This is a genomic window from Xanthomonas hydrangeae (genome assembly GCF_032697525.1).
Taxonomy (GTDB): domain Bacteria; phylum Pseudomonadota; class Gammaproteobacteria; order Xanthomonadales; family Xanthomonadaceae; genus Xanthomonas; species Xanthomonas hydrangeae.
Genome location: NZ_CP103836.1, coordinates 576,715 through 692,057 on the forward strand (window position 1 = coordinate 576,715; position 115,343 = coordinate 692,057).

Genomic DNA, 115,343 nt, shown 5'->3' on the forward strand with positions numbered 1-115,343 from the left:
GCCGACATGGGAGCCAGGAAGCGTGGGGATCGGCCGATGGTAGCCGCTGCCCCGCATGCGCGACAGCGGCGCGATGGATCAGAGCGTGTCGTTGCGCTGGTCGATGCAAGAGCGCGCCCGTGCGGCGTTTGCCGGCACGCTGACGCCCGCAGTCGCTACTGCGTCCGCTCCTGCATCGCCGCAGCGACCTCGATCCAGCCGACGCTGTCGCTGCGGCCGGCACTGCGATAGCGCACCTGCACGCGCGTGGCATCGGCGCTGACATCCAGCGCGTCGGCCCGATCGCCCTGCACCAGATAGCGCTTGGTGCTGGTCGCAGTCGGCGTGGCGTACAGCGGCAGGCGCGCCACCTGCACACGCAGCTGCACCGGCATGGGTGCCTCCAGCGTGGTGCCGATCTCGCTTGAAACCTTCGCCCCGCGCGCGTCGTAACGCGGCCACACCGAGAGCGGCATGCCATCGTCGGTGCCTGGATCCAGCAAGGTCTGGATATCCGGCGACGCGATCGGCTGCTGCGTCGTAGCCACATACAGGCGCCCATCGGCGGCGTAGCGATAGACGTCGGCGTACCACATCGGCCCACTGCGGCAGGAGCTGGTCAAGCTGCGCTGCTGCTTGTCGGGCGTCAGATTGAAGAAGCCTTCGCATTGCACCGCCGGGCGCGTGGGCGCGGTCAGCGCACGAAAGCGGCGTTGCGCCGGATCGAACACGAACACCAGCACAGCCTCGTTGACCTGGCCGAGCATCGCCGACACTGCCAGGTCCGGATACCCGTCGAAGTTGTAGTCGTCGCTGTCCACGCCGGTGCCGCCTTCGCCGTCGTCCACGTTCGCGTCGAACCATTGCTCCTTGCCGCCTTGGCTAAACACCACCTGCAGGCGTGGGCCGACCAGTGTGGCGGTCGCACGCGTGTGCGCGTCTATCTGCAGCTGCACGCTGGTGTCGCGTGCCAAGGACGCGAACGACACCCCGCCAAGCGCGGCGAACAACAGCGCGCGCGCAGCCCTCACACGCATTCGGCGCAGATATTCAAGGCGCGTGTTCAGCAGACTCAGAACGACACCTCAACCGCCTGCCGCGACCACAGCACCGACTGGTGCCCGGTGGCCTGCTTCCAGGCCAGGCGGATCGCCTCGATGTCGTTGCGCCGCTGCGGGGTGTCCTCGTGCAGGATCACCAGCACCTTGGTGCCCAGCCGGTTCGGCTCCTTGGCGCCGCGGAACAGCCACTGCCCGTAGGCATCGAACACGGTCAGCCCGTCCGGGAAGCGCGGGGTCACTTCCTTGTCCAGGAACGCGCGCCATTGGGTGTCGTCGATGGTGCGGGTCTGCGGGCGATCGGCCGGGCCGGTCTCCTCGCCCACGCCGAAGTACAGCTCGCTGCGCACCCAGCCGCGCGCCGTCGCCGGCCGCGCCGCATCGCCTTGCAGGCTGGCAGTGGCCGAGCCCGGCGCGCCGCCGGGAGTGGTGGCGCAGGCGGACAACGCCAGCATGGTGGCAAGCAGGCAGGACGGCAGCAACTTCATCGACTTCTCCACAACGGATATTTTTACAACGCGTATTAGGCAGGCTCATGCAGGCCGGGCATCAGCTGATGCCGGCGTGCGCGCACTGTGCCATCTCGCACGCGTCTGAACAACGCGATAATATCTCTCTATCCGGATGAATGTGGACGATCCGAACCCCTTTGCGCCCCTGCCCGGCCGGATGCCGACCGCGCGGCGCGTTCGCAGTTGCTGTCGCAGGAGAGAGAAATGACCCGCCCCACCCTTTCGGCCATCGGCCTGGCCGTCGCCGCCGTGTTGAGCGCCAATGCACAGGCCCAGCAGGCCGACTCCGGCGCCCCAACGCTGGACACGGTGATCGTCACCGGCACCCGTGCCAGCGACCGCACCGTGCTGGAATCGACCGTGCCAGTGGACGTGCTCACCGCCGAAGACATCCGCAAGGCCGGCGTGGTCAACGGCGAGCTGGGCAGCGCGCTGCAGGCGCTGCTGCCCTCGTTCAACTTCCCGCGCCAGTCCAACTCCGGCGGCGCCGACCATATCCGCGCCGCGCAACTGCGTGGGCTCTCGCCCGACCAGGTGCTGGTGCTGGTCAACGGCAAGCGCCGCCACACCTCGGCGCTGGTCAATACCGACAGCAAGATCGGCAAGGGCACCACGCCGGTCGATTTCAATTCCATCCCGATCAATGCGATCAAGCGCATCGAAGTGCTGCGCGACGGTGCCGGCGCGCAATACGGCTCGGACGCGATCGCCGGCGTCATCAACGTGATCCTGGACGACAACCCCGAGCGCGGCGAGCTGGAAGCCAGCTTCGGCGCCTACAACACCGATGTGGAGCCGATCAATCGGCGCGTCACCGACGGCCAGACCAGCTATGCCAGCGCCAAGGTCGGCAGCCTGCTCGGCGATGACGGCGGCTTCTTCAAGGTCGGCCTGGAGCTGAAGAATCGCGAGGCGACCAACCGTGCCGGCTTCGACCAGATCCCGCCGTTCGAAGAACAGACCCCGGCCAATCTGGCCCTGGCCGGCCAGCGCAATTACGTGCTCGGCGACGGCGCCACCAAGGGCCTGAACGCCTGGCTCAACACCAAGATTCCCTTCAGCGCCAACGGCGAGTTCTACGCCTTCGGCACCTACAACCAGCGCGACACCGAAGGCGCCAATTACTTCCGTTACCCGGATGGCAGCGCCAACTGGCGTGAGATCTATCCCAACGGCTACCGCCCGATTTCCGAAGGCGAGAATCGCGATCTGCAGATCGTCGCCGGTGCCCGTGGGCAGCTCGGCAACTGGGACTACGACGCCAGCGTCAACTACGGCCGCAACGACTTCACCTACCGGCTGCGCAATTCGCTCAACGCCTCGCTCGGCCCGGGCAGCACCACGCGCTTCAAGACCGGCGATTTCGCCTTCGCGCAAACCGTGGGCAATCTGGATCTGACCCGCGTGTTTGATGCCGCCGGCGCCACCCACACCTTCGGCACCGGTGCCGAATTCCGCCGCGAGCAGTACCGCACCCACGCCGGCGATCCGGCCAGCTATGCGGCCGGCCCGTTCACCGATCGTCCCACCGGCTCGCAAGCCGGCGGCGGCCTCACACCGCAGGACGAGGCCGATCTGTCGCGCAATGTGGCCAGCGCCTACGCCAACGTCTCAAGCCAGTTCGGCGACAAGTTCTCCACCGACCTGGCCGGCCGCTACGAGCATTACCAGGATTTCGGCAGCCAATGGACCGGCAAGCTGGCGGCGCGTTATGCGTTCGCACCGGCGTTCGCGCTGCGCGGGGCGGTCTCCAATAACGTACGCGCGCCCTCGCTCAGCCAGATCGGCTACGAAGCCACCTCCACCGGCTACGACGCCGCCGGCCGCCTGACCCAGGGCCGCCTGCTGTCGGTCAACAACCCGATCGCACGCGCGCTCGGTGCCACCGACCTGAAGCCGGAAAAGTCGCTCAATTACAGCCTGGGTTTCACCAGCAAGCTGGGCGATCACTTCGACCTGTCGCTGGACTTCTTCCAGATCGACATCGACGACCGCATCGCGCTGTCCGAAGACATCACCGGCGATACGCTGACCGATTTCGTGCAGCAGAACTTCGGCGTCACCGGCGTGCAGAGCGCCAGCTACTTCCTCAACGCCGCCGACACCCGCACCCGCGGCGCCGAGCTGGTCGGCAATTGGCGCCAATATGCTTTCGGCGGCGACCTGCTGCTGACCGGCACCTACAGCTATGCCAAGACCGAGTTGAAAAACGTCATCGGCACCCCGGCGCAGCTGCTGGCACTGAACCCGGACTACGTGCTGTTCGGCGTGGAAGAGAGCAATACGCTCACCGATGCCGCGCCACGCACACGCGCCGCACTGGCGGCCAACTGGAACAACGAGCACTGGAACCTGCAGACCCGCGTCAATCGCTACGGCAGCGCGACCCGCGTGTTCGACTTCGGCGGCGGCTTCGTGCCACGCCAGACCTACGGCGCGGAATGGCAGCTGGATCTGGAGGCCGAGTACCACCTGGGCACCCAGTGGACCTTGGCGATCGGCGGCCAGAACATTTTGGACAACTACTCGGACCGCTCCATCGACGACATCGCCTACTTCGGCAACCTGCCCTACGACGTACTCTCGCCGATCGGCAGCAATGGCGCATATTGGTATGGGCGGGTGCGGTATAGCTTCTGAGTGCAAGTGAAAAGCTTAAAAACCTCTCTTCCTCAGAGAGTGCTTTAGCCCCTCTCCTACGGGAGAGGGGTTGGGGTGAGGGTACGGAGCGAAGCCCTTGTGGCGTCCAACTGCACGTGGCTTCGCTCGTACCCTCATCCGCCCCTGCGGGGCACCTTCTCCCGACGGGAGAAGGACAGGCAGTCCTACGTGCCTGACCAGCACTCCCCCGCTACTGCATAACCTGAATATCACACCGCTTTGCGCACACTAGCGCGATGGCAGACGTGCATTCCCCCCTTCCGTCGCCGCCATTGCTGGACGATGCCTGCGCATTGTTTCTGGACGTGGACGGTACCCTCATCGACTTTGCCGACAGCCCCGAGGCTGTGCGGCTCTTGCCCGAGGTCCGCGAGGCCATCGGCCGCCTAAGCGACCGCCTGCATGGCGCAGTCGCACTGGTCAGCGGGCGACCGCTATCGCAACTGGATGCCTTGTTCGCACCGCTGCTGCTCCCGGCCGCCGGCCTGCACGGACACGAACTCCGCAGCGACATCGCCGCACGCGCGGCGATGCCGCAAGACACCTCCGAGTGGCTGCATGGCCTGCACAAACGCGCCGCCGCACTCACGCATCGACACCCCGGCGTGCTGGTCGAAGACAAGGGCGTCAGCGTCGCATTGCATTGGCGCGCGCAACCGCTCGCCGGCCCGGATGTTCTGGCCTTCGCGCAACAGGAAATCGCACAACTTTCCGGCTATCGCCTGCAACCTGGCGACCACGTGGTGGAATTCGTTCCCGAAGGCAGCAACAAGGGCCTGGCGGTCGAACACCTGATGCAGCACGGCGCATTCGCCGGCCGCACACCGGTGTTCGTCGGCGACGACCTCACCGATGAATTCGGTTTCGAAGCGGCCAATCGCCTCGGCGGCTGGAGCGTGCTGGTCGGCGATCGCGCGCAGACCAGCGCGCGCTTCCGTGTCGATGGCACTGCCGATGTGCATGCGTGGTTGCAACGCAACGCGCGCCCAGCCTGAGAGCCGCGCGCCTTCCCCTCTTCTCTTCAAAAGGATCGTTCGCACTCCATGACCGAGCCAAACCTGGATCTGGGCGTCATCGGCAACTGCAGTTTCGGTGCATTGGTCGATCGGCAGGCACGTGTGGTGTGGAGTTGCCTGCCGGCTTTCGATGGCGACCCTGCATTCTGCTCGCTGCTCTCGCCCAAGGGCGACGGCGGCGACTTCGCCGTCGAGCTGGAGGACTTCGAAAGCAGCGAGCAGCATTACCTGCCCAACACCGCCGTGCTGCGCACCGTGTTGCGCGACAGCCACGGTGGCGAAGTGGAAGTGATCGACTTCGCACCGCGCTGGCGCAATAACGGGCGTTTTTATCGGCCGGTGAGCATCATCCGGCAGATTCGCCCCCTGGCCGGTAACCCGCGCATCATCGTGCGCGCACGCCCGTTGGCCGACTGGGGCGGCCGCACGCCGGAAACCACCTGGGGCAGCAATCATATCCGTTGGGTACTGCCCGAATTCACCCTGCGCCTGACCACCGATGTGCCGGTGCGCTTCGTCCGCGATGGCTTGCCGTTCGTGCTCAGCCACCCGGTCAATCTGGTGTTGGGCGTGGACGAATCGCTGACCCGCTCGCTCACCGGTTACGTGCAGGAAGCGCAGGAACGCACCGAAGAATATTGGCGCGAATGGGGTGCGCTACCTGTCGATTCCGCTCGACTGGCAGGAAGCGGTGATCCGCAGCGCGATCACACTCAAGTTGTGCCAGTACGAAGACAGCGGCGCCATCATCGCGGCGATGACCACCTCGATTCCGGAAGCGCCCAATACCCCGCGCAACTGGGACTACCGCTATTGCTGGCTGCGCGATGCCGCGTTCGTGGTGCGCGCGCTCAATCGCCTGGGCGCCACGCGCACGATGGAGCAATTCATCGGCTATATCTTCAATATCGCCACCAGCGACGGCACCTTGCAGCCGCTGTACGGCATCGGTTTCGAATCGCAGCTGGAAGAGCACGAAGTCGACACCATGGACGGCTACCGCGGCATGGGCCCGGTGCGACGCGGCAACCTGGCCTGGATTCAAAAGCAGCACGATGTGTATGGCAGCGTGGTGCTGGCTTCGACGCAGCTGTTCTTCGATCTGCGTCTGAAGGATCAGGGCGATGCGGACACTTTCCGTCGCCTGGAGCCGCTGGGCGAGCGCGCGTTCGCGCTGCACAACGTCCCCGATGCCGGCCTGTGGGAATTCCGCGGCCGCGCCGAAGTGCATACGTATACGGCCGCGATGTGCTGGGCCGCCTGCGATCGCCTGTCCAAGATCGCCGACCGCCTGGTGCTGCCCGAGCGCAGCGTGTATTGGAGCGAACGTGCCGACAGCATTCGCGAGCGCGTGCTGACGGAAGCCTGGAGCGACGAACACGGCCACTTCACCGACACGCTCGGTGGCCACCGCCTGGATGCCTCGCTGTTGTTGCTGGCCGATATCGGCATCGTGGGCAACGACGACAGCCGCTTCGTGCGCACCGTGGAAGCCGTCGGCCGCGTGCTCAAGCATGGCGATGCACTGTATCGCTACATCGCACCGGATGACTTCGGTGCGCCGGAAACCAGCTTCACCATCTGCACGTTCTGGTACATCGACGCGCTGGCCGCGATCGGTCGCAAGGACGAAGCACGTGAACTGTTCGAGCGCATTCTCTCGCGCCGCAATCACCTCGGCTTGCTGTCCGAGGATCTATCGTTTGAAGACGGCGAAGCCTGGGGGAATTTCCCCCAGACCTATTCGCATGTGGGTTTGATCATTGCAGCGATGCGCTTGTCGCGGAGCTGGCAGGAGGCGTCATGAGTCGTTTGGTGGTGGTATCCAACCGCGTTGCAGTGCCCGGCGAAAACCGTGCGGGCGGCCTGGCGGTTGGCTTGTTGGCCGCGCTCAAGGAGCGCGGTGGGGTGTGGTTCGGCTGGAGCGGCAAGACCGTGCGCGGCGATAGCGGCGGCATGCATGAGCAGACCGATGGCGACATCAAGTTCGTCACCATGGACCTCAACAAACGCGACATCGATTCGTACTACAACGGCTTCGCCAATCGTACCCTGTGGCCGCTGCTGCACTTTCGTCTGGACCTGGTCGATTACGACCGCGCCACGCGCGAAGGCTATATGCGCGTCAATCGGCTGTTCGCCGAAAAACTGGCGCCGTTGCTGAAAGACAGCGACACGCTGTGGATCCACGACTACCACATGATTCCGCTGGGCGCGATGCTGCGCGAGCTGGGTGTGGGCTGCAAGATGGGCTTCTTCCTGCACGTGCCGATGCCCTCGGCCGACCTGATGCAGGCCATGCCCGATCATGCGCGTTTGTTCAGCACCTTCTATGCGTACGATCTGGTGGGCTTTCAGACCCAGCGCGATGCGGAGCGCTTCAAGGCCTACGTGCGTCTGTTCGGCGGTGGGCGCATTCTCGAAGGCGACATTGTCGAAGGTCCGGGCGGGCGTCGTTTCAGCGCAGCCTCCTTTCCCATCGGCATCGATACCGAGTTGATCGCCAACCAGGCGAAGGCCTCGGTCGGCAAGCAGGCGGTACGCGATCTGCGCGAAAGCCTGCGCGGCCGTCAGCTGGCGATCGGTGTCGATCGTCTGGATTATTCCAAAGGCCTGCCGGAACGCTTCCAGGGATTCGAGCGCTATCTGGAACGCTATCCGGAGCAATCCGGCAGCCTGACCTATCTGCAGATCGCGCCGGTCTCGCGCGGCGACGTCAACGAGTATCGCCAGCTGCGCGGGCAGTTGGAGCAGATCGCCGGCCACATCAACGGTGGACATGCAGAGCCGGATTGGACGCCGCTGCGCTACGTCAATCAGAACTTCAGCCATGCCACGTTGACCGGTTTCTATCGCGCCGCCTCGGTCGGGTTGGTCACGCCGCTGCGCGATGGCATGAATCTGGTCGCCAAGGAATTTGTGGCCGCGCAGGATCCGCAAAATCCAGGCGTGCTGGTGCTGTCGTTATTGGCCGGTGCGGCCGACGAAATGAAAGAGGCGCTGCTGGTCAATCCGCACGATCTGGATGGCGTAGCCGATGCGATTGCGACTGCCGCCAGCATGCCGTTGGCCACGCGCATCGAGCGCTGGCGGGCGATGATGGATCACCTGCGCAAGAACAACATCAACCACTGGCGCCAGCGCTACCTGCAGGCACTTGCAGATATCTGACTCCGGTTTCCGCAAGCTGTCAGCACCATGCTGTTGGCAAACAGAAGCGCTGCGCACCGGCAGCGCCCCCCTTCTCCCCTCGGGAGAAGGTGCCCGAAGGGCGGATGAGGGTACGCGTGCACGTACAAGTCAAAATTTCCGAAGCGCAAACCCCAGCTTCCAGAAATCTCCCCTCCCGAATGCCAAATCCCCGCCTCGCCGCCTGAGTCAATAACTCAATAGAACTACTGCAGGATCCTGCATTTGCCACCACACGCGAATGCACCCGACACCGCCTGCCACCCAAAGCAATCTCCAGCCGCATCGGATTTGAGCAATTCCAACGTTCCAGATGTACAGCCTGGAACGTTGGTTCTCATTCCGTCACGGACACGAGCGTGGTTGCGGTCTAAAATATTCACATGAGTAGCGCTGAGGACCCTGGGAGGGGCTGCGCGTTCATATCCGGACGTTCGATTTAGGACGTTTTTGTTAGATCGGGGCCGCCCTTTGCCAGCCTGTGATCTTTCTCCCTCCACGACTCGCCACCGTCTGCCGGTGCCTGGGTCCTTCCTGACATCTCAAAATGACTGATCAATCCTCAAAACGTGGGCTAGGCACTTGGTTGCTGGTGGCCTATGCGGTGGTGATCGCCGTGCTCGGTGCGGTGCTCGCCTACGAAGGCGGCCGCCTGGTTGCCGTTGGCGGTTCCTGGTACTACCTGTTGGCAGGCATCGGCCTGTTCCTGGCTGGCGTCTTGCTGGCGCTGGGCAAGCGTGCCGGCCTGTGGCTGTTCGGCGCCACGCTGGCGGCCACCATCGCCTGGGCGCTGTGGGAAGTGGGCCTGGATGGCTGGGGCCTGGTCCCACGTCTGGCCATGATCTCGGTGCTGGGCCTGGTGCTGCTGCCGTTCTGGGGCGTGGCGCGCAGGCGCATGCAGCCGTTGTCGGGTCTGGGCTATGTACTGGTGACCGGCGTGCTGCCGATCCTGGGCGCAGCGCTGATCCTGTGGCCGTTGCTGCTGCCGCGCAATGTCGAACTGGCCGATGCCTCCAAGCTGCCGGCCGAGAACGCAACGCCGTTCAGCCGCGCCAACGTGCCTAGCCCGGACGGCAACGTCGCGGCCAACCACGATGCCAGCAACTGGACGTCGTACGCCGGCTCCAACCTGTCCAACCACTACACTCCGGGCGCGCAGATCACCCCGGAAAACGCCAAGCAGCTCAAGGTGGCCTGGGAATTCCATACCGGCGATCTGAAGCCGGCCGGCTCCAAGCTGGGCTACGCCTTCCAGAACACCCCGCTCAAGGTCGGCGAGCTGCTCTACATCTGCACCCCGACCCAGAAGGTGATCGCGGTGGAAGCGGCCAACGGCAAGGAGCGCTGGCGCTTCGACCCGCAGACCAACCCGAAGGCGATGGCCGGCGTTGCCGCCACCACCTGCCGGGGCGTGTCGTACTACCAGGCGCCGGAAGGCACCGCCGAGTGCCCGACCCGGATCTTCTGGCCGATGGTCGATGGCCGCCTCGGCGCGCTGGACGCGCAGACCGGCAAGCTGTGCGCCAGCTTCGGCAATAACGGCTATGTGGACCTCAATGCCGGCACCGGCAACACCAAGCCGGGCTTCGTCGGCCCGACCTCGCCGCCGGTGGTGATGCGCGGCGTGGTGATCCAGCCCACCGGCCAGGTGCGCGACGGCCAGGAAGGCGATGCGCCCTCGGGCGTGGTGCGTGGCTTCGATGCGCTCACCGGCCAGCTGCGCTGGGCCTGGGACCTGGGCAATCCGGAGATCACCGCCGAGCCGCCGGCCGGCCAGACCTACACCCGTTCGACCCCGAACGTGTGGTCGCTGATGTCCGCCGACGACGAGCTGGGCTTGGTCTATCTGCCCACCGGCAACGCCTCGGGCGATTTCTTCGGCAAGGGCCGCACGCCGCAGGATGAGGAATACACCGCCTCCCTGGTCGCCGTGGACGCGGCCACCGGCAAGGAGCGTTGGCACTTCCGCACCGTCAACCACGACCTGTGGGATTACGACATCGGCCCGCAGCCGAACCTGGTCGATTGGCCGGTCGCTGGCGGCGGTACCCGTCCTGCGGTGATCCAGGCCACCAAGTCCGGCCAGGTGTTCGTGCTGGACCGCGCCACCGGCGAGCCGATCATGCCGGTCAAGCAGATCGCCGTGCCGCAAGGGACCGATCACGGCGACTTTACCGCTGCCACGCAGCCGATCTCGCCGGGCATGCCCAATACCGTGGGCGCGCCGAGCCGCGAGTACGAAACCATCGTCGAATCCGATGCCTGGGGCATGACCCCGTTCGACCAGCTGGCCTGCCGCATCCAGTTCAAGCAGCTGCGCTACGAAGGCATGTTCACCCCGCCGACCCTGCAGGGCTCGCTGGCCTTCACCGGCAACCACGGCGGCATCAACTGGGGCGGCGTCTCGGTCGATCTGCAGCGCGGCATCATGGTGATGAACAGCAATCGCCTGCCGTACACCTTGCAGGTCTATACCCGCGAGAAGATGGACGAGCTGGGCGTGGTGTCGGTGTTCGACGGCAAGAGCAAGACCCCCGGCTACATGGCGCAGAAGGGCCTGGCCTACGGCGCGCGCAAGGAGCCGTGGATGTCGCCGCTCAACACGCCGTGCGTGGCACCGCCGTGGGGCTACATCTCCGGTGTGGACCTGCGCACCCAGCAGGTGATCTGGCGGCGTCCGCTGGGCACCGGTTACGACCAGGGCCCGATGGGCATCCCGTCCAAGACTAAGTTCGAGATCGGCACGCCCAACAACAGCGGCTCGCTGGCCACCGCCGGCGGCGTGACCTTCATCGGCGCGACCCTGGACGACTTCATGCGCGGCTTCGACACCCGCACCGGCAAGCAGGTCTGGGAGACCCGCGTGCCGGCCGGCCCGCAGGCCGCCCCGCTGAGCTACACCATCGACGGCAAGCAGTACATCGTGGCCGCCGTGGGCGGACACGACCGCATGGAAACCAAGTCCGGCGACAGCGTCATCGCCTGGGCATTGCCGGACGATGCGCAGGCCACGCCGGCCAAGTAATCGGCCGACACTGCGTTAGTGAATGCAACAGATTGAACCGACCGTCGCGAGACGGTCGGTTTTTTTATGGGGAATTGGGAATCGGGAATCGGGAATCGGGAATCGCAATAGCGTGTGTGAGCGTCGCGGCTGATGGGGCGTGCGTCTCGCAAACCCGCGCCGCGCATTGCCCGTCTCCCAGGAAATTTGGCGAGATTTCAGGTGATTAGATTTCACACGGAATTTACATTTCAGAAGGCGAGCGGCAGACCTGATCCGCAGTCCGTTGTGTACCGAGCCGCACTGAAACCGCTTCCAAATCAATCACATCGGTCTTTTTAGCCATATAGGTCGCACGTTCCGACGAACGGCAATTTCACGCCGTCATGATTCGGGCTCAGCCGCCGATACCCCATTGCAGCGTATTTCCTGCCGGACGCGTCCCCATCCCAGATCACCTAGTCGGACCCAGCCTATGTTGCCTTCACACGATGCCACCGCTGTCCCCCGCCCATCTGCCGGCAGGAGCCTTGCGCGTGCCACCGGAACGGCCTGGGTGCCCGCCGCCGCGCAGATCGGCTTGCTGTGCGTGCTGATGCTCTACGCTGCCACGCTGGTTCCCGGCGGCTTCTGGGCAGGGCTTGGGAAGATGGTACCGGCGCTGCTGGTGCTGAGTGCAGGCAGCGCCGGTCTGTACTGGTGGTCGCGTCGCCGCAGCAGCGCGCAGTTGGAACAGGCGATCGGTGCAGTCACCGCGATCGGCAATGAGCGCTTCCAGCGCCTGGATCTGCGCAACGCCTCGGGCGAACTCGCCCCGCTGCTGCATGCGCTGCAGGCGACCCAGGACAAGCTGGCGATCCGCATCGACGTGATGGAACAAGGCCTGCGTCATGGGCAATTCGTGATCAAGGCACTCGACGATCTGGACACCATGATCCGCATCGCCGACGACGACGGCCAGGTGCTGTTCGCCAACCGCAAGCTGCTCGCGATGCTCAAGCTGATCGAGCCGGATGTGCAGAGCTTCCGCCCCAGCTTCCATGCCGAAGGCTTCGTCGGCGGCAGCATCGGCGACATCTATCCGGACAGCCAGGCCGCCATCGACCGCATGCGCGCATTGAATGCCTCCAAGGCCGTGCGCGCGCCGTTCTTCGGCCGCCAGATCGACTTCGTCTACAGCCCGATCATCGCCGCCGACGGCACCAAGCTGGGCACCATCGCGCAGTGGGTGGACGTCACCGCGCAGGTCAACGCCGAGCAGGCACTGATCCAGGTCATCGATGCCGCCGCGGTCGGCGATTTCAGTCGGCGCATGCAGATGGACGGCATGGACGGTGTCCTGCTGTCGCTGGCCCAGGGCATCAACCGCATCTACGACTCGGTGGAAACCCACCTGGCCGCGTTGGCACGCGTGATCGGCGCCATGGCCGAAGGCGACCTCACCCAGCGTGTGGAGGGCGATGCGCACGGCATCTTTGCGCGCCTGCGCGACGACACCAACCAGACCGTGACCCGGCTGACCGAGATCATCGGCGGCATCCAGGTTGCCTCCGACACCATTCGCCAGGCGGCGGTGGAAATCGCCGCCGGCAACACCGACCTGTCCGAACGCACTGAGCAGCAGGCGGCCAATCTGGAAGAAACCGCCAGCTCCATGGAAGAACTCACCTCCACCGTGAAGCAGAATGCGGAAAGCGCGCTGCAGGCCAATCGTCTGGTGGTGCGCACCGGCGAAGTGGCGCAGAGTGGCGGCAAGGTGATGGACGATGTGGTGTCCACCATGAGCCAGATCAGCACCGCCTCGCGCAAGATCGGCGAGATCATCGGCGTCATCGACGGCATCGCCTTCCAGACCAATATCCTGGCGCTCAACGCTGCAGTGGAAGCCGCACGCGCGGGCGAACAAGGCCGTGGTTTCGCCGTGGTCGCCTCGGAAGTGCGCGCATTGGCGGGGCGCTCGGCCGATGCGGCCAAGGAGATCAAGACGCTGATCGCCGACTCCACCGACAAGGTGGAACTGGGCTCGGGCCTGGTGCACCGCGCCGGCGCGACCATGCGCGAGATCGTCGGCTCGGTGAAACACGTCACCGACATCATGAGCGAGATCACCGCCGCCAGCGCCGAGCAATCCAGCGGCATCGAACAGGTCAACCGCACCGTCGCGCAACTGGACGAAGTCACCCAACGCAACGCCGCGCTGGTGGAAGAAGCCACCGCCGCTGCACGCAGCCTGGAAGAACAGGCAGTGGAGCTGGCCGATGCGGTGTCGATCTTCCGCCTGCAGCCTGCCCATAGCGGCAACGCAAACGTAGTGCGTGCAAGTTTTGGAAACGCGGCGGCGTAAGTCGTCGACGCACCGAATCGCGGAATCAGCGTTGGCGACAAGCAAATGTGCCGGTCCGCAGTTCCAGATCCAACACATGCGACCGAATAACCAGCCATCGTGAAAATCGGGGCGCTATCGTAGGAGCGTGCTTGCGCGCGATGAAGCCTTATCGGTAACGCCCATCGCGCACAAGTGCGCTCCTACGCGGAGCTCGCTCGCTGGGATAAGCGCTAATCCAGAAACCGCGCACGCTGCTCGGGGCTTGGCAGCATGCAATGCTCGGTGCGACCGAACCAGCGATAGCGATTGCGCGCGATCAGGCGATAGCCGGTGTCGCGCACGCCGCTGGGCACCACACGCAACACAGTGGCCAGCCGCCAGATGCCGCCTAAGCCAGCCAGGACACGCACGATTGCATCGCTATCGGTCCAGGCGCCGCTGGCATCCACCAGCAGGAACGACAGCGGGTCGTCCGGATCCAGACCGTGCTGCAACAACAGCGCGCGTCCGGCCTGGCCCTGCATTGCGGCAAAGCGATAATGCCCACGCCGATCGTGACGCAGCAGAAATTTGACCCAGCCATTGCACAGCAGACACACGCCATCGAACACGATGATTGCAGGCGCCGCGTGCGGCTTATCGCCAGGCGGCTTCACGCGACACGGCTCTGAATGAGACAGCGCCGAGTGAGACGGCTCTGAGTGAGACGACTCAACGAGCGGTGGATCAACGCGGTTCAAGCCAACCCTCATAGCGAATGAACGGGCCGACCAGCGGCAGGTGCACGTCGACCAGAAATCCATAGCGCCCAGCGTCGGCATGCTCGCGGCACCGCACCTGATCGAACCAGCGCGCCGGCAAGGGAATCCAGCCGAATGCCCACACCCGGGTGGCCTGCCAGTACAGCGACTGCGTATCGGCGTGCAGCGCGAATTCGAAGCGCACCGCGCCCAGGTGTTCGCGCAAGCCGTTGCCGTGCCGCCACAAGCGCGAGTGCATCGGCAGGCCGTCAAAACAGCGATGCCAGCGCTCGCCATTCGCGTCGGCAAGAAACTCCACTTCGACCTCCACTTCGCCGCTGCGCGGCAACCGGCTCAGCAACGCCAGCACCGGCACCAACAGATGGCGACCGCGCTGGATCTGCGCCCGACCGGCAAAGGTCTGCCGCTGCTGCACCGAATGCAACGCACGCACCGGCGCAGGCAGCTGCGCGAACGCGCCCTTCCCCAGCACCTGCGCGAACAACGGCATGCTCAGGGCGCGATCCAGGCCAGTGTCGCCATGCGCCCGCTGCGGCGATCGCGACGATGCGAGAAGAAGCGTTGCGGGTCGGAAATGGTGCACAACCCGCCACCATGGATGGCGCCAGCCGGCACACCGGCCCGCTGCAGGCGCTGACGCGCCAAGACATACAGATCCACCAGCCAGTGCCCCGGACGCGTGGCGACAAATGCGCTCTGCGCCTGCGCATCGTGCGCATCGTGCGCGACGAAGGCGTCGAACACGTCCTGCCCGATTTCGTACACCTGCGGTCCCGCTGCCGGCCCCAACCACGCCACCACGTGCTGCGGCGGCGTGCGCATGGCCGCCACGCTGCGCTCCAGCATGCCGTCGGCCAACCCGCGCCAACCCGCATGTGCGGCGGCGACTTCGCTGCCATCGTCAGCGGCGAGCACGACCGGCAAACAATCGGCGGTGAGGATCGCCAGCACCACACCTGGCACGTCGGTCACCGAAGCATCGGCAACCGCTTCCTGCGCACCCGGCGCGACATCGTCCGCGGCACTGATCGGCTCGCCGGTCGCAACCGGCGGCGCAGCGAAGCGCACCACCTCCACCCCATGCACCTGGCGCAACCAGTGCGGCGTGCCGGGCAGTGCCAGCGCCTCGACCAGCAGCGCCCGGTTGCGCTCCACACGTTCCGGCACGTCGCCGTCGGCAGCGTTGCGATTGCCCAGATTGAGCGTGTCGAACGGCGCCTGCGATTCGCCCAGGCCGTAACGCAGCGTGGTCAGTGCGTGGATGCGCGGCGGTGCCGGCCAATTGGCCTGCAACACGAACGGCGCGACGGCTGCCACCTTAGCGGCGTGCCTGCTCGGCGGCGCGCGCGCTGTCTTCGCGCAGCGCGGCCATCAGCCGCTGCAGGTCGGCCGGCACCGGCGCGCTGGCGCGCACCGGCTCGCCGCTGACCGGATGCAGGAACTCCAGGGTTTCGGCATGCAACGCCTGGCGCTTGAAGGTGCGCAATTCATGCACCAATTCGTCGCTGGCGCCCTTGGGCAACTTGAGCGCGCCGCCGTACAGTGGGTCGCCGACGATCGGCGATTTCAGATGTGACATATGCACGCGGATCTGATGGGTGCGCCCGGTTTCCAGCCGGCATTCCAGCGCGGTATGCGCGCGGAAACGCTCGCGCAGGCGGTAGTGGGTGACTGCATCACGGCCGTCGTCGCGCACCGCCATCTTCAGGCGATCGCGCGGATGGCGGTCGATCGGCGCATTGGCGGTGCCACCGGAGACCAGCGCACCCACCACCACCGCCAGATACTGGCGATGCACATCGCGCGCGGACAGCTGCTCCACCAGCGCGGTCTGCGCCTGCACGGTGCGCGCCACCACCATCACGCCGCTGGTGTCCTTGTCCAGACGATGCACCACGCCGGCGCGCGGCACCGCCGCCAGCGCCGGGTCGCGGAACAGCAGCGCATTGACCAGGGTGCCGTCCGGGTTGCCGGCGCCCGGGTGGACCACCAGCCCGGCCGGCTTGTCGATCACCAGCACCTGGTCGTCTTCGTACAACACGCTCAGCGGGATGTCCTGCGGCTCGGAATGGGTCTGGATTTCCAGCACCACCTGCACCTGCACGCTCTCGCCGCCGCGCAAGGTGTCGCGCGGGCGCGCCATTTCGCCGTTCAGCAGCGCATCGCCGGATTTGATCCACTCCGACAGCCGCGAGCGCGAGAATTCGGGGAACAGCTCGGCCAGCACCGCGTCGAAACGGCGCCCTGCGGCGTTGTCGGGCACGATGGCCTGGCGGATGGACGGGTCGAGGGGGTCGGCAGAGGGGTCGGACATGGACACAGGCACTCAGGCAAAAGCGGGAATTTGGGGTCCGGGCGGCGGGAGTCAGTCGCCGGACAGGCCACTAGGCTATCATCGCGCTCTCGTTTTCCTGATGCGTCCTGCCCAGACCCATGATCCGACGGTCCACGTTTTCCGCGCCTGCGCGCCTGATTGCCCTCATGCTGGTGATGGCGTTCGTCGTCACCGGTTGCCACCGCGGCGCCAAGAACAAGAATCCCGACGAAGGCATGCCGGTCGAGCAGCTGTACGGCAAGAGCCACGGTCTGATGGAGAAAGGCAACTGGGCCGGCGCCGAAGCCAGCTACAAGCGCCTGATCGCCCAGTACCCGTACGGCCCGTATACCGAACAGGCGATGATCGAGACTGCGTATGCGCAGTACAAGGCCGGCAAGCACGACGACACCGTCTCCAGCGTCGACCGCTTCATCCGCACCTACCCGACCCATCGCAACATCTCGTATCTGTACTACCTGCGCGGGCTGGCCAACAGCAACCGCGACACGGTGTTCCTGCGCCGCGTGTGGTCGCTGGACCCGAGCCGTCGCGATCTGTCCTCGCCGCAGCAGGCCTACAACGACTTCAACACCGTGACCGACCGCTATCCGAACAGCCGTTACGCGCCGGATGCGCGCAAGCGCATGATCGAACTGCGCGACGTGTTCGCCCAGCATGAGCTGGACAACGCGCTGTACTACCTGCGCCGCAATGCCTGGGTCTCGGCGGCCGGTCGTGCCAATTACCTGCTGGAAACCTATCCGCAGAGCGCCTACCAGTACGACGCGGTCGCGGTGCTGGCCGAGGCCTATACGCATCTGGGCAACAAGACCCTGGCCGCCGACGCGCGCCGCGTGCTGGAACTCAACAGCCCGCAGCATCCGTGGCTGACCGGCAACTGGCCCAAGTACCCGTGGGCCATCCGCAAGCTCAACCCGTTCGCTGGCGAGAAATCCGCCGCCAGCGGCGAGCGCAACTCGCAGATGAGTCGCGACTGAGACAGCGGACGCAGCTGAAGACACAAAGGGGCCGCAAGGCCCCTTTTTCATTACGGCAATGCGGATGCAGCAACACGCCTGCGGTGGCGGCGTGCCGATTGCCGCAGGCCATTGCGGTGCCAGACGACGGTCACGTCTGATCCACCGGGCGACCGACCGTCCAGCATGACGTATTCGCTCGCCGGCACCCCACGCGTTCTCGCAGCCCTGAGCGCTCCGGCCTGCAGCGCTTGCGAGCACGTCGCCAGACCTGGCACCAGGTCACCGAACCGCCCGCACGCGCTGCCTATACTCGGCCTCGAAGAAGATCCGACTCCCCACCGGCGCCAGCCAAGGAGGCCGCATGTCTCGCTCCATCGTGTTGTCGATGCTCGCGCTGTTGCTGGCGACACTGACCGCGACCGCTACTGCGGCGCCCATCGTCTACGGCGTCAACGCCCACGACAATCGCCCCGGCTACCCCATGGCCCAGGCCGAGGCACGCTTCAAACTGCTGGCCGCGCGCAACCTGCGCAGCTACCGGTTCGATGTGGACCCGCGCGATTACGCGACGCTGGATGCCCTGGTCCCGCTGGCGCGTCAGTACGGCATCACGTTGCGCCCGATGGTCTACCCGATGTCGCGCGAGATCGGCTATCAACTGGCGCGTCGCTATGCGGCCGACATCAAGGTCTGGGAGATCGGCAACGAACAGGATCTGGTGCGCGCCGAGGCCGATGCCCGCATCGCGGCGATGACCACGATGTATCTGGGCATGCGCCAGGCTTCCAACGAACTGGGCGCCGGCCTGCGCTTCACCATCAACATCACCGCCTGCAACAGCGACGACCGCAGCGCCAACGCGCGCTGCCCGGGCGATCGCAATGGCTCGTTGTGGTTTCTGGCCAAGGCCAAGGCGGCCGGTTTCGACTTCGACCACATCAGCTTCCACTACTACGCCTTCCACCACGATGCCGGCTACTGGACCGAGTTGTACCTGGGCCAGCTGCGCACCGCCGCGCAGACCTACAACACGCCGATATTCTTCAACGAGCTGAACTGTGCAGAGATCTATACCGGCAATACCACCGGCGGTGCGGCAGGCGATCGCGGCTGCTACGACAGCCTGGCGCAGTTGCTAAGCAACGTGCGCGCCAACTATGCCGATGTGGTGTCCGAAGTGAACGTGTACGAATTGCTGGACCAGACCACGATCCAGGGCGCCGAAGGCCACTTCGGCCTGATGTACGACCTGGCGCGGCCCAAGCCCACCCTGGACCTGCTCACCCGCTTCGCCCAACCGCCGGCCACCGCAGCGGCAGCCGGCGCGCCCGGCTACTGACCGGAGTAGCCATTGGTGATCGGGTAACGCCGCTCGCGACCGAAGGCGCGCCGCGACACCTTCGGGCCGGGCGCGGACTGATGGCGCTTCCACTCGTTGAGCCGCACCAGCCGCAACACATGTTCGACCGTATCGGCGGCGTAGCCGGCGGCGACGATGTCGTCGCGCGACTGCTCCTGATCGACGTAGCGATACAAAATGCCGTCGAGCACGTCGTACGGCGGCAGCGAATCCTGGTCGGTCTGGTTGTCGCGCAACTCGGCAGAAGGCGGGCGCGAAATCACTGCCGGCGGAATCACCGGCGCGCCGCCCACGGTATTGCGCCATTTGGCCAGGCCGAATACTTCGGTCTTGTACAGGTCCTTGAGCGGGGCGTAGCCGCCGCACATGTCGCCGTAGATGGTGGCGTAACCCACCGCGTATTCGCTCTTGTTGCCGGTGGTCAACAGCAGCCCGCCGAACTTGTTGGACAGCGCCATCAGGATCACCCCGCGGCTGCGCGACTGCAGGTTTTCTTCGGTGATATCCGGCTGGGTGCCTTCGAACAGTGGGCCGAGTGCGGCGAGCAGGCCTTCGAACGCCGGCTCGATCGCAATGGTTTCCAGCTTGACGCCCAGCGCGCGGCATTGCTCCTCGGCCAGATCGTTGGAAAGATTGGCGGTGTAGCGCGACGGCAGCCGCACCGCGGTCACGTTGTCGCCCCCCAGCGCATCGACTGCCATCGCCAGCACCAGCGCCGAATCGATGCCGCCGGACAGGCCCAGCCACACCTTGGTAAAGCCATTCTTGCGGCAATAGTCCTGCAACCCGCGCACCACCGCGCGCCAGGCCAGCGCGTCCATGCTCTCGTCGCCATCGTCCACCCACACCACCGGGGTGAAGCTGCGCTCGCCGGCGGCGTAGTCCACCACCAGCCACTGATCGACGAACGCGGCAGCGGCCGGATGCACGGTGCCGTCGGCATCGGCCACCACCGATGCGCCGTCGAACACCAGCGCGTCCTGGCCGCCGACCACGTTGAGATAGGCAATCGCCGCCCCGCTCTCGCGGGTGCGCTCGGCCAGCAAGGCATCGCGCTGCGCGTGCTTGCCGCGCTCGTACGGCGAGGCATTGGGCACCAGCACCAGCTCGGCGCCGGCCTGCACGGTCCTGGCCAAGGGCTCGGCGAACCACAGGTCCTCGCAGATCACCACGCCCACCTGCACGCCCTTGACCGTGACCACGCAGTTGTCGCCATCCGGATCCACGTCGAAATAGCGGCGCTCGTCGAACACCGCATAGTTGGGCAACTCGCGTTTGCGATAGGTCGCTGCGATGCGCCCGTCGCGCAACACGCTGGCCGCGTTGTAGACCACGCTGCCGGCACTCTGCGGCCAGCCGACCACTGCCACGATCCCGCGCGTGCTGGCGGCGATGCGTGCCAGCGCTTCTTCGCAATGCGCCAGAAAACCGGGCCGCAGCAGCAGATCTTCCGGTGGGTAGCCGCTGATCGCCAGCTCGGGAAACAACACGATGTCTGCCCCGAACTCGTCGCGCGCTGCCACGATGAACTCGATGATGCGATCGGTATTGCGCGCCACGGCGCCGACCGGGAAGTCGAACTGCGCCATGGCGATGCGAAGGGTCTGGGACATGGGAAGGCCTATGCGAATGCGGCTGGAGAGGCGTGGCTGCTCCGCACCCCGCAACAGACCGGGATGCAGACCGGCGTCGCCGCCAAGCCTGCATTATTCCAGAAGCGCGCGAACCTGCCGCAGTCCGCCGCTGCGCCAGTGCGTTTCGGCAAGCCCAACCCAAATAGTGACGCGCTTCGACGACCAGAACGACCCGGCGACCGGCGAGCCGGTGATGACCTCGGCCGCATTCCATGCGTGTGCGCGTAGCACGCCGCATAGCGCGACCTGCGTTGCATCCAGCAGCAATCAATCAGACGGTGCGCACTGTCGGGTGGATGTGGGGCCGCGTTACGGAATGCGCAGCGCGACGCAGGCATGACGGATGCCGCACGCCGCGCGCACCGAACCGATAACGGCTCGCCACGGTGTGCGGATCCTGCAATGGCTACGCCCAAAAGCCGAACGCGCACCGATGCTGCGCGTTCGACACACAGCGGCAACGGCCTCAGTCCGCCGCCAGTGCCCGTACCACCATCGCGCTATCCACCACCTGCTCCATCCGCACGATCTTGCCGTCCTGGAAGTGGTAAAGATGCGCAAACGAAGCCTGCATGGTCTTGCCGGTCTTGCGATAACGCCCGGAATACACGCCAAATGCAGCCACGCGCTCGCCGTCGGCCAGATAGGCATGCACCTTGGCCTGATAGCCTTCCCACTCGGTGGCCAGACGCTGAAACACATTGGCGAAGATGGCATCCGCGCCGACGTAGGTGCCCGCATACGGGAACCCGGCCGCTTCGGTCCAGTGCGCATCGGCGGCCAACGCGGCGCGTAGGTGCCTGGCGTTTTCTTGCGGCGCGTTTTCGTAGGTGTTGCGGATGATCTCCAGCGGCGTCGTCATTGCATCAGCCCCACTGCATCTCGCCGGTGGCGACCTTGGCGCCGATCTGCAATGCCACCGCCATACCGGCATCGGGATAGCGCGCGGTCATGGCCTTGATCAGGTCGGCACTGTTGCTGTGCCTGGCCAGCTCTTCTTCGAACGCCAGCAGATAATCGTGCGTATAGGTGATGGCCGATGCATCGGTCGGCGCCCCCGGCACCATGTGCCCGGGCACGACCACCGAGGGCGACCGCGCCGCCATGCTCTGCAGCGTCTTGCGCCAGGCGGCACGCCCTTCGGCACCGCGCGTGTCGGCTGTCCACACATGCGTGCCGGAAAACACCAGCACGCCACCGACGATCGCCTTGAGCGCCGGCACCCACACGTAGCGTCGATTGGTCAGACCGTCGGCATCGACGATCTCCAGTGCGTGGTCTTCCAGGGTGAGCGTATGGCCGTCGAACGCCTCCGGCATCACGATGTCGGCCAGGGTCTGCGGGCCGTTTTCCTTCAGCTGCGGGCCCCAGGTGGCCAGCTTCTTTTCGATATTGCCCTTGATCGCCGCGATGGTGGCCGAGGCGGCGATGACGCGCGCCTTGGGAAACGCGGCCTTGATCGGCGCCAGGCTGAAGTAATAGTCCGGGTCGCTCTGGCTGATGTAGATGCTGGTCAGCGTCTTGCCGCTGGCACGGATGGCCTCGGCCAGCGCCTTGCCGTCGGGCAGCGTAAAGCCGCCATCGATCAGCACCGCATCGCGTGCGCCGGAAATCAGGACTGGCGCGCGGAAGAACCCATGTTCGCCGGCGGGGAAATGGTGATAGGTCAGTGTGGTCTGTGCAGCCATGGCGGTATTCGCTCCAAAGAAGGCCGTCGCGACACTCGCAACAGCCAGGGTTTTGATGACGTCTCGTCGGGTTGGCATTGGTTTTGGCCTTTTGGGATGGCGATGGTTTGAGGTGGAGTGGAGCTAGGGCTGGAGTTGGGTTGAAACGCTTTGATCAGCGCGCGTGCAAAGCGAAGCCTGGGCCGGGGCAGCACGTGCGCCCTTCCCCTCATCCGGCGCTACGCGCCACCTTCTCCCGATGGGAGAAGGGAGCGAGAGCCCCTCTCCCGCCGGGGCACCAGGGCACGGCTTACGCGCCACTGGCGCGTGTGCCTTGGTGCGCCCGCACCACTGGCGCGGGCCGGGGCGCGGAGCGGGGGTTGGGGTGAGGGTGCGGCGGGAGACAGCCCCTTCACTGGAGACGTGTGTGGGTGAAGGTCCGCTGCGAGACAGTCAACCCCACAACGAGAAACCAGTCACCCGGCCGCCTAAAAATGCCCAGCATCCAACTGCCGCAGGACTAGATCGGGGTTCCCATAACCCGCCCCGACATCCAGCAACCACCGCTTGCCAGACGACTGTGCAACCAACGTCGGCACGCCGCGCACATCGAATTCCTGCAACAACGCCAGCGCCTGGTCGATACGTGCCTGCGTCAGCGCAAGCAGCTGCGCATCCGGCGCGGCGATCTGCTTCGCGGCCTGCTCCAGACCCAGCGATTGCAGCAGGCCAGCCAGCGTGCCCAATGCAGTCACATCATCGCCCTCCACATAACGCGCCTGCTGGATGGCACCGAGCAAATGCACTTCGCGCGAGGGATCGATGTGTGCCACCGCCGTCAGCGCCAGCGTCGCCAGGCCGCTGTCGAAGCGCTGCTGGCGATCGCCAAGCACGCGCTGACGATACTGCTCGCTGAAAACCTGGCCGGTCAGCTGCGCAATGCGCTGATCGTTGGACCAGGCGTAGCCGGCGAAGGTGTCGTCCATTGCCCTGGCGCCAGCGCCCAGAAACAGGCCGGCGGGCAGCAATTCCAGGGTGACATCGGCCCGCGCCTGCAACGCCGAGACCACCGCCGTTGCGCCGTAGCACCAGCCGCACAGCGGGTCATAGAGGTAGTGAACAGTGGTGGACATGGCGGCGGCATCCAGTGGCGATGGATGCATCCTAGGCCGCCTCCGTTGACTCTTAAATCCATCCGCAATAAACATACCGTATGCCAACAACACACAATCGAACCGAGTCCGGCCCCGGTGGCCTGGGTAATCTGCGCCGCCTGGCGTATTTCGTGGCGGTGGTAGACACCGGCTCGTTCACGGCAGCCGCCGAGCGCCTGGGCATTACCAAAGCCGTGGTCAGCCAGCAGGTGGCCCGCCTGGAACGCGAATGCCGCACTTCGCTGCTGGTGCGCACGACCCGCAAGGTGCGCACCACCGAACTCGGCCAGGCGTTCTATCAGCGCTGCGCGGCGATCCTGCGCGATACCGACGATGCCTTCGATACGCTGACCGACACCGCCGCCGAACCGTCCGGCCTGCTCAGGCTCACCGCCCCGCTGGACTACGGCGTACACGTGGTGGTGCCGGCCATCGCGGCCTTCACCCGGCGCTATCCGGCCTGCAAGGTCGACGCGATCCTCAGCGACCAGACCCTGGACCTGATGACGGCCAACATCGAGCTTGCGATCCGCGTGGGCTGGCTGGCCGAAAGCAGCCTGCAGGCACGCAAGATCGGTGCGTTCCGGCAGTTGCTGGTCGCGCCTTCCACGATGACCGCACAGCTGGCCGGGCTCACCGCGCCACAGGACATCGCCACACTGCCGTTCATCGCCAACACTGCATTGCGCGATCATCAGCGCTGGCACTTCGCCCATGCCACGCATGCGCCGCAGAGTGTGGACGTGCAGCCCGGCATCTTTCTCGACGCCACCCTCGCCGTGCGCGAAGCGGTCTGCCAGGGCGCGGGAATCTCGGTACTGCCGGATTATGTGGTCGCCGACGATCTGGCCGCAGGTCGTTTACTGCATGTGCTGCCGCAGTGGCAGTTGCCGTCCGGTGGTATCCATGCGGTATTCCCGGCAACGCGCTTTCGACCGGCAAAAGTGCGTGCGTTCGTGGATGTGTTGCTTGAGCAGACGGCGCAGCAGCACGCCCTCTAAATCGAACGCTGCGAGCCGATCGAATTAGCCGATAAGCCACAACAGGCGACGGCGGCCACGAAGACGCTGACACAACGCGGCAATGAGCCATCGGATTTTGCAATCCAATATCGCCACCATAAAAAAGGCCACCCGAAGGTGGCCTCTCTCACACTCACACGCTTGCGCGCGATGCGTGTTTCTTACTTCACCAGCGCAGCAATCGCCGCACCCAGATCGCCCGGCGAACGGACGGTCTTGACGCCAGCAGCTTCCATCGCCGCGAACTTGCCTTCGGCCGTACCCTTGCCGCCCGATGCGATCGCACCGGCGTGGCCCATGCGCTTGCCGGCCGGAGCCGAGGCACCGGCGATGAAACCGACGACCGGCTTCTTCACGAACTGCTTGATGTACTCGGCACCGGCTTCCTCGGCGTCGCCACCGATCTCGCCGACCATGATGATGCCTTCGGTCTGCGGGTCTTCGTTGAACAGCTTGAGGCAGTCGACGAAGTTCAGGCCGTTGATCGGGTCGCCGCCGATCCCGATGCAGGTGCTCTGGCCCAGGCCCACTTCGGTGGTCTGCTTGACCGCTTCATAGGTCAGGGTGCCCGAACGCGACACGATGCCGATCTTGCCCGGCTTGTGGATGTGGCCCGGCATGATGCCGATCTTGCACTCGCCCGGGGTGATCACGCCGGGGCAGTTCGGCCCGATCAGCACGGTGTCCGGATGGGCACGGGTCAGCACGTTCTTGACGCGCAGCATGTCCAGCACCGGGATGCCCTCGGTGATGCAGACGATGACCTTGATGCCGGCCGCAGCCGCTTCCAGGATCGCATCGGCCGCGTACGGCGGCGGCACGTAGATCACCGAAGCGTCAGCGCCGGTGGCAGACACAGCGTCGGCCACGGTGTTGAACACCGGCAGGTCGATATGCGTGGTGCCGCCCTTGCCCGGCGTCACGCCGCCGACGACCTGGGTGCCGTACTCGATCATCTGAGTGGCGTGGAAGGTGCCCTGCTGGCCGGTGAAGCCCTGCACGATCACCTTGGTGTTCTTGTTAATCAAAACGGACATGGATAGTTCCTTCGGTGTCGTGAATCAGGCGGCGTTCTTGACAGCTTCAACGACTTTCTTGGCACCGTCGTTGATGTTGTCGGCCGGGATGATGGCCATGCCGCTGTCGCGCAGCAGCTGCTTGCCTTCTTCCACGTTGGTGCCTTCCAGGCGCACCACGACCGGAACCTTGACGCCCACTTCCTTGACCGCGGCGATGATGCCCTCGGCAATCATGTCGCAGCGGACGATGCCGCCGAAGATGTTGACGAAAATGCCCTCGACCTTGTCCGAAGACAGGATCAGCTTGAACGCTTCGATGACGCGCTGCTTGTTGGCACCGCCGCCCACGTCCAGGAAGTTCGCCGGCTCGCCGCCGTTGAGCTTGATCACGTCCATAGTGGCCATGGCCAGGCCTGCGCCGTTGACCATGCAACCGATGTTGCCGTCCATGGTGACGTAGTTGATGTCCAGCTCGGACGCGGTCACTTCGGTCTCGTCTTCCTGCGTCTTGTCGCGCATGGCGACCAGCTGCTTCTGACGGAACGCGGCGTTGTCGTCGCTGTCGAACTTGCCGTCCAGCGCGTACAGGTTGCCGTCGTCCAGGATCGCCAGCGGGTTGATTTCAACCAGCGCCAGATCCTTTTCGTTGAACAGCTTGTACAGGTTCACCATGATGCTGGCGAACTGGCCGGCCTGCTTGGCGGTCAGGCCGAGCTTGAAGCCGAAATCGCGGCCGTGGTAGCCCTGCACGCCTTCGACGAAGTCGACGTTGAGCGCGTGGATCAGTTCCGGGGTTTCGGCAGCGACCTGCTCGATTTCCACGCCGCCTTCCGAAGAAGCGATGTAGGTGATGGTCTTGGTGCCACGGTCGACCAGCACCGACAGGTACAGCTCCTTGACGATCTCACCGGCGGTGGTCACCAGCACCAGGTTGATCGGCAGCTCGACGCCGGCGGTCTGATAGGTGGACATCTTGGTGCCGAGCATCTTGGCTGCTGCGGCCTTCACGTCGTCGGTGGTCTTGCAGAACTTGACGCCGCCAGCCTTGCCGCGGCCGCCCGCGTGGATCTGCGCTTTCACCATCCAGGGGCCCTTGCCCAGGGAATTGGCGGCTTCGACCGCTTCGTCCGGAGTAGCCGCGACCTTACCGGCCGGGACGGGAATGCCGTACTCGGCAAGCAGCTGTTTTGACTGGTATTCGTGGAAATTCATGCGTCACCGTGGGAAAAGGAAACGACCGCTGCGTGCAACGCAGACCGCCAGGGCGGCACGTCAAGAGACGCGAACGGGCCGCCTATTGTGGCTGACCGCGCCGTGCGGCGCAAAATTCGACGATCGTGCCGGCCCGATTGCAGCGCTTGCACGCCGCGCCGCAGTGTGCACACGTGCTGCGCACACCGCGCACCTGCCTATACTCGCGGCTCGTTCCAGCGGGGGAATCGGTTTGCCATCCAGCGCATCGCTTATCGACCGGTTCCAGTCAGCGCCGCAGCGCGAGCTGTACTTTTTTTCGCTGTACCGGGTGCTAGTGGCGGGCCTGATCGCCGCACTGGTGTTCAGCCCCTTGTCCGATGCCATCCCCGAGCCGCGCTACCCGCGTCTGGCCGCCGGTGTGGCGATCGGGTACCTCTGCATCGCCGTGCCGCTGCTGTTCGGGGGCCGCAGCGAGCGCAGGCTGACCACCACCGTGTTCTGTTCGGTGCTGGCCGACATCCTTGCCGCCACCCTGGCCACGCACGCCCTGCCCGGCGCCAGCGCCGGCATCGCGATGATGTTGCTGTTCAATGTCGCCGCCGCCTCGCTGCTGCTGCGCCTGCGCTACGGCATGAGCATCGCGGTGCTCGCCAGCGGCGCCATCGTGCTGGAATACCTGTGGACCCTGCTCGAAGGCGGCGGCGCCGCCCGCCCGGTGGCCGAACTGGCCATGTTCGCCACCAGCTACGTCGCGGTGGCCTTCATCTGCGAACAGATCGGCTCGCGCGCGCGCCGCAACCAGGTGCTGGCGGAAGAACGCGGCGCGCAGGTGGCCAATCTCTACGAAATCAACGAACTGATCATCCGCCGCATGCGCACCGGCGTGCTGGTGGTCGATACGCACAACCACATCACCCTGGCCAACGAAGCGGCACTGGCGTTGTTGGGCGATGGCGACCAGCGCAACGCCCCGGCCGACCTGTCGCTGGCCGCACTCACCCCGGAACTGGCGCGCCGCCTGCAACGCTGGCGCAGCGGCTGGCGCCAGGAAGAGGCCCCCCTGCAGCTGGGCGCCGACCGCCCGGAAGTGCAGCCGCGCTTCGTGCGCCTGCTCGCCGACAGCGACCTGGTACTGATCTTTCTGGACGACGCCACGGTGGTCTCGCGCCGCGCCGAATCGCTCACCCTGTCGGCAATGGGGCGCTTTTCTGCCAGTCTGGCGCACGAAATCCGCAACCCGCTCGCCGCAATCAGCTACGCCTCACAGTTGCTGGAAGAATCCCCGGACATCGGCGATGCCGACCGCCGCCTGCTGCAGATCATCCACCAGCAATGCCAACGCACCAACGGCATCGTCGAAAGCGTGCTCGCACTGGCCCGGCGCGAGCGCGCCAACCCGGACAACCCGGACAACCTGGATCTGGCCGCATTCGTGCGCCGCTTCGTGGTCGAGTACCGGCAGACCCTGTCGATGGAAACCGACATTCTGGAAGCCAGCATCCAGGGCGCCTCGGTGCATGCGCTGGTCGACCCAAAGCACCTGCACCAGATCCTGACCGCACTGGTCCACAACGCACTCAAGTACGGCCGGGTCATGGACGAACCGGCGCGGGTCAAGCTGCGCGTGGAGCGCCTGGAGCGCATGGCGGTGATCGATGTCATCGACCGCGGGCCCGGCATTCCGGAGACGGTGGCCGCACAACTGTTCCGCCCGTTCTACACCACCTCCGAGCACGGCACCGGGCTCGGCCTGTACATCGCCCAGGAACTGTGCCGCGCCAATCAGGCGCAACTGGATTACGTCTCGGTGCCGGGCGGCGGCGCGTGTTTCCGGATCCTGTTGCAAGGGCCCAATGGCCTGCTTGGGAAGTGAGCGATTACTGCGCCGCATTGTCTGCAACGCGGACCCAAGGTGATAGCGCGACCCATTGATGAACGGACGTGTGTAGTCGCTCTGCGTGGGCGCAAACCCCGACGACAATTGTCGTCCGTCATCGCGCTGGGCTATCGTGCGCACCATGAGCGAACCCAAAAGTGCCTTGGTTGTCGATGACGAGCGTGATATCCGCGAGTTGCTTGTTCTCACCCTGGGCCGGATGGGCCTGCGCATCAGCACCGCGGCCAACCTGGCCGAAGCGCGCGAGCTGCTGGCCAACAACCCCTACGACCTCTGCCTGACCGACATGCGCCTGCCAGACGGCAACGGCATCGAACTGGTCACCGAAATCTCAAAACAGTATCCGCAGACCCCGGTGGCGATGATCACCGCGTTCGGCAGCATGGACCTGGCGGTGGAAGCGCTGAAGGCTGGCGCGTTCGACTTCGTCAGCAAGCAGGTGGACATCGGCGTGCTGCGCGGCCTGGTCAAGCACGCGCTGGAATTGAACAACCGCGACCGCCCCGCCCCACCGGCGCCGCCGCCGGAACAGGCCAGCCGCCTGCTCGGCGACTCCGGTGCGATGGAAGGCCTGCGCGCCACCATCGGCAAGGTCGCGCGCAGCCAGGCGCCGGTCTATATCGTCGGCGAATCGGGCGTGGGCAAGGAACTGGTCGCACGCACCATCCATGAGCAGGGCGCACGCACCATCCATGAGCAGGGCGCACGCGCGGCCGGCCCGTTCGTGCCGGTCAACTGCGGCGCCATTCCCGCCGAACTGATGGAAAGCGAGTTCTTCGGCCACAAGAAGGGCAGCTTCACCGGCGCGCATGCCGACAAGCCCGGCCTGTTCCAGGCCGCGCATGGCGGCACGCTGTTCCTGGACGAAGTGGCCGAATTGCCGCTGCAGATGCAGGTCAAGCTGCTGCGCGCGATCCAGGAAAAATCGGTGCGCCCGGTCGGCGCCTCCAGCGAGTCGCTGGTGGACGTGCGCATCCTCTCGGCCACCCACAAGAACCTCGGCGACCTGGTCTCCGACGGTCGTTTTCGTCACGACCTGTACTACCGCATCAACGTGATCGAACTGCGCGTCCCGCCACTGCGCGAACGCAGCGGCGACCTGCCGCAACTGGCCGCCGCCATCATCGCGCGCCTGGCGCACAGCCACGCCCGCCCGATTCCGCTGTTGACCCAATCCGCGCTCGACGCGCTGGACACATACGGTTTCCCCGGCAATGTCCGCGAGCTGGAAAACATACTCGAACGCGCCCTGGCCCTGGCCGAAGACGACCAGATCAGCGCCAGCGACTTGCGCCTGCCCGCCCACGGCGGCCACCGCCTCGCCGCCAGCCCCGGCAGCGCCGCCATCGAACCGCGCGAAGCCGTCGTCGACATCGACCCCGCCTCGGCCGCGCTGCCCTCCTACATCGAGCAACTCGAGCGCGCCGCGATCCAGAAAGCGCTGGAAGAAAACCGCTGGAACAAGACCAGAACCGCCGCGCAGCTGGGCATCACGTTTCGGGCGTTGCGTTACAAGTTGAAGAAGTTGGGGATGGAGTGAGGGGGGTACACCAAATCTCACCCTCGCCCATACGGGTATAATTGCGATAGCCACGTGTCCGAGAAGTCGTCATGAAAAAGCCCAGGCTTGAGACCGTTGTCGAGCATTATCGCGCCACCCGCAGAGACAACTTTGCCGCCAGCCAACGTCTGGAAGGCATAAAAACCCCTGACACGGCCGCAAACAATCAGAACCCCTTACCCAGCAAAGATGCATTGCGCAAGAAGTACTTGGCCCTTTCCCGCCCAGTATGAAAGGCAAATATGCGGTCGTTGCTGACCCTGCCTGCTATGCCGGCACAAGTGTTCTCCGGAACAAACTGAACATCGTCGACCCGGATATGTTGGAGGCGGCCGAAGCCGCCTTCGCAGCAACCGCAGTGCAATCCATCGAAATAGGCGCGCCGCCATTCGATCTTGCTTATCTTTGCAGCTTGCATCGGCAGCTGTTCGATGAAGTCTACGATTGGGCAGGCATGCTCAGAACCGTGGATATCTCCAAGGGCGCCACGCGATTTTGCATCAGCAGTCGCATAGAAGCCGAAGCAAATCGCGTTCTGAGCCAGCTGGACGCTACCGATCCGACCACCCTGCCTCGCTCCGCGCAGATACAGTTAGTCGCGGAGCTCTATGGCGAACTGAATATGATTCACCCCTTCCGTGAGGGCAACGGTCGGACGCAGCGCCTATTCTTTGAGCATTGGTTGCTGCTCAATGGACTGGCGGTCTCGTGGAAGCATGTGAGCGCAGGCACCTGGCTTGCAGCCTGCATCGCTGCAGTGTCATGCGATTACGCACCGCTGGAAAAAGTGTTCGATAGTTGCATCACGCAGATCGAAGAACCGTCAGTCGATCAGGATTACGACTGACGCTCCACTCAGTCCTTGGTCACCCGATTGATCTCCGCCAGGCTCGTCACCCCATGCGCCGCCTTCACCAGCGCCGACTGCCGCAAATCGCGGATGCCGATCCTCTGCGCCGCCTCGGCGATCTGCATCGCGTTGCCGCCTTCCAGCACGATCGCGCCGATCTCTTCGGTCATCGGCATCACCTGATAGATACCGGTACGGCCCTTGTAGCCTTCGGTGCACTCGTCGCAGCCGACCGCTTCATATAGCTCAATACCTGCAGCGATCTGCTGTTGCGTGAATCCTTCGGCCAACAACGCATGCTCGGGCAAGCTCGCCTTGCGCTTACAGTTATTGCACAGCCGACGCGCCAGACGCTGCGCGATCACCAGGGTCACCGACGAGGTGATGTTGTACGGCGCGATGCCCATGTTCATCAAACGCGCGATGGTCTGCGGCGCATCGTTGGTGTGCAGCGTAGACAACACCATATGACCGGTCTGCGCCGCCTTGATCGCAATCTCGGCCGTCTCCAGGTCGCGGATTTCGCCGACCATGATGATGTCCGGGTCCTGGCGCAGGAACGAGCGCAGCGCCGCGGCGAAGGTCATGCCGCGCTTGTTGTTCTGCTGCACCTGGTTGACCCCGGGCAGGCGGATTTCCACCGGGTCCTCGGCCGTGGAGATGTTGCGCGTCTCGTCGTTGAGGATGCCCAGCGCCGTATACAGCGACACCGTCTTACCCGAACCGGTCGGCCCGGTCACAAGCACCATCCCGTAGGGCTTGTGGATCGCGTCCAGGAACAACTTTTGCTGATCCGCCTCGTAACCCAGCTTCTCGATCCCCAGCTTGGCTGCGCTACCGTCCAGAATACGCAGCACCACCTTCTCGCCGAACAGGGTCGGCAAGGTGCTCACACGGAAGTCGATCTGCTTGGTCTTGGACAGGTTGAGCTTGATGCGCCCGTCCTGCGGCACCCGCTTCTCGGCGATGTCCAGCTGCGACATCACCTTCAGGCGCGCCGCGATGCGCTGGCTCAGCTTCACCGGCGCCTTGGCTACGTTCTTCAGCAAGCCGTCGATCCGCAACCGCACCCGGTAGTCGTCTTCGTAGGGCTCGAAATGGATGTCGGAGGCTCCCCGCCGGATCGCATCCACCAGCACCTTGTTGACGAACTTCACCACCGGCGTGTCGTCGCCCTTGGCATCGACCCCGGAATCCCCGCCGGCGCCCATGTCCTCGTCTCCGGTGGAGACGTCTAGATCCCCCATCTCATCGTCATCGTCACCCATTGACGAGCCAAGCGCCGCATTGCTGGCTTGCCACTGCTCCAAGGTGCGACGGATCTGATCCTCATCAACCAGGATTGGCTCGACCACCAAATTGGTGTGGAATTTGATGTCATCCAGTGCCCGAGTCTGGGTCGGGTTGCTCACCCCCACGAACAACCTGTTGCCGCGCTTGAACAGAGGCAGCACCTGGTACTTCTGGAGCAACTCTTCACTGACTAGCTTGACCGCGTTCTGGCTGGCATCAAAGACAGAAACATCCATCAAGGGCATGCCGAACTCAACCGCATTAGCGGCGGCAAGTTGGGAAGCTGTGACCAACTTTTTCTCGGCGAACCACTGCGGTAACGGGACCTTGGCCGATGCGGCCTGATCCATCGCTGCTCGTGCGATAGCTTCGTCCAGTACACCGTCCTGAACCAGACGACGAGCAATTCCGGTGATCCCGACTAGATTGACAGTGGCAGCTACGTTCATGAAAAAGGTTCCTGGGAACAGCAGACTAAAAGTACTCCATTGTCACTGAGTGCAATGGAATCAGCGCAGTGGATTGCAGTAATCAGTAGGCTTAACTACTACGCCAGATGTCCAACTACCATTTCAGCAAGGTAACAATCCTGTCGCATTAAAAACAAACGGGCCCGCAAAATTTGCGGGCCCGTCACAAAGAGCAGCGAAAAAAAACATCAGATCGATTCAGTCAATTTCTCTCTGCCTTGTTCAAGGCTGAGTATTAGGTTCCACCGCAGGTCTTGGGCTTCAGCTTCTGAGCAACGTTTGTGGCGCAAGTCCAAGCGCCTACAACACCAGCGGTGGTATCAGCTGCGCGGCTCCAAGTAATGGTTTGCCCTGCAACTTGAGCATTGCCCTTCAGGGTGCAAGTCACGGTGGAAAGACCCGTCGTTGCTACGTTTACAGTGTAAGCGCAGCGGTCAGAGCTGGGTTGCAAACCTACGTCCCCCGGAGCGCTGTAGGCGGTAGTGATGCCGTCTGCAACCTTAGTTTCAATATTGACCTTGGCAGGCGTGATCTCTGCCAAACCTGCAGCGACCTGCGACTTCGCGGTGTAATCCTGGTAGGCCGGCAGTGCAATGGCAGCCAGAATGGCGATGATCGCAATCACGATCATCAGTTCGATCAGCGTAAAACCTTGTTGCTTCTTCATAGATGTCCCCTAGAGTTGTTGAGTGTTCGCCCACGGGCCACTCCCTTTGGGCGCCGCGTAGCGGAAGCCACGTGCAGGGTTGTGCAAGCAGGATGCATGCCAAGTATTCGGCAACCACCCCAGTTCCCCCTACGGCAAATGATGACGCATGTTGCACGCGCCTTGGGAGCCACGATGCGGAACTGGGACACGCTCCTCGACCAGCCCCCAGCGGTCACTAGGTGACGTGAAACGTCAGGCCCTAACGCTATCTGAGATGGCATCGGGGGGGCAGGAAGCAGATGCCATGCATCCCGGAACGGGTTACCATCTAAAGGGTGTTCACCTGGGGATGGTGAATGGGGGTCTCACATGTCAGCAGTACGTAGTGCCATCAAAAACAAACCGACCGCACAGGTAGATCAGATGAGTCCGTTTGTCTGGGAGGGAACAGACAAGCGCGGCGTCAAGATGAAAGGCGAGCAAACGGCCAAGAATGCAAATTTGCTACGCGCAGAATTGCGACGCCAGGGCATTACGCCGACCGTTGTCAAGGTGAAGCCCAAGCCGCTGTTCGGCTCTGCTGGTCAGAAGGTGACTTCAAAGGACATTTCGTTCTTCAGCCGGCAAATGGCAACAATGATGAAGTCCGGTGTACCGATCGTCGGTGCGCTGGAGATCATTGGCAGCGGCCACAAAAACCCGCGCATGCGTAGCATGGTTGGACAGATTCGTAGCGATATCGAAGGTGGCTCATCGCTGCACGAGGCAATCAGCAGGCACCCGGTGCAGTTCGACGAACTGTATCGAAACCTGGTCAAGGCTGGCGAAGGCGCCGGCGTCCTTGAGACGGTGCTGGACACCGTGGCTACCTATAAAGAGAACCTGGAAGCATTAAAGGGAAAGATCAAGAAGGCCCTGTTCTATCCCGCAACGGTGGTCGCGGTAGCGCTTTTGGTCAGCTCAATTCTGCTGATCTTTGTCGTGCCGCAATTTGAAGACGTTTTCAAAGGCTTCGGTGCGGAACTTCCTGCGTTCACCCAGATGATCGTCAATGCATCAAGGTTCATGGTGTCTTGGTGGTGGTTGATCTTGTTTATCGTAGTCGGCGCGGTGGTTGGCTTCATTTATGCGTACAAGCGCTCCCCATCAATGCAACACGGCATGGACCGTCTAGTGCTCAAGGTGCCGATTATTGGCAAGATAATGCACAACAGCTCGATCGCCCGCTTTTCCCGCACCACAGCCGTGACATTCAAGGCTGGCGTGCCGCTGGTCGAGGCACTGAGCATTGTTGCTGGCGCCACGGGTAACTCAGTCTACGAGAAAGCTGTGCTGCGCATGCGAGACGATGTATCGGTAGGCTACCCAGTCAACGTCGCGATGAAGCAGGTCAACCTGTTCCCGCACATGGTGGTGCAGATGACTGCCATCGGCGAAGAGGCAGGTGCACTTGACGCCATGTTGTTTAAGGTCGCCGAGTACTTCGAGCAGGAGGTCAATAACGCGGTCGACGCCCTCAGTAGCTTGATCGAACCACTCATCATGATATTCATTGGTACCGTTGTCGGCGGCATGGTCATCGGCATGTACCTGCCTATTTTCAAGCTAGCCACTGTAGTTGGATAAAACGTAATGGCATTTCTCGACCAGCATCCCGGTCTCGGCTTTCCCGCCGCGGCCGGACTGGGACTGCTGATCGGCAGCTTCCTGAACGTGGTAATCCTGCGCTTGCCCAAGCGCATGGAGTGGCAGTGGCGGCGCGATGCGCGCGAGATCCTGGAGCTACCAGACATCTACGAGCCGCCGCCGCCGGGGATCGTGGTGGAGCCCTCGCACGACCCGGTCACCGGCGACAAGCTCAAGTGGTGGGAGAACATCCCGCTCTTCAGCTGGCTGATGCTGCGCGGCAAGTCGCGCTACAGCGGCAAGCCGATCTCGCTTCAATACCCGCTGGTGGAGTTGCTGACCTCGATCCTGTGCGTGGCTAGCGTCTGGCGCTTCGGCTTCGGCTGGCAGGGCTTTGGCGCGATCGTGCTGAGCTGTTTCCTGGTGGCGATGTCGGGCATCGACCTACGCCACAAGCTGTTGCCGGACCAGCTGACCCTGCCATTGATGTGGCTAGGCCTGGTCGGCTCGATGGACAACCTCTACATGCCCGCCAAGCCCGCCCTGCTGGGCGCGGCGGTGGGCTATGTCTCGCTGTGGACGGTGTGGTGGCTGTTCAAGCAGCTCACCGGTAAGGAAGGCATGGGCCACGGCGACTTCAAGTTGCTGGCTGCGCTCGGCGCCTGGTGCGGGTTGAAAGGCATCCTGCCGATCATCCTGATCTCCTCGCTGGTCGGCGCCATCCTGGGCTCGATCTGGCTGGTGGCCAAGGGCCGCGACCGCGCCACCCCGATCCCGTTCGGCCCCTACCTGGCCATCGCCGGCTGGGTGGTGTTCTTCTGGGGCAACGACCTGGTGGACGGCTACTTGCACCTCGCAGGCCTGCGTTGACCGGGGTATGACGATGAGCGACTTCATCGTCGGCCTCACGGGTGGCATCGCTTCCGGCAAGAGCGCCCTGGCCGCCGAGTTCGAGAAGCTGGGCGTACCCGTGATCGATGCCGATATCGTTGCGCGGCAGGTCGTGACGCCCGGTCCCATTCTCGATGCCATCACCGAGCAATTTGGCCACGGGATCCTGTTACCGGATGGGACACTGGACCGCCAAGCGCTGCGCCAGATCGTCTTCGGCGATCCCACGCAACGGCGGGCGCTCGAAGCGATCACCCATCCTGCAATTCGGGCCGAGCTGCAACGTGCGGCACTGGCCGCCGATAGCCTCTACGCCATCGTCGCGATCCCATTGCTCACCGAAGCCGGCGGGCGGGCGACGTATCCCTGGCTAGACCGCATCTTGGTTGTGGATGTATCGGTTGCGACGCAACATGACCGCTTGATGCAACGTGACAGCATCAAGACAGCCCTAGCCCATCAGATGATCACCGCACAGGCATCCCGCGAGCAGCGATTGGCCATTGCGGATGATGTCGTCAGAAATGACCGCAATCCGGAACGACTAAGAGAGGAGGCGCTCAAACTGCACATAGACTATCAGGAGCATGCACAAGCAAAGCGGCATACGGCAAAAGCCTCCTAGCTGTCATTCTGATGTTACTTAGTTGAAAGTTGAATTTTTCAGGAGTTTTTTGACCTCATTACAATAGCAGGCGTCTCCACATGCACATAGATGCAGCAGCGCCTACCATCTAGGAAAAAGAGATTGATTCCAACGTAAAAATGTCGGCAACTCGAGCAAAGGGTGCATCAGCGCAGTTGACGCAACCCAAATTTCGGAAGAATATCAAAGGATCTGGCACCAAGCCCCGCATAGCCAAAGCAACAATTAAAAGGATTTAAAGTGAAAATCGAATCACGTGGATATTCAGGGAAGAAGTCGCTTGCATGGGCGTTATTGCTATTCATCACATCACTTGTTACTACCAATAGTTCAGCGTATGCGGCGAATACTCGCTTTTGTTACGAAAGTGCATGTTTTCAAACACTCGGCGAAGCCGAATCAGAGATGCGAAGCCACTTTGCATATGGAAAATTCCTAGAGAGAAGTGGGACTGAAGTTGCGTCCCCTCCGCCAAACTCCTCGATTCACCTTCTATACCTTGCGCCGGATCAGCCACCGGAAAAATTCAATCCACCAAACTACTCAATTGGAGGATGGGACAACGAAGCTTCCGCAGGCTTTTGCCAGCCGGCGGGTGATCCGAACTACCCTAATCGCTGCGCCAAGGAAGAAGAAGCGATCGAGAGTATGAAAGCGCGTTGGCAGAGCACATATCCAAACTGCTCTTTTACCAATTATCGAATTGAGGGAATTTATGGAGAGCCATTCGTTTCCTCGAAACAACAAGGTCCTGTTGGCTTACTACAATTCGCCACACCACAAGACCGATATTTGAAATACGACACGCATTGCCCAGGCTGGGGGAAATCAGAACCTGGCGAATTCTGGCTATTAAAGTTGCAAACCTTTGTTTGTCCGGGGGGATACTGGGCAATCTCAGGATTCAATCCCGCCTTTAATACATCAGGAAACCCAGACGCCGTCGCTGAGTGGCCCTATCTTTGCACTGCGGGAAAGCCAGTACATCAAATTGCAAAAATTGATCCTATTGGCCCTAAGCAAACCAGCTCTTGCCCGGCCAATGAAAACCCTTGCTTCCCTGCCACCGGGGACAAGATGCTCACTGAGCCGGACCTCAGCTTTGCAGGCCGTGAATTTAGCCGATTTTATCATTCCCTTCAAGAAATTCAAATTTCAAGCTCCATCGGGCTTGGCTGGGGTCACACATTTCTAGAAAAACTAAACTACAACGGAAACACCAACCGACCCCAATTATTCAACGAAAAAGGGTATTTGCAAACATTTACCTCAGCGGGCAGCCGCATTTACCGAGGGGATCAAGATGCAACCGATCAGCTGCGCTGGCTGGATGACGGCTCATGGATTTTAACCAAGGGAAGTGGCGAACGGCGCACATATTCTTCAATCGGCGACCTGCAGGAAATATTTTCACCATCAGGTCCAATCTACAACGTAGCCCTATCGTATAGCCGTGGCCGTCTGGCAGTGGCTCTAGACGGGGCTGGGAGAGCGTTACGCTTTTCCTATAATGGACAAGGGCTGCTCCAGCGCGTGGCTCTGGATGACGGCACAAGCGTATCGTACGAGTACGATCAGAGTAAGAATCTGGCCAAAGTGATCTATCAGGATGGATCGTCTAGATCCTATCGATACGACGAGCCCGACCTTGCACCAAGTGGTATTGGCCATCTTCTCACCGGCATTTTTGATAACGATATTCGCTATGCGACGTTCCGCTACGACCCCCAAGGAAACGTGAGCAGCAGCATGCTGCATGCTGGCTCGAACTTGGTGGCCAAGACAGTCATCGCGTACGCCGCTGCAGGGCCAGCAACCGTGACAGGCCCTCTTGGCGAGGTGTCGACCTACACCCTATCTCCTGGACCCTTCCCGCAAGTGACAGGGATTACCAACTCTCGCGGCTCGCTTAGTTCCATCTTCGATGAACGAGGAAGGCCTAGAGGAGGTACGGATCGTAACGGCGTTTCAACGTACCGGGACTTCATAGACACCACAGATTCCGGGTTATTGGTCCGTGAGACCTTGTCTTCGCAGGCCGGACAACTGAGAACAACTGAGGTGACGCGTAATACTAGTAACCGTATTGTCAGTCGCAACATTATTTCATCGTCTAGCACAGTCAGCGCCGAAACATCGACATACAACGCGCTAGGGTTGATCCTGTCATCGTGCCGCTACGATCCTGCGATTGCGCAACCATCGGTATATGAATGCGGCAGTCAATCGTCGGCGCCTCCGGGCGTGAGGCAAACAACCTATCAGTACTGCGATGCATCCGGGCAAACGGGATGTCCGCAGGAGGGATTATTGCGTCAGACCATCGCGCGCGGACCTGCCGTTCGGTACACCTACTTCGATACTGATGATGTCGGTTGCGGTTCGCTTGGTGGCACATGCCTTCACCGCAAAGGTGACCTATGGAAAATCACCAACACCCTCGGCCAGACAACCGAATACCTCGCCTACGACGGCGCAGGCCGCCCGCTATCCATCAGGGACACCAACAGCATCGTCACCGACTACACCTATCACCCACGCGGTTGGCTGACTGCCACCAAGGTGCGTGGAAGCGATGCGTCCAGCGAGGCCGATGACCGCATCACTCGCATCGACTACTGGCCCACCGGCCTGGTCAAGCAGGTCACCCAGCCCGATGGCGCATTCACAGCCTTTACTTATGATGCGGCGCATCGGCTGACTGATATCGCCGATAACGCGGGCAACACCGTCCACTACACGCTGGACAATGCCGGCAACCGCATCAAGGAAGACACCAAGGACGCGGCCGGTACGTTGAAGCGCACGCTCTCGCGTGTCTACAACCAGCTCGGCCAGCTCAAGACCCAGGCCACCGCCGTGGGCGACCCCACCGACTTCGGCTACGACGCCAATGGCAACACCACCGCCGTGACCGATGCGTTGGGCACCGCCACCCAGAGCGAGTACGACCCGCTCAACCGCCTGTCGCGCACGCTGCAGGATGTCGCCGGCATCAAGGCGGGCACCACCTTCGACTACGACGCGCTGGACAACCTCACCAAGGTCACCGACCCCAAGGGCCTGGACACCAGGTACGAGTACAACGGCTTCGGCGATCTGGTGAAGCTCACCAGCCCGGATACCGGCGTCACCAGCTACACCTACGACAGCGCCGGCAACCGCGCCACCCAGACCGACGCGCGCGGCAATACCACCGCTTACGGCTACGACGCGCTCAATCGCCTGATCAAGGTCACCTACCCCACCACCAGCCTCAACGTCAGCTATACCTACGACGTGACGCAGACGGCCTGCGCGAGCGGGGAGACCTTCTCCATCGGTCGCCTGACCAAGATGCAGGACGGCGGCGCCATCACCCAGTACTGCTACAACCGCTTCGGCGATCTGGTGCGCAAGGTGCAAACCAGCAACGGCAAGGCTCTGGTGCTGCGCTACGACTACACCGTCGGCGGGCAGTTGCGGCGCATGACCTATCCCGATGGGGCGGTGGTCGATTACGTGCGCAACGCGCAGGGCCAGACCACTGAGGTCGGCGTGACCCCGGCCGGCGGCAGCCGGCAGGTGTTGCTGGGCAACGCCAGCTACTACCCGTTCGGCCCGGCCGCCGGTTGGACCTACGGCAATGGCCGCACCCTCGCCCGCCGCTACGATCTGGACTACCGCCCGCAGGCAATCCAGGACACCCGCCCGGGCGGGCTGGAAGTCGGCTTCGGCTTCGACCCGGCCGGCAATCTCACCGCACTGACCCCCGCCGGCAATCCCGCGCCGGAGATCGGCCTGGGCTACGACACCCTGGGCCGCCTCACCGGCCTCAAGGACGGCCGCACCGGCACGCTGATCGACGGCTACAGCTACGACGCCACCGGCAACCGCCTCAGCGCCAAGGTCGGCGCCACCACGCAGATCTATACGTATCCAACCGATAGCCATCGCCTCAGCGCAGTGGCCGGCGTCGCCCGCACCTACGACACCACCGGCAACACCACCGCCATCGGCGGCACCGCGCGCCAGTACACCTACGACACCACCGGCCGCATGACCCAGGCCCGCCGCGCCGGCGCGGTGACCATGAACTACCGCTACAACGGCCGTGGCGAACAGGTGCGCCGCTTCCTCGGCACCACCAACACCTACACGCTCTATGACGAAGCCGGCCACTGGCTGGGCGATTACGACACCAATGGCGTACCCAAGCAGCAGGCAATCTGGCTGGACGATCTACCGGTCGGCCTGCTGGCCAATACAAACACGCTGCACTACATCGAACCCGATCACCTGGGCAGCCCACGCGTGGTGATCGATCCAACCCGCGATATGGCGGTGTGGACGTGGAGCTTGAAGGGCGAAGCCTTCGGCAACACCGCGCCGAATCAGGATCCTGATGGCGATGGTGCGGCGTTGGTGTTGGATCTGCGCTTCCCGGGGCAGCGGTTTGATGCGGCGAGCGGATTGAATCAGAACTACTTCCGGGATTATGAGGCGGCGACTGGGCGATATGGACAGAGTGATCCGATTGGACATGAGGCCGGACCTTCCACATATTCATACGTCGGCTCATCCCCTCACGTTAATGTCGACCCTACGGGTCTAGCGCACCTTGTTGGCTTCAGCGTTCCACGACAGACTCAAGTTTTGCTAGCCCTAGCTGATGCCCGTGAAAAAATACGCAGGTGCGATATGGGCCAGTGCTATGAGGGATTGGAAGATTACTTCATGAACAGCTCGGACCGTGAGCACATACTTGAAAAACTAAATACTATGACTGTAGTTTATAATCCAGGCCTCATGGCAGGCCTAGGCTATGCACCGCAATTCCAAGACAGCACAATCCAAATCGGCCCACTCGCCTTTAATAGCACCTGTGAACTTGCAGCCACGCTCGCCCACGAGGCAAATCATCTGGGGCGAAACTGGGCCGGAGGACGTGGCGCAAATGAAACGCGCTCAGAATATATAGAACAAAAGTGCTTTGGCTGCGGCGGAAACTTTGCAAAGTACAAAAAATAAATAAATGAAAACCACACAGCAAAAGCCAGCAGAAATTTTATTTATCATTAGAATAGCTGCATGTATTTTAATGGCGCTTTTTGCAACCCCCGGATTAGCAAAATGCCTTGATAAATACTATACTATTGCGGGATCAATCATTAATGAGGATGGAAGCATAGCTGCCGATGCTTTAGTCGGCGTTGCGTGGACTGAAAACGGCGAAGCTGCAGGCCCTGCAATTTCCAAAACGAATTCCAAAGGAGAATTTTTAATTAACTTCAGATTTCGCACATTTAGTGGAATTAACTCGCAGGGAGACGAGTGCAAGGGCAAACTCAGAAATGTCAGCCTTTCAGCTAGAAAAAGCAAAATAAAATCAATTCATCTCAAAGTCCCAGTAGAAAGCACTACAACAAATAATATAAATCCAATTAAAGTTCCGCCCCTGCCATTAACATTGCCCGATGAGAAGTGACTACTTGTTCCGCGCGCCAGATATCCCGAGCGATAAAATTCTCCGAGAGATGGCACAAGCCTGTGAAGCTACTGATAGAGTGGAACACCTCGTATAAAGACAGTTGACTTTCCAATCAACCAGTAGCACCCTTCACCTCAAGGAGCGTAGAAACTCCTCTCATAGCGGTACCCACCTCCGTCAAACTGGTGGGTTTTTTGTGCCTGTTCGCAGGTGCAAACCGACGCGATGCCTGCGTCGGGAGGGCGGCTAATACAACACTCCTTCGGGAGGAATACGCCCGCCGGCTATGAGCGGTTTCTAACCTCCCGACATCCCGTCGCCGGCCGGCGACGGTGCCTGTTCTTCGAAGGAGGCGTTGTCATGGCAAATGTATCGATCTTGCAGGTGAGTGAGCATCGTCGCTCCATGGTGCTGGCGGAGGTGAGGCGATGAGCCGGGCGCGGTCTCCAACCTCAAAGCGGTCCAAGCCGGATGCCAAACGCACCGCTATCGCCAAGCAGACTGAGCGCGCGATCGATGCACAGCCCGTGCGGCTGGTTCCATCGCCCACGTTCGATGTGGACAACCTCGACTTCGACCATCGCCCCAGGCGCCGCGTGGACGATCTGCCGCCGCGCCCACCCCGCAAGGCGCGCACGCCCACGCGCTGCACGGTGGGTTATGCGTTCTACGAGGCGGAGCCGGGCCGGCCGCACAGCCAGCGGATTCCCAGCGTGCGCTTGCGCGGGCTGTGGCTGGAGCAGTTGGGGTTTGCGGTTGGCTGCAAGCTGCAGATCACCGCGCGTGAGGGCGAGTTGGTGGTGACGGTGGAGCGCGCACCCTCGCAATGAACGAGTGACACATCACCGTAATGACATCGACATTACGGAGGCGCTACACTGCGCCGACTAGCAGGAGCCAACGCATGTCCACACCCAACACTACGCCCGGCAAGCGCGAAACCTTGAATCTCCGCATCAAGCCCGAGGAACGCAACCTGATCGACCGGGCCGCCAAGGCGCGCGGGAAGAACCGCACCGATTTCGTGCTGGACGCGGCGCGCTCGGCTGCCGAGGAAGCCTTGCTGGACCAGACCCTTATCGCGGCCAGCCCGGACGCCTACGCCGCCTTTCTGGTACGGCTGGACATGCCGCCGCAGCCGAACGCGCGCCTGCGCAAGACGATGCAGACGCCCGCTCCTTGGGAGAAGGCATGACGGTATCGGCGCCGGAACCGCTGACAGCGCATCACCGGGTCGAACCGTTCGCATCGGGCGTGGAGAGCCTGGACCACTGGCTCAAGCGCCGCGCCCTGAAAAATCAGGCGACCGGTGCGTCACGGACCTTCGTTGCCTGCGCGGATGAACGCGTGGTGGCCTATTACGCCTTGGCCTCGAGTGCGGTCGCCGTGGACGCGACGCCCGGCCGCTTCCGTCGCAACATGCCGGACCCGATCCCCGTGGTGGTGCTTGGCAGGCTAGCTGTCGACCAATCCCTGCACGGCAGAGGGTTTGGCCGCGCCCTTGTGCAGGATGCTGGCAAGCGCATCCTGCATGCGGCCGACATCATCGGCATTCGCGGGCTGCTCGTGCATGCACTCTCGGCGGACGCCAAGGCGTTTTACGAGCGCATCGGCTTCGAACCTTCCCCGCTGGATCCCATGCTGCTGGTCGTCACGCTGGAAGACCTGAAAGCCAGTCTGTGATCTGGTCGAGGGACGCGGTAGAAGGTGGGAGACCGTCGCGGACGGTGGTGCGCTTCATGATTCCAGAACTGCCACCAATCGCCGGGTGAAGCTTTGCCGGTAAAGCCCTCGCGCACGAGTGCGCTCCTACAAAAGCGCGCGTGGTTGGTTAGCGATGGAATGCCAGTGTTGCGATGACGCCGCGCTCCTGGCCTGGGCGCACGCTGACGCGCCAGCCGTACAAGTCGCATAGCCGGCTGACGATCGATAGGCCGATGCCGCCGCCTTGCGAGTGGCCGGCGTGGGTGCCGCGGTAGCCGCGCTGGAACAGTTTGGCGGCGTCCTCTTCGCTCAGGCCGGGGCCGGAGTCGATCACTTCCACACAGTCGCCGCGCACGCGCACGCGTACCTGGCCGTCCTGGGTGTACTTGACTGCGTTGCCGATCAGGTTGCCCAGCGCCACCGACAAGGCGGATTCGGGCGCGTCGATGACCAGATCGCGCTCGCCTTCCAGCAGCAGTTCCAGCGGTTTGCCGCCGAGTTGGGCGCGGTGCGCATCGATCAGTTGTTCGGCCACCTTGGCGACATTGCTGCTGCCCTGCCCGCGCTCGTTGCGCGAGAGCAGCAGCAACGAGCCGATCAGGTCGCTGCATTGCAGTTCGGCGCGCTGGATGCGTTGCAGGCGTTGCAGCATCTTTTCGTCGAGATTGGGCTTGCTGAGCAGCAGTTCGGTGGCGCCGCGGATCACCGCCAGCGGGGTGCGCAGTTCGTGGCTGACGTCGGCGTTGAATTCGCGGTCGCGCTGCACCACTTCTGTTAGGCGGGCAGAGTAATCGTCCAGGGCTTCTGCGAGCTGGCCCACTTCGTCATCGGGGAAGTGCGCGGCCAACGGCTTGGGCTCGCTGGTGCCGCCACGGTAGGCACGCAGGCGCGCGGCCAGATCGGACACCGGGCGCATCACCTTGGACGCAGACCACCAGCCGATCACCAACGAAAACCCGCTGAAAACAAGCACCGAGAGCATCAGGGTGCGCTTGAGCTGGATCTCGCCCTTGAGGGTCTGGGTCATGTCGTAGGCGAGGAAAAACCACTCGCTCGGCGTCTTGCGCACCGCCAGTTTGTACGAATACGCGTTGCCGCCCTCGTCCACACCGGAGATGGTGTGGATGCCGTCGGGCAGCTGGTACCACTCGGGCTGCTCCAGGCGCAGCGCTTCGAATTTGTCGCTTTTGACCACCCGCCCACGCATCTGCTGCACCGGCAGATCGGGGTTACGCAACGGGTCGGAATAGAAACGCTGCGCGAAGGCGTCGATATTGCGGTTCATCACATCTTCGACCAACTGGTTTTCCACGCGCGAGCGCGCCCAGTTGGTGGCGAAGGCGAACAGTGTGGTCAGGCAGAAGCCCAACAGCACGAACGACAGAATGATGCGGCTGCGCAGGCGCCGCCGGTAGCGGCCACGCCTGCGGGCGGGCCGCGCGCCGTTATTGCTTTCAGGCATCGGGCGAGGCGATGCGATAACCGATGCCGTGACGGGTCTGGATCATCGGCACGTCGAACGGCTTGTCGACCACCGCGCGCAAGCCGTGGATATGCACGCGCAGCGAGTCCGAATCGGGCAGTTCTTCGCCCCAGACGCGGGTCTCCAGCTCCTGGCGGGTGACCACGGCCGGCGAAGCTTCCATCAGCGATTGCAGGATCTTCAACGCGGTGGGGTTGAGCTGCAACAGCTTGCCGCGGCGGCGCACTTCCAGCGTGTCCAGGTTGTATTCCAGGTCGCCGGTTTCCAGCACGCGGGTGTGCACGCCCTTGCCGCGACGCGACAACGCGTTGAGCCGCACTTCCACTTCCTGCAGCGCGAACGGCTTGATCAAATAGTCGTCGGCGCCGGAGTCGAAGCCGGCCAACTTGTTGTCCAGCGAATCGCGCGCGGTGAGCATCAGCACCGGCGTCTGCTTGCGCGCTTCGTTGCGCAGCTTGCGACACACTTCGATGCCGTCCATGCCGGGCAGGTTGAGGTCGAGCACGATGGCGTCGAACTCATGCACCACGGCCAGATGCAGGCCGGTGACGCCGTCGGCGGCGAAATCCACCGTGTGGCCACGGTCTTCCAGATAGTCGCCCAGGTTGGCGGCGATATCGCTGTTGTCTTCAATTACTAGAATGCGCACTTAAGCCTCAATGCTCGAAAGTCGGGAGAACTAGCGGTTTGGATCGATAATCTTTGGCACACGCTGAGCCGTAGTCAAATCGCGCTCACCTTGGTCTCGGGAGCGACGACGCTCAGCGACGGTTTGGCAGACCGTGCTGCTGCGATGAGAGCCTGTCGCCTTTTCGCGCAGGCAAATTAAACGACTCTCCTCACCCGCTTTGGTCAGAATTGTGTTGACTAACTCCTGCTCGTTGTAAATCGCCACCTTTCGGTCCAGCGGCAGCTTCTCTACATCGCTGTGCTCGGCGACTGCAATTTCGATGCGAGTAAGGGCACTTAGCACTTTAGCGCGATCTTCCTGACTGATCTCGGAGTACTTCGCACCACTGCTTAATTCCGTGCGCACCTGCGCCGCTTGCTCGGCGAAGGGTTTTCTAACATCTAAGCTTGCAGACGTCGCTGCTTGTGCGGTGAAGACTAAAGACATCAGTGCTGCAGAATTCAGAAGGTTGCGCATGGACATGTCGATTCCTTGTCGTTTTGACTTTTAACATTTCCGGACTGTGACGCGAATCCACGAGCGGGGCAAGCAAGCCATTACAAAAAGGCCCAGGTGCCGCTAGGCACCCGGGCCAAAAATGCATCCCGATCACCGTCACTGCCGAGAGCGGAGCTACGGTCGGGAGAGGCTAGCGGGGCAAGGATTACGGTTTCGTTATTTTTTCGATAAAAATGTTAAATCCCCCATCAACGGGCCGTCTGCTCCAGGTACTCAATGATCGCGGCGGCCACATCCACGCCACAGACGCCTTCCACGCCTTCCAGGCCGGGGGTGGAATTGACCTCCAGCACCAGCGGGCCGCGATTGGCGCGGATCAGGTCTACGCCGGCCACCGCCAGGCCCAGGGCGCGCGCAGAGCGCACCGCGACCTCCTGCTCCTGCGGCGTGGCTTCGGCCACGGCGGCAGTGCCGCCCAGGTGCAGGTTGGAGCGGAAGTCGCCCTCGGCAGCCTGGCGGCGCATGGAGGCGACCACCCGGTCGCCGACCACGAAGCAACGCAGGTCGGCGCCCTCGGCCTCGCCGATGAATTCCTGCACGATGAAGTTGGCGTACAGCCCGCGCAAGGCCTCGACCACGCCGCGCGAGGCGCTGGCCTTCTCGGTGAGGATCACCCCGGCGCCCTGGGTGCCTTCGTTCAATTTCACCACGTGCGGCGGCGGGCCGAGCATGGACAGCAGGTCCTGGGTGTCGTCCGGGTTGTCGCCGAACACGGTCACCGGCATGTCGATGCCCTGGGCGGCCAGCAGTTGATGCGCGCGCAGCTTGTCGCGCGAGCGCAGGATGGCGTCCGAAGGATTGGGCGTGTAGCTGCCCATGAATTCGAGCTGGCGCAGCACTGCGGTGGCATAGCGCGTGACCGAGGCGCCGATGCGCGGGATAACCGCGTCGAAGCCGGTGATCGGCTTGCCCTTGTAGTGCAGGCTGAAGCCATCGGCGGCAATGCGCATGTAACAGCGCAGCGGGTCGAGGATGCGCACGGTGTGCCCACGCTTGCGCCCGGCCTCGATGAGCCGGCGGGTCGAATACAGCTTGCTGTTGCGGGAAAGGATGGCGATTTTCATCGCGGAGGGTGCGCGGCGCGGCCTGGACATGGTCGGAGTCTAGTGACGAAGTGACCCAAGTCCGTACGTCTGCCGGTCGATCGCGCGTGCGGGCTGCAACCCTGCCCTGCACGCTTCGATCCAACTGGTGTGCGACGGCCCCGAGGAGGGAAAGGCGAAAGCTGCCAGGCAACGCGATTGAAGCGGCGCGGGTGTTGCGCAACCTCAATGGCCTGGATGCTAGCAGGGCGGCCGCGCGACGCTCAAGCAATGCGCACATGCGTTGCGCTAGATGCTGCGCGCATGCGCCTTATCTGTGCCTATGTCTGTGCCGAATGCGCCAACCAGCACCGACGCCAGTGCTGCTCGACCCAGTCGGCACAGCGTTGCGTGGGCACGCCCAGGTATAGCCGCGCTGCGCAGTGATCAGGCGAGCGCAGCGACTGCCGCATGCCGCCCTCACGCCGTCCCCCTGCGGCCGTGACGCGTTTTGCACAGGCAAAACCGCAATGCTTGAGTCCCCTAATGCCGGCATGCCGGCGCACCCGAGACTCTCAATGCGACGTCCAGCAAGCGCGGCCTATGCCAACCCCTCCCGCATCCGCGAGGGGCGCCCGTTCCCGCGTGGCACGCTCTTCGATGGAACAGGCACCAATTTCGCGCTGTTTTCCGCGCATGCCACGCGCGTGGAGCTGTGCCTGTTCGACGAACAAGGCACCGAGACGCGGGTCGATCTGCCCGAATACACCAACGAGATCTGGCACGGCTATCTGCCCGACGTCAAACCGGGCCAGCGCTACGGCTACCGCGTGCATGGCCCGTACGAGCCGACCGAGGGGCATCGCTTCAACCACAACAAGTTGCTGATGGATCCCTATGCGCGCGAGCTGGACGGCGATCTGGTCTGGGCGGACGAACTCTACGGCTACACCGTGGGTCACCCGGATGGCGACCTGAGCTTCGACGAGCGCGACAGTGCGCCCTTCATGCCCAAGTGCGTGGTGGTCGAAGACACCTACGACTGGGAAGACGACGCGCGTTTGCTCAAGCCGTGGAACGAGACGGTGATCTACGAGACCCACGTGCGCGGCTACACCATGCGCAATCCGCAGGTGCCGGAAGCGGTGCGCGGCACGTTTGCCGGCCTGGCGCAGCCGCAGGTGCTGCAGTACATCAAGGAGCTGGGCGTCACCGCCGTCGAGCTGTTGCCGGTGCATGCGTATCTGGACGACCAGCATCTGCTGGACAAGGACCTGCGCAACTACTGGGGCTACAACACCATCGGCTTTTTTGCGCTGAAGTCGCGTTATCTCTCCAGCGGCCACCGCGACGAATTCCGCGACATGGTCAAGGCCATGCACAAGCAGGGCCTGGAAGTGATTCTGGACGTGGTCTACAACCACACCGCCGAAGGCAGCGAGCTGGGCCCGACGCTGTCGTTCAAGGGCATCGACAATGCCAGTTATTACCGGCTTGCCGAAGACAAGCGCTACTACATCAACGATACCGGCACCGGCAACACGCTGAATCTGAGCAATTCGCGGGTAATCCAGATGGTCAACGACTCGCTGCGCTACTGGGCCGGCGAGATGCATGTGGATGGATTCCGCTTCGACCTGGCCACCATCCTGGGGCGCGAGCCGAGCGGTTTCGATCAGCGTGGCGGCTTCCTGGATGCCTGCAACCAGGATCCGCTGCTGACGGAAGTGAAGTTGATTGCCGAGCCGTGGGATTGCGGCCCCGGTGGCTATCAGGTGGGTCATTTCCCACCGGGTTGGTCGGAGTGGAACGACAAGTTCCGCGACAATGCGCGCGAGTTCTGGAAGGGCGAAGAAGGCACGCTCGCCGAGTTTGCCACCCGCTTTACCGGCTCGGCCGATCTGTTCGATCGGCGCGGTCGCCGCCCATGGGCGGCGGTCAACTTCATCACCGCGCATGACGGTTTCACCCTGCGCGATCTGGTGAGCTACAACGAGAAGCACAACATCGCCAACGGCGAGGACAATCGGGACGGTTCGTCCAACGATGGCTCATGCAACTACGGCGAAGAAGGCGATACCGACAACGCCGAGATACTGCAGATTCGCGAGCGGCAGATGAAAAACCTACTCGCCACCTTGCTGCTTTCGCAAGGCACGCCGATGCTGCTGAGCGGCGACGAGCGCGCACAGTCGCAAGGCGGCAACAACAACACCTATTGCCAGGACAACGAGATCACCTGGCTGGATTGGGAAAACGACCCGACCGATGGCCGTTTGACAGAATTCGTCAAGGCGCTCACCGGCTTGCGCAAGCGCTACCCGATCCTGTCGCGCGGTCGCTTTCTCAACGGCCAGTACAACGAAGAGGCCGGCCTGCGCGATCTGACCTGGCTCAATCCCGGCGGCACCGAGATGGACGACGCGCATTGGACCGATGCCGGTGCGCGCTCGGTGGGCCTGCTGCTGGAAGGCAAGGCGCAGACCTCGGGCGTCAAGGAACTGGCCAACGACGACACCTTGCTGATCGTCATCAATGCTTACCACGAAGGGGTGACCTTCACCCTGCCCTCGTCCGATGAACCCGTGCACTGGAAGCTGGTGCTCTCCACCGACGAAGCGTTGGAAGTGGACATGATGCCGGCCGGCGCGAGCGAGTTCCTGGCTCCGCCACGCAGCGTGTCGGTATTCGAGTGCAAGAGCGACCAGTAACGTTGTTCAAGCGGTGTCACACGCTCGCTGTCTGCTGATATCTGGCAGACAGCGAGCTTTTTTGTGCGCTTCAAAAACCCACTATATCAAAGATGCCTGGATCAAAATGGCGGACGTTCAGAGCGGCCAACAAACCTGCTGCTACGTTTTGTTAGCCATTCTCAGCCCCGCTGATACGGTGACGGAAAGCTGATCAAGGCATGCGAGAATATCGGCGATCCGCTCTCTTTGGACACTTTTAAACAAAGCAGCTAAAGATTGGCGCAGCAAACTTTAACCAATCATCGCAATGGCTAACAAAAGCTTTTATCGAATAAACAGACAAACCAAGCAGCGCTCAAACTGGAACAGAGCTTCAACCTGGATAGAGCGGAAACCGCTTGTCCGGATGATTGGCTTTCCATTCCTTGTACGAACTGGTGCCTTCCCAGGCCTTGAAGGCGCGCGGGGTACGGCCACGTCCGGACCAGGTCTCGCCGGAATGCGGAATCCAGTACTTGGCCACGACTTCGCCGGTGGACGATAGCGGGCCTTTGGACTTGCCGGTCATTGCGAGGGACGCGATCTGGCTTTTCTGTTTTGCGTTGAAGCGGCCACCAAACCGGGTCAGCACTTCGACGACCTGGTCGAAGGCTTCCAGCGTCTGGGCATATTTCAGCTGGGCTTCTTCCTGTTCGAGCTTACGCAGCTCTTCCAGCAATTGGGCTTTGGCGGCGGCGGAGGGTGAAGCAGGCGGAACCTGGCGCATTGGCAAAACTGAGGTTGGGCGGATCAACGAGTATTGCCGTTGCGCCGGCTAGCGTAAAGCGCTGTGGCCTACGCGAGTCTGGAAGCGGTCAGCGAGGGCGCAGCAGGGCATGCTCCCGGGCCATGCTCAGCACCGGCCCGATCCGCCCGGCGCGGATCAACTCGCTGCAGTGCTTGCCCACGAACTCGACCCTGGGCGCGGAAAACCACTGCATCACCCGCTCCGGCTCCCCGGCATTGATCGACCACGCGTGGCGCACCGTCTCGCCCAGCTCCTCCACCCCCACCAGGCCCAGCTCTCGAATCTGTTCCGGGTCGAGTGCAAACATCTCCAGCACCCTGCCCGCATCGGCCGGCGTGCCGTAGCCGCTATTCATCTGCCTGGCGGTCCCTGCGCTGTAAGCAACCGATGCGGCGTGTGCGGACTCGGCGCGGCGCATGCCCTTGAGAAGTGCGCCGATGAGTTGAGGATGTGTCGTGGTCATGGTGCTCGCTCGATCATGGCCACAACTATGACCACCATCGGCGATGCGCTCAATCAGGAGGTTCCTGACCATGCGCAAGGAAATCACGAAGCGTGCCATCGGGGTTTTTCAGGCAATCACTTTCTGCAATCGATGTCATTTCGATGTCTGCCTAAACAGGCGTCTTCTAGCGAGCGATACCAAAAGCCAGTACCCGACATCGGGGCCGATTCATGCGTAGAGTCGACCGTCCCAGCGTCACGGTGGAGATTCCCATGTCCAGCCCGGCCACGGTCACAATCGACAACCGCTCCAGCTACACGATCGTGACCCACGTCACCCGGAATTACTGGGTGGAAGGCGACGGCGACTCCATCGATGGCAAAACCATCGAAGCAGACTCGAAACAGACCTATACCGTGAAGGCCAAGACCGCCCACCATGGCGAGTTGGACATCGACCTCATCGATAGCGCGACCTCCACTGTCATCGCGACGCTCAACATCAACAGCATCAAGGACCCGCAGGACGGCAGCGGCCTGGCCGGCACATCGAAAACGGCCACTCTGCAGATAGCGGCAGTTGGCCATCGCAGCTCGCCCGGCGACGAGGATCTGAGACGGATCGACGTCACCCTGGTGGATGTGAGCACCGGCCGGTTGCGTTACAACGACGTCTCCATGAAGGCCTCGCACAACAGTTATCAGCGCGACGAAACCTTGCGCGAGCAGATCACCTGGAACCCGAAAAATCACTACGACTGCGGGTGTGGCGGGTTGGAACTGGATATCGCCCAATCCGACGATGGCCTGGATTGGTCGGTTGGCCACAAGGGTTCCTACGATAAGCACTACCGTCAGCTCTCCGGCTTTTTGAGCGACCTGGCGGTGTGGTCGAAAGAGAATGACGGCCACGACGTGATCACCTTGCACCTGGACCTCAAACACACTGCGACCAAAGACTTCCCTGATCGACTGGATGCGTATCTCAAGGACAGGCTGCCGCGCATCTATACACCTGGCGAACTGATGGGGTCACAAGAGACGCTGGCACTTGGCGCCGAAAGCAATGGCTGGCCCTTCATTGAAGACTTGAAGAACACGTTTCTTGTCTGCGTGACCGGCAACAAGCAGGACAAGCAGACCTATGCGGAGACCGCGCCGAAATCGCGGCTGTGCTTCGCCGACAAAGACACCGATGCCGACGAGAATCCCTCGGATCCTCACCGGGTCTTTTTCAACTTCCACATCTTCCATTCTGATCGCGATCAATGGATGAAGACATTCAAGGCCTGCGTCGGCAGACGCGAGGTCATCATCCGTGCGTATCTAGCCAATAGCGAAGACAACTGGAACGACTGTCTCGACAGCGGTTGTTGCGTGATCGCGACCGACAAGATCAGCGACCACGCCTGGGCATTGGTCGGCGCGCAGCGCTTCGCCAAGCGGGTGCCGTTGTTGTAAGTGAAGGAATTCCCTTACGGCCCCGCTCGTGGTTCCTGACAGCGATGCGCGTGGTTTTCTGGCAGAATCGGCGGCCTGCGGGCTGATGGACCATCGGCGTCGGCCCGCAGGCATGGACGCCAAAAGCGCCAATCAACCAAGGTCAAGGAGGATCACGATTGGGAATGTCATCGATTCGGCACGTGGGCGACTATCAGCTCACCGCGCATGTCACGCCCGGCCAGGGGCAGTTTTCGGCTGAACTGCTGCTCAGCAAATCCGGCGGCATCACCTTGCAGCGATACCGTGTGCCGGGCGATGCGTTCGCCGACCGCATCGCCGCGCATGATCACGCCAGGCAGTGGATGGCGATATGCGAGGTCTCCAGCGATGGGCACGTGCGCTTCGATGCGCATGCCTCGATCAGGGCCGACTTGCAGTAGCCGCCGCCTAAGCAGGCGGGAAGCATCGGGTGAGCCGCTCGTTCCAGAAGGCGAGTTGCTCCAACGTGTGCGACTCGATGGGTTTTTCCACTGTCGACGACGCTTTGCGTTGCGCCACTGTGGCAATCAGCGATGCCGCCAGGCGATCCCAGCACAGTCTGAGCAAGGCCGGTTCGGGATGCGAAGCAAGCATGGCTTCCAGCATCGCCCCTTGCGCGACTCTTGATGCCTGCAATTCGCTCAGCGCATCGGTCACTGCCGTCATCCATTGCTCGGTCAACTGCTCCGTCATTTCCGCACGCGATCCTTTTCAAGATGCACAGGCTATCCGCAATGCACGGGTTTGTACCGGCTGCGCGCAAGATTCGCCAAGACATTACTGAACCGTATGGCGGAGGTTTTGAGCGAACCTCTCAAGCGACTCCTTTTTCATCACCGAGCGCTGCCGACAGTGCGTTGGCAAGATCGGCTTTCACTTGAAGTCGAGACGGCTTTCGACTCGATGAAAGATCTCAGCTGCGAACTTGCCGCCACTAAAACCGATGCCCGGCCTGACGGAGCGAATGACTGAGCTTGTCATCGAGTCAAGATTTCGTGAAATCTGCCGATAACGGATTGAGACACCCCGGCAAGCGCTAGCGAACCAGGCAAGCCGGTCGACGTTGGCAACAACGCCTCAGGTTGCTCGGGCAGGCCAGTCACTCGCCGGCTCCTCCCACTCCTCCGCTTCTTCCCCAGGTCACAGCATGCTACCCACGATCAAGAGCAAATTTATATTGGCATTGTTGGGAACGCTGATTCCGAGCATCCTGCTGTGTCTGTTCCTGCTGAACAGCCTGCACACCTCCAAGAACAATGTCGGCACGCTCTACAATCGCGACTTCACCGGCTCTGCGCTTGCCAGCAGCATCGACGGTCAGCTGACCCGGGTGGATATCAACATCCTGCGCATGATCGCCATCGGCACGCCCGAGCTGATCACGCAATGGAAGCAGGAAAACCAAACGCGCTTCACGCAAGTCGCGGCCAGCATCGTGGAACTCAAGCAGTTGCTGAGCCAGGAAGCCGAGCACACCGCCCAGCTGCAAAAGATCACGGCAAGCTATGCGCTGATGCAAGCGGGGATGCAGCGCCAGATCGAGTTGATCGAAGCAGGCGATATCGCAGGTGGCGCCGAAGTCAATCGGACCCAGGTCAAGGACAACGCCAACGCCACCTTTGCCGGGCTTGCCACCTTGCGTGACGAACTGGCCGCCTCTGCCAAGCTGCGCTATCAGCAGCAACAGGCCACCAACACGCGCGCCATTACCTTGTCGGCGATCGCGTTGGGGTTGATCGCGCTGGCCGGCGTGAGCATCGCGATGCTACTGGGGAACGCGATTTCACGCTCGATCCAGCGGGCAGTTGCCGCCGTCGAGCAGTTGTCGCGCGGCGTGCTCGATGTCGATATCAAGGTCACCGGCAAGGACGAAACCGTGCAGTTGGCCAGTGCGGTCTATCGCATCCGCGATCGCCTGCAAGGCGTCATCGCCGCCCAGCTGGAAATGGCACGCCGGCACGATGCCGGCGAGATCAGCTACCGCATGGACGAAAATGCATTTCCTGGCGAGTTCGGTCACATGGTGCGCGATGCCAACGCCCTGGCCAGTTCGCATATCGCCATGACGATGCGCCTGACACAGATCATCGGACGCTACGCCATCGGCGACCTGTCCGATGAGATGGATCGGCTACCGGGCGAGAAGGCGGTTGTCACCGAGACGATGAATCAGGTCAAACAGAATCTGCAGGCGATCAATCAGGAAATCAGCCGCCTGGCTTCGGCAGCGGCAGCCGGGGACTTCAGCGTGCGTGGCGACACCGAGCGCTTCCAGCATGATTTCCGCGCCATGGTCACCAGCCTCAATGACTTGATGTCCACCGCAGACGGCAACCTGCAATCGCTGTCTGCACTGCTGCAGTCCATCGCCGCAGGCGACCTCACGGCGCGCATGAGCGGCGAGTTCAAGGGCGTGTTCGCGCAGATGCGTGACGACGCCAATACCACCGCCACGCAGCTGGCGGAAATCGTCGGACGCATCCAGCACTCGGCAATCTCCATCAATTCGGCTGCCAGCGAAATCGCCGCCGGCAATCAGGACCTGTCGCACCGTACCGAGCAGCAGGCGGCCAACCTGGAAGAAACCGCCGCCTCGATGGAAGAGCTCACCTCCACCGTTCGCCAGAACGCCGAGCATGCACGCCAGGCCAATCAGCTGGCGATCGGTGCGGCAAGCGTGGCCTCGCAAGGCGGCGAGATCGTGAGCAAGGTCGTGGGCACCATGGCCGGCATCGAAGCTTCGTCCAAGAAGATCGCCGACATCATCAGCGTCATCGACGGCATTTCGTTCCAGACCAATATCCTGGCGCTGAACGCGGCGGTGGAAGCCGCACGCGCCGGCGAACAGGGCCGTGGCTTTGCCGTGGTCGCCTCGGAAGTGCGCACGCTCGCTCAGCGCTCAACCGCAGCTGCGAAGGAGATCAAGGGCTTGATCGACGACTCGGTACAGCGCGTTACCGAAGGCTCCACGCTGGTGCACACCGCCGGCAACACCATGGCCGAGCTTGTGGCCAGCGTGCAGCGCGTAACCGACATCATGGGTGAGATCTCTGCAGCCTCGCAGGAACAGTCGGTCGGCATCGAGCAGGTCAACATCACGGTCACGCAAATGGATGAGACCACCCAACAAAATGCGGCACTGGTGGAAGAAGCCACCGCAGCCGCCCGCTCGATGGAAGAACAGGCCGGTCAGCTCACCGAAGCGGTTGCGGTGTTCAAGATTGCGCAGACGAGCACGCACAGCGCGCGTTCGGCACCAACCGCATCATCAAAGCCCAGCCTGGTCAGCGGCCGAACAGTAGCACCGGTCAAAGCCGCTACCCGCCAAGCGTCTGCACCGAAGAAACTGGCTGCCACTGCCTCCGGTGACGGGAGTAACTGGCAGGAATTCTAAGCCTCGATCGCATTCAAAGACCCGGCAATGCCGGGTTTTTTTTGCCTCATCAAGGCACGTCCAGACATGTACGTGCAGGTTGTCCATGCGCCTGATCGTCTTCATTGGACGCGCTCCCAACTGGTAGGCGACCGAGCGTCTACGTAATCGCCCCACGCTTAAATTCATAACGCGCTGGCGAGCCGCTCGATGCCCGAATGTTGCGCTGTCTACGCAATACTCAGCGTCGCCCATGCGAGCAAGGCGTACCGGGTGGTCTTGGCGATCGCAACCAGCGGCAGGAACACGCGCAGCGGCTCGCGCATGACGCCCGCCGCAAGTGTCAACGGGTCGCCGATGATCGGCATCCAGCTCAGCAGCAGCGACCATTTGCCGTATTTTCCATACCACGCCTGGGCGCGCAGCAATGCAGCCGCTTTGATCGGAAACCAGCGCTTTGCCTGAAAGCGCAACACCTCGCGCCCAAGCCACCAGTTGATCAGCGAGCCGAGCACGTTGCCGATGCTCGCAGCAGCCACGAGCCCCAACGCAGAATCGCCGCGCAACAGCAGCGCCACCAATGCCGTCTCCGACTGCGCAGGGAGCAAGGTGGCTGCGATAAGCGCAAGCGCGAGAAGCGAGAGATACGTCATTGGCTACGTTGCGCGTGTTGTGATGGTGCAGAAAGTCGGGCGATGCATCCGGCGCAACATCTGCGCGACGATAAACGCCAATGCGACATGGCGCGGCGTTATCACTTGACCGGCTTTCGCCGCTTGCTCTGGTCGTCAGGAAACACTCTGGCGCACAGAAAGTCGACAAACGCCCGCACCTTCGGCGAAGAATGCTTGCTTGCCGGCCAAAGCACGTGGAACGCGCCGCTGCGCCGCACGTGCTCGGCCAACACGGGAAGCAGGCGCCCGTCTGCCAGCAGGTCGCGGATAGCGAAATCCGGCAGGCAGGCTATTCCCAGTCCTTGCACTGCGAAGCACACCCGCGTTTCGATGTTGTTGCAGATCATCGAGGTGGGAAGTACCAGTTCGCCGCTGTTGCGCCGCGTATGCAGTGGCCAGGCTTCCAGTTTTCCCGAGTTGGGATAACGGTAATGCAGGCAGGCATGCTGCAGCAGATCGACCGGCACACGCGGAGTGCCGCGCTGCGCGAGATACTCGGGCGCCGCCACCAGCATCATCTGGAAGCCACCGAGACGCCTGGCCGAAAGGCGCGAATCGCTCGGCTCGCCGGTTCTCACCACCGCATCGAACCCTTCCTCGATCACGTCGACCATCCGGTCGCTGAAATCCAGATCCAGTTCGATCTCGGGATAGTGGCGCATGAAGTCACCCAGCACCGGCAATACCAACGCACTGACCAGCGGCAGGCTCACCCGCAAGCGCCCGCGCGGCGCGGCGGTGGCTTGCGAAAGCTCCAGTTGCGCTGCTTCGATCTCGGCGAGGATGCGGCGGCTACGCTCCAGGAACAACGTGCCTTCGGCTGTCAGCGTGACGCTGCGCGTGCTGCGATGAAACAGCCGCACGCCGAGTTTTTCCTCCAACCGCACCACGCGCTTGCCGACCGCAGACGCCGACACGCCCAACAAGCGGCCAGCCGCGACGAAGCTGCGCGTTTCGGCAACCTGCACGAACACCACGAACCCGCTCAGGCTCTCCACCACGCTCCTCCATTGCGGATGCTTGGTTCCGCACAACGCGGAACTCTACCCCAGTTTTTCTTTAATCGAAGGCTGTCTACGCTGCCTGCACTGTCTCTCGACCGACCACGCTCATGACAACACTGCTCTCTACGCCGCGCATCGCCAGGCCGCCCGCACTGCTGGCCAGCAACATCCAGACGGTCGTTCAGCACGCCCTGGACGATCGACGGCTGGTGGGAGCGGTCGTCCTGGTCGCCCGCAATGGGGAGCTGATCCACCGACAGGCCGCTGGCTGGGCAGACCGGGAAAGCCGTCGCGCAATGCGTGTGGATGCGCTCTTTCGGTTGTCATCGGTCAGCAAACCCATCATTTCAACCGCCGCGCTGGTGCTGGTCGCGCAAGGGCGCCTGGATCTGGATGCAGGCGTCGATCGCTGGCTGCCCGAGTTCCAGCCACGGCTGGCCGATGGCCTTCCCGCATGCATCACGGCGCGTCAACTGCTCAGCCATACCGCCGGCCTTGGCTATCGCTTTCTTGAAGCAGACGCCAATGGTCCTTATGCAGTCGCAGGCGTCTCCGACGGCATGGATGCCGCTGACATCACCCTGGAAGAAAACCTGCGCCGCATTGCCAGCGTGCCGCTGCTTTATGCGCCGGGCACGGCCTGGGGCTACTCGCTGGCAACCGACGTGCTGGGTACGTTGATTGCGCGTGTGTACGGCGCCCCGTTGAACGAGGCGGTGCGCGCGTTGGTGACCGGACCGCTGGGCATGGCGGACACCGATTTCGTCACCTCCGAAACGCAGCGTGTGGCGACCGCCTATGTCAATGCAGCGCCACAGCCGCATCGCCTGGCAGAAGCAGAAACCGTCTCGGCCTTCGAAGGTGCGATCGGCATCCGTTACAGCCCCGCCCGCATCTTCGATCCGCAGGCATTTGCCTCTGGCGGCGCCGGCATGGTGGGCACCGCCGAGGATTTTCTGGGTCTGCTCGAAACATTGCGCGATGGCAATGGCGAGCTGCTGCCTAGCCCGTTGATCGAGGAGATGGCGAGCGATCAGACCGGAGGCGCTGCGCTGCAGGATCTGCCAGGGCTTGGCTTCGGGCTGGGGTTCTCGGTCTTGCGCGACCCCGCGCTCGCCGCATCGCCGGAATCGGTGGGCACCTGGCGCTGGGGTGGCGCATATGGCCACTCGTGGTTCGTTGACAGGGCGCTAGGCCTGAGCGTGGTCGCCTTCACCAACACCTTATACGAAGGCATGTCGGGCAGCTTCGTCACCGATCTGCGCGATGCGGTGTATGCCTGCCTGGAAGCAAGGCAATGAGCTCGACTGCGAAAGGCCGCCTGCCACTGGCACCCTTGCTCGCGCTTGCCATGGCCGCCTTTGTCACCATCCTCACCGAGGCCCTGCCGGCGGGTCTGCTGCCGCAGATGGCAGATGGCTTAGCGGTCTCCGAAGCCTGGGTCGGTCAGACCGTCACCCTCTATGCCCTCGGTTCCTTGTTGGCAGCGATACTATTGACGATCGCCACCCAGGGCATTGCCCGTCGCCCGCTGCTGCTGGCGGCCATCGCCGGCTTCGCCATCGCCAACACGATCACCACGCTGTCCAGCAGCTATGCGCTGACGATGGTGGTGCGCTTTCTGGCAGGCGTCTCGGCCGGATTGTTGTGGGCGTTGCTGGCCGGCTATGCCGCGCGCATGGTGCCCGAACATCAGAAAGGCAGCGCCATCGCGATCGCCATGGTTGGCACACCGCTGGCGTTGTCGCTGGGCGTGCCGGCCGGCGCGTTCCTTGGCAGCCTGGTGAGCTGGCGTGTGTGCTTCGGCATCATGAGCGTCTTGGCTGTGATCCTGATGCTGTGGGTGCGCCTGCAGGTGCCGGATTTCGCAGGGCAGGCGCAAGGCAAGCAGCAACGTCTGGCGCACGTGTTGAGGTTGCCCGGCATTCGGCCGGTGCTGTTGGTGGTGCTGGCTTTCGTGTTGGCTCACAACATTCTCTACACCTACATCGCCTCGTTCCTGGCGGAGGCCGGCATGGCGCAACGCACCGATCTGGTGTTGCTGGTCTTCGGTGGCGCCTCGCTGATCGGCATCTGGATCGTGGGCGTACTGATCGACCGCCATCTACGCGCTCTGACGCTGACCAGCACGCTGCTGTTCTGTGCGGCGGCATTGGCACTGGGCCTGGCCGGCACGTCTCCCACGATCGTCTACATCGCGGTCGGCGTCTGGGGGCTTGCCTTCGGCGGCAGCGCGACGTTGTTTCAGACAGCGCTCGCCAAATCGGCGGGAGACGAGGCCGATGTGGCTCAATCCATGTTGGTGACCGCATGGAATACCGCCATCGCCAGCGGCGGCCTTCTCGGAGGCGTGCTGCTCGACCAGCTCGGCGTTGGAGCGTTCCCGCCTGCGTTGCTGGTGCTGCTTGCCGCAACGCTGATGGTGACGTGGATGGCCAAGCGGCATGGCTTTGCGGCATCAAACGATGAAAGCGACGTGTCGCGGCCGGCTACCGTCGGAAGACAGGCATAAACGCTGGAAGTAGGGAGCCAATGCCACTGCGCAGCACTGCTTGCGCAGTAAAGACGCATCGAATTGCGGCGCGCACTGAGGATTGCGGAGCGGGCAGATGTGCCGAAGCGCTTGGCTCGACAGCAAGCCTCTGCTGGGGCATGGTCCATCCGACCTTGCATCGCCAAGGCCTGGGAACGGATTTGCTCTTGGCTCGGCTCGAAGCCTTGCGCTTAACGCCGAACATCCAGCGAGTCGTGTTGGACACCAGCCAACACACTCAAGCGTTTTATGCCCGCTTCGGGTTTGTCGCACAGCACGTTGTGCGAGATGGCTATGGTGCAGGCTTGGACCGGTGGGACATGGCCCTGGAGTGCTGAGCACTCAACGCAGCATCAAATAGATGTTCGTGAGCAGTGACTACGGGCAAGCTGATTTTCAGCAAAACTTCGTTCCATCGTGGACGGCCTGGCGAAGCTTGCGTTGCATGGTGCGTTTGAATGAAGCACAGGACTCTTTGTCAATCGCGTTGATCAAAAGTCGAGCGCGCGAGTTCAACCGCACTACGATTTTTCTGCACCCATTTTGCCAGCACCTCCAAGGGTGCTTTGAGCGAAAGACCGAGGGGTGTCAATTCGTATTCGACTTTCGGCGAAACCGTCGCGAATGCGGTTCGCTTTACCAGACCGTCCCGTTCGAGTCCGCGTAGCGTCAACGTCAGCATGCGATGAGAAACGCCGGGGACGGCTCGCTGAAGTGCGTTAAACCGCATCGCACCACCCGAAAGCATGCCAACGACCATCACCGTCCACTTGTCGCCCACGCGATCCAGGATGTTGCCTAACGCTTTGCAAGTGTCAGCATCGGGGCCGTGAATCAAAGGATTTTCCGTGTTCATGAGGGAGCTTCTCCTGTCTTCGTAACGCACATGGCTGTGCCTACGAACAGCCATGTGCGTTCTTGCAATCTACCGAAGCCCGGACCACATTGCACGAACATTTTGTTCGTAGGAAGTTGGTCATGAAGATCGGTGTCAGCGGAGCAGGCGGGCAGCTTGGGCGAGCAGTTCTGCAAGAAATTACCGCGCGTCATCCGGAGGTAGATCTGGTCGGCATTTCCCGCTCTCCAGACGCGCTACCGGCAGAAGTTGAAGCACGGCAAGGCGATTACGATCGCCCCGAGACCCTACCCCGTGGCTACGCAGGCCTGGATCAGCTGTTACTCATTCCTAGCTCCGATCTGCGTCGGGGTGTCCGTGCAGCCCAGAACATCGCAGCGATTGATGCGGCCATTGCCGCAGGCGTCAAGCACATTGTGCTGCTGTCTGCGCTCGGCACCCGGCAGCAGGAAGAGCCTGCCGTCGGTGCGTCCTACTGGGTCGGCGAGCAGCACCTCATCAAGAACGCGCCGTCCTGGACCATTTTGCGCTTGAGCTACTACGCCGAGGCATTCGCCCAAGAGGCACAGGCATCGGCGGCGTCGGGGGCTCTTGTGGGGCTTGGTGAGAGCCGGGTTTCCTACGTTTCAAGAGGCGACATCGCTGCTGCAGCCGCTGGTGTCCTGACCAGCGAGGGACACACAGGGGCCATTTATGCGATGACAGGGCCTGAGCGACTGACCAGTGCACAGAGGTCTGCCGCTGCGACGTCCTTCGCCGGTAAGCATGTAGGTTTTGCCGTAGTAACCGAAACGCAACTGCGGGAGGGCATGAAGCAATCTGGTCTGCCGGAAGAAGTGGTGGACGCGGTCATCAGCATCCAGCGCGACTTCGTGAGCGGCGCATTTGACGTAGTGACCGGCGATGTCGAACACCTCTCTGGCCATGTTCCCAAGACGCTGGAGCAGGTTCTGCATGCTCTTTCGACAGGGACACTGCCAGCATGACCGCACTGAAGATTGACCTATATACCGAGATCTCGTGCCCGTGGTGCATCATCGGAATGCACAGGCTCGACAAGGTGCTTGCCGAACGCTTCCCCGACCTTGCTGTCGACATCACCCATCATCCGGTGATTCTGATGCCTGAGTGTCCTCCAGAAGGCGTGCGCATCGTCGATCTGCTGAAGTCTCGCTACGGCGTCACCGATCCTGCCGCAACGTGGACGCGACCTCATGCCGAAGCACGGATGTCGGGCCTGGACCTGGATCTGTTTCGTCAACCGTTCGCCTACCCCACGCTGGATGCGCATACGCTGATCCGCCTGGCGCGTGCACGTGGCACCCAGCACGCACTTGCCGTTGCGATTTCCAACGCGTATTTCATGGATGCACGCGATATATCCGATGCAAAAGTGCTTGCCGAGATCGCAACCCGATATGGCTTCACACACGATGAGGTGACCCATCTGCTGGCCGATGCGCAAGCGCGGGCACAGACGCAGCTAGAGGTCGAGCGCGCGTTCGCGGCTGGAGTGCAGTCGGTTCCGCACGTCATCTTCGACGAGCGATTGGCCCTGATCGGCGGGCGCAGCGAAAATGAGCTTGCGCAGGCCATCGCAATGACGCGAGAGGCGGCGTTTCGATGATCATCGAGCGTAAGATCCAGCAGTCAAACTTCGTATTTTTCGGTGGATCTACCGGCATGGGCCTGGCCACTGCCGTAGAGATCGCACGCCGCGCAGGCAATGTTCTCACCGTTGGCCGCAGCGAGGCAGCAGGCCAGGCTGCCGTCACACGATTGCTGGCCGAAGGAGCGGCATCGGCTGAGTTCCTACAGGCCGATGTGTCAACGCTTGATGGAATGGCCGCTGCCGCGCAGGGCGTCAAGGCCTGGCGCGCAGAACTGCATGGCCTCGTGCACACGGCCATGTCGGCGTCGGTCGGCAAGCAGATCACCGTAGACGGTCTGGAGTTCGCCTTCGCGCTGCAGTATCTGGCGCGTGCCGTCCTGAATCGCCTGCTGGCCGAGAATCTGGCACGTTCCGGAGATGGCCGGGTGGTGTTGGTGTCCGGCAACGTGCCGGCATTCTTCATGCCGCCTCTGGACGACCTACAGTTCGAGCGGCGCAAATGGGCGCATATGAAATCGGTCATGGGAACGCACCTGCTTGGACACCTTCATATCCAGGAAGCAAGCCAGCGGTGGAAGGATCTGCCCATCACGCTCACTGCAATCTGCGTTGGACCCACCAAGACCAAGGTGATGAGCGATCCCAGAATGCCGTTGTTGATGCGGATAATGGGACGCTTCGGAACCACCCCGGAAGCATCGGCGGTGAACATCGTTCGAGCGCTCACAGTCAGTTCCGCCGCCCAGATTGACGGTTCCAAATTGCCAAAGCCCAAGGCCTTTGTCGCCGAGCGCATCGATCTGGATACAACGCTGGCAACCAAGCTATGGTCGATCACCTCGGAAATCGCGAGCCGACGGGCAATTGCACTCCCTTGAATGACGTGATGTAGCGCCGTGAGAATTTGGTCTGAGCTGCGCTATGTCAGACCGCTCTAGATCCAAGCAATGGAAGTTTCTGTAGAAGGTTCTTCAGTTCGATGGCATCCCAGGGCAGATGCTCTGCGATGCCCAATCCCACGATGTCCACCGCGCCAGCGACATCCTGAATCAGCCGCAGGACCTGCGGTATGGTCATCTTTCCCTGGGGAATGCCGTCGAACTGGCCCGGGGCTGCATCGGGGCGAGAGAAATACAGGGCGCGAAACTTGGTCGCATCAAGCACGTCAAGGTCGAGATGGATCGCGACGTGCTTTGCACCGATGTCTTTCAGCCAGCGCATCACCGGTTCGCTTGTGGTGGCCAGCGCGTCTGAGCCAGCTTTGCGCAGACCGTGTTTTTTGATGAAGTCCGTTTCCATCTCGCTTGTCTCCTGCAACCCCGCATACATGATGTTTTGCGGCTTGATGGGCTCCTTCACCTGAGCGGCCAGTTCCGGATCACCCAGCCCCATCAGGTTGCGCAGCACCATCGCATGGGCGTTCTGGAATTCCGCCGGGGTCAACACGTCCGGATGGGCGTCAACCCACAACACAGCAAGCTCGCCGTCGTATCTTTCGTTGAGGTAGGAGAACGGCACCAGATCAACCGCGCAATCCCCCCCAAGCACGACGATTCGGTCGGGGGAATGTTTTTCGATGAGGCGCCGGGCAGATGCCGCTTGGCCCAAAATCGCGGAGCGCCCCAGGATGCCATTTTGCAGCGGCTGTTCCGTGCCATCCGGTGCGACTACGTCGACCGTTTCTTCCGGACCCTCTGCTTTCGGACCCAACCATGCAAGGAGCTGCGAGCCGAAATGGTAGGCGTCAAGGTTGCCGCCCTGCCACTGGGGAAAGTTGAGGCGCAGGGTCGTGCTCGAGAATGTGGTCATCGTAATGCTCCTAAGCGGATTGGGACTGGATCAAACAAAAAGGCTATCTACTCATGATTTGCGTGCCCGCCACAGAAGCACTGCGCTCAGCGCCACGGCTGCCGACGCCAGCCAGAACGTGGTGGCTAGCCCGCTGTGGTCGACAACGAAACCGCCGGCACCCGAGCCCAGTGCAATGGCGGTCTGGCAGGTAAACGTGAATACCGCAGCGGTGGATTCACCATCAGACTCGGAGGCGGCGCGATTCCATGCGTTTAGGCAGACCGGTAGCGCACCCCACGCCATGCCCCAGATCACCAGCAGCACCATCTCGGTGGGCGCTGACGAAACCATCAATGGCATGCACAACAGCGGCACCAGCAGTATCAACTTTGCAGAAAGCAGCGTCGCCTCCATCCGCTTGGCCAGGAAGTGGCTCGCCACGAAGTTCGACACGAATCCAGCAAAGCCGTAAGCAAACAGCAGGAGCGTGATATCGGCGGCACTGATATTCGCCTGCTGCAGCAGCGGCGCAACGTAGGTGTATGCGCCGAAGTGTGCAGCAAACATCAGCGCGATCATCAACATGCTCAGCTTGGTTGCAGACGGACGTGCGGCGTTTAACAACGCGGCAAACTGAAAGCGCCCCTGCGCTGGAACCGAGGGCAATGAGAACGCCTGTAGCAGCATCGCCAATGTTGCGATACCGCCGGCTGCAAGGAATGCGCCGCGCCATGAGTAATGGGCGGCAACCAGGTTGCCCAGTGGCACGCCCAGGATCATGGCAGCGGTGACCCCGGCGAATACCGCAGCCGACGCCTTCTGGCTTTTCGCGGCAGGCACCAAACGAACGGCAACCGCCAGAGCCATCGCCCAGAAGGCACCCAGACTCATCCCGACCAGCGCCCGCCCGATCAACAAGATGGCAAAGGATGTAGCAAATGCCGAGAGCAGGCACGACACCAGCAGAATCGCTGACAGCAGCAGCACGATCCTCTTACGGTCACTGCGCCCGGCGACAAGCATGATGCCCGGTGCGGACAATGCCGCTAGCACGCCGGGCAACGTCATCATCAGGCCAGCACTTCCCGAAGAAATTCCGAAGCTTCGCGCAATCTCTGGCAGCAGCCCGACAGGCAGGAACTCCGCTGTCACGGTGGCGAACGAGCCAATAGCCAGTGACATAACGGCAAGCCAGGCACGGAAGGTGTTCCGTGCGGTGTCTCCATCATGATTGTCGTGGGTGGTGGAAATGCTTTTCATGCGGTCTATTCGTAGCTGATCGTTGATCTCAAGAAAGCTGCACGACAATCGACCCGATCGCTTCGCGCGATGTCAGTCGTGTGTAGGCATCTTCGAAGTCAGCCATGGGGTAGCAGCTGTCGATCACCGGCTTGAGCTTGCCCGCCGCCGCCATCTCCAGGATGGTCTGCAATGCACTCCGCACAGCGTGCGCAGACTCAGCATGGACTGTGTAGCCTCGCATGCCTTTTTCATTGACAAGCACGTCGACCAGGTCAATCTCCGCCCGCTGGCCTCCGGTAAAACCGATGGAGATCAGCAAGCCGCCTGTTGCCAGCGAGCGCATCATTTCGCCCGTTACGTCACCGCCCACGGGGTCGAATGCGAGCTCGGCGCCCTTGCCGTCAGTCAGCCGGGCGACCTCGTCGGGTAATTCTTGCGTAGAAAGGTCGATAGCGGCATAAGCGCCAGCCTTGAGTGCATGGGTGGCCTTCCTTGGGGTCGATACCAGCGCGATAGGACGTGCGCCGAGTGCATTGAGGACCTGAACCAGTGCGTGCCCTACTGATCCGGTTGCGCCAGAGACCAACGCATACTGGCCAGCCTTGATCGTTGCTGTCCGCGTCGCGGCCAGATACGCGGTGAGGTAGTTCACCAACAAAGCAGCCGCCTCTTCAAAGGTCAGCGCCGTGGGCAACTCAAAGATGCGACTGTCGTCGACAACGGCCCACTGCTGGTATAGCCCGTCCTCGGTAATTCCCAACGTGCCTCCGCCATAGATGGCAACACGGGTGTCGGCGGGAAAGCGATCACCTTGTTCGACCACACCCGATCCCTCGTTTCCGAGCACCAACGGCGGCGATGCTGCCCCTATCGTGCCCTTGCGCAGGCTATTGGAAAGCTGATTGATCGTTGCCGCCTGCATGCGGATCAACGCGTGGCCTTCTTTCAGCAGAGGCTGCTGACGCTCCGTCACGGCCATCTGCGGTGACGGTCCGAACTTCGTGGTTACGATCGCTTTCAAGGGAGGTGGCTGTCTGCTGCCAAATTGGCCGATGGGCCATAGATGGGTGCGCTTTAATTCCTACAAAGGTGTAAAAATTGTCAACTCTATCCATAGTGGTGGACAATGAAGTCGCTCCCGGAGGAGGCCCATGAATCAACTTCTTGCGATACGCGCCTTCATTCGGGTCATTGAGACAGGCTCTTTTAGTCGCGCTGCTGTGCAGCTGGATCTTCCGAGGTCGACGGTCAGCAAGCTTGTTGCTGACCTAGAGCAGCACCTGCGGGTCAAACTGATTCACCGGACGACGCGGACCGTTGCGGCGACGTCGGAAGGCCTCGAATATCTGGCTCACGTATCGCAACTCGTCACAGCGTTCGATTCGGTCGACGATGCGATGCGGGGAAACAAGCTGCGGCCCAGCGGCCACTTGCGTATTGATGCGCCTGCGGCATTTGCCGTGCATTTGCTAATCCCCGCCCTGCCACAGTTCCACGAGGCCTATCCTGAAATTTCAGTAGCGGTCGGGATCAGTGACAGAACCTTGGACCTCATTGGCGAAGGCGTGGACTGCGCGATCCGTGGCGGCGCATTGAACGAGCTCAGTCTGATTGCCCGGCGTATCACCGACATGCCCTACGCCACCTGCGCCTCACCTGCGTATCTTGCAGCTCATGGCGTTCCGTCCAACCCGATGGAGGTAAGACATCACCATCATCTGGTGGGCTACTTCTATTCGCTCTCCGGCAAACCGGAGGCGTTTGTTTTGCAGCAGGGGGCTGAGCGCCATACCTTTGAATCGGCACGTTTCAGCGCTAATGAGGGCAATGGCCTGACCGCGCTCATGCTCGCAGGCCTTGGGATCGGCCAGCACCTGCGGCCAATGCTCCAGCCATACTTGGACTCTGGGCAACTGGTCGAACTGCTCTCCGATTGGACGCGCCCGAGACTGCCGTTTCATGCCATTTACCCGCCGAATCGAAATCAGAATGCGAGACTGAGCGTCTTCATTGACTGGCTAATGAGCACATTCGGCGACGGACCTGCTTGAGTAATCCTCCTTCCGAACGGGCGCACTCCGGCACGGATCCGTATTCCGACCTGGCCCGGATGTCATCATCGTATTCGCGAAGGTTGGCCCTGTCCGGCTGCTTCCGCGAAGGAGACCCATTTGGAAATTTATTCCAAATGGTTGCACCCAAGTCCGGGTAAAGTCTCTTCAAATAGTAACGAGCCCCGAGCGCAGCCCAGGCCGCTCTCGGGGTCCACCTTAGTGTTGCCTATATCGCGCGTGTGTTTGATGCTTGTTACAGTGTTGGCACTTCGTTCCGTCAACAGGCTTGCAAGCATTGAGGAATAGCCTGGCGTGACAGTATCTTCATAGATATCAGTGGTTCCAACATAGGGTGCCGGACGTTGATAGCGCCACGTTTCGTCGGAGTGGTTGAGGTATTTCCCATGCCCAGGATTTAGAACAACCAACCCCTCTACAGGAGCTGCGGCAGCACTTGTGCTCGCACCAGCTCTTTTCTTTTTCAAATACTCCGGCGGATAGATCTCATTAATCTCCTTGCCGCCAATTCGAACCTTGATATAACGAAACTTCACTACACCAGCTATCAGCTCATAGCCTTCGTTTTCAATATCTCTAACCAGCGCACCGAAGTCCTCCGTGAAAACCGGCGCATCCTTCGGCAAGTAGCCAGAATCGAGGTCAATCCACACTATGCCCGTGACGGGGTCTGGCGTGGCCTTCACCAGCACTTGCTTGGCCTGGGTTGGCAAGCGCTTTTGTTGGTCAACAAACCTTTGCAGCGCTGGCTCGATTTCTTTAGCGACAGCTCGACTACTCTGAGCAGTGAGTGCAGGAACATCCGCACTCACCCCCGCTTGCGCATAAGCACCTGCGCTAAACATACAGCTCAGAACAGCCCCCACCACACACATCACCAACTTCTTTCCATGTCTTGCGCGCATCATGCACCTTCCATTTTTCCTGTCTTTCTGACCTCAAACGAGAGGCCTTCGTTCCCCCTGCTCATTTTTTGATGTGTTTCCTACTACTTACCGCAAACAAATGTCCCAGGAATGACAAGCCGTGCGCACACTTGTGGGCCCGCCGATGCAACCAGGAATCGATACGTGCCTCGCTCCGTCTACCATCCCTGTTTTGAGTGGTGGACAAGCGGTGGACTAAAAATTCTGCCGCAAGCAACTGACGAATACGACTGTCCACTAGGCTCAGGGAGCATAGCTCAGCTCGACGCGTATTTGATGGTCACTAGCCGCTACCCGTGCCCGCGACTAGATACTCTGGTTGCCGGCTTGACGCTGTTCAAGCCCCCCCCCCGAGGTGAGCGACCATCGGTCCCGCGTCCAGCAGAATCAGATTGTGTTTCCGACATTTCGTAGCCCATAGGGTTCACACCCCTTGGGTTGTCAGGAAAGTCTGAGCCCGCCGTCGCCACGATTGATGGGCATTGAACAAACCATTGAGGCTGGCTCAGCTGAAGCCGGGCGGCTCATGGTTCGGACGGGTCTTCATAGCCGCCCCGATTCCAAGACCGGTAGCGCAAGGGTGACATCCTCCAGAAACGTGATTCGCGGGCTCGGTAGTGTGCCTAGCGGTGCCAAGCTGCTCTTCAACCGCTCGGCTTGCGATTCGGGAACGAGGAGCCAGGGCCTCATCACCCAGTCCAGCGGCATGCCACTATCTCGGTCCAGGGCAGTCCGCACGCCCAACCAGTTCACATTCCATCCCTTCAAGCGAGCAATCAAAGACGGGGTACGGGCTGCGTAGCTGATTTCGCACAAGTAGGCCGCTTGCTCCGTGAAGCTGCCGGCAGCAACTGCGCGGTGGCCTCGCGATCGGGGTCCGGATGCAAGGCAAGCATCGTCTCTAGCAACACGCCCTGAGCCACTCCTGCCGCCTGCAGGTCACTCAGTGCATCCGCCACTGCCGCCACCCATTGCTCGCTCAACTGCTCCATTTCTTCCACAGTGCCGAGTCGGAAGTAGATAGCCTAGCCGGATCCGGCTGCCGTGATATCCATCGCCTGTTATCGGCAACGCGGCTAACCAGCAAGGAAGCGAGCGCCGCCTCTTCCAACGCTCGCAATCACTCGTCTGACATGCGTCGGGAGCACCCCGACAGCGAGCCTGATCGATGACTCGGTCGAGCGCGTCACCGAAGGTTCCGCGCTGGTGCACACGGCAGGCACCACGATGGCCGAGATCGTCTCCAGCGTGCAGCGCGTCACAGACATCATGGGTGAAATCTCCGCTGCCTCCCAGGAACAGTCGGCAGGCATCGAGCAGGTCAACATCACGGTCACTCAGATGGATGAAACGACGCAGCAGAACGCCGCACTGGTTGAGGAAGCCACTATCGACAAACAGAAGGTCCTTCCGGTCCGCGCAGCTCCTGTCACATCAGCCATTGCTAGCTCAAACAGCAAAAAGACGGCAGCGCCGTTGAAGACACATGCAAAACTCGTCCCGCACCGGGCACCACGCAAACTCGAGTCACTTACTGGTTCAACAGACGGCGCAGGTTGGCAGGAGTTTTGACCCAGCCGAAGTGGGCCCAGATTTCTGGGCCCACTGGAGTTCTGGTCTGACACATCATTTCGCAGGACCAAGATGGCAAACGCTTGTCCTGCATTTTCGAGTCCGCTGCAGGCTCCACGAGCTGGCTTAACAGCACCGACATAATGGTTGGGTAGCTTGTTCCTCACGGCCAGACCAGAAGCAACGGCTATCGTTTGCGCATCAAAGGGCATGAATGCAGAGACTGACAAGTGACCTGGAAGTGCTACTGGCAGCGTGGGATGCGCAAGCAAAAAATTTTGATTCATGCGACATGCCTGCGTCCGCACTTGCCTTTCGAGAATGTCAGCGACGCTTGGGTCTGGTCTTGGCATCGCATGCTCGCCACCCCATCGCACGCCAGAGTGAAGTCAACTCTATCTCTTAGAGGCTGCCGGCATGACGCTGCTCAAGCGTCGCGCGAGGTGAGCGACCATCGGTCTCGCGTCCGGCAAGGTCAAATTGCGCCGCTGGCGTTTCGTGCCCCATGAATCTCGCACTACTCACGATGTCAGGAGCTCTGAGCTACGCGTCATCCAGGCGGAGAGACCCTTCGCAAAGCGATCGAACTCACAGCCCATCATCTATGCCAGAGGCTTTGAACTACAGCCGCGTTTCTTGAGCGACTTGATGCTCTTCAAATGCGATTACATACATCACGCAAGACACTCTTCTGCTCAAAGCGCATCGCACCTAACGTGCCTAGCGTATAAAATAGAACGAGTCTCGTTTGCATTTTCTACCGTGCTCTCCGCTACCGCTCTTTCTTCCATCCATGCCCCTGCCACACAGGAGAGTCGCTGGCAAAGGCTTACTGCGGGCATTGCGACGGTTGTCATCCATGCACTCATCGCGTGGCTTGTGCTTGATCAAACGCGCTTTGACGGCAGCATTCCGCCTCAGGAAGAAGTTCGGATGCGCCTCACTCTTCTTCCTGCAGCCGCGCCCCCCACACCGGTCGCACCAGTCCCGGCACCCAAACAAGTTCTACAACAGTCACGGACCACTTCTTCGTCCCCACCTCGCTTAGAAGCGCCCCCTGTCGAGCGTCCGACACGACAGCCCACGCCCGCCTCGTTACCCAGCATTAGTCCAATCCCGCTGTCCGATGTTGTCGAACATTCAATGGGAGCATCGCTTGGGCAAGAAGCTGCCCTGACGCAAGCTGCTGCTCCAGCCGCGCCCCCTGCTCCGCCAGCCCCTGCTGCCGGAATGACAGACCCCAATTGGGAGGGGCGCGTTTTGGAACGCTTGCAGCGCTTCCGTCGCTATCCCACTGCCGCCAGGGTACATCGACAAGAAGGTGTCGTCTTCGTGCGCGCTCTGGTCAATCATCAAGGCCGGGTGCTTGCCGCACGGGTGCACCTTGGGAGCGGCTACCTAGCCCTTGATGATGAAGCCTTAGGCACCTTTGCCCGAGCACAGCCGCTTCCTCGGCCGCCCCACACATTGCCCGACCCGGTGGAGCTGGAAGTGCCCGTAGAATTTTTCTTGCAATAAGAAGCAGGCCTTCAAAGCGTTTCCAAGAACGCCACGATGGCGTCGCGCTCTTCTTTTTGTAGGCCAAGGGGCCGCAGTAAGGGATCAGGTTTCGGGAAGAGTGGATCATCGACCTGCTCGCCTTTGGGCTTTGGCCTTGGCATGCCTGCGTTGTAGGCGTTGACAACACTGCGCAGATCCGCGAAACCACCTGTATGCATGTAGGGCCCTGTCTTCCGCACATTGCGCAGTGACGGCGTGCGGAACTTCCCACTGTCTCGAACATCCTGGGTGACCTCATACCGGCCCAGATCCTGGCGCTGACGTCCATAGAAATGAAGCCCAAGATTGTGGAAACGATTATCGGCAAGCGTCGGACCGCTATGGCAATTCATGCAGCGGGCTCTGGTTCTGAAAAGATGCAAGCCCCACAGCTGCTGATCGGTCAACAGCTCCCGTTGCCCTTGTAGAAATCGGTCGTAGCGATTGGCGCGAGGCACCAAGCTTCGCTCAAAGGCTGCCAACGCCTGAGCAATGTCTTTCTCCGTGATACGTGATGAACCAAACAAGCGTCCGAACTCGCCGGGATAGTCATCACTTCGATTGAGTCGCTCCACCATGGCAGGAGACGAAAATGCCATTTCCTTGCCGTCTTCGATGGGGTGGCGGATCTGCTCTTCCAACGACCCGGCACGTCCATCCCAGAAGAGTGACTCGGCAAAGCCGGACATGGCCACACTTGGCGCGTTGCGTCGTCCTTGTTGTCGATCATGGCCAAAGGACACGCTGCGCCCATCTCCCCATCCAAGCTCTGGATCGTGGCAGCTTGCACACGCGATCTGTCCTGAGCTCGATAGTCGGGGGTCTTCGAAGAGTTTTCCTCCAAGAGCAACTTTCTGCGCTGTTGTTGGGTTATCAGCGGGTGCCGGGGCCCTCGCGGGTAAGGGAGCAAGTTCTTGCCACACCACGCCCTCGGAGATCTCAGGCTTCGGCCATGACGCTTGCAGCCCTGCGTAAGCCAGGCGCAGACACGCAACATCCACGCTGTTGGATGACAAGGCGAGCGTTGCCCGGCAGTCCGAAGGAACGAGCGTGTTCGTCCTCTCCGGCACGGCAGGGCCCGCAACACAGCATGCGGCCAGCACCAACCACCAACGCCAACGTGGCGACTCAACGCGAGCCACTGTTCAACCGCCCAAGCGCATTGGCAGACTCATCTTCATTAGAACCGATAGCCCGCTTCCAGCCAGTAGCTGCGCCCTTGCTCAAAGTAAGACGATGACGATGTTGTGCCAGCAACCTTGTTGATGCGATTGAGCACATTCATGGCTTCCACACGCACATAGAGCTGCTGCTCGGATGGCAAGCTCAGGTTGTATTCGAGGGTTGTGTCCACGGTGAACGCACGTGGATAGCTCACATCTTGATAGACGTCATAGACCTCGCCACCGACGTCTTCACTTCCTCGCTGCACGATGTCGCGAAACCCATCGCGATACCTAAAAAAATTGCTCCAGAGAAGTTCGCCTGGTCCGATATCCACGCGCGACTGCGTTGACAGGCGTGCTGTCCACTTGCGCGCAAAGTCGGTCGCCGGCAGATCGTAGAGCCAAACTCGGTTGCCTTTATAGAGCACCAACTGGTCGCTCTCATCGCTCCAGCTGGTTTGGTAGTTGCTGTAATTTCGCCGGGTGTCGGTGTAGTCGAAGGCAAACTGCACTTGGGTCCGACTTGGCCCCCAGACCAGGCTGTTTTCAGGGCTCACGCTCAGCGTGTAGACATCGCTTCGGCTGCGCCCGCTGTTCACATACTCATAGACGCTACTTGTGAATGCGCCGGACGGATCGTTACTTCGAACCGATTGTCGCAGCACCTCATCGCGGTTATCACGATTGACATACTTCAGACTCAGATCCAGTCCTTTCCAACGCTGATCCAGTCCGATGGTCCATTCATTGGTATACGGGATGTCGACATCGCTCAGCCGGTTGGTCGAACCAGCAGATGTGCCCTCGATACTCTCCCATGCCGTGCGCGCGCTCGTGCGCGTCTTGACCAGAGTCAGGCGTTCACGTCCCTCACGAAGCAGATAGCTAAAGAAGTTGCGCCCGTAGTAGCGGTTGAGCCCACCCGTCAGGATCGTGGTCTTGTCGCCGAATACATCCCAGGACGCGGCCAAGCGTGGAGAGAGCGTGGTCTTGTCCCAAATGCTGTCCTGGTCCAGACGCACACCACCACGAAGGCTCACGTTTCCAAGGCGCACGTCGTCTTGAAGCCACGCAGCATAAGCCTGCCCGCTGACTTTGAACTCTCCTGCTTGATAGGTGGTTTGCCGGCGAAAGTATTGACCGCGCCCGGCGACAACCGTTCCGGTGACAGAGGTCAGGACCGGTGACAGCGAGCAGCTGTCAGTGTCCACTGCGCCATTGCTACTGGTGCAGCTTGTGGTGGCATAGGGTTGCAGGTAGTTGTAGTGGTCATTGAGGCGCTCGTAGTTCGCCTCTCGATGCTGAAAAGACATGCCGAGCTGCACATTGTGTTCGGTCGCTCCCCAGGCAATGGGCTCCCGATCAAACTGGGCTTGATAGCCCACCTTGCGATCATGCTGATCGACATTGCCCCAGCTTCCTTCCCGGCTGCTGTTGTTAACCCCCCAATCGAATTCCCGTGACTTGGCCCAAGACTTCCAGTGGTCGACCTGGCTTCGCCGGGAGCTTTCCAAATCGCTGTAACTCAAGGTATTGCCCATCGTCCAGGCCCCACGCTCGACATTGGCACGCAGCGCGACAACAGGACCACCCGATTTCAGATCGAACCACGAGTTCTTGGCGCTTTGGATGAAGTAACGATCATCGGTCGGCGCATAGGTGATGCTGGCGCCGAGTTCAATGCCGCTATCGCTTTTCCAATCGGCCGACAGGGACGTCGCTGTGTTCTGCCGGGTTTGGGTTTTGCTGTTGGCATCGCTGCTACTCACATCCCCCGAGGTATAGCCTCGAAGGGGGATCTCCGAGCGAGTCTGCGTGACAGTCCCAATCAGCCCAATGCCGCTCTTGGTCCGCCCTTCCAGCCTCGCCCCGAATTTGAACTTGTCGAACTCGGGCTGGAAATCGCTGCTTGCTGACTGCTCGAAGTCCTGCTCCTGCCCTTGAGGGATGATGATGTCATTCCACACCGAACGCGCCATGCGAAACCAGACTTTGCCGTGTAAACGGTCGCCTGCCTTGCGGGTTTTGGCGTCCACCACCCCGCCGGTAAAGTTGCCGAAGGCTGCCGGCACGTTGCTGTCGTAGACGGTCACGCCTTCGAGCAGGTCGGTATCGACCGCGATGCCCTGCGACTGGCTAGGGACATCAGCATAGTGGTCAGCGTTGTTGAAGACCGGATCGATGTCGTTGTTGAAGCTGATGCCATCGATCAGGAACAGGTTCTGGTAAAACGGCGCGCCGTTGATGCTGAAATCTGCCGGGCGGATCTCGCCGGCATTGCGCGAGCTTCTTGCTGTGTCGCTGAACTGCACCGATGGATTGATGCGCAGTAGCGTGGCGAGATCGCTTTCTCCCCGAGGCGCTGCATCAATGTAGGCTTGATCCAGTGCAATTCCCTCCGAGTAAGGGAACGTGCGCTGCGCTCCGATGCGCAAGGGCGACAGTGGAATGATCCCGCTGCTCGCAGCAGGTGCGCGAAGCAGTGTGTAGCTTCCATTTGAGCGTGCAAGCAAGCGCAATCCCGAACCCGATAGCAGCCGCTCCAGGCCTTCGCGATCGGTCATGCTGCCCTCGATCGATGGTGCTGTCAGCCCCTCGGTCAAGGCGGGATCGAAGGACAACGCGATCCCACGTTCGGTGGCAAACGCGGTGAGCGTTGCGCCCAGCGGCCCCGCAGGTAATCGAGTTGGCGTTGCCTGGGCAAACGCCGAGCCGGAGACGGTAACCAAGGCAAGGGCTAGAAGACGAGTCCGCAGGGGGCGGCAAAGACGACGCATGACAGCGCTCAACAATAGGGGTTCTTCCACTTGCCCCGCGAGATTGAAAAAAGGGTCACTCCGACTGCTTTTTATTTTGGGACGACCGTCGTCCACCAGCCTTTGGCTTGGCGCTCGATGGCCAAGCCATGTGTCTGGGCGATCATGTCGAGGCTCTGGTCGATATGAGCCAGTAGGAACACACCTGACACCAAGAGATGCGCCACAGACGGATCACAACGCAGCACACCATGGTGATAGCGCCCAAGCTCTTCAAGCACCTGTCCGAGTGGCTCGGCATTGATGACCAACAGGCCCTTTGACCAGCCCGTCAATTGCTCGGTTGGCTTCGGAGCGATGACGCAACGATTGCGGTCAAACCAAACGGCAAAGCCGGCATCCACCCGACACGACGAGCGCGTGCTTCCTCCGAGCTCGATGCGCACCGCACCATCGAACACCGCCAAGTGTGTTCGATGCTCCTCTACGCGCACATTGAAACGTGTGCCCAATGCCTGCATATATCCGTGCGTCGTGGCAACCCGAAAGCATCTCGGTGAGGGCATGATGTCTGGCGCGGTTGTGATCAGCACCTGACCTTGTTGCAAGCGCAGCAGGCGTTGTTTTGAACCATATGCAACGTCCAGCGAAGTCCCGGAATCGAGCTCTATCTGGGTTCCGTCCGCGAGCTGCTGGTGCTGCCACTCCCCGGTGCCCGTCCTGAAGCGTTGATCCCAGTTCGATTGTTCCCACAGTTGCCAGGCAAGCCACCCAGCCGGGGCAGCGAGTAGCCAGGCGCCTAATTGCTTCATGGCTAAGCGACGTCCCGGGTGCTTGGGGCGATCCAATACGGGACGTGCAATCGAAGGTGGGACCGCGTTGATGGTCCCCAAGAGCTCTTCAACCCTTCGCCATGCCCGTGCGTTGTCGGGGTGCTGTTGCTGCCACCGCTCACAGGCAGCTTGGTCCTGAGCTCCACCATGCTCTCCTAATCGCACTACCCATTCGGCGGCTTGTTCGAGCACGCAGGGATCAAGTGGCGTTGGGGACTTGGTGTCGTCAGGGCGCATAGGCCAGGCATGCGAGCCAAGCACGCTTCATATGTCGCTTGACGGTGCTCAGCGACAGGTCAAGCTTGCAGCCGATCTCGCCATACCCAAGACCTTCAAACTGGGCCAGCAGGAAGACTTGGCGCACAGCCACAGGTAACCCTTCGAGCATTGCATCGATGAGGCAAAGCGCCTCGCAGACGATCGCTCGCTCCTCTTCTGATGGCACGATTGCAGCGGGAAGCGCAGTCAAGCTTTCCAAGTAGGCACGTTCCAACGATTGGCGACGAAACCAATTAGCCATGAGGCCCTTGGCCACCGTCGTTAGGAACGCGCGTGGTTCATTCAATCCGCAAAGGTCGCGCCCACTGAGCAAGCGAGTGAAGGTGTCCTGCGTCAGGTCTTGCGCAACCTCTCGAGACCCAACCCGGCCACCGACCCAGCGCTGTAGCCAAGGCTGATGATCGCGGTAAAGCGAGGCAAGCAATGAGTGGTCGACAGCCATGAAGAACCCTTGAAAGCGAGGGCGGCTTCAAACCACGTGGCTGACCCAAAGATGAGATTCATTCTCAATTATGACGCATCATGCATTGTCTGACTACCGATGATGGTCACCACACGCGTTTGGCGCGTTTCTTCACTGATCAGTCGGATCTTCATAAGCACCACGGTTCCAGGAACGATAGCGCCAGGGCACAACATCCTCAAGGAACGTGATTGCTGGCGCGGTAGTGTGCGTAGCGATACCTAGCGCGCATCAAGGCACACGTTCAAAAAGCAGCGTGTCGCGTTGACCCTTGACGAACATCGAAAGCGTCGCGCTGCCATCCGGACGAATCTGCATGGCGGCTTGGCCGTCGCTGAGCTGACGGCAATATCCGCGGTCATTAGCGCCGATCCATGTGGTCAACGCACCATCGACGCGGCCGGCGTATCGCAACTCGACTTGACAATCCCTAGGAGCGCCATAGCGCAGGCGACCAAGCACATCCCCAGGCCGGACGCTGGTCGCAACAATCTCTAACTGTGCGGCGATAAGGCCCGCACCTCGCCAGCGACCGGCTTCGGTCAGCTTTACGCTCGCTTGGTCTAAGCCGACAATCAAAGGCGTCCCACTGCTTGGCAGGGTAAGTTTTAGGCCGGCTGTCGGTCCCTCCACCACCTCAAGCTGGGCCTGTCCACCTGACAACGCGTCACAGAACTTTCCCCCATTGCGAGGCGTTAGCGTGTAGGCATCGTTCTGCGCCCGCAATTCCAGGGCGCAGTTGAAGGGAGGTCCAAACCGCAAGTCCGCGGCCTGGGGGCCGCTGGCACCTGAAGCGCGCTCACTCAAGCGGACATAAACCGGGCCTGTGGCTTCGCTCGTGGACAGGATTCCGCGCCAATCACCGGGTGGAATGCCATCAACCGGAGCTGCCTGAGTTACAGCTGACGTTAGACAGCTCGCTAGGAGCAACGCCACGAGGAAGATGTGATTAGGACTAGACATTGGTGCCCCTTACCGGCTTCAGCAGGATGGAATGATCAATGACGCTTTGTTCCGCACGCTGCCAGCGGCAACCAGGCGACACGTATATCGTTACCATAAATGGCCTTTGGGACCGAGACCTTTAGCAGAAATTTCAGAGCCAATCCCGGCACGGCATGCCCTTACCCAGCAATACCAGTGCGGACCGCTGCCCGGGTTGGCGCTCTTGTTAAGCTAGATGCAGCACGGATGCAACCAACCCCAAGAAAAGAAATCTCAACTGGGCATCAAACATGGTCGACGTCATTGCGCTTGCCGGATGAAACGCATCTGCCGTTGCAGGCGAGTAGTAGCTTGCGTCTATACGCCCATAATGCTTAGCGATCTGACTGACCACGTCCCGAACTTGGCCTTCAATTGCTAGTCGGCCAGGAAGGGCGCTGCGGTTACTCCACCCGCAGCAAGTTCCACAACAAGCGCCTCCAACGGTTGCAATTTGCGTGCAACCAAAGCCACTGCATACCCTTCCCTCCCGAACCGCCGACCAACAGCCAGGCCGAGGCCATTCCCTGCACCAAAAATAACAATGACTTTTTGCGTGTGGGCGCTACTCCTTAAACGTTGGACGGCATGAGGTGGGTGTTGATGTCTTTGTTGAAAGGCAAATCCAAATAGGGGAAACGACTGACAGTAGTTCGGATGCGGCGCTGCTCTGTGCCTGGGTCACCCCAGAGCACTTCAACTTCATTGCCGATGACGGCATGCTCGATGTCGAGCAATGCCAGAGAAAGCATTACGCCGTAGTAATGACTGAAGATGCGACCGCTGGAAATTCCGATTCGTTTGTCGCCAACCATGACCTCGTCGGCGGCGACCAAGGACATAGCATTCATATCCCAAATGGGGTTAGCGGGCCACTCCATGATCTGAACCTTGCTGCTTGGCGTGAACTGAGCGGCAAAGATCGCCAAGACATCGTCCTTGGACCATTCCAAGGTGACGATGGCCCGTTTGGGCGCACCCATGACCTTTTTCAACGCCTCACTACCGACGAAGGGATGGTCGAACGTGATCATGTGCCCCCATCCCAACTCAACGGGATTTGCATAGCGGGTTTCACCCGCAGGCCCTGCGCTCCCCGGAAGCCCGTTGAATGCCGCGCTGTATCGGCCGCCTAGATATTTCATGAACTCGGCATCTTCACTCCACGCCGGCAGGAAGTGAATGAACGACTGTGCGAACCCGCCCTCGGTATGGTTCATGCCGTAGGTCTGCAGTCCAAGTTTCTCCAATCCGAATTCCTGCCCCGCAGCCGTAATCGCCTGATAGACCTGCTCGGCCATTTCAAAGGGACCGTGCACCTCGTAGGCCAGCGTTCTCGCTACTCCCAAGCGAAATACCCGCACGTCGACCAACGTCCCGTCTTCAATGGGAATGCGCGCCGTGCGGTGCCAAAGAAATGAAATGTCACGCAGAGACTCGCCAGTAAGCTTTTCCAAGACCGCCAGCGACTTCGGTCCAGCGACCTGGAAGAGGAAGACCTTGTCACTCAGATCTTCGCCCTTGACGTCGTATCGGCCAGACTCGACTAGGTAATCGATGTAAGGGTTGAGGAAGAACGACACGAACTCGCTCTCAGCAAGACGCATCACGATCCCATCGGACATGACATTGCCCTGAGCGTTGCACATCACCGCATGTTTGGAAGCGCCAACGGAAAATTTGCCGAAGTCATTGATACAGGCGTCGGCGAGTAGTTTCAGTGCTCCCGGACCTGACAGGCGATAAGGCGAGGCCGGGTTCAGGCCGCCATGGAGATAAACGCCCTCCTTCCACGACAGCGACTCGCGCTGCCAGCCGGCGTATTCCCACGCAGTGAGATGTCCGAATGCCGGACTGTAAAGCCGCACTTTCGGATCAAAGGGCACGTAGGGGCTATGAGAAAGCGCTTGACTGGAAGGCATGAAGACTCCGCTTTGAACAGCTGAATGACCGCAACACCCGAGTCGCCGTCGCGTCGTAACTATACATTACATCCGGTATAGTTATGCTCTACTTTTTATCGGAGATCGTCCATGCGGTCTGCCCACAACACGCGCTGGCTGCTCCTGATCACCGTTGCCGCCGGGCTGCTGCTGATCACCTTGGACAACTCTGTGCTCTACACGGCACTACCAACGCTCGCCAGCGAACTGGAGGCCTCCCCTGCCCAGGCGCTGTGGATCATCAATGCCTACCCACTGGTCATGGCAGGCCTGCTGCTGGGGTCCGGCACCCTCGGCGATCGCGTTGGTCACCGCAGGATGTTCCTGGTTGGCTTGACCATCTTCGGCGCTGCCTCGCTCATGGCGGCGTTTGCCCCCAATGCCACCCTTCTGATTGCGGCTCGGGGCGTGCTGGCTATCGGTGCGGCTGCGATGATGCCCGCTACCCTGGCGTTGATACGGCTGGCTTTTGAAGACGAACGTGAGCGCAACCTCGCCATCGCTGTCTGGGGCTGCCTGTCGATCGTAGGCAGCGCGCTTGGGCCAATCATTGGAGGGCTTTTGCTTGAGCACTTCTGGTGGGGTTCGGTCTTCCTCATCAATGTGCCCATCGTCGCCTCGGCGGCCTGCGGCGCGATGGCTTTTGCCCCTGAAGGAAAGCCCGACCCGACCAAGTCATGGGACCTGCCCTCCTCGCTCCTGGCACTGAGCGCCTTGTCAGGCTTGGTGTTTGCGATCAAGGCCCTTGCCCATGCACCGCCCTCATCGAGCCAAGCGATCGTCGCTCTGGCGGTCGCTGTGACGTCGGGGGCATTGTTTGTGCGGCGTCAGTCGACGCTGACCCACCCCATGCTTGAGCTATCGATCTTCCGTAATCCCGCCTTCTTGTCCGGCACCTTGGCAGCCGCGTTTGCCATGTTTGCGATTGGCGGCCTCCAGCTGCTTACGACACAACGCTTTCAACTCGTGGGCAGCTACAGCCCGATGGAAGCCGGACTGCTGGTATCAGCAGTAGCTCTTGGCAGTCTGCCCAGTGCATTACTGGGAGGTGCCTACCTGCACAAGATTGGTTTGCGCCTGCTGATCAGCGGTGGCCTGGGGCTGGGAGCGCTCGGTGTTGCAATCGTCTCACTGAGCTTGGTGCATGGCATCGGCTGGGTCGCCTTCGGCCTTGTCTTCACCGGACTTGGCGTTGGTGCAGCGATGGCCGTGGCATCGAGTGCAATCATTGGGAACGTGCCAGCTGACCGTGCCGGCATGGCTTCTTCTGTTGAGGAGGTCTCCTACGAATTCGGAAGCCTGATTGCCGTTGCGCTGCTTGGCAGCTTGGTGGCTGCGCTCTACAGCGCTTCGTTGGAGTTCCCTGCTGGCATCAGCGAGTCCGCAAGGACCGACGTGGCAGCTGCTATGGCATTGGCGCGTGAGCATGGACGACATGACCTGGCACAGGCTGCTGCCACCGCTTACGATGCCGCCTACATCACTGCGCTCTACCTCATTGCGGCAGTGATGATGATCGGTGCAATTGTCACCGGCGTGCTCTTACGTCGACACGGTGCCGGCTCCACTTCCTCCATGGCTTTCCACTGATTCGATGAGACCTAGCAATCGCTCCAAGATCCTCGATGCCGCCTTGCGCGTGATTGACCGCGAAGGTGTTACTGCAGTGACCTTCGAGTCCGTTTCCAGTGAGGCGGGCATCACTCGTGGCGGAATGCTTTACCACTTCCCCTCACGCGACGCGCTGATCAATGCGATCCACGCTCACTTGGCCGCCAATTGGGAAGCGAGTATGGAGGCAATCGGGGGCAAGCCAGCTGCTGACCTGACCGCACAAGAAAGGCACATGGCGTATGCCCGCGCCTGTGCTCAAAGCGCCACCCGTGCAGAGCTGCAGTTCATGCTGGAATCTGCCACAGACCAAGCGCTAACAGAGCCGTGGGCGGCTGTATTAGAGCGCTGGGCGCCGCCTGTGCCGACAGATACTCAAGACGAGGCTGCTCTGGACGACTTCATCGCCCGGCTCGCTGCCGACGGGCTATGGGTCTATGAGTCGCTTTCATCGACGCCCCTCGACAAGGGCTTGAAAGCGACCATCGCTGAGCGCCTTGCCAAGATGCTTAGGAGCACTTCGAAAGCATCCGGCCCGCGGAGCTGAGTCATGGGGTAGTTTCCGATGTGGCCCGCAGGAATGCCGCAACGCTTTCATACAAGGACCAGCGTTGGCGTTCCAGGTGCATCACGTGCGTGCCCGACGTCCCCCCGTCCTGAGTAGCAGCGGGGTTTAGAGTCCGGGGTTGATTGACCCACCCCCGATTGCAGGGCCATCAGTCGGTAAAGATTTCGATCTCTTTCGGCGCCCGAGAATTCGCTTGGGACCCGTGTTCTCGGGCGAACTCCGCAGGGGTTTTCCATGCCAATGCAGTGTGGGGCCGTTCCTCGTTATAGAACTTCCGCCACGCCTCGATTTTGCTCCGCGCATCGGCCAGCGACAAGAACCAATGCTCGTTCAGACACTCCTGCCGTAGCCGGCCGTTGAAACTTTCTACCATCGCATTGTCCGTCGGCGTGCCACGTCGGGAAAAGTCCGGCTCCACGCCGGCCTCATACGCCCAACGATCCATGACCTTGCCGGCAAACTCACTGCCGTTATCCACCTTGATCGCCTCCGGCTTGCCTCGCTGTGCGACCAGACGCGCCACTGCCCCGACGACATCGTCAGCACGTAAGGACTGGTCCACGACGATATCAAGGCATTCATGCGTGAAATGATCCAGCACCGGTAACAGCCGGAAGCGACGGCCATCGAACAATGCGTCACTCACGAAGTCCATCCCCCATAGGGTGTTGGGCGCTGTTGCCACCTTGATCGGCTGCCTTCGACGGCTGCTGCGACTACGACGCGGCCGACAATGCCTTAAAGACAAGCCTTCTTCCTTGTAGATGCGATGGACCCGCTTATGGTTGTCACGCCAGCCTTCGCGACGGAGCATCACCAACACCCGCTCGCAGCCGTAATGGATCCGCGTCTGGGTGATCTCGCGCATCCGCAGACGGATGGCGCTGCAATCGCGCGCCTTGGCCTTGGCCTTGTACGAGAACGCTGAGCGCGACATTGCCACGATCCGCAATGCACGCCGTTCGCTCACGCCAAAACGCTCTCTCAAGCGGGCAACCCAATCGCGCTTCTGGGTCGCCCTCAGAGTTTTTTTGTGACCACCTCTTGGAGCATCGCCTTGTCCAGGCTCAGGTCGGCCACCAGCTGCTTGAGCTTGCGATTTTCCTCTTCCAGCAGCCGCAAACGCTTGAGCTCGGATGGTCCCAGCCCACGTACTTCTTGCGCCATACGTAGAACGTGGCCTCCGCAATGCCCATCTTGCGGCACACCTCGCCAACGGACATCCCCAGCTCGACTTGCTTGAGCGCGTATGCGATCTGCTCCTCGGTAAAACGGGACTTCTTCATCGCCTGACTCCTCGTGATCCACGGGGCCCATGCGGGGCGAAGTCTCTACTTTACGATGGCCCAGTTTTGTGGGGGTGGGTCATGATGATATCGGTGTTGGCCAGGTGTCTGGTGTAGTCGGCGGGTGTCATGCCGTCGATGGCCTTCTTTGGGCGCTCCTCGTTATATTCCCGGCGCCAACGTTCGATCTCGGTGCGTGCGTGTAGCAGCGTCGGGAACCAATGTTCGTTGAGGCATTCATCGCGCAGGCGGCCATTGAACGACTCCACGTAGGCGTTCTGGTTCGGCTTGCCGGCCTGGATCAGTCGAAGCTGCACGCCACGCCCATGCACCCAGCTCACCATCGTCTTGCCGCAGAACTCCTTGCCGTTGTCGGTACGGATCACCTGCGGCAGGCCGCGACTGATCGCCTGGCGGTCCAGGACGCGGCTGACACCATGGCCGGAGATCGCACGTTCCACCTCGATCGCGACCGCTTCATGTGTGGCGTCGTCCACGATCAACAGCAATTTGATCACCCGCCCATCGGCAGTGCGGTCGAACACGAAGTCCATCCACCATACCTGGTTGGCCCGTGCTGGCCGCAGCAGCGGCTGGCGTTCGCCCACCGGCACCTTCTTGCGCTTGCGACGCCTGACCTGCAACCGCTGTTGCTGATACAGCCGCTCCACGCGTTTGTAGTTCACGACATGCCCTTCCTGCCGCAGTTTCAGGTAGATCATTCCGACGCCATACCGTTTGTGTCGGTGCGCCAGCGCCAGGATGCGCTGGCGCAGGTCGACGTTGCGGTCATCGCGCGGGACATAGCGCAGTGCACTGGCACTCATCCCGATCATTGCCAGAGCGCGACGCTCGCTGGCGCCACGTCCGATCCACTCGCGCACCAGCGTGCGACGCGCTGGTGCGCTCACCACTTTTTTCGCAGCGCATCCTTGATAAAGTCGTTTTCGAACAATTGCTCGGCCAGCAACTTCTTCAGCCGGGCGTTCTCCGCCTCCAGATCTTTGAGCCGCTTGGCATCGGGCACGCTCATGCCACCGAACTTGCTACGCCTCAGCCATTGCGGGCCTATCCCGAGTAATGCCAAAAGAGCTGCCCTAGCGATCCCCTCTGTCAGCAATGCCTTTTAAAGAACTCCGGCAGCCCTGGCGTCCGCTGTCCTCTGTGAAAAATCTTCCACCGCGGCACTCATGGCTTCCTCCACAGACCTGCGACGAGCCATCGCGGCCTGTCGCATCTGGAGAATGGCACTGCGGCCAGCCACCAGGTCTGCCTCGATTTGGGCCCTTCTTGCTTGAATAGTTCGATCCAGATCCGCGACCTGCCTTGGATCGATTGAAGAATTCGGGTCGAAGCGGAATCGCGCCTCCTTTTCCTGTCGCCACTTCATCAAGCGGTCGGTCAGCGCAGGCCCAAATCCTGGAACGTTTAGAACCGCATTGCGGTTCACGTCTGCTGCCGTCTCGATGCCAAACGATTCCAGCATGACTTTCTTCGCCGCCCCGATGCCTGGAATAGTGGCCCGCTCGATCTCGAACTGATCCAAGAACTGTTTGCGTGCGATCTGTTCGCGATTGTTGGACAGCGCTCGATAGCGCCTTTCTCGTTCCGCCTGCAGACCGGCATGCTCATCCCGCAACGGACGAAGCTGATTCTGCTTCGCTTGAAGCTGAGTGTCCGCTTGCTCTTGCTTCCATCGAGCGACGAGCCCGTCGTATTGGGCTTTCGCTTGCTTATAGCCGGATACCAGTGGTGCCAGGTCCGAACGGCCACGGCTGTTGAACCATGCGCCCATCGCCCACCCCAAACACGCCCATACGGGGCCCAGCACTGCAGAAAGTGCAATGCCAAGCACCGTAATCAGCAGCCCCACCAGCCAACCGGTCGTTTTCCAGAACGTGCGCCGGCTGCCCAAGGCTTGAACTTGGGGATTGGCAGGCACTGCCTTCACCTGAGGCAGCGCATGCATGTGTGGCAACACTGCTGTCGTGATATCTCGCCAAACCGAATCTAGGTTGAAGGGACCAGATGCCAGCTTGGGGATAACGACCGCTGCACCGCCAAAGAGCGCAATGCCTGCACGTTCAATTGGGCACCACGGACACTCAGTAAGCCCATCGAAATAGAAATGGGACGGCCTGGAAGAACACCGTTTGAAGTGCTGCTCCAGCTTCGTCAGGGCCTGGACCCAGTCTTCTGCCTTCGGCCTCCCACCAGGCTTCGCCCCATCGAAGCCAAAGGCCTTTTCCCAGAGGCCTGCAACCCAAGGCGACGCTGCGGCCGGCGCCGCACTGAGCGGCGGAGGACTCATACGTGTCCGAGCAGTGTCTTTGCCGTAGGCGTAACGGAACTCCGGAATCGCCTTTTCGATAGGCATATCGCCCGGCCCACTGTATCGGCCAGCAAAGGGATGCCGACCATTCATGAGCATCTGAAAAATCAGGACGGCCAGGCCGAAGTTGTCGTGGTTGGCGGTGCGTGTGACTTGTTTAAAGGCCTTTCCGTGGAGCTCGGGCGGTGTGAAGTCCTGGACGCCGACCTCACAAAGGAAGGTGCGCCCTTGATGCGAAATCTGGAAGCTGTCTGTGTCGATCAGCTTCACGGTCGCATCCGGTGACACCCGCACACCGCCGTGATTGACGTCCCCAACCAAGTGACCTGCTTGGTGGATAACCGAGAATGCTCGCGCAGTGTTCAAGGCGGCACGAACCACTAGCCTCCAGTCTGCCTGGGGAAAGTCCGCCAAGCGGCTTTTGGGGCTGTAGAGCTTATGAATATCCTTCGATGCGCGAAGGTTGGCCATGACAAAGCCACAGACCTTGCCATCGGATTCCCGCAGCACGTCAGTAGGCCAGGCAGTGAGCTGATCCAGCGCAGCAGTCCGAAGGGCAGCCATGGCCACCAGCTTGTCGGCTCTCTCACTGCTTACCGCAGCCAAATAAATTTTGGCAGCCGAGTCCGGCCTCCCCTCGACCTCGAAGACCGTTCCCTCTCCCCCCTTGCCCAGTTGCTTTCCCAGCCGGACCGGTCCGGATTTACTAACCAAAGCAGGTGAAACCACTTAGGCGTCCTCTACTGGCGCCGGTGCGGCTGGCAGCTTCGTCAGCCGACTGGCAAGCAGGAGTGTCTTGTCGTCGTCCGTCCGCTCGCAGATCACTGGCGAGGCAAGATAGGCTTCCAGCTTAGAGGACAAATCTTCGCTGTAGCCTGCCCCTTCTAAGGCACGGACCGGCGCGAATATCTTGTCGAAGAAGGGCGAATGAACGCTCTGCGTGGCTTGGTGGAGCACCAAGGCTTCGATGCCATCGGTGAACACCGCGACCTCATCCACCGCGCCCACATTGCAGAAGAACTCCGCGTTCAACACGGCAGCCGGATCGGTGACGAAAACGGTCGTGTTGATGTATTCCCCGTGCTGGGGCCAAAACACATAGGCCCAATCATCGCCGCGAGGGCGAATAACAATGGCCCCGTCGCCCACCTGGAAGAAGCATGTATGCGTCGGGGAGACGATAGCCGCCACCAACGTGCAAGCATACTCTCTGACCTCCAACCCGTCGGCCGCAGCCCTGTGCGCAATACGGGTCGTAACGCCGGCAAGCCAGTTCAAGACCACGTCCCGCGTTATCTCTTCAACGCCATGGCCGTCTTCAAAGTGGTTGCGCACACAGTCCCGAATCTCCAACGTCGCTAGCTTCGCACCGGTCTCTGATTGAGATGCACTTCCCGCACCATCCGACGCCACCAAGAGCACGGTGCCGTGCTCTGGAAAGAATTCCTGTTCATAGGCGTCCTGGCAGTCCGTTCCAAACTTGATGTGGGATGTGCCAATGGATGAGGCCGCAACAATGCGCCAATCCTGGAGATCCATTACACGCTGGCCCAGCCGTCGGGGGCAGCGGGATTAACCAAAGGCACATTGTCGCCAGGAGTAGAACGGGACACCGCACCCATGGAGTTGGACAGCCACTTGAAGAGTTCCTTGAACTGGAGCCCCTTAAGGTTTAGCGGCGCACGCGCGGAGATCTGCCCGAGGATGTCCATATCTGCCCCTTTCACGCCGACCGCAAAAAACTGGAAGTTCTTCGTTGCCTCTCCTTCCCGAACTAACGCCGCAGCGCGCTGCCAATCGTCGGTCGGCGAACCATCGGTGAGGAGAAAAACCCAAGGTCGATAGTAGGAGACGCCGTTGGCTTTGTAGACCTCCTTGCGTTGCCGAACCATCTCCAAGCCTTGCTCGATCGCCGCACCCATCGGTGTGTCACCAGTGCAAGACAGCACGGGAGGATAGAAGCTATCTGCCGTAACGAAGTCGGTCACGGTCTGGACCGGACCGAAGGTGACAATGGCGACCTCCACCCGTTTGGCGGCGAGCGAGTCCGAGTTCAGTTCTTCCTGAAACTGCAGCAGGCCAGCGTTGAGCTGCTCGATGGGCTTGCCGCCCATGGAACCTGATGTGTCCAGCAGAAGCAGGCACGCGCACCGGTTCTCGGGGTTTTCGGCAAAATCGCTGGCGCCGAAAGGCACCTGTTCAAAATCGTTCATTACGCTGGATCTCCCTGTCCATTGGCTTGAAGCGGCATCATAGCTCTGACAATCAACCCAATCTATGATGGGCCATGGCCACTCGCGCTACTCCTTCCTCATTACCAGCTTGGGCGCCGCAAGGAGTCGCGGATTGGACTCCCTTAGCTGTTTCTGCACTGATTATCCTCACCATGGCGGCGTCACTAGCACTTCGCCCTTCTGATGTAGAGCGCGCACCAGATAAGACGACATTAGGGACAGCAGCAAACTCATCAGTAACGCCTCTGTTGCGTGCAGGAACCCCTGCTTTTTCGACTGAGCGCGTCGGTTCCATAAGGCTGGTGCCTACCACTCAGCTGCCGCCGGTAAAGCAACCTCTGCAGGCCGACGAGCGATGCCCTCTGTCGTCGCTGCCTAACTCATCCCCTGAGGCCAAGGCGGCTATCAATGCGGGCTGGCACGTCAGTGCGGACATGACGTTCAAAGGATTTCGCTTCGTCATGGTGGACGCCGGTGCGAAGAGGGCTTCCGCTGGCTGCGTGGCTATTGGAGCCAGCGCTCTAGTATTCAATGCCCAAGGCCTCATTGCCATTGCTTACGACCGAAACGCCAAACAGTCGTCCAGGTTGAGCTCGTTAACCATTACGCAATCTGGTGTCTTACAGCTTGGAGCATTGAAAGGACCACTTGCTGAGCTCAGGGTCAATGACCAGGAGATCGCTCTCAAGCCGCTAGTCACGAACAAGCAGAAACCAGCTTCCCGGTGATGCAAGACATGCCCGCTTCTCGCCATACAGCTATCGCAGCAGCATGTCCCCCGAACCGGCAGCCCTGCCCGCTCTTCCTGGGCCCGTTCGCCTTCATCGTCGGGCCGTTGATGGCTCGACCGAGGCCTGCGAAAGGCGGAACGGCTCTATGCGCAAGAAGCCTAAGCAGCTAGGCAGCGCGACCAGGGCCTCAGCTGGGCCCGATGGTGGCTCGTGACGCACTTGACGGTCACCATGGGCTTGGGAGCGATGGCCGTCCTGAAATCGTTGCCGATACTGTCCTTGATGCTGTGGCGCAGTAGGCGAACCTGTTAAATTACAGCACACTCCCAAATGCAAATGCGTCTCACCCACTGCTAAAATGCGACCTACCAAGCTTTTGGCGCGGCGTCGTTGGCAGGAGTTGATCACCAAGGAAGAGGAAGGGAAAATTTTGGAAAGAAGAACATTTGTCAAGGTGATGGCGTCGGCAAGCTTTGCAGCCGCCTGGCTATCTAACAAAGTAAGCGCTGCTCCGGCATCGAACACGATGGCGAAAACCGTTGAATCCATCAGAAAAGGGGCATCACCGAAAAGCCTCCTGTTATCAAGTTCCCCAGATGCTGTTTTCGGCCAACAGCGCATCCCCTTGATATCCTAGTCGCGACACACGGCAGCCTCGCCCAACTTAAGGCCCTTGCCGATGCAGGTGCCGACCCGAACGCCGCTAGTTCCCTCGGCCATACAGCGCTCAAAGCTGCACTGATGCGCGCGTCCGTGCCCCAAGTTGACTTCTTGCTGCAGAGGGGAGCTCGCGTAAAAGTGCCTGGACGGCAGGACGAGTTACAGGCTGCCATCATCGGCGGCAGCGAGGACTGCATAGATCTTGTCCTCGCTGAGGGGCTGCTTCCCTGCGCAACATCGATAGTGACAGCACTTCGGCTGCGGAAACATCGCATAGCCGAAAGCTTATGGAGATCAACTACTTATCCAGCAAATACATTGGAGCAAATCCATAGTCTCGCGACTGATAATGACGATTTCGCATCGACGACCAGCAGGTGGCATCCATGACCATGATGGTGAGGTTTTTCTATGCCATCGCCGCTTTTCTAATTGGCTGGGCTTCCGAAGGCTTGCTCGGGGAATTCACCGAAGAGGTCGCAAAGGAAGGCAAATGCGTGAGGAAATATAGAGTCCAGAGTTCCGCATCGTGCATCCAATGCGGGATATGCACGACAAAGCTTCAAGAAGTTATCGACAAAAGCGGATTGAAAGACGGTGGTTCGGCGGATGTCAGAAATGAAGACATCATTGAGTTCATGAACGAACTTAAGGAAGTCTGCCCGGCCGGGATGGTGGAAGAAACAATTGAATGCACTGAGGGATAAATAATGTTCTTAAAAGTAATTTACGCGCTATTGCTGGCTTTTGGATGCTTGGGACTGTTTTCCTATGCAGCCTTTTCGTTCAATGTTCGAAACGAACTGCTCTTGATCATGCTCATGTTGCTTGGGACGATGGTTTATCACAGCAAGCGAGACGCCTAACAAGGGTAAGTATGGTGCTGGACAGACGCTCATCTGAGACCAGCCTATGCGGGCGGGGAGCTCTAAAACTCCACGAAAAGCATGACAGCAGCTCACATGGGCGCCAGCTACCCGAATAAAGTCTTGGCTTCTAACTCACCGCTGGTCGGCGGGATTTTTGCTCCTACCCGTTGCGCTCCGTGGTGTGGCGTGACGGCTAGCAGCGGCCGCCGGTAGAGAGTGCCTTTATTCGAGAGCAGCTTATGCCCCCGTCAATATGGCCAGGGCTTCAGGGGGGGGCAGTGGTGGGGGATGACGCCGCTGACCGTCATTGATCACCTCTGTGCTCAGCGCACTCCCATGGTGCTTTGGGTGCAGCTGACCCGATGAGTTTTTAAGCATCGTGCTTTTCCCCGGACCGTTAGGCTCATCGTCGAGCCGCTGATGGCCCGGCGGGGAATACGGAAGGTAGAACGCCTTTATACGGCCGATGCTCGTGTGGCCCAGGCTAGGGCTAAGGGTTTCTCATGGTGGCAGTGGTGGGTCATGACGGCATTGACACGGACGGGCGCGCTCGAAGCCTTCGCTGTGCTGAGTGAGCTGCCAATGTTTCTGCTCGTGTTGCATGCGCAGTTGACTCAGTAGCCAGCACAGCGGGCGCTGCTCAATAAACAATAAAGGCTCCGCAGTCGCGGAGCCTTTATTGTTAGGTAACTCTGAAATTCCGCCCGATTGACACATGCGAAGAAGATGGTAAGAAGCATCACTTTAAGGAGAAAACGCATGACGAACGGCAAGCTTTGGACGAAAGCATTTATTGCGGCACTTGGGAGAGTTACGGCTGAAGAAGCGAAAGTAGAGGCTGACAAGGCTGTCGAACTGTTTGCGCAGCACCTGAAAGATGCTAAGGATAAGCCTGTAAAAGGTAAGCTTATCAGGTGGCGCGATCAAGAGATGAACTGAGTCTTTCAAGCAATCCCTCAAAGGCAAGCTTTGCGTTGTCGAGCGACTCTGCAACCGATATGACGCGGTTTTGGTTCAAGTCTATGTTCCAAAATAGCCTCGACGGCTGATCTTCATCATCGTAGGGGATGCCGCCTGACTGGCCTTCTAAGCGACCGAGAATTCCCGCAGTGTCCTAAAACACCGCACGGGCAATCGCAAAAATCTCTGGATCAAGACTAATAGCTTTCGGCGCAATGATCGGCTTCCACTGACGGATATTTTTAATCAAATCAATAACCTCATTTCTGGGGAGCGAGTTAGTCAATGCTCCGGGACTCCGCGCTCCGTGGGAAACCCAAGAGTCAGACGGTGCGTAAAGCCTGAACTCGGAGCCGGACTTCAAACTGGTGAAATATATAAGCTGAACGACAATGACATCCTTCACTCGCATTCCGCTCTGCATTGCTTATGCTCCTTACGTCAAGTCATGACTGCCCACAGCAGCTGCTCACCTGTTTTCGTTGGGCATACGCAATAACTTTGTTTGAGGCGACGATGCGATGACACAGGACACATGTCCGGTTTGCGATCTGACACGGGGTCAAGAGGTTCGGGTCGATTCGCCCCCCCCCCCTCTTCCGTCACCTATTTGTCTGGCTCAGATTGTCTTTAAATTGCCTTGGAGTGTAGCTAGGCAGCTCAGCCGGGGCATTCAACTTTGCCAGCGTCGCCACTCAGTCCGGCAAGCTCCTCCGATCGATGTAAAACTTCTCCAACACGGTCTGGCCAGTCCCATGCCCAGTGAGTGCCCCAATCGCGGAAGCCGACACCCCCGCCTCGTCGAGCTTTGAAGCGATGGTATGGCGGAACCCATGGAACCCCTGCCCTGCCCCTTCTCCGATACGCCTTGTCGCTTGATGTAGACGGAGAACTGGCGGCTCAGCTGGTGCCCATAGCCCAGCCCTGTCGAGTTGGGCAGGTCTGGAAACAGCCGCTCAACCCCGGCTTGCCGGGCCTCTTTCACGTATTCCAGGAAGCCGCAATCGATCACCGCCTGCGCCAGCGGAATAAACCGCCGGCTGTGCTTGTTCTTGATGCTCTGCTTCTTCCCGATCTTGCGGACGAAGAAGCCCGGCACCCCGTCGATGGTGTCGATGTCCTCCAGCCGGAGCTGCGCAATCTCGTTCACGCGTGCTCCCGAGTAGAGGCCGAGGATGGGCCCGAACCAGCGATGCGGATACTTCGATGCCCACTTGGGAAACTCGACCGGGTCGAAGATGGCCTTCAACTCAGCATCCGTGAAGGGTGAGCCGGTGTCTTCCGAATCCGGCGTGGCTATCGCCCGGATACTCGCAAGCGGATTCACCGACAGGTGTTTGCCCTCGACCAGCGACACCAGGAAGACGCTCAACCACTGCCGGTGCTTCGCCATGGTCCACGCCGCCGGCTCCGGTTCCTGGTTCTTCTTGGCCAGCTTGATGACCTCGGGCACCGACAGGTCTCGGTAGGCCGGCCGCTTGGTCGCATTCGAGGGCAACGCACGCCCTCAAAGAAGGCCCGCACGTGATCCTGGGTCAGCGAGGCCACGGGGACGTCCTTGCCGATGATTCCGGCAAACAGGCGCAAGGTATGGCGGCTTTCCAACACGGTCTTCTGATTCAGACGGGCCCCGGCCAGGTCCCTCAAATGATCGGCCATCGCCTTGGACAGCACCAGCGCCTTCGGTGCGTCCCCGGAGATGCGCTGACTGCCCTCGCGCAACTGTTGCCGACGCTTGGCCACCCTCGCCGCCATGACCTCGGTGGGCTCTGTCTGCCGCGACCGCACCATGAGGTCTCCGAACATCCCGGCATCGGCGGGGTTATCCAACTGCGCCTGGGCAATGCGCGTGCCGTCCGGCAACGTCACATCTTTCAGCGTCAGCTCTTTAGATGTCCCCACTGCGGACTTTCCTGAGCAGTTCGTCCAGATCCACGGTCATCCCTTTCCGCATGGCATCGAATGCAATCGATAGTGCCATCCCCATCGTGGCCGCCGCCAGCCTGGCGTGGTCACCACGACGGTTTCCCAGCGATCGGACAAGGTAACGCGAGCCAATCATGGCTCGAAGATCGGTGGGAACAAAGAAGCGCGCATACAGGCCGGCTGAGCGCGAAATCATCAGAGGCTTGGGCAAGATTGATACCTCGATTGATACCTCGAAGGGCATCGCTCGGAATCATCAATCGGCCTGAATATCCAACTCAATCAACCAGTTACGGACTGAATGGTCGCTCTGGAGCGGGCGAAGGGAATCGAACCCTCGTCAGTAGCTTGGGAAGCTACAGCTCTACCATTGAGCTACGCCCGCGTGGCGTTGTGAGAGTTTAGGCGGGTGCGGGTGTCGGGCGCAATGCACGAACGTGACGAGGGCCGGTTGCCCGGCCCTCGTGTCTTGCAGATCTACCGCGTGGACAACGGTGCGGCGTGGATCAGAAGTTGCCGCTGAAGTTCACGAACAGCGTCGCATCGCGGGCGCTGCGCTGGGCGGTGGTGGTACTCAGGCCGATGTTGCTCTGCAGGCCCCACAGGCCGGTGCGGGCGCCCAGCACGACGGTGGCGTAGTTGCGATCGAAGTTCTGGCCCGGCACGGTGTACATGCCGACTTCCGGCATCGACTGCAGCCAGGCGCTGGCTTCGGTGCCGTCCTTGAACTCGTGGTCGTAGGTGGCCTGCACGTAAGGCTTGACCGCAGCACCGTCCAGACGGACCTGGAAGCCGATGCGGCCCACCAGCGAGTCGATGTCCTGATCGGCGTAGCCCAGCGCGGTGGAGCTTTCGTTGCTTTCGGTATAGCCGTCGAGCTTGAGCTTCTGCCAGGTCAGGCCGACCACCGGGCCGTACTTGACGTTGCCTTCGCCCAGCGAATAACCGGCGTTGACCGCAGCGGTAAGGTTGCTGCCGTCCGGCGAGCCGCTGTGCACGCGCGTGGCCGGCCCGAGCTGCACTTCGCGGTCGACGTCGTAGCGCAGCGCGCTGTAGCTGAGCTGCGCATTGACCCACACCGGGCCGGTGTACCAGCCGAAGAACGCGCCCAGGGTGGTGTCGTCCTGCTTGAAGCTGCCGTTACGGTTGCCGAAATCGGCATCCATGCTGCCGAAGCCGGCAAAACCGCCGAACACCAGATCGCCCGCGCTCCAATCCACACCGAACAGGCCGGCCGGTGCCATGCCGTCGTACAGATCGGCATGGTCGTAGCGCTGCATGTCGCCGCGCACGCTGCCCCACCAACGCAGGCCGTCGGCGTCGGGCTTGCCGTCAAGATGCCACGCCACCTGGTCGGCGCGTGCGCGGCCAATGGCCTGCGCGGATTGCGTCAGCACCTGCTGCAACCGCGGCGCTTCCAGCAGCGAGATGGCGTACTGGCCCAGGATCTGGTGGGTGGCGGTGGTCGGGTGGATACCGTCGGCGAACACATAGGTGTTCTGTGCATTGGCCGCGACCAGGCTGGTCGGGTTACACGCCGGTAGCGGCACTGCCGGGTTGCAGGCGGTGCTGGTGACGTTGCTGAAGCCGTAAGTACCCGGATCGGCAACCACTTCCTGCAGGATGTGGAAGGTGTCGACCGGGATCACGCGCAGGCCGGCCGAGCGCAGGCCATTGAACAATGCGGTGTTGTAGGCGGTTGCCGCAGCAGTGCCCTGCGCCATCGCGGCGGCACCGCCGGCGCGGAAGCGCGGGGTGATGCCCACGTCCGGAATGGTCGGCACCATCACATAGCGCGCACCGGCGGCCTGCAAGGCGCCGACTGCACCGACCTGCGCGGTGACAGCGTTGCCGATGATGGCCTGCGCCTGGGCCGGTGCGGCGGCAGCGGCGAGCAGATCGTTGGCGCCGCCCCACACGGTGTAGAGCGCGTTCGGATTGGCCTGGCCGCCGTTGGCGCTCAGGTAGGTGTTGATCTGGCTGGTCACCGACGGCGCGGCGCCGAGCACGCTGGTCGAACCGGCCTGGATGCGGGCGCCGCCGGCAGCGTAGTTGTCGCCGGTCTGGCCGTTGCCGTTGGGCGCTGCATTGGTGCCGTAATGGTCGGCGACGTATTCGGCCCAGACCCAGCCCGGGTTGGTGGTGAACTTGCCGGTGACTGCGCGCGAGGCGGCCGGCAGCAACGGGTTGTAGTAGCCGCTGTCGGTGAGGCTGTCACCGAAGAACACGGTCTGGTCGAAGGCAGACGCGGCCACGGCCGGGGTGGCCGCAATGGCGATGGCCACGGCCATCAGGGAACGGATCGGGCGAAGAGTTGAAGCCATGGAAGTGCCTGCTCAAGGTAGTGTGGAACTGGACCGGACCTGCTGACGTACGCCGGCGCATGGCACATGGTTTCACCCTCGCCGCCCGCGCTCACGCTGCATTGCCGCATAACGCAAAAACGCGCGCCCTTATGGCACGCGATGCCACAATGATGACATGAACATTCAACTCAACGGCACCCCGCGCGACATTCCCGACGACTTGCTGCTGGCAACCCTGCTGGAGCAGGAAGGTCTTGCACAGCGGCGCGTGGCGGTGGAGGTCAATGGCGAAATCGTGTCGCGCGGGCGGCATGCCACGCACCGGTTGCGTGCCGGCGATGTGGTGGAGATCGTGCACGCATTGGGCGGCGGTTGATGCGGCGCGCAGGCCGGCGCAGCTGCGCGCGATCGGTGATAATTGCCTGATGACCAATACCGCCCCCTCTGATGCGCTGATCATCGCCGGCAAGCCCTACCGTTCGCGCCTGCTGACCGGCACCGGCAAGTTCAAGGATCTGGACGAAACCCGCCTGGCCACCGAAGCGGCCGCCGCGCAGATCGTCACTGTGGCGATTCGCCGGGTGAACATCGGCCAGGACCCGAACGCGCCCAGCCTGCTCGATGTGCTGCCGCCGGATCGCTACACGCTGCTGCCCAACACCGCCGGCTGCTACACCGCTGAAGATGCGGTGCGCACCTGCCGGCTGGCGCGCGAACTGCTGGACGGCCACAACCTGACCAAGCTTGAGGTGCTCGGCGACGAGCGCACGCTGTATCCGGACGTGGTGCAGACGCTCAAGGCCGCCGAGCAGCTGGTCGCCGACGGCTTCGACGTGATGGTCTATACCTCCGACGATCCGATCCTGGCCAAGCGGCTGGAAGAGATCGGCTGCGTGGCGGTGATGCCGCTGGCCGCGCCGATCGGCTCCGGGCTGGGCATCCAGAACAAGTACAACCTGCTGGAAATCATCGAAAACGCCAAGGTGCCGATCATTGTCGATGCCGGCGTGGGCACGGCATCGGACGCAGCGATCGCGATGGAGCTGGGCTGCGATGGCGTGCTGATGAATACCGCCATTGCCGGCGCGCGCGATCCGATCCTGATGGCGAGCGCGATGCGCAAGGCGATCGAAGCGGGGCGCGAGGCGTTTCTGGCTGGGCGGATTCCGCGCAAGCGATATGCGTCGGCGTCGAGTCCGGTTGATGGTGTGATTGGATGAGTGGGTGTGCGGCGTTGACAGTGCGGTCGATGCGCAATGATTGGCCGTGTGGCGTGCCGGATGTTGCCGTTGCTAGATCGCGCGTTGCTGCGAGTGCCTCCTCACCCCGTACCCTCACCCCAACCCCTCTCCCAAAGGGAGAGGGGCTTTGTTTTCTGATGTGACTTACTCATGACCGATCCTTTCAGCAGCGACGGCGCCAAGATGCCGCCCAAGCCCTTCACCATCGAAGAGGGCCGCCGGCAGGTGCGCAGCTTCGTGCTGCGGCAGGGCCGCTTTACGCCTGCGCAACAGCGCGCGTTCGATGAGTTGTGGCCGCGCTTCGGTCTGGATTACGTCGGTGCGCCGCGCGATTTCGATGCCGCTTTCGGCCGTGCCGCACCCAAGGTGCTGGAAATCGGTTTCGGCAACGGCGCAGCGTTGCGCTTTGCCGCGCAGCAGGATTCCGGCCGCGACTACATCGGCATCGAGGTACATGCGCCCGGCGTCGGTCGTTTGCTCAATGCCTTGCACGACGACGACAGCACGCATGTGCGCCTCTATCACCACGATGCGGTGGAAGTACTCGAACACGAAATCGCCGATGGCGCGCTGGACGAAGTGCGCATCTATTTCCCCGATCCATGGCACAAGAAGCGCCACAACAAGCGCCGCCTGATCCAGCCGGCGTTAGCGCAGCTGCTCGTGCGCAAGCTGCGCGATGGCGGCCGCCTGCACGTGGCCACCGACTGGGCCGATTACGCCGAACAGATGTGGGACGTGCTCGACGCCACACCCGGCCTGGTCAATCGTGCCGGTCCGCGTGGTCACGTCGAACGCCCCGCCTGGCGCCCGCAGACCCACTTCGAAACCCGCGGCCAGAAACTCGGTCATGGCGTGTGGGATCTGCTGTATGACCGGGATTCGGGAATCGGGAATCGGGAATTGCAGGAGCAAACGGCGGCGCCCCCCGGATAACTCACAGCGTCAGCGCTTTCCCGCTCTGCCAATTCCCCATTCCCGACTCCCCATTCCCGGCCCCCAATGGACACCGCGCTGACACTGACCAACGATATGAAGCTCGTCCTCGGGCTGGTCGGTTTCACGATGGCGATGTTTTTGTTCGAGCGCATCCGCGCCGATGTGGTGGCGTTGATCGTGCTGGTGGTGTTGGGCGTGACCGGGTTGGTGGCGCCGGAAGAACTGTTCGGTGGCTTCTCCGGTAACGCGGTGATGAGCATCATCGCCACCACCATTCTCGGTGCGGGGCTGGAGCGCACCGGTGCGTTGAATCGCTTGGCGACCTGGCTGCTGCGGCGTTCGCACGGCAGCGAACAACGCTTGATGATGATGACGCTGGCCATCTCCGGCCTAAATTCGTCCTTCATGCAGAACCCGTCAGTGATGGCGCTGTACCTGCCGGTCGCCTCACGGCTGGCCGCCCGCACCGGGCTCACCTTACAACGCATGCTGCTGCCGATCGCGGCGGCCATCGTGATGGGCGGCGCACTGACCATGGTGGGCAATTCGCCGCTGATCCTGCTCAACGATCTATTGGTCTCCGCCAACAACAACCTGCCCTCGGGCATGGCCAGCATCGAGCCGTTGACGATGTTCGCTCCGCTGCCGATCGGCGTGGCCTTGCTGATCGCCGCACTGCTGTACTTCCGTTTCTACGGCGACCGCAAGCTGATCGAAGAAGAACGCCTGATCAACGAAGGCGTCACGCCCTCGCGCACCGAGAGCTATTTCGCCAAGACCTACGGCATCGACGGCGATGTGTTCGAGCTCACCGTCAGTGCAGAAAGCCCGCTGGTGGGCATGACCCTGGGCGAAGCCGAGGCGCTGCACGACGCGCCGTTGCTGCTGGCCCTGAAGACCGGCAACGACACCCGCCTGGCGCCGCCGGCCGACATGCGCATCTGGGTCGGCAGCGTGCTCGGTGCGATGGGACCGCGCCAGGAAGTGACCGACTTTGCGCAGAACCAGTTCCTGCGCATGTCCTCGCGCCTGCGCAATCTGGGCGATCTGTTCAATCCCAGCCTGGCCGGCATTTCCGAAGCGCTGATTCCGCCCAACTCGCGCCTGATCGGCAAGACCGCTGCCGAGTTGCGCCTGCGCAAGCAGAGCGGCATCAGCCTGCTGGCGATCAACCGCGACAAGCAGGTGATCCGCGAAGACGTGCGCAATGTGCCGTTGCGTGGCGGCGACATGCTGGTGTTCCACAGCATCTGGCAGGACCTGGCGCAGGCGGCGGAAAGCCGCGATTTCGTGCCGGTGACCGACTTTCCCAAGGGCGAGCAGCGCCCGCACAAGTTCAAGATCGCGATGGCGATCTTCGCCTTCACCATCCTGATCGCATTGACCTCGCGTCTGCCGGTGGCGCTGACCTTGATGACCGGCGTGGCCTGCATGCTGGTCAGCGGCGTGTTGCGCATGGACGAGGCCTACGCCTCGATCAACTGGAAGACCATCTTCATGATGGCCGGCCTGATCCCGCTGGGCTGGGCGATGGACAGCAGCGGCACCGCAGCCTGGGTGGCCGGCCACACCATCGACCGCCTGCCCGAAGGCGTGCCGGTGTGGGCGCTGGAAATCAGTCTCGCATTGCTGACCACTGCGTTTTCGCTGGTGATCAGCCATGTCGGCGCCACCATCGTGATGGTGCCGATCGCGGTCAACCTGGCGTTGGCGGCCAACGGCAATCCCACCGCATTCGCATTGATCGTGGCGTTGTCGGCATCCAACAATCTGATGACCGCCTCCAACCCGGTGATCTCGATGGTGGCCGGCCCGGCCAACTATCAACCGCGCGAGTTGTGGCGCGTAGGCGCGCCGCTGTCGCTGATCTACATCGTGGTCATGGTGTCGATGATCAACCTGATGTTCTGGTGGGCGGCGCGCTGAATCGGTGTAGCGGCTTTTAGCAGCACGCGAGCTGCAACGCGACCTGGCACGCAACCACCACGGATATCGCCGACACGCTGCACGCACTCGCCCGGGCTTGCACGCAACGTCGCTGCCGGAGGAGCCGAGCGACCTAGCCCAGGAAAACCTGCTCGCCCTCGATGCGCACCGGCACCGTCAACAACGATTGACCGCGGCATGGGCCGCTGATGCATTCGCCGCTGGTGAGCTCGAAGGCAGCGCCATGTGCGGCGCAGACCAGATGGCCTTCCTTGGTCTTGAGGAACTGGCCTGGCGCCCAATCCAGCCGACGGCCGGCATGCGGGCATACATTCAACCACGCACGCACCTGCGTACCTTCGCGATACAACACCAGCGATTCCGGGCCGCCATCCCACACCGCTTCGACTTCCAGAAATCCTGCGTCGGGAATCTGCGCCAGTTCGACAAGCGTGGTGGGCGATGACGAAGACATGCGATCAGCCGATCGAGAACGAATGTCGATTGTGGCATGCATCTGGATCGCTGCTGCACTGGACTACCGGCGGGATCGGCGCATCAGCGCACATCGAATACCTCGCCCATCGCAGGCCGCAGGCGACGACGAGGCAAACCTATGCGCTAGGCCGAACGTGATGGCCGCCGCAAAACCAGAGTGCATTTAACGAACTTTTCACTCAATGACATGAAACCGCAACGATACTGCCTGCCTGTTTCCTGCCCGGCAACCCACCGCCATGCCCGCACGCATCTTCCAATTCGGCAACATTCACCACCTGTTTGCACCGCGCAAACCGCGTCACCCGTTGGTGCGCGTTGCTGCGGGTCTGGCCGGTCTGGTCATTCTTGCGGTGTTGATCTTCTTCAGCGTGTTCGTCGGTGCGGCCATGATCCTGGGCGGCATCGCCTGGAAATTGTTGAGCAAGTCCAATCGACGTGCGCCGCAGCAAGCGCGCGTGGTCGAAGCCGAATACCGCGTGGTGCGCAAGCCCGCGTTGCCGTTGTCGCACTGAGCGACGCTGCGCGCATGTCGCGCAGACGGTGTTGTCGTACACCGCCAAACGGCTAGACTCACGCGTCCCGTTCCCCAAGGATGCGTGCATGACCCACGATGTGATTCCCGCCGCCGATGTTCCGCGCATTCCGGTGGTTGGTGGCGGCAACTTTCCGGTGCACCGCATCTACTGTGTGGGCCGCAACTTCGCCGATCATGCGCGCGAGATGGGCGCCACCGCGCCTGCCTCCAAAGCCGAACGCGGCCAGCCGACGTTTTTCATGAAGCCTGCCGATGCCATCGTGGTCGGTCACGGCGACCACATTCCGTATCCGCCCGGCACCAAGGAACTGCACCACGAAGTGGAGCTGGTGGTGGCGCTGGGCCGCGATGCGCCGGCCGGCGAGTTGCCGGTGGATCAGGCCGAAGCCTTGATCTATGGCTACGGCGTGGGACTGGATCTGACCCGTCGCGATCTGCAGGCAGCCGCCAAAGCCAAGGGCCTGCCGTGGGACATCGCCAAGGGCTTCGATCATTCCGCGCCGGTCAGCGAGCTGGTGCATGCCGGCGAGGTAGGCGCGCTGGACGCGTTGAATCTGTCGCTGGAGGTCAATGGTGAAGTGCGCCAGCAATCGCTGCTGGATCAGATGATCTGGAATGTGCCGGAGATTCTGCATGAGCTCTCCAAGCTCTATGCATTGCGCGCGGGCGATCTGATCTTCATGGGCACGCCGGCCGGTGTCGGCCCGTTGCTGCCCGGCGATCAGTTCAGCGCCCGCCTGGAAAACGTCGCCGAGCGCCACGGCATCATCGCGGGCTGACACGCAGCCCGCTACGATCTCATTGCGGCAGTTGGTCCGCGACCGCATCAGGAGTGCGCTATGGGAATGGTCAGCGAATTCAAGCAATTCGCGATGCGTGGCAATGTCATCGACCTGGCGGTCGGTGTGGTCATCGGTGCGGCGTTCGGCAAGATCGTCACCGCGCTGGTGGAGAAGATCATCATGCCGCCGATCGGCTGGGCCATCGGCAATGTGGATTTCTCGCGGCTGGCGTGGGTGCTCAAACCGGCCGGCGTCGATGCTACCGGCAAGGAAATCCCGGCCGTGGCGATTGGCTATGGCGATTTCATCAACACCGTCGTGCAGTTCGTGATCATTGCGTTTGCGATCTTTCTGGTGGTCAAGCTGATCAACCGCCTCACCCAGCGCAAACCGGATGCTCCCAAAGGCCCGAGCGAAGAAGTGCTGCTGCTGCGCGAGATTCGCGACTCGCTGAAGAACGACACGCTGAAGACGCCAGGCGTGCCGTAAGCGGACACATCCACTGCGCAACTTCGCGCAGGAGGATGACCTTTCGCACGCAGACGGGGGACCTCGCGCTGATAAGCTCGGGGTCCCCCTTGTCGTTGGAGCCGCCCTGCATGCGTCGTCTCGCTGTCGCCATCTCTGCCCTACTCGCTTGCGCGCCCGCGCTGGCCGCACCAACCACCATCGCCGATAGCGCGCTGCGCACCGCCGCACAGCTGCGCGAGCAGGCGTTGGCCGACAGCACCGGCTTTGCAGTGGTGGAATCGTTGACCACCGAAGTGGGCCCGCGGATTGCCGGCGGCGAAGCCGATCCGCGCGCGGTGGCCTGGGCCAAGGCCAAGTTCACCGCGCTGGGCTTCGACAAGGTGTGGACCGAGCCGGTGACGTTTCCCAAGTGGCAGCGTCGCAGCGAGCAGGCCACGGTGATCGGCGCGCATGCGCAGCCGTTGCACATCACCGCGCTGGGCGGCAGCCCGGGCGGCACCGTCGAAGGCGAGGTGGTGCGCTTTGAAAATCTCGCTGCGTTGCAGGCTGCACCGGCCGGCTCGTTGACCGGCAAGATCGCATTTGTCGATTATCAAATGATCAAGGCGCGCGACGGGAAGGATTACCGCAATGGCGGCGCGGTGCGCAGCAAGGGCCCATCGGAAGCGATCCGCAAGGGCGCGATCGGGTTTGTGATGCGCTCGGCCGGCACCGACTCGCATCGCGTGCCGCATACCGGCATCACCCGCTTCGATGAAGGCGTGGCGCCGGTGCCGGCAGCGGCGTTGTCGGTACCGGACGCCAATCAGCTCGCGCGGCTCACCGCGCTGGGCAGCACGCATCTGCGGCTGGCACTGGATTGCGGTTGGGACGGCACGGCGACCTCGTACAACGTGATCGGCGAAATCACCGGGCGCAGCAAGCCGAAGGAAGTGGTGGTGATCGGCGGGCATCTGGATTCGTGGGATCTGGGCACCGGTGCGATCGACGATGGTGCCGGCGTTGCGATCACCATGGCCGCGGGCCACTTGATCGGCCAACTCAAGCAGGCGCCCAAGCGCACGATTCGCGTGGTGGCCTTCGCCAACGAGGAGCAAGGCCTGTACGGCGGCAAAGCATACGCGGCCGCACACGGCAAGGATGCCAAGGACATGGCGCTGCATCAGATCGGCGCGGAGAGCGACTTCGGCGCCGGGCGTATCTATGCGTTCAACACCGGCTCGGCGGCACCGGAAGAGTCGCGCGCAGCGACCAAACAAATCGCCGAGGTGCTGGCACCGCTTGGTATCGCATATGAGCCTAGCAAGGGCGGCCCCGGCCCGGATGTCGGCCCGATCTCGGCCAAGGGTGGCGCTTGGGCATGGCTGGCGCAGGACGGCACCGACTACTTCGATCTGCACCACACCGCCGACGACACCCTGGACAAGATCGACCCGAAAGCGCTCGCGCAAAACGTGGCTGCCTACACCGTGTTTGCGTATCTGGCGGCAGAGGCGGATGGCGATTTCGGTAGTCGCGCGAAAGTTGTGCAGCCACCGAGCGAGTAAATGCGTTTGAAGACGTTGCGGGCGGACGTCGGTTGAGCACAGGCGGCACAGATGACGCGCACGGTGTGCGTTATCTGTGTCACTAGCGAACATCGACAGCGCCAATGGCCTGCGGCGACGCATGTTTTGAGTTGCTGCAGACTTCAAGCGCACCACCTGCCCTTTCGCTTCCACTCCAGGACGAACACACACAATGGCGGCCAAGCGGCAACGCAGTGCGAACACTGCAGCGACTCTGCTGGATGTCGCCAAACACGCTGGCGTCTCGCCGATGACCGCCTCGCGCGTCATCAACCGCCACCCGCATGTCGGTGAAGACATGCGCGTGCGCGTGGAAGCCTCGGTGCAGGCCTTGGGCTACCGGCCGAACCTGGCCGGCCGCTCGTTACGCACCAGCGGTCTGTTGCGTATCGGTGTGCTGTACAGCAATCCCAGCGCCGCCTATCTCAATCAATTCATGCTCGGCTTGCTCGAACAGAGCAGCCTCAATGGCAGCCAGGTGCTGGTGGAAAAATGCGGCGCCATCCGCAGCCAACGTGCCGCGACCGAGCGCTTGCTCGCCGCAGGCGTGGACGGCGTGATATTGCCGCCACCGCTATGCGATTCGCGCCAGACCATCGCTGAACTCGATGCACGCGGCATCCCGGTGGTCGCAGTGGCCAGCGGCGCGCCGATGGCGCAAATCAGTTCGGTGCGCATCGACGATTATCAGGCTGCGCGCGCCATCGTCGATCATCTGATCGAACTGGGCCATCGCCGCATCGCCTTGATCAAGGGCGACCCCAAGCACACCCCGAGCGCATTACGCGCCAATGGCTATCTCGACAGCTTGCAGGCTGCGGGTTTGACGGTCGCAGACGCGTTAGTCGCCGAGGGATTATTCACCTATCGCTCCGGCCTGCTCGCCGCACGCAGCCTGCTCGCACAAGCGCAACCGCCCACCGCCATCTTTTGCAGCAACGACGATATGGCCGCTGCTGCAGTGGCGGTGGCACACGGGCTGGGCTTGCGCGTCCCGGAAGATGTATCGGTGGCCGGCTTCGACGACACCCCGGTCGCCACCACCATCTGGCCCGAACTCACCACCGTGCATCAACCGGTCACCGCGATGGGCCGCGCCGCAGTGTCGCTGCTCGCCGATGCGATCCGCCAACGGCGCAAGGGCGATGCCACACAAGGCGTGCATCAGGTAATGAAGTACACGCTGGTGAAGCGTGGCTCCACGGCTGGGCCGCATCAGGCGTAATGCATCGGCACACGGACGCACAGGCTCACACCGCTGCATCTGCGGGCCGTGTGTCGGCTGCAGGATCGATACCACTACATTGCATCGTGCAATGCACGATCGATCAGCATGTCATCGGCCCATCACCGACACAGATCGACGCTGCGCTACGCCCCTACAACATCGCAACGAAGCCTAGGAAAGCAGTGCTGCCGTGCGCGTCTATCCACGCACCACATCGACCTGCGCAACGCCCAATAGACCGGTCAACGGCACCACTGCCTTGCGCTGCTTCGGGCTGGCGACCAGACCCTGGCTGCGTAGTGCGTCCAGCAGGCGCTCGGCCAATGGCATCACCATATGCCGCCCCCAGCAACGCTCGGACGCGTGCCCGAACGGAAGATAGCCAGGGTGCTTGTCAGGATCCAGGTGGTCCCAACGCTCTGGCCGAAACGCTTCCGGCGCCTCCCAGAGCACGGGATCGCGATGACTGAGCAATGGCAGTACCAGCACATCGTCCTGGGTGCCGATGCGTCCATCGAGTGCGGGATATTCCGGCGATGCGTTGCGCAAGATATTCCACGACGGCGGCAGCAACCGCAGCGACTCGTAGACCAGATGGCGGCTGGGCACTGCGGGGTCGAATGGCGATCCCAGCCACAGCGCATTGGCCACCAAGGTGGAAATGGTGAAGCACACCGGCGCGGCAGTGCGTCGATACAACCCCATCGCATAGCGGCGCTCATCGTAGTTGCCGGCCGCAGCGGTCAATGTGGCAAGCGCCGAGGCGCTTTGCTGCAGCTTGAATGGCATCAAGGCACCTGTGGCGATGACGACCCAGGTCAACTTGGGCGTCAGCTCAAGAATACGGTCCATCAGCACGCGCAGCCGTAACGGATCGCCAGCCAACAGCAAATCGCGCAGATAGAGGTGACCCACCTGCGGCCATGGACCAGACAGATTCACCTGCGCCGACACGGGCTGCTTCAATGCTTCGCGCACGTCGCGCCCAATCGCCTGCATCAGCTTGGAGGCATCCGTGCGCGGAATCGAACGGCCATGCAACGGCTTGAACGTGGGCCGCTCAATCTCGGTCGCCGGGCGCGCGTCGAGCAACCTGTGCGTCAGCAATGGCCCGGCCACACCCACGGTATCGGCATCCAATCGAAACACGTCCTTGCCTATGTGCTCGCCCAACAGCGCCTGCAAACGCGGCGCAAACACGGTGGTGCGCGCAAACCCATCGGCAGTCAGCACAGGCATGGGACTCTCCGCTCGATAACGCCCGCGCTTGGCAACACGCTCACCTCGCGCGGGCGAGGGACTACCAACATAACATCAGCACGAACGCTGAATTGAACTCAGTACCAGATGTACCAGGCGTAGGACTTGAGACTCTTCTTGGAGGCCAACATGTGCTTGATCGAAAAAAGCATCTTCATGAGCGAGATCCTGCTGGGAGGGATTGCCCTTTCGGGGGATTTTTACCGACGATCAACGCTTGGTTCTTGCACGCGAACAACAATGGTTGTGCCCGCCACCAGGACGCTACGCTGCAAAGATGGCTGGTACAACACTGAAAAACTGCGTTCGCGCACAGATCGAGCCATGCCCGACGCCCATGCCTACCATCCTTCGTTTTTTAGGTAAACGACTTCGCAAACTCAAGAAATCGGAGCTGGCGACCCTACGGCCGCCAGCTCCGACCCTTCAAGGACATCAGCAACGCGGCAATGGGCTAAGTCAATCTGCGAGACCACACCGCACGCTGCCTTCGCCAGTCATCACCATGCGGGCAATGGACCCCCAGACCTCCTGCTCTGGCGGTATGCGGCGCAACGTTGAACGATGCAATCGTTACCGCAGCGGCCTGGCCTTCACCACCGCCGAATCCACACGCGCGCCTGCCTGATTATTTGCCGTCACCACGTAGTCATACGCCACGCCATTGCTGACGGCCTGATCGGTATACGACGTGGATGCGACATTGAAACCGACCGTTGTGAATGCATCTGCGGCACCGGCTCTACGTTTCACGGTATAGCTGGTTGCGCCCAGCGTCGGAGACCAGCTCAGCTTCACTCGGCTGTCGCCAACTGTGGCGGTGAGGCCCCGTGTTGCAGTCAGCGCGGCCATTGGTGCCGGCGCAGCCAACGTAGTACTGGCCGTCCCGATCACCGGGTAGGCATTGTTCACCAGCTCGACAAACTGGTTGTGGAACCATGCACCCGAAATCGGTGCGCCTGCCAGTGCGCCGGTCAACACGTTATCGGCGGTCGTATAGCTGGGGTCGCACATGCGGTCGAAGCCTTTCCCCTCGTTGTTGGGAATGAGGGTGCTGGAACCATCGGATTCACCCGGCGGCTTGACCCACGCATACGCATCCAGATGCGGGGCTGGCGCCGCGACCGGCAGGGCACCAATGCCTGCACCACTTTGATTACACCAGTTGCCGCGGTGGAAACGACGATCGATGCGACCCACATTGACGTACGTGTTGATATCGCTGCCCGACGCGCCAGTGGGGCGATTCGGCCCACCCCATCCGTTGCGGCCCGTATCGATAATGAAACCGATCGTGCCTGGCCAACCCGCGCTGACGAAACCGCTATACAACGCCTGGGTAAAATCGGTCTCGTCGAAATAGGGATTCCATTCGTAGTATTTTGCCGATTTGATCGGCTGCCCATTCACGCTCAACTCGGGATTGGGCAGGTTGGGCTCGTTCAGCGGCGTGGTGTTTGCAGTATTGGTAACAAACCCGTCCACGCTTGCCAGCCCTGCGCTTGTGCCCTGAACCACCCTGGTATACAGCGAGATGGTCGGGCCGCGATTACTGTCCCACCCCAACCAGCCGGAATGGCCAATATCCAGATAATTGTAGGTATTTGGAATGGCATGCAGCTTGTTGATGGCGTACTTGATGCCCTCTTCATAAATCCCGGTGGAGTTTGCCAACGCACAGCGCATATCGTTTAGATTGGTCACCAGATTGGGCAGGCTATCCGGTTCGATCACATTGACGATGCGGATCTCCTTGTATTTCGGATCTGCAAACACGGCGGCAATGACGTCGATATATTCTTTTTTGTAACGCTCCAGGGCTGCCGGGGTCAAAGGCAATTCGCCATTGGAGGCCAATGCGTGGCAATCACGCCCAGGCAGGTCATAGATCACAAAGCTGGCCGTGATGGGCGTATTTGCTTTTTTCTGTGCCAATGCCGCATCCAGATGGGCTCTCAGACCGAGACGGCCTGCATTTTTCGAACCGCCAGCGATCGCATCGATACGATCCAGCCAGACCGCAGTGGGAAGGGTCTTCACCACGCCCATCTTGGCCTTCAGCGGCGCACCGTTCACCTTCGCAATCGATGCATCGACCTTCTTTGCGTAATCAGGATTGACATAGCCGGTCGCACCGACGAAAGGGTTATCGACATGCACCTGAGCGCAAACAGTTGCCACGAGGAATGGATTCACAACCAACAGCGATAGCGCCATCGTGCGCTTGAAGTGGCGACGGATGCTTTTTCTGGATTTCATAATATTCACCTTGGTTTTTGATGGTTTTTATGAGACTCGAATACAGCACTGCCTTTGGTGGCCTGCGATCCTTCCTTCGTTGAGGCACCCATTAGAGATTTCTCAAGCCAAGCGAAACCACTCCATCAGCGCCAGGCCGAAGAGATTTGCATGGCAACAATCGGTGACGCCCAGGCAGGAACTCAGGCCACATGGCCTGCCCTGCTTTCTGGAACGATTCACCCAAGCCCTCAGCGTCTGTAGAGACAAACAGCGGCATCACGCCATTATCTTCGCGGCCGTTGCCTCTGTGATGTGCGGAGTATCTCCAGGGAGCGAATGAGCGAGCAGCATTGCTGCTGTGCCTGCGAGTGGTGCTGGACTCGCCATGCGGAAACTACGCCGCATACCTGGTAGACGCAATCGTCAAACATTGCGGTTGAACACAGATCCAGACACTGGCCGCAGCGGCATTTCAACTGCCGGCATTACTACGCAAATGTATGTGCCATCACGCACAAAAAATGGCCGCATCGCTTCCCGACGATGCGGCCGAATGGGAGGGTGCCCGACGTTTCCGTCGGGCGTACTGCAGCGCCGCAACTAACGGCGACGGGAAGAAGACGCAATGGCCGCTTGGAGAGTGACAAGCACGAAACATGTGCGACACAGCGCGCGGGTGCGCTGTGTCGCACAACGATGCAACCGAATCAGAAGCGCAGACGCAGACCTGCGTAGTACCGCCGCTCGAAGATGTTCTGATCGAAGTAGTGGTTGGTCCACTGCGCGTAACGGCGTTCGCTTTCGCCGGTGAGGTTGGTGGCCTGCGCGTAGAGCGTCAGGTGATCGTTGACGTCGTAGCTGAGCGATGCATCCAGATAGCCCACATCATCGTTCCAGATCGCCAGTTCATCGCCCCACGCTGAGCTGTTGACCTGACTGAAGCGCTTGCTGCGCCAGTTGTAGGCCACGCGCGCCTGCAGCTTGTCCTTCTGGTACCACAGCACCGCATTGGCCTGGTGCTTGGAATTGTCGCCGATCGGCAGCGTGTTGCCGTCGATATCGGTGTTGTCGGTGTCGGCATCGGAGAAGGTGTAGTTGATGTTGGTGCCGAAGCCGCTGAGCCAGCCGGGCAGGAAATCAAACGCCTGTTGGTAGCCGATTTCGAAACCCTTGATCTTGCCGCCGCCGCCGTTGACGATGCGCTCGACCGGCCCGCCTGCGCGTACCACACCATCCGCATCGGGGAGCAGTTCGATGTTGGTGACGGTGGTGGGGAACGACTTCACATCGATGAGGAACGCACCCACGCTGATCAACGAGGCATCGGCGAAATACCACTCCCACGAGGCGTTGTAGTTGGTGGCGCGGTACGGATCCAGATCCGGGTTACCGGAGCGTCCGTTGAGGAACAACACCGCATCCGAAGGCAGCGAGGGATCACGCGGCGGCGTGCCATTGACTGCATAGAAGCTCACCAGGCCACGCCCAAGATCGGGCAGATCCTGACGCGCCACTGCCTTGTTGTAGGCAAAACGCAGCTTCTGCGCATCGCTGATGTCCAGCGACAGGTTGGCGGTGGGCAGCACGTCGGTGTATTGGCGGTTCAATCGATTGGTACCGATCGCCGGGCTGACGCCGTTCCATTCGACATTGCCGATAAACACATTGCCGCTGCTCAGGTATTGATCGATCGCCAGCTTGGTCTGCACGATACGGGCGCCGATGTTCGCCGTCCACGGTACGGCGCTGCCGGTACCGCCTTCCAGATTGGCCAGAAAGTACGCCGCCGTGCTCTTTTCGGTGACCTTGTACGAATCGGAGGCCTGCTGGTACGCCACATTGCCCGGGTACAGGCTATTGAGATAGGCCACCGGGTCCTTCATGACCTGCGGGTTGATCGCCGGCAGGCCCTGGCTACCCAGGCCGGTGACCTTGAGCGGATCGAAATCGTTGAAATACGCCCAATAACCAGGAATCGAATTGAACGGCAGCAGGCGCGCTTCGGAGACACCGCTGCAGGTATCCACGATCAGTGGATCCTTGAAGTAGTACAGCGAGCGATTGGGATCGGCGCAGCCGGTCGACACCGGCGAGAGGTAGCGATAGGTATCCAGCTTGACCTCGCGCTCGCCATAACGGATGCCGAACTGGAAGCCGCGCACCACGCCCTCGTCGAACTCGAAAGTACCGTCGGCGCGGAACGCATCCATCGTCGCTTCGATCTTGTTGCCCTGCGCCCAGGTGGACATCAGCTGCCAGTTGTCCGGGTTGGACACATCGGTGCCGAGGTTGACCGCCGGATAGGTGCCACGGAAATCCACCGAGGCATCCACCGTTGGCAAGCCATTGGCGTTTGCCCATTGCGTCACGCCGCCGGCGCGGGTGATCTGGTCGCCGCGCGTCACCACCGCATCGGCGCGCGCTTCGTCGTAGGTGCGCTCGGCATCGCCGTGCACCCAACGGAACGATGCGCGAAACGGGCCGCCATCGTCGAAGCGCAGTTCCAGATTGGTGTTCAACGCATTCGAATCGGCCACACCGGCCATGGAATGGGCTTGAAAACGGTTGTAGCGGAACTGGCCATATTCAAGCACGCCATTGGGATCGACGATGGACCCGGGCTGCAGCTGATTGGTCGCCCAGCCGGTATGCAGCTGCGCGGCCACCGAGGTGTCCTGATCTTCGAGCTTGGTGTAGGCCGCATCGGCCAGCACCGTCCACGACTCGTTGATGTTGAACTGGAACGAGCCGTTGATGCCGGTGCGCTGGCGGTCGGTGCTGCGGTTGTCCAGTTCGGTGGCGACCCAGTTGTAGAAATAGTCGCGCGGCAGGTTGGACGGATCGGTATTGCTGCCGATGCGCCCGTCGCCGTTGAAATCGAAACCCACATTCTGCTCGGTGGATTTCTGCGCGCCATTGGAATACACGCTGGGGTGCTTGTTTTCCAACGTGGCATCGGAATACGACACCGCCAGCAACGCACCCCAGCGTTCGGTGCGGAAGCTGGCCAGGCCCGAGTACAGTTCGTTGAGTTCCTGCACGCGATCGCCGTAGGACCCTTCGGCCTGGCCGCTGAAGGTCCAGCCTTCGGGCAGGTCGAACGGGCGGCGAGTCTTGAGCGATACCGTGCCGCTGATGCCGCCATCCAGATCGGCCGCAGTGGGCGATTTGATCACATCCACGCCACTGAACAAGGTCGGCGGAATGTCGACGAAATCCGGCTGCGCGCGGCCGATGTTCGGCTGGCCGTACTGGTCGCCGCCGCCGGCGCTCAGGTACAACTCGCCGTTCATGGTGGTCTGCACCTGCGGCATGCCGCGGATATTGAGCTGCGAGCCCTCGCCGGCCGAACGCCGGATCTGCACGCCGGGCACGCGTTGCAGCGAGTCGGTGATGGTGACATCGGGCAATTTGCCGATGTCCTCTGCAGAGATCGAGTCGATGATCTGCGCGGCGGTGCGCTTGTTTTCGATGGCCTCGGCCTGCGCGCCGCGCACGCCTTTGACCATGACCTTGTCCAGTTCGGTGACGCCAGGAGTGCTGCTGGCGTCCTGCGCGTTGACGCTGCCGGCAAGCAAGGTGAGCGCTGCCGCGAGTGCGGCAGCCAGTGGGGTGTGGCGGGTGTTCCAATGCAGCTTGTTCATGGTCCCCTCCCAGGGATGACGACAATCCACGACCGTTTCGAATGGCATTGCAGCAACGGCAATGCGGTATTGGCTGACGCGCAATCGGCGCGTCAGTGCGAACGCCGTGCGGGGGCACGGCGTGGCAACTCGCTGGCGCCGCTACGGAAGCCCGTTGGCGACGCCTGTTGATGGTTCGACATTCCAGCCGCGCACCTGCAGCGTGGCATTGCGCAAGCTCGCCGCGGACGGGCCGCGGATCTCGACCTCGCGCTGTTCGCCCGGCACCAGACTGAGATAGTTGTCGCTGTAGTACGCCGGCAGGATGCGTTGGCCTTGCGCGTCCACCAGAGTCAGCTTGGTGTTGAGCGCCACCTGCTGCGAGGCGTTGCGCACGGTGGCGCGTAGCACCGGTTCCGCCCCCTCCTGCAGCTGCGTGCTGAGCTGCACCGGCACTGCCGCCAGCGCATCCAGGCCGCGCATGGCCGCCGCATCGCGGGCCACCCAGTAGAAATTGCGCGAACGCACGACCGCATCGCGATCGAGCAACTGCAGCCTCACAAAACCCAGGCCGTTGGTGTCCTTGAGCAACGGCGCCAGTTGCAGCACCGGTGCCGAGACCGCAACCGGCGCGGCGTCCACGGCCTGTTCGCGTTGCTGCAGCAATGCACCATCGGTGCCGTAGATCTCTGCACGCACGCGTAGGCCACGCACCGGGTCGCTGGCATTGTTGACCACCACTACCTCGTGGCCGGGCAGGTTCATCTGCACATGCAGCATCTCTGCCGCGTTGCGCACACCGTAGTAGGCCGCGTGGGTGTCGTAGTCGTGGCTGTAGATCTGCCACATATTGCTGGGCCAGGCCGGATGGCTCATCCACAGCAGGCGCCCGCTGTTCTTGGTCCACAGCTGCGCGTTGAAGCCTTCGAAGATGGCGCGATGGGTGTCGTAGTTGAGCAACTGCGCCTTGCGCTCGAAGTCCTCGAGACTGGTCGGTGCACCCAGCTTGTCGGTGAGCGAACGCATGAAGCTGGCGGTGTCGCCGTTACCGGACTGGTGCCAGTCGTGATAGGCCCAGGCATCGCTGATCGGCCACTGGTCCTGCGCTGCCGGGACGGAAGCCTTGAACGACTCCAGGGTGGAGAACGACGGCGTGCCCACTTCCACCGAAAAGCCCTGTGCCAAGGCGTTGAAGTACCCCACCGGCTCGCGGTAGTTGTACGGGCCGCTGCCCTGCAGATTGACCTGGTTGGAACTGCCGGTGTACCAGCGCGTGCCGTCCAGTTCAGCAACCAGCGCGTCCAGCCCTTCGTTGAGGATGGGCGCGGGCACGCCTTCGTTGCGGCCGAACCACAGCACGATGGAGGGGTGGTTGCGGAAGCGCTTGATCACCTCGGAGGCGTTGTCCAGGAACAGCGCCGCATCGGCCGGCTCCATGTTGTAGTTCTGGGTGGACTGCCAGAAGTCGTTGAAGACCAGCATGCCGTATTCGTCGGCCAGATCGAAAAAGCTGGCTTCGGTGTTCTGCCCCACCCAGTTGCGCACCACGTTGAAATGCGCGTCGCGTTGCAGGCGGAAGTACGGCTCCAGCCGCTCGCGCGAGACGCGCTTGCGCCAGTCGTCCATGCCCCAGTTGCCGCCCTTGACGGCAATGCGTACGCCATTGATGCGGATGGCCAGGTAAGGTGCCAGCGCGTCATCGCTCAGCGGCGTGACTGCCGGCGATGCCTGCGCGCCGGGATAGAACGATTGCGCATCGCCACCGGGCACGGGGCGAATCGCACTGTGGCGGGCATCGACAATGCGTTCGCCACGCTGACGTGCCTTGTTGAAATCCACCAGTACACGGCGCAGCGCACCGTCCTGGTCGAACAGCGACAGCTCGTAGCCGACCTCGCGAATGCCGAAGCGCAGCTGCTGCGTGTCCGATGGCGTACCGGCCACTTCGACGCTGGCCTGCAAGGTATACAGCGCAGGCTCGCCATAGCCGTTGGGCCACCACAGGCGCGGATTGGCAATGACCAGTTCCGGCGTGTCGGCGGCGCTGAGCGTGAGCGTGGTACCACCGGCCGGCACGTTGACCTGCCGCTGGATGCGCACATCGCCGACGGCCAATTGCAGTGTGCCCTGCACCGCTGCGGCACTGTCGTTGCGTAACGGCACGCTGATTTCAAGCTCGGCACGCCGGTGATCCGGGGCCAGCCGCGTCGTCACCACCCGGGTGTCGCCAAGCGCCAGCGGCCCGGTGGCGTGCAACTGCACGTCCTGCCACAGGCCGGCGTTGCGATCGCGTACCGCCGGAATCCAGTCCCAGCCTTCGCTGGCGATGAAGGTCGGCCCGTCCAGCGCCTGCACACCGCCGTTCTCGCCCACGCCTGCAGTCATCGATTGCTCGTGCGCAATGCCGGGATGCGGCGGCGGCGAGATGCGCACTGCGATGATGTTGCGGCCAGCCTTGAGCTGCTTGCTGACATCGAAGCGGCCGCGTGCAAATGCACCGCGCGTACGCCCGACCTGGGTGCCGTTGACCCAGACCTCACCCGCGTAGTTGATGCCGTTGAACAGCAATTCCAGCCGCTTGCCCTGCGCTGCAGCAGGCAGATCGAAATGGCTGCGGTACCACCAGTCCTGCCGGCTCAGCGACTCGGGAATGGCCATGTTGTTGAGACCGATATCCGGATCCGGATACACGCCGCGATCGACCAACGTGGTGAGCACCGTGCCCGGCACCGTAGCCACGTGCCAGGCCGCGGCGGCGCCGCTGTCATCACCGCGCGACAGGCTGGCGCCCGTGGCCTGCCCCAGCTCCGGCGCCGCAGCCAGTTGCCACACGCCGACCCGCCATGCCGCTGCATCCAGCGGCTGCAACGCAGGCGTCGGTTGCACCGGCTTGGCGACCGGCGCAGAGAAGGCCGCC

At 61.6% G+C, this 115,343-nt stretch carries 94 protein-coding genes, 1 tRNA gene and 9 pseudogenes (2 of these 104 only partly in view); 52 read left to right on the forward strand and 52 right to left on the reverse strand.

Translation table 11 applies throughout. The annotated features are described in order from the left end of the window. The 3 genes from NYR97_RS02340 to NYR97_RS02350 all read right to left on the reverse strand — a co-directional run. Positions 1-8, reverse strand: partial view of a SulP family inorganic anion transporter gene (locus NYR97_RS02340; RefSeq protein ID WP_316696492.1) — the 5' portion only. The gene continues 1,594 nt to the left of window position 1, outside the view; only the first 8 of its 1,602 coding nucleotides appear in the window; it begins with the start codon at positions 6-8; its stop codon lies off the left edge, out of view. 147 nt (positions 9-155) lie between these two features. Further along, entirely contained in the window at positions 156-1,016 is an 861-nt protein-coding gene (locus NYR97_RS02345; protein ID WP_316696494.1) for an FG-GAP repeat protein, read from the reverse strand. A gap of 35 nt (positions 1,017-1,051) precedes the next feature. Next, positions 1,052-1,525 carry a DUF3574 domain-containing protein gene (locus tag NYR97_RS02350; protein ID WP_316696496.1) on the reverse strand — a complete coding sequence of 158 codons (474 nt, stop codon included), beginning with the start codon at positions 1,523-1,525 and terminating at the stop codon, positions 1,052-1,054. A 228-nt stretch (positions 1,526-1,753) separates the two neighbouring features. On the opposite strand from NYR97_RS02350, the gene NYR97_RS02355 reads away from it, so the two are divergent. The 6 genes and pseudogenes from NYR97_RS02355 to NYR97_RS02380 all read left to right on the forward strand — a co-directional run bounded on the left by NYR97_RS02355 (position 1,754) and on the right by NYR97_RS02380 (position 13,763). Continuing rightward, positions 1,754-4,189 (forward strand): TonB-dependent receptor plug domain-containing protein, encoded by a 2,436-nt coding sequence (locus NYR97_RS02355; protein WP_316696498.1) that lies wholly within the window; start codon positions 1,754-1,756, stop codon positions 4,187-4,189. A 257-nt stretch (positions 4,190-4,446) separates the two neighbouring features. Beyond that, the gene (gene otsB / locus NYR97_RS02360; protein ID WP_316696501.1) at positions 4,447-5,205 is read left to right on the forward strand and encodes a trehalose-phosphatase; all 759 of its coding nucleotides are present in this window, start codon (positions 4,447-4,449) and stop codon (positions 5,203-5,205) included. A gap of 48 nt (positions 5,206-5,253) precedes the next feature. After that, a pseudogene (locus tag NYR97_RS02365) lies at positions 5,254-7,033 on the forward strand (glycoside hydrolase family 15 protein). Further along, positions 7,030-8,397: an alpha,alpha-trehalose-phosphate synthase (UDP-forming) gene (otsA, locus tag NYR97_RS02370; RefSeq protein WP_210763051.1), complete on the forward strand. Its 1,368-nt coding sequence runs from the start codon at positions 7,030-7,032 to the stop codon at positions 8,395-8,397. The pseudogene NYR97_RS02365 and the gene otsA overlap by 4 nt, the downstream one beginning before the upstream one ends. A gap of 604 nt (positions 8,398-9,001) precedes the next feature. Further along, on the forward strand, positions 9,002-11,440 hold the full coding sequence (locus NYR97_RS02375) for a glucose/quinate/shikimate family membrane-bound PQQ-dependent dehydrogenase (RefSeq protein ID WP_316697968.1): 2,439 nt from the start codon (positions 9,002-9,004) through the stop codon (positions 11,438-11,440). 454 nt (positions 11,441-11,894) lie between these two features. Then, positions 11,895-13,763, forward strand: a complete 1,869-nt coding sequence (locus NYR97_RS02380) for a methyl-accepting chemotaxis protein (RefSeq protein ID WP_316696504.1) — start codon at positions 11,895-11,897, stop codon at positions 13,761-13,763. 212 nt (positions 13,764-13,975) lie between these two features. Here the strand turns inward: NYR97_RS02380 and NYR97_RS02385 are convergent, their stop codons facing one another. The 4 genes from NYR97_RS02385 to rluD all read right to left on the reverse strand — a co-directional run bounded on the left by NYR97_RS02385 (position 13,976) and on the right by rluD (position 16,820). Then, complete coding sequence (locus NYR97_RS02385) at positions 13,976-14,401, reverse strand: thiol-disulfide oxidoreductase DCC family protein (protein WP_316696505.1); 426 nt, start codon at positions 14,399-14,401, stop codon at positions 13,976-13,978. A gap of 70 nt (positions 14,402-14,471) precedes the next feature. Then, the gene (locus NYR97_RS02390; protein WP_316696507.1) at positions 14,472-14,996 is read right to left on the reverse strand and encodes a DUF4166 domain-containing protein; all 525 of its coding nucleotides are present in this window, start codon (positions 14,994-14,996) and stop codon (positions 14,472-14,474) included. A gap of 2 nt (positions 14,997-14,998) precedes the next feature. After that, positions 14,999-15,823: a peptidoglycan editing factor PgeF gene (gene pgeF, locus NYR97_RS02395; RefSeq protein WP_316696509.1), complete on the reverse strand. Its 825-nt coding sequence runs from the start codon at positions 15,821-15,823 to the stop codon at positions 14,999-15,001. A 1-nt stretch (position 15,824) separates the two neighbouring features. Continuing rightward, entirely contained in the window at positions 15,825-16,820 is a 996-nt protein-coding gene (rluD, locus tag NYR97_RS02400; RefSeq protein ID WP_316696511.1) for a 23S rRNA pseudouridine(1911/1915/1917) synthase RluD, read from the reverse strand. 119 nt (positions 16,821-16,939) lie between these two features. Between rluD and NYR97_RS02405 the strand changes: the two genes are divergently transcribed. Continuing rightward, positions 16,940-17,821, forward strand: coding sequence for an outer membrane protein assembly factor BamD (locus tag NYR97_RS02405; protein ID WP_006450711.1), 882 nt, complete (start codon positions 16,940-16,942; stop codon positions 17,819-17,821). Positions 17,822-18,164: 343 nt separating this feature from the next. After that, positions 18,165-19,142, forward strand: coding sequence for a glycoside hydrolase family protein (locus NYR97_RS02410; protein WP_316696514.1), 978 nt, complete (start codon positions 18,165-18,167; stop codon positions 19,140-19,142). Here the strand turns inward: NYR97_RS02410 and NYR97_RS02415 are convergent. The 4 genes from NYR97_RS02415 to NYR97_RS02430 form a co-directional block, all read right to left on the reverse strand. Continuing rightward, a complete protein-coding gene (locus NYR97_RS02415) occupies positions 19,136-20,776 on the reverse strand; it encodes an NAD+ synthase (RefSeq protein WP_316696515.1) in 1,641 nt (546 codons plus the stop codon). The two genes, NYR97_RS02410 and NYR97_RS02415, sit on opposite strands and share 7 nt — an antisense overlap. A 487-nt stretch (positions 20,777-21,263) precedes the next feature. Further along, entirely contained in the window at positions 21,264-21,659 is a 396-nt protein-coding gene (locus tag NYR97_RS02420) for a nuclear transport factor 2 family protein (protein WP_210763046.1), read from the reverse strand. A 4-nt stretch (positions 21,660-21,663) separates the two neighbouring features. Next, complete coding sequence (locus tag NYR97_RS02425) at positions 21,664-22,485, reverse strand: MBL fold metallo-hydrolase (RefSeq protein WP_316696518.1); 822 nt, start codon at positions 22,483-22,485, stop codon at positions 21,664-21,666. 467 nt (positions 22,486-22,952) lie between these two features. Then, entirely contained in the window at positions 22,953-23,597 is a 645-nt protein-coding gene (locus tag NYR97_RS02430; protein WP_316696520.1) for a DsbA family protein, read from the reverse strand. An 80-nt stretch (positions 23,598-23,677) separates the two neighbouring features. On the opposite strand from NYR97_RS02430, the gene NYR97_RS02435 reads away from it, so the two are divergent. Continuing rightward, positions 23,678-24,619, forward strand: a complete 942-nt coding sequence (locus tag NYR97_RS02435) for a LysR family transcriptional regulator (protein ID WP_316696522.1) — start codon at positions 23,678-23,680, stop codon at positions 24,617-24,619. Between the two features lie 182 nt (positions 24,620-24,801). Here the strand turns inward: NYR97_RS02435 and sucD are convergent, their stop codons facing one another. Together sucD and sucC are read right to left on the reverse strand one after the other, a co-directional pair. Beyond that, the gene (gene sucD, locus NYR97_RS02440) at positions 24,802-25,677 is read right to left on the reverse strand and encodes a succinate--CoA ligase subunit alpha (protein ID WP_006450729.1); all 876 of its coding nucleotides are present in this window, start codon (positions 25,675-25,677) and stop codon (positions 24,802-24,804) included. Between the two features lie 24 nt (positions 25,678-25,701). Further along, complete coding sequence (sucC, locus tag NYR97_RS02445) at positions 25,702-26,871, reverse strand: ADP-forming succinate--CoA ligase subunit beta (protein ID WP_006450728.1); 1,170 nt, start codon at positions 26,869-26,871, stop codon at positions 25,702-25,704. Between the two features lie 232 nt (positions 26,872-27,103). Here sucC and NYR97_RS02450 point away from each other — a divergent pair, with 232 nt between their 5' ends. The 4 genes from NYR97_RS02450 to NYR97_RS02465 all read left to right on the forward strand — a co-directional run bounded on the left by NYR97_RS02450 (position 27,104) and on the right by NYR97_RS02465 (position 31,158). Then, the gene (locus NYR97_RS02450) at positions 27,104-28,726 is read left to right on the forward strand and encodes a sensor histidine kinase (protein WP_316696527.1); all 1,623 of its coding nucleotides are present in this window, start codon (positions 27,104-27,106) and stop codon (positions 28,724-28,726) included. A 145-nt stretch (positions 28,727-28,871) separates the two neighbouring features. Beyond that, positions 28,872-30,290, forward strand: coding sequence for a sigma-54-dependent transcriptional regulator (locus NYR97_RS02455; RefSeq protein ID WP_425613029.1), 1,419 nt, complete (start codon positions 28,872-28,874; stop codon positions 30,288-30,290). 71 nt (positions 30,291-30,361) lie between these two features. Further along, positions 30,362-30,544, forward strand: a complete 183-nt coding sequence (locus NYR97_RS02460; RefSeq protein WP_316696530.1) for a YhfG family protein — start codon at positions 30,362-30,364, stop codon at positions 30,542-30,544. Next, entirely contained in the window at positions 30,541-31,158 is a 618-nt protein-coding gene (locus tag NYR97_RS02465) for a Fic/DOC family protein (RefSeq protein ID WP_316696532.1), read from the forward strand. The genes NYR97_RS02460 and NYR97_RS02465 overlap by 4 nt, the downstream gene beginning before the upstream one ends. Positions 31,159-31,166: 8 nt before the next feature. Here the strand turns inward: NYR97_RS02465 and pilB are convergent, their stop codons facing one another. Continuing rightward, positions 31,167-32,903 (reverse strand): type IV-A pilus assembly ATPase PilB, encoded by a 1,737-nt coding sequence (gene pilB / locus NYR97_RS02470; RefSeq protein WP_316696533.1) that lies wholly within the window; start codon positions 32,901-32,903, stop codon positions 31,167-31,169. 256 nt (positions 32,904-33,159) lie between these two features. Continuing rightward, on the reverse strand, positions 33,160-33,591 hold the full coding sequence (locus tag NYR97_RS02475; protein WP_316696535.1) for a pilin: 432 nt from the start codon (positions 33,589-33,591) through the stop codon (positions 33,160-33,162). Between the two features lie 351 nt (positions 33,592-33,942). Between NYR97_RS02475 and NYR97_RS02480 the strand changes: the two genes are divergently transcribed. From NYR97_RS02480 to NYR97_RS02515, 8 genes are all read left to right on the forward strand, one after another. Beyond that, a complete protein-coding gene (locus NYR97_RS02480; RefSeq protein WP_212580037.1) occupies positions 33,943-35,199 on the forward strand; it encodes a type II secretion system F family protein in 1,257 nt (418 codons plus the stop codon). Between the two features lie 6 nt (positions 35,200-35,205). Beyond that, positions 35,206-36,069 carry a prepilin peptidase gene (locus NYR97_RS02485; protein ID WP_316696538.1) on the forward strand — a complete coding sequence of 288 codons (864 nt, stop codon included), beginning with the start codon at positions 35,206-35,208 and terminating at the stop codon, positions 36,067-36,069. Between the two features lie 13 nt (positions 36,070-36,082). Next, positions 36,083-36,715, forward strand: coding sequence for a dephospho-CoA kinase (gene coaE, locus NYR97_RS02490; protein WP_316696539.1), 633 nt, complete (start codon positions 36,083-36,085; stop codon positions 36,713-36,715). A 669-nt stretch (positions 36,716-37,384) separates the two neighbouring features. After that, entirely contained in the window at positions 37,385-41,746 is a 4,362-nt protein-coding gene (locus tag NYR97_RS02495) for an RHS repeat-associated core domain-containing protein (RefSeq protein WP_425613059.1), read from the forward strand. 4 nt (positions 41,747-41,750) lie between these two features. Further along, complete coding sequence (locus NYR97_RS02500) at positions 41,751-42,203, forward strand: hypothetical protein (protein WP_316696542.1); 453 nt, start codon at positions 41,751-41,753, stop codon at positions 42,201-42,203. 431 nt (positions 42,204-42,634) lie between these two features. Further along, on the forward strand, positions 42,635-43,036 hold the full coding sequence (locus tag NYR97_RS02505; protein WP_316696544.1) for a SymE family type I addiction module toxin: 402 nt from the start codon (positions 42,635-42,637) through the stop codon (positions 43,034-43,036). 74 nt (positions 43,037-43,110) lie between these two features. Further along, entirely contained in the window at positions 43,111-43,401 is a 291-nt protein-coding gene (locus NYR97_RS02510; RefSeq protein WP_316696546.1) for a type II toxin-antitoxin system TacA family antitoxin, read from the forward strand. Further along, a complete protein-coding gene (locus NYR97_RS02515; RefSeq protein WP_316696548.1) occupies positions 43,398-43,889 on the forward strand; it encodes a GNAT family N-acetyltransferase in 492 nt (163 codons plus the stop codon). Before NYR97_RS02510 ends, NYR97_RS02515 begins: the two co-directional genes overlap by 4 nt. Before the next feature lie 148 nt (positions 43,890-44,037). Here the strand turns inward: NYR97_RS02515 and NYR97_RS02520 are convergent, their stop codons facing one another. The 4 genes from NYR97_RS02520 to rimK form a co-directional block, all read right to left on the reverse strand. Further along, the gene (locus NYR97_RS02520) at positions 44,038-45,372 is read right to left on the reverse strand and encodes a sensor histidine kinase (RefSeq protein WP_210763036.1); all 1,335 of its coding nucleotides are present in this window, start codon (positions 45,370-45,372) and stop codon (positions 44,038-44,040) included. Then, positions 45,365-46,042, reverse strand: coding sequence for a response regulator transcription factor (locus NYR97_RS02525; protein WP_006448355.1), 678 nt, complete (start codon positions 46,040-46,042; stop codon positions 45,365-45,367). Before NYR97_RS02525 ends, NYR97_RS02520 begins: the two co-directional genes overlap by 8 nt. Before the next feature lie 30 nt (positions 46,043-46,072). Next, positions 46,073-46,546 carry a hypothetical protein gene (locus NYR97_RS02530; protein WP_316696552.1) on the reverse strand — a complete coding sequence of 158 codons (474 nt, stop codon included), beginning with the start codon at positions 46,544-46,546 and terminating at the stop codon, positions 46,073-46,075. Between the two features lie 224 nt (positions 46,547-46,770). Further along, positions 46,771-47,646, reverse strand: a complete 876-nt coding sequence (rimK, locus tag NYR97_RS02535; RefSeq protein WP_458575838.1) for a 30S ribosomal protein S6--L-glutamate ligase — start codon at positions 47,644-47,646, stop codon at positions 46,771-46,773. Between the two features lie 536 nt (positions 47,647-48,182). Between rimK and glgX the strand changes: the two genes are divergently transcribed. Then, positions 48,183-50,315, forward strand: a complete 2,133-nt coding sequence (glgX, locus tag NYR97_RS02540) for a glycogen debranching protein GlgX (protein ID WP_316696555.1) — start codon at positions 48,183-48,185, stop codon at positions 50,313-50,315. Between the two features lie 355 nt (positions 50,316-50,670). Here the strand turns inward: glgX and NYR97_RS02545 are convergent, their stop codons facing one another. Then, entirely contained in the window at positions 50,671-51,063 is a 393-nt protein-coding gene (locus tag NYR97_RS02545; protein WP_205393972.1) for an H-NS histone family protein, read from the reverse strand. A gap of 88 nt (positions 51,064-51,151) precedes the next feature. Then, positions 51,152-51,547, reverse strand: a complete 396-nt coding sequence (locus NYR97_RS02550; protein WP_205393971.1) for a hypothetical protein — start codon at positions 51,545-51,547, stop codon at positions 51,152-51,154. A gap of 332 nt (positions 51,548-51,879) precedes the next feature. On the opposite strand from NYR97_RS02550, the gene NYR97_RS02555 reads away from it, so the two are divergent. Then, entirely contained in the window at positions 51,880-52,989 is a 1,110-nt protein-coding gene (locus NYR97_RS02555) for a PI-PLC domain-containing protein (RefSeq protein ID WP_316696557.1), read from the forward strand. A 164-nt stretch (positions 52,990-53,153) separates the two neighbouring features. After that, positions 53,154-53,411 carry a hypothetical protein gene (locus NYR97_RS02560; RefSeq protein WP_205393969.1) on the forward strand — a complete coding sequence of 86 codons (258 nt, stop codon included), beginning with the start codon at positions 53,154-53,156 and terminating at the stop codon, positions 53,409-53,411. A gap of 7 nt (positions 53,412-53,418) precedes the next feature. Here NYR97_RS02560 and NYR97_RS02565 read toward each other — a convergent pair whose 3' ends face one another. Continuing rightward, positions 53,419-53,691, reverse strand: a complete 273-nt coding sequence (locus NYR97_RS02565; RefSeq protein WP_308677045.1) for a hypothetical protein — start codon at positions 53,689-53,691, stop codon at positions 53,419-53,421. A 466-nt stretch (positions 53,692-54,157) separates the two neighbouring features. Here NYR97_RS02565 and NYR97_RS02570 point away from each other — a divergent pair, with 466 nt between their 5' ends. After that, the gene (locus NYR97_RS02570; RefSeq protein WP_210763034.1) at positions 54,158-56,404 is read left to right on the forward strand and encodes a methyl-accepting chemotaxis protein; all 2,247 of its coding nucleotides are present in this window, start codon (positions 54,158-54,160) and stop codon (positions 56,402-56,404) included. A gap of 209 nt (positions 56,405-56,613) precedes the next feature. Here NYR97_RS02570 and NYR97_RS02575 read toward each other — a convergent pair whose 3' ends face one another. After that, positions 56,614-57,036 carry a YqaA family protein gene (locus NYR97_RS02575; protein WP_316696562.1) on the reverse strand — a complete coding sequence of 141 codons (423 nt, stop codon included), beginning with the start codon at positions 57,034-57,036 and terminating at the stop codon, positions 56,614-56,616. 101 nt (positions 57,037-57,137) lie between these two features. Further along, on the reverse strand, positions 57,138-58,055 hold the full coding sequence (locus tag NYR97_RS02580) for a LysR family transcriptional regulator (protein WP_316696564.1): 918 nt from the start codon (positions 58,053-58,055) through the stop codon (positions 57,138-57,140). Between the two features lie 113 nt (positions 58,056-58,168). On the opposite strand from NYR97_RS02580, the gene NYR97_RS02585 reads away from it, so the two are divergent. From NYR97_RS02585 to NYR97_RS02595, 3 genes are read left to right on the forward strand one after another with little or no spacing between them, the layout of a single operon-like run. Next, the gene (locus tag NYR97_RS02585) at positions 58,169-59,362 is read left to right on the forward strand and encodes a serine hydrolase domain-containing protein (RefSeq protein WP_316696566.1); all 1,194 of its coding nucleotides are present in this window, start codon (positions 58,169-58,171) and stop codon (positions 59,360-59,362) included. Then, positions 59,359-60,573, forward strand: a complete 1,215-nt coding sequence (locus tag NYR97_RS02590) for an MFS transporter (protein WP_316696568.1) — start codon at positions 59,359-59,361, stop codon at positions 60,571-60,573. The genes NYR97_RS02585 and NYR97_RS02590 overlap by 4 nt, the downstream gene beginning before the upstream one ends. A gap of 20 nt (positions 60,574-60,593) precedes the next feature. Continuing rightward, positions 60,594-60,932, forward strand: a complete 339-nt coding sequence (locus tag NYR97_RS02595) for a GNAT family N-acetyltransferase (protein ID WP_316696570.1) — start codon at positions 60,594-60,596, stop codon at positions 60,930-60,932. 140 nt (positions 60,933-61,072) lie between these two features. On the opposite strand, the gene NYR97_RS02600 is transcribed toward NYR97_RS02595, so the two are convergent. Beyond that, positions 61,073-61,450: a winged helix-turn-helix transcriptional regulator gene (locus NYR97_RS02600; protein ID WP_316696572.1), complete on the reverse strand. Its 378-nt coding sequence runs from the start codon at positions 61,448-61,450 to the stop codon at positions 61,073-61,075. Between the two features lie 122 nt (positions 61,451-61,572). Here NYR97_RS02600 and NYR97_RS02605 point away from each other — a divergent pair, with 122 nt between their 5' ends. Genes NYR97_RS02605 through NYR97_RS02615 form a run of 3 tightly spaced genes read left to right on the forward strand, consistent with a single transcriptional unit; the run spans position 61,573 to position 63,940 of the window. Beyond that, a complete protein-coding gene (locus NYR97_RS02605; RefSeq protein ID WP_316696574.1) occupies positions 61,573-62,436 on the forward strand; it encodes an NAD(P)H-binding protein in 864 nt (287 codons plus the stop codon). Next, on the forward strand, positions 62,433-63,077 hold the full coding sequence (locus tag NYR97_RS02610; RefSeq protein WP_316696575.1) for a DsbA family oxidoreductase: 645 nt from the start codon (positions 62,433-62,435) through the stop codon (positions 63,075-63,077). Before NYR97_RS02605 ends, NYR97_RS02610 begins: the two co-directional genes overlap by 4 nt. Further along, positions 63,074-63,940: an SDR family NAD(P)-dependent oxidoreductase gene (locus tag NYR97_RS02615; protein ID WP_316696576.1), complete on the forward strand. Its 867-nt coding sequence runs from the start codon at positions 63,074-63,076 to the stop codon at positions 63,938-63,940. Before NYR97_RS02610 ends, NYR97_RS02615 begins: the two co-directional genes overlap by 4 nt. 46 nt (positions 63,941-63,986) lie before the next feature. On the opposite strand, the gene NYR97_RS02620 is transcribed toward NYR97_RS02615, so the two are convergent. The 3 genes from NYR97_RS02620 to NYR97_RS02630 are packed head-to-tail and all read right to left on the reverse strand — an operon-like array spanning position 63,987 to position 67,116. Continuing rightward, positions 63,987-64,871: an arginase family protein gene (locus NYR97_RS02620; protein WP_316696577.1), complete on the reverse strand. Its 885-nt coding sequence runs from the start codon at positions 64,869-64,871 to the stop codon at positions 63,987-63,989. A gap of 51 nt (positions 64,872-64,922) precedes the next feature. Beyond that, positions 64,923-66,113 carry an MFS transporter gene (locus NYR97_RS02625; protein WP_316696578.1) on the reverse strand — a complete coding sequence of 397 codons (1,191 nt, stop codon included), beginning with the start codon at positions 66,111-66,113 and terminating at the stop codon, positions 64,923-64,925. Between the two features lie 28 nt (positions 66,114-66,141). After that, positions 66,142-67,116 (reverse strand): quinone oxidoreductase family protein, encoded by a 975-nt coding sequence (locus tag NYR97_RS02630; protein WP_316696579.1) that lies wholly within the window; start codon positions 67,114-67,116, stop codon positions 66,142-66,144. Positions 67,117-67,246: 130 nt separating this feature from the next. On the opposite strand from NYR97_RS02630, the gene NYR97_RS02635 reads away from it, so the two are divergent. Next, complete coding sequence (locus tag NYR97_RS02635) at positions 67,247-68,146, forward strand: LysR family transcriptional regulator (RefSeq protein ID WP_316696581.1); 900 nt, start codon at positions 67,247-67,249, stop codon at positions 68,144-68,146. 128 nt (positions 68,147-68,274) lie between these two features. On the opposite strand, the gene NYR97_RS02640 is transcribed toward NYR97_RS02635, so the two are convergent. Then, complete coding sequence (locus NYR97_RS02640; protein WP_316696583.1) at positions 68,275-69,075, reverse strand: hypothetical protein; 801 nt, start codon at positions 69,073-69,075, stop codon at positions 68,275-68,277. A 1,176-nt stretch (positions 69,076-70,251) separates the two neighbouring features. Between NYR97_RS02640 and NYR97_RS02645 the strand changes: the two are divergent. The 3 genes and pseudogenes from NYR97_RS02645 to NYR97_RS22360 form a co-directional block, all read left to right on the forward strand. Beyond that, a pseudogene (locus tag NYR97_RS02645) lies at positions 70,252-70,665 on the forward strand (methyl-accepting chemotaxis protein); the annotation flags it as partial. 214 nt (positions 70,666-70,879) lie between these two features. Beyond that, the gene (locus NYR97_RS02650) at positions 70,880-71,071 is read left to right on the forward strand and encodes a hypothetical protein (RefSeq protein WP_316696585.1); all 192 of its coding nucleotides are present in this window, start codon (positions 70,880-70,882) and stop codon (positions 71,069-71,071) included. Between the two features lie 824 nt (positions 71,072-71,895). Beyond that, on the forward strand, positions 71,896-72,183 hold the full coding sequence (locus tag NYR97_RS22360) for an energy transducer TonB (protein WP_425613030.1): 288 nt from the start codon (positions 71,896-71,898) through the stop codon (positions 72,181-72,183). Positions 72,184-72,194: 11 nt separating this feature from the next. Here the strand turns inward: NYR97_RS22360 and NYR97_RS02655 are convergent, their stop codons facing one another. The 8 genes and pseudogenes from NYR97_RS02655 to NYR97_RS02680 form a co-directional block, all read right to left on the reverse strand. Further along, positions 72,195-73,346 (reverse strand): cytochrome-c peroxidase, encoded by a 1,152-nt coding sequence (locus NYR97_RS02655; protein WP_316696586.1) that lies wholly within the window; start codon positions 73,344-73,346, stop codon positions 72,195-72,197. 38 nt (positions 73,347-73,384) lie between these two features. Next, positions 73,385-76,159, reverse strand: a complete 2,775-nt coding sequence (locus NYR97_RS02660) for a TonB-dependent receptor (protein WP_316696588.1) — start codon at positions 76,157-76,159, stop codon at positions 73,385-73,387. Between the two features lie 59 nt (positions 76,160-76,218). Then, positions 76,219-76,938 carry a FecR family protein gene (locus tag NYR97_RS02665; protein WP_316696590.1) on the reverse strand — a complete coding sequence of 240 codons (720 nt, stop codon included), beginning with the start codon at positions 76,936-76,938 and terminating at the stop codon, positions 76,219-76,221. Between the two features lie 93 nt (positions 76,939-77,031). Continuing rightward, positions 77,032-77,196, reverse strand: a pseudogene (locus NYR97_RS22365) (FecR/PupR family sigma factor regulator); the annotation flags it as partial. Next, positions 77,186-77,680, reverse strand: a complete 495-nt coding sequence (locus tag NYR97_RS02670; protein WP_176342022.1) for a sigma-70 family RNA polymerase sigma factor — start codon at positions 77,678-77,680, stop codon at positions 77,186-77,188. The gene NYR97_RS02670 and the pseudogene NYR97_RS22365, both read right to left, overlap by 11 nt. A gap of 252 nt (positions 77,681-77,932) precedes the next feature. After that, on the reverse strand, positions 77,933-78,664 hold the full coding sequence (locus tag NYR97_RS02675) for a hypothetical protein (protein WP_316696593.1): 732 nt from the start codon (positions 78,662-78,664) through the stop codon (positions 77,933-77,935). Positions 78,665-79,063: 399 nt separating this feature from the next. Beyond that, the gene (locus tag NYR97_RS22370) at positions 79,064-79,231 is read right to left on the reverse strand and encodes an SDR family NAD(P)-dependent oxidoreductase (RefSeq protein WP_210763474.1); all 168 of its coding nucleotides are present in this window, start codon (positions 79,229-79,231) and stop codon (positions 79,064-79,066) included. A 26-nt stretch (positions 79,232-79,257) separates the two neighbouring features. Further along, a complete protein-coding gene (locus NYR97_RS02680; RefSeq protein ID WP_316696595.1) occupies positions 79,258-80,607 on the reverse strand; it encodes a hypothetical protein in 1,350 nt (449 codons plus the stop codon). Between the two features lie 111 nt (positions 80,608-80,718). On the opposite strand from NYR97_RS02680, the gene NYR97_RS02685 reads away from it, so the two are divergent. Continuing rightward, positions 80,719-82,218 carry an MFS transporter gene (locus NYR97_RS02685; protein ID WP_316696597.1) on the forward strand — a complete coding sequence of 500 codons (1,500 nt, stop codon included), beginning with the start codon at positions 80,719-80,721 and terminating at the stop codon, positions 82,216-82,218. A gap of 4 nt (positions 82,219-82,222) precedes the next feature. Next, positions 82,223-82,786 (forward strand): TetR/AcrR family transcriptional regulator, encoded by a 564-nt coding sequence (locus tag NYR97_RS02690; RefSeq protein ID WP_316696598.1) that lies wholly within the window; start codon positions 82,223-82,225, stop codon positions 82,784-82,786. A 169-nt stretch (positions 82,787-82,955) separates the two neighbouring features. On the opposite strand, the pseudogene NYR97_RS02695 reads toward NYR97_RS02690, so the two are convergent. From NYR97_RS02695 to NYR97_RS02715, 5 genes and pseudogenes are all read right to left on the reverse strand, one after another. Continuing rightward, positions 82,956-84,093 (reverse strand): annotated as a pseudogene (locus NYR97_RS02695) (IS3 family transposase). Between the two features lie 50 nt (positions 84,094-84,143). Next, positions 84,144-85,153 (reverse strand): annotated as a pseudogene (locus NYR97_RS02700) (IS3 family transposase); the annotation flags it as partial. A 66-nt stretch (positions 85,154-85,219) separates the two neighbouring features. Beyond that, positions 85,220-87,154 carry a helix-hairpin-helix domain-containing protein gene (locus tag NYR97_RS02705; RefSeq protein WP_316696600.1) on the reverse strand — a complete coding sequence of 645 codons (1,935 nt, stop codon included), beginning with the start codon at positions 87,152-87,154 and terminating at the stop codon, positions 85,220-85,222. Continuing rightward, on the reverse strand, positions 87,155-87,964 hold the full coding sequence (locus NYR97_RS02710) for a PP2C family serine/threonine-protein phosphatase (RefSeq protein ID WP_316696603.1): 810 nt from the start codon (positions 87,962-87,964) through the stop codon (positions 87,155-87,157). It lies immediately after the preceding gene. Further along, positions 87,964-88,638, reverse strand: coding sequence for a vWA domain-containing protein (locus tag NYR97_RS02715; protein ID WP_316696605.1), 675 nt, complete (start codon positions 88,636-88,638; stop codon positions 87,964-87,966). The genes NYR97_RS02710 and NYR97_RS02715 overlap by 1 nt, the downstream gene beginning before the upstream one ends. A gap of 781 nt (positions 88,639-89,419) precedes the next feature. Between NYR97_RS02715 and NYR97_RS02720 the strand changes: the two are divergent. From NYR97_RS02720 to NYR97_RS02740, 6 genes and pseudogenes are all read left to right on the forward strand, one after another. Beyond that, a pseudogene (locus NYR97_RS02720) lies at positions 89,420-89,702 on the forward strand (hypothetical protein). A 46-nt stretch (positions 89,703-89,748) separates the two neighbouring features. Beyond that, on the forward strand, positions 89,749-90,027 hold the full coding sequence (locus NYR97_RS02725) for a hypothetical protein (protein WP_316696607.1): 279 nt from the start codon (positions 89,749-89,751) through the stop codon (positions 90,025-90,027). Further along, entirely contained in the window at positions 90,021-90,440 is a 420-nt protein-coding gene (locus NYR97_RS22375; RefSeq protein WP_425613060.1) for an ankyrin repeat domain-containing protein, read from the forward strand. Before NYR97_RS02725 ends, NYR97_RS22375 begins: the two co-directional genes overlap by 7 nt. Then, positions 90,437-90,757: a hypothetical protein gene (locus NYR97_RS02730; protein WP_316696609.1), complete on the forward strand. Its 321-nt coding sequence runs from the start codon at positions 90,437-90,439 to the stop codon at positions 90,755-90,757. The genes NYR97_RS22375 and NYR97_RS02730 overlap by 4 nt, the downstream gene beginning before the upstream one ends. Positions 90,758-91,295: 538 nt before the next feature. Continuing rightward, positions 91,296-91,540, forward strand: a pseudogene (locus tag NYR97_RS02735) (hypothetical protein). 138 nt (positions 91,541-91,678) lie between these two features. Further along, the gene (locus NYR97_RS02740) at positions 91,679-91,858 is read left to right on the forward strand and encodes a hypothetical protein (RefSeq protein ID WP_316696611.1); all 180 of its coding nucleotides are present in this window, start codon (positions 91,679-91,681) and stop codon (positions 91,856-91,858) included. 175 nt (positions 91,859-92,033) lie between these two features. On the opposite strand, the gene NYR97_RS02745 is transcribed toward NYR97_RS02740, so the two are convergent. The 4 genes and pseudogenes from NYR97_RS02745 to NYR97_RS02760 form a co-directional block, all read right to left on the reverse strand. Beyond that, positions 92,034-92,303 (reverse strand): hypothetical protein, encoded by a 270-nt coding sequence (locus NYR97_RS02745; RefSeq protein WP_316696613.1) that lies wholly within the window; start codon positions 92,301-92,303, stop codon positions 92,034-92,036. A 178-nt stretch (positions 92,304-92,481) separates the two neighbouring features. After that, positions 92,482-94,049: pseudogene (locus tag NYR97_RS02750) on the reverse strand (tyrosine-type recombinase/integrase). A 67-nt stretch (positions 94,050-94,116) separates the two neighbouring features. Beyond that, positions 94,117-94,190 (reverse strand) — tRNA-Gly (locus NYR97_RS02755). Positions 94,191-94,311: 121 nt separating this feature from the next. Further along, positions 94,312-96,096, reverse strand: coding sequence for an autotransporter outer membrane beta-barrel domain-containing protein (locus NYR97_RS02760; RefSeq protein ID WP_316697971.1), 1,785 nt, complete (start codon positions 96,094-96,096; stop codon positions 94,312-94,314). A 190-nt stretch (positions 96,097-96,286) separates the two neighbouring features. Between NYR97_RS02760 and thiS the strand changes: the two genes are divergently transcribed. The 4 genes from thiS to NYR97_RS02780 all read left to right on the forward strand — a co-directional run bounded on the left by thiS (position 96,287) and on the right by NYR97_RS02780 (position 100,217). Then, on the forward strand, positions 96,287-96,487 hold the full coding sequence (thiS, locus tag NYR97_RS02765) for a sulfur carrier protein ThiS (RefSeq protein ID WP_104583664.1): 201 nt from the start codon (positions 96,287-96,289) through the stop codon (positions 96,485-96,487). A gap of 49 nt (positions 96,488-96,536) precedes the next feature. Continuing rightward, complete coding sequence (locus tag NYR97_RS02770; RefSeq protein ID WP_016903327.1) at positions 96,537-97,331, forward strand: thiazole synthase; 795 nt, start codon at positions 96,537-96,539, stop codon at positions 97,329-97,331. 171 nt (positions 97,332-97,502) lie between these two features. Next, positions 97,503-98,288 (forward strand): tRNA (guanosine(46)-N7)-methyltransferase TrmB, encoded by a 786-nt coding sequence (trmB, locus tag NYR97_RS02775; protein ID WP_316696618.1) that lies wholly within the window; start codon positions 97,503-97,505, stop codon positions 98,286-98,288. Positions 98,289-98,354: 66 nt separating this feature from the next. Next, positions 98,355-100,217, forward strand: a complete 1,863-nt coding sequence (locus NYR97_RS02780; RefSeq protein WP_205393909.1) for an SLC13 family permease — start codon at positions 98,355-98,357, stop codon at positions 100,215-100,217. 133 nt (positions 100,218-100,350) lie between these two features. On the opposite strand, the gene NYR97_RS02785 is transcribed toward NYR97_RS02780, so the two are convergent. Beyond that, positions 100,351-100,692 carry a Rieske (2Fe-2S) protein gene (locus NYR97_RS02785; protein WP_205393908.1) on the reverse strand — a complete coding sequence of 114 codons (342 nt, stop codon included), beginning with the start codon at positions 100,690-100,692 and terminating at the stop codon, positions 100,351-100,353. 262 nt (positions 100,693-100,954) lie between these two features. Between NYR97_RS02785 and NYR97_RS02790 the strand changes: the two genes are divergently transcribed. The 5 genes from NYR97_RS02790 (at position 100,955) to NYR97_RS02810 (ending at position 105,299) form a co-directional block, all read left to right on the forward strand. Beyond that, the gene (locus tag NYR97_RS02790; RefSeq protein WP_006448453.1) at positions 100,955-101,230 is read left to right on the forward strand and encodes a hypothetical protein; all 276 of its coding nucleotides are present in this window, start codon (positions 100,955-100,957) and stop codon (positions 101,228-101,230) included. An 88-nt stretch (positions 101,231-101,318) separates the two neighbouring features. Beyond that, a complete protein-coding gene (locus tag NYR97_RS02795; RefSeq protein ID WP_006448454.1) occupies positions 101,319-102,032 on the forward strand; it encodes a fumarylacetoacetate hydrolase family protein in 714 nt (237 codons plus the stop codon). A gap of 60 nt (positions 102,033-102,092) precedes the next feature. Further along, positions 102,093-102,524 carry a large-conductance mechanosensitive channel protein MscL gene (mscL, locus tag NYR97_RS02800; protein ID WP_104591819.1) on the forward strand — a complete coding sequence of 144 codons (432 nt, stop codon included), beginning with the start codon at positions 102,093-102,095 and terminating at the stop codon, positions 102,522-102,524. A gap of 110 nt (positions 102,525-102,634) precedes the next feature. After that, positions 102,635-104,053 (forward strand): M20/M25/M40 family metallo-hydrolase, encoded by a 1,419-nt coding sequence (locus NYR97_RS02805; protein WP_316696621.1) that lies wholly within the window; start codon positions 102,635-102,637, stop codon positions 104,051-104,053. 193 nt (positions 104,054-104,246) lie between these two features. Continuing rightward, the gene (locus NYR97_RS02810; RefSeq protein ID WP_316696622.1) at positions 104,247-105,299 is read left to right on the forward strand and encodes a LacI family DNA-binding transcriptional regulator; all 1,053 of its coding nucleotides are present in this window, start codon (positions 104,247-104,249) and stop codon (positions 105,297-105,299) included. A gap of 348 nt (positions 105,300-105,647) precedes the next feature. Here the strand turns inward: NYR97_RS02810 and NYR97_RS02815 are convergent. The 5 genes and pseudogenes from NYR97_RS02815 to NYR97_RS02835 form a co-directional block, all read right to left on the reverse strand. Beyond that, positions 105,648-106,541: pseudogene (locus tag NYR97_RS02815) on the reverse strand (cytochrome P450); the annotation flags it as partial. Positions 106,542-106,639: 98 nt separating this feature from the next. Then, the gene (locus tag NYR97_RS02820) at positions 106,640-106,729 is read right to left on the reverse strand and encodes a tryptorubin family RiPP precursor (RefSeq protein WP_232372350.1); all 90 of its coding nucleotides are present in this window, start codon (positions 106,727-106,729) and stop codon (positions 106,640-106,642) included. 406 nt (positions 106,730-107,135) lie between these two features. Beyond that, entirely contained in the window at positions 107,136-108,779 is a 1,644-nt protein-coding gene (locus tag NYR97_RS02825) for a glycoside hydrolase family 6 protein (RefSeq protein ID WP_316697976.1), read from the reverse strand. 731 nt (positions 108,780-109,510) lie between these two features. Continuing rightward, a complete protein-coding gene (locus tag NYR97_RS02830; protein WP_316696623.1) occupies positions 109,511-112,447 on the reverse strand; it encodes a TonB-dependent receptor in 2,937 nt (978 codons plus the stop codon). A 141-nt stretch (positions 112,448-112,588) separates the two neighbouring features. Further along, positions 112,589-115,343: the 3' portion of a glycosyl hydrolase 2 galactose-binding domain-containing protein gene (locus NYR97_RS02835; RefSeq protein WP_316696624.1), read on the reverse strand. 716 nt of this gene lie beyond the right edge of the window; the window shows 2,755 of its 3,471 coding nt (coding positions 717-3,471); its start codon lies off the right edge, out of view; the stop codon is at positions 112,589-112,591.

What these genes read in the sequence shown, in the direction of transcription:
- NYR97_RS02740 (WP_316696611.1), top strand. Translation starts at nt 91,679, where the DNA reads ATGACGAACGGCAAGCTTTGGACGAAAGCATTTATTGCGGCACTTGGG.
- NYR97_RS02745 (WP_316696613.1), bottom strand. Translation starts at nt 92,303, where the DNA reads ATGCAGAGCGGAATGCGAGTGAAGGATGTCATTGTCGTTCAGCTTATA.
- NYR97_RS02715 (WP_316696605.1), bottom strand. Translation starts at nt 88,638, where the DNA reads ATGAACGATTTTGAACAGGTGCCTTTCGGCGCCAGCGATTTTGCCGAA.
- thiS (WP_104583664.1), top strand. Translation starts at nt 96,287, where the DNA reads ATGAACATTCAACTCAACGGCACCCCGCGCGACATTCCCGACGACTTG.
- NYR97_RS02520 (WP_210763036.1), bottom strand. Translation starts at nt 45,372, where the DNA reads ATGCCTGAAAGCAATAACGGCGCGCGGCCCGCCCGCAGGCGTGGCCGC.
- sucC (WP_006450728.1), bottom strand. Translation starts at nt 26,871, where the DNA reads ATGAATTTCCACGAATACCAGTCAAAACAGCTGCTTGCCGAGTACGGC.
- NYR97_RS02670 (WP_176342022.1), bottom strand. Translation starts at nt 77,680, where the DNA reads ATGGCTGTCGACCACTCATTGCTTGCCTCGCTTTACCGCGATCATCAG.
- NYR97_RS02415 (WP_316696515.1), bottom strand. Translation starts at nt 20,776, where the DNA reads ATGTCCCAGACCCTTCGCATCGCCATGGCGCAGTTCGACTTCCCGGTC.
- NYR97_RS02635 (WP_316696581.1), top strand. Translation starts at nt 67,247, where the DNA reads ATGAATCAACTTCTTGCGATACGCGCCTTCATTCGGGTCATTGAGACA.
- NYR97_RS02505 (WP_316696544.1), top strand. Translation starts at nt 42,635, where the DNA reads ATGAGCCGGGCGCGGTCTCCAACCTCAAAGCGGTCCAAGCCGGATGCC.
- NYR97_RS02610 (WP_316696575.1), top strand. Translation starts at nt 62,433, where the DNA reads ATGACCGCACTGAAGATTGACCTATATACCGAGATCTCGTGCCCGTGG.
- trmB (WP_316696618.1), top strand. Translation starts at nt 97,503, where the DNA reads ATGACCGATCCTTTCAGCAGCGACGGCGCCAAGATGCCGCCCAAGCCC.
- NYR97_RS02510 (WP_316696546.1), top strand. Translation starts at nt 43,111, where the DNA reads ATGTCCACACCCAACACTACGCCCGGCAAGCGCGAAACCTTGAATCTC.
- NYR97_RS02730 (WP_316696609.1), top strand. Translation starts at nt 90,437, where the DNA reads ATGACCATGATGGTGAGGTTTTTCTATGCCATCGCCGCTTTTCTAATT.
- NYR97_RS02615 (WP_316696576.1), top strand. Translation starts at nt 63,074, where the DNA reads ATGATCATCGAGCGTAAGATCCAGCAGTCAAACTTCGTATTTTTCGGT.
- NYR97_RS02605 (WP_316696574.1), top strand. Translation starts at nt 61,573, where the DNA reads ATGAAGATCGGTGTCAGCGGAGCAGGCGGGCAGCTTGGGCGAGCAGTT.
- NYR97_RS02575 (WP_316696562.1), bottom strand. Translation starts at nt 57,036, where the DNA reads ATGACGTATCTCTCGCTTCTCGCGCTTGCGCTTATCGCAGCCACCTTG.
- NYR97_RS02380 (WP_316696504.1), top strand. Translation starts at nt 11,895, where the DNA reads ATGTTGCCTTCACACGATGCCACCGCTGTCCCCCGCCCATCTGCCGGC.
- NYR97_RS22360 (WP_425613030.1), top strand. Translation starts at nt 71,896, where the DNA reads ATGACAGACCCCAATTGGGAGGGGCGCGTTTTGGAACGCTTGCAGCGC.
- NYR97_RS02465 (WP_316696532.1), top strand. Translation starts at nt 30,541, where the DNA reads ATGAAAGGCAAATATGCGGTCGTTGCTGACCCTGCCTGCTATGCCGGC.
- NYR97_RS02685 (WP_316696597.1), top strand. Translation starts at nt 80,719, where the DNA reads ATGCGGTCTGCCCACAACACGCGCTGGCTGCTCCTGATCACCGTTGCC.
- NYR97_RS02420 (WP_210763046.1), bottom strand. Translation starts at nt 21,659, where the DNA reads ATGACGACGCCGCTGGAGATCATCCGCAACACCTACGAAAACGCGCCG.
- NYR97_RS02425 (WP_316696518.1), bottom strand. Translation starts at nt 22,485, where the DNA reads ATGGCTGCACAGACCACACTGACCTATCACCATTTCCCCGCCGGCGAA.
- NYR97_RS02665 (WP_316696590.1), bottom strand. Translation starts at nt 76,938, where the DNA reads ATGAAGCAATTAGGCGCCTGGCTACTCGCTGCCCCGGCTGGGTGGCTT.
- NYR97_RS02530 (WP_316696552.1), bottom strand. Translation starts at nt 46,546, where the DNA reads ATGTCCATGCGCAACCTTCTGAATTCTGCAGCACTGATGTCTTTAGTC.
- NYR97_RS02710 (WP_316696603.1), bottom strand. Translation starts at nt 87,964, where the DNA reads ATGGATCTCCAGGATTGGCGCATTGTTGCGGCCTCATCCATTGGCACA.
- mscL (WP_104591819.1), top strand. Translation starts at nt 102,093, where the DNA reads ATGGGAATGGTCAGCGAATTCAAGCAATTCGCGATGCGTGGCAATGTC.
- NYR97_RS02350 (WP_316696496.1), bottom strand. Translation starts at nt 1,525, where the DNA reads ATGAAGTTGCTGCCGTCCTGCCTGCTTGCCACCATGCTGGCGTTGTCC.
- rimK (WP_458575838.1), bottom strand. Translation starts at nt 47,646, where the DNA reads ATGAAAATCGCCATCCTTTCCCGCAACAGCAAGCTGTATTCGACCCGC.
- NYR97_RS02625 (WP_316696578.1), bottom strand. Translation starts at nt 66,113, where the DNA reads ATGAAAAGCATTTCCACCACCCACGACAATCATGATGGAGACACCGCA.
- NYR97_RS02455 (WP_425613029.1), top strand. Translation starts at nt 28,872, where the DNA reads ATGAGCGAACCCAAAAGTGCCTTGGTTGTCGATGACGAGCGTGATATC.
- NYR97_RS02485 (WP_316696538.1), top strand. Translation starts at nt 35,206, where the DNA reads ATGGCATTTCTCGACCAGCATCCCGGTCTCGGCTTTCCCGCCGCGGCC.
- NYR97_RS02570 (WP_210763034.1), top strand. Translation starts at nt 54,158, where the DNA reads ATGCTACCCACGATCAAGAGCAAATTTATATTGGCATTGTTGGGAACG.
- NYR97_RS02595 (WP_316696570.1), top strand. Translation starts at nt 60,594, where the DNA reads ATGCCACTGCGCAGCACTGCTTGCGCAGTAAAGACGCATCGAATTGCG.
- NYR97_RS02405 (WP_006450711.1), top strand. Translation starts at nt 16,940, where the DNA reads ATGATCCGACGGTCCACGTTTTCCGCGCCTGCGCGCCTGATTGCCCTC.
- NYR97_RS02545 (WP_205393972.1), bottom strand. Translation starts at nt 51,063, where the DNA reads ATGCGCCAGGTTCCGCCTGCTTCACCCTCCGCCGCCGCCAAAGCCCAA.
- otsB (WP_316696501.1), top strand. Translation starts at nt 4,447, where the DNA reads ATGGCAGACGTGCATTCCCCCCTTCCGTCGCCGCCATTGCTGGACGAT.
- NYR97_RS02345 (WP_316696494.1), bottom strand. Translation starts at nt 1,016, where the DNA reads ATGCGTGTGAGGGCTGCGCGCGCGCTGTTGTTCGCCGCGCTTGGCGGG.
- otsA (WP_210763051.1), top strand. Translation starts at nt 7,030, where the DNA reads ATGAGTCGTTTGGTGGTGGTATCCAACCGCGTTGCAGTGCCCGGCGAA.
- NYR97_RS02590 (WP_316696568.1), top strand. Translation starts at nt 59,359, where the DNA reads ATGAGCTCGACTGCGAAAGGCCGCCTGCCACTGGCACCCTTGCTCGCG.
- NYR97_RS02495 (WP_425613059.1), top strand. Translation starts at nt 37,385, where the DNA reads ATGAAAGCGCGTTGGCAGAGCACATATCCAAACTGCTCTTTTACCAAT.
- NYR97_RS02480 (WP_212580037.1), top strand. Translation starts at nt 33,943, where the DNA reads ATGTCAGCAGTACGTAGTGCCATCAAAAACAAACCGACCGCACAGGTA.
- NYR97_RS02790 (WP_006448453.1), top strand. Translation starts at nt 100,955, where the DNA reads ATGCCCGCACGCATCTTCCAATTCGGCAACATTCACCACCTGTTTGCA.
- coaE (WP_316696539.1), top strand. Translation starts at nt 36,083, where the DNA reads ATGAGCGACTTCATCGTCGGCCTCACGGGTGGCATCGCTTCCGGCAAG.
- NYR97_RS02680 (WP_316696595.1), bottom strand. Translation starts at nt 80,607, where the DNA reads ATGCCTTCCAGTCAAGCGCTTTCTCATAGCCCCTACGTGCCCTTTGAT.
- NYR97_RS02390 (WP_316696507.1), bottom strand. Translation starts at nt 14,996, where the DNA reads ATGCCGTTGTTCGCGCAGGTGCTGGGGAAGGGCGCGTTCGCGCAGCTG.
- NYR97_RS02825 (WP_316697976.1), bottom strand. Translation starts at nt 108,779, where the DNA reads ATGGCGCTATCGCTGTTGGTTGTGAATCCATTCCTCGTGGCAACTGTT.
- NYR97_RS02600 (WP_316696572.1), bottom strand. Translation starts at nt 61,450, where the DNA reads ATGAACACGGAAAATCCTTTGATTCACGGCCCCGATGCTGACACTTGC.
- NYR97_RS02410 (WP_316696514.1), top strand. Translation starts at nt 18,165, where the DNA reads ATGTCTCGCTCCATCGTGTTGTCGATGCTCGCGCTGTTGCTGGCGACA.
- pilB (WP_316696533.1), bottom strand. Translation starts at nt 32,903, where the DNA reads ATGAACGTAGCTGCCACTGTCAATCTAGTCGGGATCACCGGAATTGCT.
- NYR97_RS02585 (WP_316696566.1), top strand. Translation starts at nt 58,169, where the DNA reads ATGACAACACTGCTCTCTACGCCGCGCATCGCCAGGCCGCCCGCACTG.
- NYR97_RS02830 (WP_316696623.1), bottom strand. Translation starts at nt 112,447, where the DNA reads ATGAACAAGCTGCATTGGAACACCCGCCACACCCCACTGGCTGCCGCA.
- NYR97_RS02550 (WP_205393971.1), bottom strand. Translation starts at nt 51,547, where the DNA reads ATGACCACGACACATCCTCAACTCATCGGCGCACTTCTCAAGGGCATG.
- NYR97_RS02430 (WP_316696520.1), bottom strand. Translation starts at nt 23,597, where the DNA reads ATGTCCACCACTGTTCACTACCTCTATGACCCGCTGTGCGGCTGGTGC.
- NYR97_RS02780 (WP_205393909.1), top strand. Translation starts at nt 98,355, where the DNA reads ATGGACACCGCGCTGACACTGACCAACGATATGAAGCTCGTCCTCGGG.
- NYR97_RS02560 (WP_205393969.1), top strand. Translation starts at nt 53,154, where the DNA reads ATGTCATCGATTCGGCACGTGGGCGACTATCAGCTCACCGCGCATGTC.
- glgX (WP_316696555.1), top strand. Translation starts at nt 48,183, where the DNA reads ATGCGACGTCCAGCAAGCGCGGCCTATGCCAACCCCTCCCGCATCCGC.
- NYR97_RS02810 (WP_316696622.1), top strand. Translation starts at nt 104,247, where the DNA reads ATGGCGGCCAAGCGGCAACGCAGTGCGAACACTGCAGCGACTCTGCTG.
- NYR97_RS02650 (WP_316696585.1), top strand. Translation starts at nt 70,880, where the DNA reads ATGCAGAGACTGACAAGTGACCTGGAAGTGCTACTGGCAGCGTGGGAT.
- NYR97_RS02785 (WP_205393908.1), bottom strand. Translation starts at nt 100,692, where the DNA reads ATGTCTTCGTCATCGCCCACCACGCTTGTCGAACTGGCGCAGATTCCC.
- NYR97_RS02725 (WP_316696607.1), top strand. Translation starts at nt 89,749, where the DNA reads ATGCGACCTACCAAGCTTTTGGCGCGGCGTCGTTGGCAGGAGTTGATC.
- NYR97_RS02460 (WP_316696530.1), top strand. Translation starts at nt 30,362, where the DNA reads ATGAAAAAGCCCAGGCTTGAGACCGTTGTCGAGCATTATCGCGCCACC.
- NYR97_RS02515 (WP_316696548.1), top strand. Translation starts at nt 43,398, where the DNA reads ATGACGGTATCGGCGCCGGAACCGCTGACAGCGCATCACCGGGTCGAA.
- NYR97_RS02500 (WP_316696542.1), top strand. Translation starts at nt 41,751, where the DNA reads ATGAAAACCACACAGCAAAAGCCAGCAGAAATTTTATTTATCATTAGA.
- NYR97_RS02355 (WP_316696498.1), top strand. Translation starts at nt 1,754, where the DNA reads ATGACCCGCCCCACCCTTTCGGCCATCGGCCTGGCCGTCGCCGCCGTG.
- NYR97_RS02675 (WP_316696593.1), bottom strand. Translation starts at nt 78,664, where the DNA reads ATGTCTAGTCCTAATCACATCTTCCTCGTGGCGTTGCTCCTAGCGAGC.
- NYR97_RS02690 (WP_316696598.1), top strand. Translation starts at nt 82,223, where the DNA reads ATGAGACCTAGCAATCGCTCCAAGATCCTCGATGCCGCCTTGCGCGTG.
- NYR97_RS02770 (WP_016903327.1), top strand. Translation starts at nt 96,537, where the DNA reads ATGACCAATACCGCCCCCTCTGATGCGCTGATCATCGCCGGCAAGCCC.
- NYR97_RS02475 (WP_316696535.1), bottom strand. Translation starts at nt 33,591, where the DNA reads ATGAAGAAGCAACAAGGTTTTACGCTGATCGAACTGATGATCGTGATT.
- rluD (WP_316696511.1), bottom strand. Translation starts at nt 16,820, where the DNA reads ATGTCCGACCCCTCTGCCGACCCCCTCGACCCGTCCATCCGCCAGGCC.
- NYR97_RS02795 (WP_006448454.1), top strand. Translation starts at nt 101,319, where the DNA reads ATGACCCACGATGTGATTCCCGCCGCCGATGTTCCGCGCATTCCGGTG.
- NYR97_RS02435 (WP_316696522.1), top strand. Translation starts at nt 23,678, where the DNA reads ATGCCAACAACACACAATCGAACCGAGTCCGGCCCCGGTGGCCTGGGT.
- sucD (WP_006450729.1), bottom strand. Translation starts at nt 25,677, where the DNA reads ATGTCCGTTTTGATTAACAAGAACACCAAGGTGATCGTGCAGGGCTTC.
- NYR97_RS02640 (WP_316696583.1), bottom strand. Translation starts at nt 69,075, where the DNA reads ATGATGCGCGCAAGACATGGAAAGAAGTTGGTGATGTGTGTGGTGGGG.
- NYR97_RS02760 (WP_316697971.1), bottom strand. Translation starts at nt 96,096, where the DNA reads ATGGCCGTGGCCATCGCCATTGCGGCCACCCCGGCCGTGGCCGCGTCT.
- NYR97_RS02805 (WP_316696621.1), top strand. Translation starts at nt 102,635, where the DNA reads ATGCGTCGTCTCGCTGTCGCCATCTCTGCCCTACTCGCTTGCGCGCCC.
- NYR97_RS02620 (WP_316696577.1), bottom strand. Translation starts at nt 64,871, where the DNA reads ATGACCACATTCTCGAGCACGACCCTGCGCCTCAACTTTCCCCAGTGG.